This window comes from Vibrio sp. 10N.222.49.C12, from assembly GCF_041475025.1.
Taxonomy (GTDB): domain Bacteria; phylum Pseudomonadota; class Gammaproteobacteria; order Enterobacterales; family Vibrionaceae; genus Vibrio; species Vibrio crassostreae_C.
Map to the genome: position 1 here is coordinate 1 of NZ_JBFRVF010000033.1, position 93,909 is coordinate 93,909.

The following is a 93,909-nucleotide window of genomic DNA, read 5'->3' on the forward strand; positions in this document are numbered from 1 at the left end:
ACCTCCCTCGGTAATCACACCTACTAAAAATCCCCTCCTAGCCTCCCCTTAATCAGTATCTACAATCCATTGTGGTTCGTAGAAAGGGGAGGAACTGAATACAGATCGTTACATGTGCAGTTACACATTCAGCGCTAAAGAAGGTTCTCCCCCTCGGTCGTCAATCTAGAGGGGGGATAAACTTAATTGGAGGGGGAGTTAGAGGGGGTGGGTGTTCGAAATCAGCCCGAACGCACAGGATATCAATGCTCTCAATTCAGAAAAACATTACGCTTCACCCAAAAGATTGGAATGCCTAAGCGTTCCAATTTTAATATCTGATTTACCTACGCCGCCTAGTGCACCGAATCATAAATCAATGTGCTTCTTCAGCTCTTAACCAAAACTCGGACAGGTCTTCAAAAAGGTCATCGTTATCTAAGATGCTCAAATGGGTTTCGTTGTAGCCGAGGATTTGTGACGCGTGGAGTTGGGCTGGGCGCGACAATTGGCTTGATAAATTGATCACACCATCGTTGCTGTTGGTATTAAATAGGTCGCCCGAGTTATAACCAAAGGCTAAAAAGTGGGGAATGTGAATCTTACTGCTGTCAATTAATAAGTCAGCGATAAATTTCCCGTCTGGATTTAAATCAGCCCATGCCGGCATTACTACGGGAGAGTACTCGACCCCTTGTTTAGCAGACTCGACACCACCAAACGGCGAAGATATGGTGGCTACGCTGCTTACAAAATCGCATAGCTGCCCAATACGGCACTGGCGAAGACTGTTGGTGGCGACAAGCCCGCCCATACTATGTGCCACAACATGTAATTGTTGGATTTTGTATTCCGTTAACACCGTGTGCATGAGGTTATTCAGGCCTTTGGAGTTCAAAGCCAGAGACAAGCCTGAAGGATAGTTAAAGACCCAGATCTGATATTTAGATTGGTCGACTTTTTCAATCAGTGGGGCAAAATCTAACGCAGTGGCGTTGATGCCATGCACAAACAAGATCGGGATTTTGTTTGGGTCGAACTCTGACAGAAAGTAGAGCCTAGCGTTATCTTCGAGCAAAAAGGTCAGCGGCTGCCACATGCCGAGTTTGCCATTTTTTCTGTCAAAAGGTGGAGCTTCCAAGCTCACGACTGTGCCTATGTCGATCAAATCCAATTCGATTTTTAACAGTGAAGGTAGTGAACGATCAACAAACGCTCTTGGGGCTTCACTCTCATTAACCGTTAGTGAGACTTCTATTGTTGATCTGTCTTGGTGATCACGTAGGTTGATTACACTGAAAGCTTCATCGGCTTGTAGGGTAAGGTCTTGATTCTTATCTTCAAAGATAAGTAGGTAGTGGATGTTATTCGATACATGTAAGTGAATACTGTCACTGTCTATGATGCCATCGTAGCCATCAACCTCGCCTTTGTTAATGTCTTTGATTTGTTCAATCACCACGGCAGAACCGGAGGCATGTTGATTCAAGGTAACCATGTATTGATTGGTTATGGAGTCGATGGCTTGTATCTCATTAGATAGATTTCTAAAGTTACCGCACCTGACAGCAGTGAACTGAGTAATAGCACTGTGCTGATTAAGCGTGCAGTAAGTAATAGCTTCATTCTAATTTCATCCTTATCCCACCCCGATTTATCCATAAATCAATAACCTGAGTTTAATAGTAGCAATAAAACAGCGCTTAATAAAAAGGCAAGCAAACGACTATAAAGTTCGCTTGCTTGCCTGAGAGGTTTCATTACTTAGTGAGTATATTGAACACTAAAGCGTGTTTTTATATACCTTGCCGTCTTTCATGATCAGTTTTTGTGTCTCTGTGTTTGCCACACAAGCAACACTTTCCAGTGGGTTGCCATCGATGATCAATAAGTCGGCATACACGCCTTCAACGATCTGACCTAACTTGCCTTCTTGGTATGGGTGTTGGTAGGTCGACATTTCGAACAAGCGACCACAGTTTGATGTCGCCATGCGAAGCGCGGTGATGGTATCGAATACTTGCTCAATCGCACCAAGTTCATTCAATTGTGTCGCGTGAACGTTGGTTTCACCCACACAGTCAGTGCCAAAATCGATGTTCTGGATGTCGTATTTCTTAATCAATTCTGCCGACTTGAACATGGCTTTACCCACGCGCTCTGTTTTGCGATATGTCTCTTCGTTTGGCAGTGGGATCTTACGCTCTGCAATCAATGAAGAGGTAAAGTAAGACGGGATCACCCAGATATCTTTCTCTTTAATTATCTCGGCAATGTCGTCGTCCATGATAGTCGCATGTTCGAATGACATCACGCCCGCTTCAGCGGCTCGGCGCAGCGACATAAGTGCCGTAATCTGAAGCGGCATCAACCGCAGCTTTCATCTCTTCAGATGTGAACTGCAATGTGTCTAGCGGATCAAACGTTGAAGATGCGCCACCACCCGCCATGATCTTGATTTGGGATGCGCCCATAAATAGCTGTTCGCGAACCGCTTTTAAGACTTCTGAACGACCATCTGCCACTTTCATTGCGCCAAGCTTCCTCATAGGTGAGTCTTCATGGCCGTTTGCTAAACGCTCTTGTGCTTGGTTTTGACGGTAATCGGAGTGACCACAGGTTTGTGAGATAGCTGCCATTGAAGGCAGAATACGTGGGCCAGTGGCATAGCCGTTGTCGATACTGGTTTTTAAGGCCAAGCGTGTTACCTGCTACATCACGAATGGTGGTAAAGCCACGCATTAACATCTCTTCAGAAATCTTTGCTGAGCGAATCGCCACTTCTTCACGCGTCATGGTATCAATGACATTGAATGGTGCAGATAAAGTGATATGAACGTGCGCATCAATCAGGCCTGACATGACCGTGCCACCTTGAGCATCAATCGTTTCATCGGCAATCGTTGGGTCAATCTCTCCAATCTGAGTGATCAAGTTATCTTCGATGAGGATTGATACGTTCTCGATTAAGTTGTTATCAACACCGTTAAATACGTTCGCGTTAGTGATTAGTTTTTTCATAATCTGCACCTTTTGGAAATGAGTGTGTGTCGCTGATGGAGTCATCTTATGGGGCGCAGCATTTGAAGAATGGCCATTTGGTGACAGTGGTGAATTGGGCGTGTTTTTGCTATTGCTATAAGAGAGGCAAAGGGGATTTTTGTCGAATCATTAATTTGAGGAATGAATGTTGGCGATGTCATGAAATGGTAAGTTTTGCTTCGATTCGAACGCTAAGATGTATTTCAAATCAAGGCGACTTATCAAATTAGATTAGAGAGAGACAGAATGACTAAATCAGACAAAGTTTACGGGTTCAACACACCACAACGTCTATTCGTAGGTTACACGTTAGCCGTGCTGGTGGACTTAGTAGTGCTTAACTTCTTCGATGAGTACTGGGACTTCGTCAACATTGAGTCTTTCACTATCTCTTTGATTGCGGCGTTGTTGTTGCAGCTATTATTGAAGCTCTCTATTGGTTTAGAGCACAAGATTGCTGAACACTTCAAAAGCAAGCCGGGCACTGCACCTAAGGTGTACCGAGCAATCACCACTTACATTATCTTGGTGGGCTCAAAATTCGTGATGCTAGAAGCGATTAACCTTCTGTTCGGAGATAAGGTGAGTTTTACAGGACCTTGGGGCGGCGTGGTTGCTTTCTTCGCTGTGGTATTTACGATTCTGGTTGCTGAAGTGATTGTATCGAAGATCTACTTTGCTCTGGATGACAAACAAGATTCACATGTGAAAGCGCTTAAAGAGACCAACGCGTAACAGAACTAAAATACAGATGTGAATAACAGACGAGCCAGTTGAATAAGCTGGCTCGTTTTCGTTTGAGTTGCGATAACCAATTCGATACGCGAATTGGCGCTATTTTTCGTAAACCACGTTCCCGCGTAACACCGTCATCAACACCTGAGTTTTGGCGATTTGTCTTGCTGACACTGTGGTGATGTCGCGGTCGAGAATGGCGAAGTCAGCGGATTTTCCTACCTCAATAGAACCTGTTACGTCTTCAATCCCAAGACTTTTGGCGGCATTGAGCGTGTAAGCGTCGATGGCGGTATAGATATCGGTTAGGCCGGTTTTGCCCATGATTAAGCTGTTCGCGATGCCGACCAATGGGTTGATGTCGTGTACGTTCCAATCACTGCTTAAGGTGATATTGGCGTCGGTCTTGAGTATTGCATCGAGGTTCATCATGGCTTTGGCACGGCGAGCACCAAGGAAAGCTTCGGCCCATTGGTGTTGATGCCTTGCAACGTAATCAGAGCCAACTTGGAAATCTGCAGTTACATCTAACTGGCGAAAGCGTGGCACATCTTCATCATTGATTAATTCGACATGGGTTAGGGTGTAGGGTTTGGTTGAACCTTGTTTGCGAATACTTTCTATCGCATCAAGAGATTCACGAACCGCTCCATCACCAATCGCATGAATGTGGGCGCTAAAGCCGATTTTCTCGAGCGCAGTTAACCATTCTTTCATTTGTTCTGGCGGAATATAGTTCAAGCCATTAGGAGACTGGGGTAGATAAGTATCTAAGTAGGGCGCGAGTGTTTTGGCGGTGCCATTGATAAAGATGCCATCACTGTACATTTTCACCTGATCGACAAGTAACAGATGGCTTTTATCGTCGGAATGCATTTTCTCAAAGACTTCTAATTGAGAAGACATCACCATCGATGGGTACACCCAAGGGCGTAGTGATACTCGCGCCGTTAAGTCTTGATTTTGCTCGGCCTCTAGCCAAACGTCATACCAACCTCGTTTCCAATACATGCGACCGTCGCCAATGGTGGTGATGCCGTGGGTTGCCGCTTCCTCAAGCCCGAACATTAAGCCTTGGTAGCTTTGCTCAAACAGTTCACTTTGGCTATTCCAAGCCATCTCCATCACTTGATCGCCAGCATTGTCTAGCAAGATGCCATTGAGCTTGCTGCTGTCTTGGTCTTTTAAATAAACACCGCCTTGTGGGTCTGGAGATTGTTGGCTGATTCGAGCGATTTTTAGTGCTTTTGAGTTGACCCACATCGAGTGTGAAGTCTGCTCCATAAGCACCACGGGGCGATTAGGGAAGACACTGTCGATGATCTCTAGTGGCGTGTAGTCAGAGTCGCTATCGAGCGTCGCTTCCAAAGAAAAACCATAGCCCATAAGCCAACCTCTGCCATCGGTATCAGCATTGATCTTACACGCTTCTAAGTAGGGGATTTGCTCTTCTAACGTTGCTTCAGAGTCGAGTTCACAATTGCCACCCAGCTCTGAGGCGGCTTCAAACACATGGTTATGGTTATCAATAAATCCCGGAAGGACAAAGGCATTGTCTAAATCAATGACATCAGTGCTTTGCCCTTGAAAAGTTTGCGCCTGTGATTGGTTACCAATGAAGATGATCTTGCCTTTGTGGGTAACGATCGAGTCCGACTCACGATGCCCGTATATATCTGCATTGGTAAATATCTGGTCTGCACTTTGGCTTTGAACTGCTGTTTGTGTTTGAACTGCTGTTTGCGCTTGGACAACGGTGTTGGCTTGTGCAAGAACCGGCGCTGCGGCAGTTAAGCTTGCGAGTAATGCTATCCATGCAGTGCGTGGCAGAGTGAGCTTTTTGTTCATTATTATGTCTTCCATGTTCCACTGTTTAATAAGTATAGAAAGCGAGTGGCGAGAATCATATCGTGAATTTTTAATAATAAAGTGTCCTTGGTTGCTCTCTTGTTTGAATGTAATTCCAGTGCCTTTTGAGGTGGTTGTGGGAATACAGCTCGTCAATAAAGGATTGCGAATCCATTCGCAGACTAAACAATTCACATAAGGTTCTGAATAAATTACAGTTAAGTGAGCTATAAAAATGGATTTAACGTATTACCAAGGATGTAAGTTTATGTTTTCAAGAGACTTACTCGCATTACTAATAAAAACAAGTCGAGGTTAGGATGAAAAAAATATTATTGCTGCTTAGCGTGATCTTATTGGGTGGTTGTGTTGGCATGCCCGAAACGGTAAAGCCTGTTCAACAGTTTGAGTTGGAACGATACCTAGGGAAATGGTACGAAGTGGCTCGTTTGGATCACTCGTTTGAGCGTGGCTTAGACAACATCAGCGCTGAATACAGCCTTCGTGATGATGGCGGCGTGAAGGTGATTAACCGTGGTTATTCGGCGGAAGAAGGTGAGTGGAACGAAGCGGAAGGAAAAGCGTACTTCGTTGAGGGCTCTGAACAAGGCTATTTGAAAGTGTCTTTCTTTGGCCCTTTCTACGGCGCTTATGTCGTGTTTGAATTAGACAAAGAGGGCTACCAATACGCGTTTGTTTCTGGGCCCGACACTGATTACTTATGGCTACTCGCAAGAACGCCTGAAGTCGCACCAGAAGTGATGGAGAAGTTTAAAGCCATGTCGAAAGAGCGTGGCTTCAATACCGATGAGCTGATCGTTGTGGAACATACCCAATAAACCGATCGCTGTTATTGCTGAGAGTGACTGATGATTGATAAGGCACAGAGGATGAATTTCTCTGTGCCTTTTTTATTCAAAGATAGAGCTACAATTAACGAGGCTGGTTGCCGTTCAAGAATAGCGCGACACATTCGCGAGTGTAGTGAAGCCTTTCTTCTTCGGATTCTCCGCTATCGTGACCGAAGAATGACCAATACGCCGATTTGCCGTGAAACATCAGCAACAGTTGGCGTGCTGCAATGACTGGTGAGCTTGATGTCGACAGTGTGAGATCACCAGAGTCTATTTTCGACTGCAAATAATCAGCAAGTAATTTGGTGGTTTTCTGAGGCCCAGTTTCTAAATAGATAGAGGCGATCTCTGGGTGCGTGTTGGATTGGCTCACAGCATTTTGAAAGGTCTGTCTGGACTGCTCATCAAGTAACAAATCTTGAAACTTCACACCAAACTTCACCAATTCGTCTTCCAAAGTGGCATTCATATCAAAAGCAGAAGGGCTGAGTTCGCGCTCGGCACACTTAGTTTGCATGCAGGTTTCGAAAAGCTCGTCTTTGTTTTTAAAGTGAGAGTAGACCGTTTGCTTGGAAACGTTCGCTGCTTTGGCTATTTGATCCATATTGATCTTGAAGCCATGTTCAGAGAAAAGTTGGCTGGCTGCGGTTAAGATCTGCGATCTCTTCTGTTCACTCTTGATGATTTTTGTCACGTGCTTGCTTCTCGTTACTTGGTGTTGGGTCGTTACCTAGCTTGTCTCTTTGCTTAGTGCCTATTGATACTCCGCTATAGGTGTCTCATTTGGCGCTAAGCATTATGCTTTTTGTGATGGTTTTATCAAACACTAACCATGAAACTTATTTTTAACATAATCAAACTAGACAGTCTAGTTTGGTTTGGTTAGTCTAAAAAAAGAACATGATTGAGTACTGCATAGGAACAGTGAGTATGTATAAATTGATGAAGGGAAGTGCGGTGGCGTTGTCTCTATCGGCTTTTCTTGTTGGATGTGGCGAAAAGGAACAAGCCCAAGAGTCGGTTGATTCAACCGCTGAAACGGCTTCGAGCGTCCAAACCATTTTAACTGTAGAAACGATGGCCTTGGCGCTGTCTTCCTCTTATGCAGTGCAGCGTGAATATGTGGGTGTGGTTAAGGCGGGTCAGCAGGCCAATTTAGGTTTCGAGTTGGCCGGAAAAGTAAATGCGATTTTAGTGGATGTCGGTGACACAGTAACCGAAGGTCAACCGTTAATCCGGTTAGATACTCAATTGCTGCAGACTGAATCTAGCCAATTGAAAGCACAAGCCGAAGAAGTGAAAGCTCAACTGAGTCTTGTGGCCGCGAACTTAAAGCGTCAGCGCTCATTGAAAGCAAAAGGCTTCAGTGCTGAGGCGGAAATTGATTCGTTAACCAGTGAACAGCGCGTATTGCAGGCGAACTTGTTGCGCATCGATGCATCGGTAAAAGGCAACGAACTGAAATTGGTGAAGTCGACAGTGCTTGCGCCTTATTCTGGAACCATCGCGACGCGCTTTGTTTCGCTCGGAGATGTGGTGAATGTGGGTAATCCAACTCTTACACTGCTCGCTTCTGAGGGCAAAGAGGCCTTCATCGGTATTCCTGCTCACCAAATGCAAAAAGTCACCTCACTTTCTTCGCCTAACATCCGAGTTGGGAGAACAGATTATGCCGTGGAGCTATTGAATCCGGGCGCAATGGTTGACACACAGTCTCGCAGTGTCGGTTTGCGTTACTTGTTTCCAGAACAATCGTCGGTGTTAGAAGGGCAACTTGCCTATCTGAAATTTGATGAGCAGATTGATGACCAAGGCTACTGGGTGCCATTAACGGGTTTGATTGACGGCCTACGCGGTGTGTGGAACATCTTTGTGATTGGTGAAGACAACAAGGTCGAACGTCGAAGCGTTCAGGTGTTGTTTGCTAACAATCAACAAGCGTACGTAAGTGGGGCGATTGAAGACGGTGAACAGGTCATCGCCAGTGGTTTACATCGCTTAGTTCCGGGCCAAATCGTGAAACCAGTCAGTGCGGCTGAGTAGGTAATAGTATGAAAATAATAGAGACTATTTCCAACACTCGACTGCTTATCTTGATGACCGCGCTGCTGATGGTGAGTGGTATTTCGGCGTTCATGACGTTGCCACGTGCAGAAGACCCAGTAATCATCAACCGTTACGCGAACATCACAACCAGCTTCCCCGGCGCCAGTGCCGAGCGTGTTGAAACCTTGGTTACTGAGGTAATCGAGAACAAGCTGCGTGAGCTGAGTGAAGTTAAATTGGTGAGTTCAACCTCTAGGCCGAGCGTATCGATTGTCACGCTAGAATTGAATGACACCATCACCGAGCCAGAACCCGTCTGGTCCCAAGCTCGCGACAAGTTATCTGATATCGAATCCATTTTGCCTGCGGGTGCTCAATCGCCTGATCTCGATAGCGACCATACCTATGCTTTCACGACCATCGCATCTCTAACTTGGTCTGGTGCAGGCGAGCCTGATAGGTTAACGCTGGGCCGTTATGCCAAAGAGCTCGCCAAGCGACTAAGAACTTTGTCGGGTACTGAATTCGTTGATGAATACGGGATGCCGCAAGAAGAGATTCAAATCAGTTTACGTACGGCCGATGCCGCTGCTCTAGGGCGTTCAAGCGCCAATATCGCTGAATCGCTCGAAGGGGCAGACGCCAAGAACTCGGCGGGTGAACTGGTCAGTGCTTATTCTCGCTTTGGCTTAGAAATTAAATCTGAACTGGATTCCATTGAACGCATTAAGCAAGTGCCAATAGCCACTGATAGCAATGGTCACATCATCCGTATGGAAGACATTGCTTCTGTGAAACGTGGTGAGAAAACCCCACAAGACCAGATTGCCATTATTGATGGTGAGCCGGGTGTGATTGTCGCGGCAAGAATGCACCCTGATCTGCGAGTCGACAACTGGACGTCGCGAGCTAATGCTCTGATTGGTAAATTTGAGCAAGAGTTACCAAGTAACGTTAAGGTGACGGTGCTCTTTAATCAGCAAGGTTATACCGAAACTCGCTTAGACGATTTAGGCAAAAGCTTGATGATCGGTTTCGGTCTGATTTTGATTGTGTTGTTTGTCACTTTAGGCGTGCGTGCCGCGATCTTAGTCGCCATTTCTCTGCCGTTAACCTCATTATTGACCCTGTCGATCATGAAAATGACCGGTGTGCCGATTAACCAAATGTCGGTGACAGGCCTAATTGTGGCGCTCGGGATCATGGTTGATAACGCGGTGGTGATGGTCGATACCATTCAAGCTTATCGTTTGAAAGGACAACAGCGAGCTGAAGCGACCATGAATGCATTGAAGCATTTATGGGTGCCGTTATTAGGCTCAACCTTAACTACCGTGTTGGCGTTTGCCCCGATTATCTTGATGCCGGGAGCATCGGGTGAATTTGTCGGTGGTATTGCGATTACCGTTTCTTTCTCATTGATCGGCTCTTACATTATCTCGCACACCTTAATCGCAGGTTTAGCGACCAAGCTACTGCCGAAACAACTCAGTGATGTCGACAAGAAAGGGCAGCACCATTGGTACATGACGGGTTTGAGAATCCCGGCTTTGACGCGCTGGTTCTCGTCTTCTGTTCGCTTTGGCGTAACGCATCCAATCATCACGATTGCTTTGGTATTGTTGGTTCCGTTTACCGGTTACTGGAGTATGTCTCAGCTGACTGAGCAATTCTTCCCGCCATCAGATCGAGATATGTTCGAGATTCAGGTGTATATGCCGCCGCAAGCGAGTATTTACGCAACCAAAAACACCTCTGAAAAAATCGACGATATCATTCATCGTTACCCTGAAGTGGAGCGTATCGATTGGCTCGTGGGTGCAAACTTCCCATCCTTCTATTACAACCTGCAAGCAAGGCAAAATAATGCGCCATACTTCTCGCAAGCCATGGTGAAAACAGAGAACTTTGACCAAGCCAATACGCTAATTCCACAGTTGCAAAAGGTGTTGGATGAAGAGGTGCCGGAAGCACAAATCTTGGTACGTAAGCTTAACCAAGGGCCTCCATTTACCGCGCCCGTTGAACTGCGAGTGTATGGTGAAAACCTCGATACGTTGAAAGCGATTGGTGAGGATGTGCGATTGATTTTGGCGGGTGTTCCTCATGTGACGCACACAAGGGAAACCCTGCAACCAGGTACTCCGAAGGTGTGGTTGAAGGTTGATGAAGACACCGCAAAGCTGAATGGTATTTCATTGAACCAGTTCGCAGGTATGCTGCAAACTACTCTGACAGGTCGTGAAAGTGGCTCTGTGATTGAAGGCAGTGAGTCGGTACCAATCCGTGTTCGTGTGGCAGATGAGGCGCGTGAAAACTTGGTTCACTTAAGCAATATTCGTCTGCCAATCAGTTCTGATGTCTACTCAACAGGGATCAATGTTTCGACGCTGGCAGAACTGGAATTGACGACCAGTCGCGGTGCGATTACTCGTCGTAACGGGCAGCGTGTGAATACCATCGAGGGTTACATTGAAGCGGGTGTCTTACCTCAAACCGTACTTAATGAATTCCAAAAACGCTTAGCAAGCTATGAGATGCCATCGGGTTACACCATTGGTTTTGGTGGCGAATCAGCGGAGCGAGACAATTCAGTCAACAGCCTCATCTCGAATGTCGCAGTCGTGGTGGTATTGATGGTGCTGGTGGTGGTGATGTCATTCAACTCGTTCCGAATGAGCAGCATCATCTTCATGGTAGCAGGGTTGGCTGGTGGACTAGGGCTGTTGTCGGTATGGATCTTCGGTTATCCGTTCGGCTTTACGGTGATTATCGCGATGCTTGGGATTGCGGGCTTAGCGATTAACGCGGCCATTGTGATTTTGACCGAATTGAAACTCGATAAAGAGGCTTCCTCCGGGAATGTAGATGCAGTCGTTGAAGCTGTGATGTCGTGTACTCGCCATATCAGCTCAACCACGATAACGACTGTTGGCGGCTTTATGCCATTGATCATCGCTGGCGGTGGTTTCTGGCCTCCGTTTGCGGTCGCGATTGTGGGTGGTACTGTGTTAACCACGCTTATCTCGTTCTACTTTGTGCCGGTGGTTTATCATTTAATGACTAAAAACCAGCGTAAGAAAGTCGTCATAGCATCAGCATAATCCCTTTCTTAAGGACGATTACTCCTCTCCTTTGAGGGGAGTAATACCCACTTAAAACAGATAAAAATACTCATCAAATCGGCTTTTCAGGTCGATCTTTGACACTATTTTTCGGCACCTCACTGACATTATTGCGAATGAAAAGTAGTGTGTTATTCGAATATCTAATGGGTTTCTGATTGGAGCAATATCTTTTCTAAATACCATTAAAATCCTATGTGAATTCATAAATTTGATGTTCATCACGCTTTGTTTAATTCACGCTTTCTAATGTACCCAAACATCACTTCGCTTCATCATTGTTGCTCGCCGACTCTCCCGATTCTTACTCATCCCTTATCAGTGTTGGTTTTGCATGTGTAGCACGCCTATGTCGTGTAGCTAATTCCTTCTCTGTTTTCCATGTTTCACTTTCATAATTGGAAGGTTAGTTTCCAAGTTTGTTTGGTGAGCTTTCAATTTCGACTCCTCATAATGCGCCAAATGTAACAATGCATTTCAAAGTGTAACAATTAAGTCATATTTTTTGTGTGGTTTTAACCCAGCAGTAACGGGCTTTATTGCATTGCTTTTTGAGATGCGGCGTTTCACATGCTCAACACATAAATATTCTAATGATCATGACAACCAGTACTTAGGCATTCGTTCTGAGGCTGGATAACCATCGAGAAAGTTAATGGAAGCTTCAAGATATAAACGCATTTTATCGAGGACAAATTTGTCGAAGATTGGTTTGCTGGGAACCGTTCTGATGCTCGAAGGATGTAACTCCGCATTGCTCGACCCAAAAGGTAGCGTTGGCGTTCAGGAAAAAGAGCTGATTATCACGGCTCTGTTGCTGATGTTGATTGTCGTCATCCCAGTGATTCTGATGACCATCTACTTTGCTTACCGATACCGCGAGAGCAATACCACGGAAGAGTATGCACCTGACTGGGCACACTCAACCAAGATTGAAGTGGTGGTATGGACGATTCCAATCATCATCATCGCGATTCTAGCCACCATCACTTGGCGAACAACACACGAATTAGAGCCATCAAAGCCTCTGGAAAGTGATGTGCAACCTATGGTGATCGAAGTGGTCTCTCTGGACTGGAAGTGGCTGTTCATCTATCCGGAGCAAAACATTGCGACGGTTAACTATGTTGCGTTCCCGAAAGATGTACCGGTGACGTTTAAGCTAACTTCAGACAACATCATGAACGCGTTCTTTATCCCGCGTCTTGGTTCGCAGATCTACGCGATGCCGGGAATGGTGACCAAGTTGAATTTAATTGCAAACCACGAAGGTGACTTCAAAGGCTTTGCATCGAACTACAGTGGGAAAGGGTTCTCTCAGATGAAATTCACCGCATCGGCCATGCCTGATCAAGTGGCGTTTTTAAACTGGGTGGAGAAAGTGAAAGCAAGCCCTGATCGCATCGAAGATTGGGAGCAGTTCCGTTCATTGGCCGCGCCAAGTGTCGCTGAGCCTGTGACGCTGTTTTCAAGTATCCCACCATTTTTATTCACTGATGTCGTGACCCAGCACCCTGGTTCAATGAACTGTTTGCCGGAAACCCAAGGATAATCGTCATGTTTGGAAGATTAACTCTAGACTCAATTCCCTACCACGAGCCCATTATTTTGGTCACGTTAACCATGATCGCTTTAGTGGGCAGTTTAGTGGTGTACGCGGTAACCAAAGCCGGTAAGTGGCAATACCTTTGGAATGAATGGTTTACGTCGGTAGACCACAAAAAATTGGGCTTCATGTACATTGCTGTTGCGATGGTGATGTTAGTTCGTGGCTTTGCTGATGCGGTCATGATGCGTAGCCAGCAATTGCTTTCTGCAGCCGGTGAAACGGGCTATTTGCCGCCACATCACTACGACCAGATCTTCACGGCTCACGGCGTGATCATGATTTTCTTCGTAGCGATGCCTTTGGTTATCGGTTTGATGAACATCATCGTGCCGTTGCAAATCGGTGCTCGTGATGTTGCATTCCCTTACTTGAATAACCTGAGCTTCTGGCTGTTTGTGGTGGGTATTATCCTAACCAATATGTCACTGGGCTTAGGTGAGTTTGGCCGTACGGGTTGGTTGGCGTATCCGCCGCTTTCCGGCATTGAGGCAAGCCCGGGTGTGGGTGTCGATTATTGGATATGGGCGCTGCAAATATCCGGTGTGGGTACTACGCTAACGGGTGTGAACTTCTTTGCGACCATTTTGCGCATGCGTACTCCGTCTATGCCAATGATGAAGATGCCAGTATTCACTTGGGCATCTCTGTGTGCCAACATCCTGATCATCATCTCTTTCCCAATCCTAACGGTAACCATCGCGCTTCTGACGTTGGATAGATACATCGGCACGCACTTCTTCACCAACGACCTTGGTGGCAACGTGATGATGTATGTGAATCTGATTTGGGCATGGGGACACCCTGAGGTGTACATCCTAATCTTGCCTATCTTCGGTGTGTTCTCTGAAGTGACTGCAACCTTCTCTCGCAAAAAATTGTTTGGTTATACCTCACTGGTATGGGCAACGGTGGCGATCACTATTTTAGCGTTTGTGGTTTGGCTGCATCACTTCTTCACCATGGGTTCTGGCGCTAACGTGAATGCCTTCTTTGGCATCGCAACCATGATTATCTCTATCCCGACCGGGGTTAAGATCTTCAACTGGCTGTTCACCATGTACAAAGGTCGTATCCGTTTCACAACACCTATGTTGTGGACAGTTGGCTTCCTTATCACCTTCACCGTTGGTGGTATGACGGGCGTGTTAATGGCAGTACCGGGTGCAGACTTCATTCTGCATAACTCAGTATTCCTGATTGCGCATTTCCACAACGTAATCATCGGTGGCGTAGTGTTCGGTTGTTTCGCTGCGATTGGTTACTGGTTCCCGAAAGCGACCGGTTTCACTTTGAACGAGCTTTGGGGCAAACGCGCGTTCTACTGCTGGATCATCGGCTTCTTGATGGCGTTCTTGCCGCTTTACGCTCTAGGTTTTATGGGCATGACGCGACGTTTGAGCCAAGACATTAACCCTGAGTTCTTCCCACTATTGGCGGTTGCGGCTGCAGGTACGGGCGTGATTGCGATGGGTGTGGTGTGTCAGTTCGTTCAGATTTACGTGAGTGTTCGTGACCGCGACCAAAACCGAGATCTAACGGGTGACCCTTGGGGCGGACGTACATTCGAATGGGCGACATCGTCACCACCACCGTTCTATAACTTTGCAAAATTGCCTAAGGGCGATGAGATCGATTCGTTCTGGTATCAAAAGCAAAGTGGTGAGTTTGATCCAACTCAGGAAGAAGAATACGAACGTATTCACATGCCGAAGAACACACCGACAGGCATTTATGTGTCTACATGGGCGTTGGCATTTGGCTTCGCAATGATCTGGTACATCTGGTGGCTAGCGGCTGCAAGCTTAGTAGGCATCGTGGTGACGTGTATTCAACACAGCTACAACGACGATGTGGACTACTACGTGGAAGTTGAAGAGATCAAAGCGATTGAAGCGGCTCGACGTGCACAGCTTGCAGAAGCGAAGAAACAGTCAGTGAAAGGCGACCATTCTGGTCGTGGTAACAGCGCTGACACTGATAACAACGACAAAAAAGATGACTTGGAGACGACGTATGCAAGCTAATACTCCGTCACACACTTATGATCTTGCACACTCGCATGATCATCACCACGAAGCTGCGGGGAATAAGTTGTTTGGCTTCTGGGTTTACTTGATGAGTGACTGTGTCCTGTTTGCCACGCTTTTCGCGACGTATGCCGTGCTTGAGAGTGGATCAATTGCAGGGCCGACAGGTAAAGACATCTTTGAACTGCCGTTCGTGTTTGTCGAAACCATGATGCTGCTGTTCAGTAGCATCACCTTTGGTTTTGGCATGATTGCAATGAAGCGCAAAGACGTGACCGGACTGAAGCGATGGATCAAAGTGACTTTCGTATTGGGCTTAGCCTTTATCTGTATGGAAGTGTATGAGTTCTACCACTTGATTGCAGAAGGTTATGGTCCTCAAGAGAGTGCGTTCCTTTCAGCGTTCTTTACCTTGGTTGGTACACACGGTTTGCACGTAACGTTCGGTCTTATCTGGATGGCGGTGGCGTATCACCAACTTTCAACCAAAGGCTTGAACGACAACATGTCGATGCGTTTCCAGTGCTTAAGCCTGTTCTGGCATTTCCTTGATATCGTTTGGATTTGCGTATTTACCATCGTGTACTTAATGGGGGTGATGTAATGGAACAGCATCTAGACAGCGGTGCAACGGATTATGTGAAAGGTTTTATTGCGTCACTAATTCTGACCATTATTCCGTTCTACATTGTGTGGTCACATGCGCTACCAAGCACGGAAACTTACGTGATCTTGTTCGGTTGTGCGCTGGTGCAAATCTTTGTGCACTTTAAGTACTTCTTACATATGGAAGCGAAATCTTCCGATGGGCGTTGGAACTTGGTGTCATTGATGTTTACTGCCATTGTTGTATTGATTCTTATCGCTGGCTCGGTATGGATCATCTACAACATGAACGTCAACATGAAGTTGTAGGCCAAGGTATGCTGAAAAAATATTTGTCTATTACCAAACCGGGCATCATTTTCGGCAACCTGATTTCTGTTGCGGCGGGGTTCTTCCTCGCCGCAAAAACAGAACCAGCCAGTGCGATGTTGTTACTGACGACATTAGCGGGTGTAGGGCTTGTGATTGCATCAGGTTGTGTGGTCAACAACATCTTTGACCGAGATATTGACCAAAAAATGAAACGTACCCAGAACCGCGAATTGGTTCTGGGCAACATCAACACAGACGTCGCATTCATTTATGCGTTAGTCATGTTGTTGGTAGGCACGGCGCTGCTGTTTCAATTTGTTAATCCGATGTCTGCGGTTGTGGTGTTGCTTGGCTATGTGTTTTACGTCTTTTTCTACACCATGTGGTACAAGCGTAATTCGGTTTACGGCACCTTAGTGGGAAGCATCTCTGGCGCGGTTCCTCCATTGGTTGGTTACCTTGGCGTGACTAACTACCTGAGCTTAGAAGCCGTCCTATTGTTCATCATGTTCTGTTTATGGCAGATGCCACACTCGTATGCGATTGCGATGTTCCGCATTCAAGACTACCGCGATGCAGGCATTCCCGTTTTACCGGTGAAAGAGGGCGTCGACAAAGCACATCAACACATGAAAGCGTATGTGGTGGCGTTTGGAGCAGTTGCTCTGGGGTTATTTTTACTCGGAGAGGCAGGTTATGAATACCTAGCCGTGTCGGCAGCCGTTTGCTTTATGTGGACCAAAGTGACATTCCGTAAGGTTGATTGCGCCAACTACATCCAGTGGTCAAAGACGGTCTTTAAAGTCTCTTTGCTGGTGGTCATGAGCATCAGTGGTGTGCTAGGGCTCGAACTGATTCCGCTGCCTACGCTTTTTTGATTTAAGTTTGTCGTTGAACCCTCAATGTTCTGAAGTCCGAGGGTTTGACGACTTTTTATCTGTCCCGCTTTAAGCTATTACCCTTCAAAAATATCACTAAGCCAATCTTCAAGCTGCTCTCGTTTGTCTTGAGGGCCATTGATTACCACTAATCCATTCAGTGTCGCTTGATCCCAAGAGATCGTTCCGTTCGCTAATGCATCGAACACGTCGAGCTCTGTAATAAGCAATAAATCGTTCTCTGTCGGCAAAGTGTCTCTTCCTGAAATGTTCACGCCTTTTTCAATGCTGATTTGGCTGTAGTGACCTTTAATCGCTTCAAATAAGTTGAATTCAATCTTACTCGGATGCGCCTTTGCGAGTGCTGACTTTATCGAAAACAGTTTGAAATGATCCGGTTTATCTAGGTTTCCGAACTCGTCATCTTGCCTTGCTGTGATGACATTGCCAAATACCTCCAGTGAACCGGGCTCTGTCACTAAACTAAATCCGGTTTCTTGGTGTAATCCGCAAGCTAATACCAGAGAAGAACTGAGTGAAAGCAAAAGAACAAAACGTTTTAGCATGTGTGAACCTTAAAAGAAGCAGGGCAGTTTCCTTACTCCAACAATAGACCTAGATCGTTGAGTTAAGGTTGCGAACTGTACCAACAAATAAACGATAAAGGGACCACAATGGGTCCCTAAGTTATCGACTCGCCATCCTTAGCAGCCTTTGATTATTAGCGAACGATGAGCATGATCTCTTCTGGAGTTATTGGCTTATCGAAGTAGCTCATGAATTGACCGAAGCCTTTGATGTCGCCATTCGAGAACTTGAATGCACCAGACTGTAGGTTAGTACCAATCACTTGTTGAGCGTTTGGACCCGCAATCAATATTTGGTTCAGTACGGCACGAGTAGTGTCGATTTGAACGTCTGCACCTTTCACTGCTTCTTCGTGTAACTGAGCAATACCGTTACGGATTTCGATAGTGAATGCTTCGTTCGTATCAGAGAAGTTGTACGTTAGCATCATGTTTACGTCTAAAGAGTTTTCTGCGATAAGCGTTGAGGTCATCATGTCGAAGATCTGCTTGCTTGGTAGCGCAGTAAGAACGTCAACAGAAGCGAAGCTGATCATATTAGAGAAGTCACGCTTGTTCTCAAGTTCAGCAGCAGCGTTAAGTGCCCAGTTACGCCAGTTGATGTTCACTTGGTCAGCAGCCCATGCTTTGTAAGCTTGTGCTTTCATTTCGCGAGCTTCCATATCTTGCTTGTTTACCGTGATCGGGTAAGAAAGAATTTCTGCTGCAAATGTGTAATTTTCTGCCTTAATTGCTGCTTGTGCAGTCGTAAGGATGTTGTCACGACCGCCCATGATCTCTACGAATGCTTTAGCGCGTTGCTCGTAAGCCATTGGCTCTAGCTGCCATGGATCCGCTTCGAAGAAACCGTTGTAACCTACGTAAATCTGACGCACGGCGTGTGCAACAGTACCGTAGTGTTCACCTAACCAAGGGTGTTCTGCAAGGTGCTTAGGAAGTTTAACTACTTCGACTAGCTCGTCTGGCGTCATACCTTTGTTCATGTAACGGATAGTTTGATCATGAGTGTATTGAATCGTATCACGGTAAGCCGTTAGTACGTCAGCTACTGCTTCTTTACCTTCAACAGGACGACCGTGAGAGTTAATCATGATCTCAGTGTCGAACTTACGCATTACGTCGATGCCCTTGAACCACATTGATGGGTCACGGAATTTAGTACCACGGATGGTGTGAAGGTTAGGGAAGTTCTCACCTTGAAGTACTTCAGCTGCGTGCAGGATTTTCTGCTCTGGGAAGTAAACCACTAACTCATCTTTAGTTTCAGATGGCACGTTCTCGATGTGCATTTTCACGCCAGCAATTTCGATTTCGATGTGGCTTTGGCTTGGTACAAGCAGGTTTGGTTCAATGAACGAGATAGCACCTTGCATGAAGCGTGGACCAAGGCCATCGTTTACTGTGCCGTGCTCGCCTTCTTCTACGTGCTTAGCGCCTGTGTAAGAAGTACGGTGACCAAATAGAGTACCTAGGTTTGAAGACCAGTTAGCCACTGCCGCGGTTAGGCCTTCTTCTGCGATGATTTTCACTTCACCTGATGCTACTTCTTCATCAGTCACCCATGCACGCACACCAGAGATGTGGTCGATGTGGTTGTGAGAATAGATGATGGCTTTAACCGGCTTGTCTGTGATTTGACGGAACTGTTCTTTAACCGATTGAGCCATTTCTACCGACTCGCCTGGATCAACAATGATGATGCCGTCCGTACCTTCAATCATGACGGGTGTATCTAGACCGAAACCGTAACCAAGATATACGTTGTCATCTACTTTGATGATTGCTTGGTCCATTTTACGACCATGCTTGGTGAGGATTGGGTGAACATGGTCAGACTCAGCAGTGTAAGCTAGAGAATCGCCTGTTTTAGAAACAACTTGAATACGTTCGCCTTTTCCCCAGAACATGTTTGATTTGTGTTCGAATAGAACCTCGCTCTTGTAGCGAGCATCAAGATCAATGTTTTGGTATTGCGCAGCATTTGCCGTCTGAAGTTCTTGGCCGACTTTCGATGTCGCTTCTACAGTTGGCGTTGCAGATGCAAAACCAGAAGCAAGTAGAGTGCTCGCAATAGCAACAGGAAGCGCCATTTTTTTGAATGTATTAGTCATGGTAGTGACCTTATATTTGGATACAGGAATTGGATTTCTTGAGCCAAATGATAGAGGTGGGGGAGGTCGCTATCTACGCGCTAATAATATTTCAATCTATCGTTTTTTCGATGATTTGTTTGATAAACGATTGTATTGGCGATTAATTTTGATCTAAATCAATTAGTAAATGAGCTTGCAACAGATACAAAAATGCCCTGAAATTCAGGGCATTTGTTTTACAATTAGTCGCTAGTTCATGAGTGGCTGTGATACGAGTGAATAACAGCCAAATCATTGAATATTTAATTGCTTATCAAGAGCTAATCGTTTACCAAGCACCTAAGTATGACTTGTAAGATTGTAGGCGAACCGTTGCTGCACCGATTACATCGATGAAGCCCCAGAACGGATGTGGCTTCTCAGCTGAGATCCAAGCCGCGCCAGTTGAACCAATAGGGATGTTGTAACCTTCTGGTTCAATGATCTCAAGTACGATAGTACGACCTAAACCATTGCCGTTTCTTACCACGTGTTGACCGACGCTTTGTGGCCCCTGAAGTGGAGAAATACTCGACTCACCGGTACCGGCATTAAAGCTGTGTACTTTTGCTCGGAACACGTGGCCTGGGTATGCATCAACGAAGAACTCAGCGAAGTCTCCTACTTGAACATAGCCATAAGTTTGGTCTGAAATACGCATCTCAAGAAACTTTTTGCTGGTGTTGTAGAGGTGCATATTACCCATGACAGAACCTTCAGCAATGTTCACTATCGATACCTGACCGTCAAACTCAGCTTTAATGGTTTTCTTCTCTTGCGCCCAATTTACTTTTTGTAGATCGGCTTTTAGCGACACAAGTTCAGCGTGCAGTACTCGAAGATCTGAGTCGTACTTTTCTACGTCACGCATATTGAAGATTTCAGGTGACGTTTCAGCACGCTCTAAGTCGCGATTCATTTGCTTGATCTCTTCTTCTTTCTGAACAATTGAAGATTCGATCTTTGCTTTGTCTGCGGCTGAGTCAATGTCGACGAGTGTGTAAATTACGTCGCCTTCTTTAACCATTTGGTTGTGTTCAACAAGCACTTGGTCGATCTGCTGGCCAAAGATCGGTGACATTACCGCGTGTGGTGCTTTCACTGTGGTTGAGTTGGTTAGATCAACGGGTGCCCACAAGCGAGAGATTACCGCTAATACCGCAAGAATCGTTACGCCACCAATGGCAGCCCATGTGTAGTTCTTGAAGTTCTTCTTAAGTGCGCCTGTCGCAAACAGTGACCATACAATTAGGATGTATGGAATCATCATCTCTTTCATTATGCGACCTCTTTTTCTGTAGCGGATGGTGTTGTTGGAGTCTTTTCTTCTGAAGCCTGTTCTTTTGAAGATTGCTCTACTGAAGACGGCTCTGTTACCGGTTGTTCAGGTGATACGTGGACTGCGGCTGTCTCTGTATTGGTCGCGTCTTGTTTAGGCTGAACACCACGGCGAATCACATCACTCAGTGATTGACCAATATGTTTCCAGTTCGCCAATGCGATAACCAATGCGATAACCCAGAATGTTTTGCTGATGAAGAGTCCGCAAAGTGACAGTGCAAACACGATTTGAACGTGAGCGCTTTTGTGCTCTTTTGCTTTATGCACACCCAGTTCATGCAACTGCCACATGCCGTAAACACCGGCTAATACCACAGCAATTGTCACTGAGAACAAGTAGCCAGAGAAGTACTCCATCTGGAAGAAGTTCATCATCATTTCATTGGGATGATTGTTGAATTGAGACATGTCGATGTCTTTAGAATGGATTGTGCCTAATGGTGCAAGAGCCCATGCTCCCGCAAACATCACTGCCATAAACAGGCAGAATTTAATCAAGACCATCACAACGGCCCAGATTTTCTGGAAAACGATTTTTATAAAGTTCATATCTCAACCTAAATAAGGAGAGAGAAAGTGCAGCCTTGGTACAAGACTTTTAGAAGACATCTGAAAGAGGTGTTGAACTCACGTAACCGTATAGACCTACTGAGTCAAAAGTACTAGATGACAATTAAAAATCGCTTTGACCACGTAGACAACGCATTCTCGCGAATAGAGTGTTAAAAACACCTGGCGAAATCATTCTTAAGTAACGTCTACCATTGATAGGTTCGTTTGCTGCATTGGGTTTTAAGGCCGTCTTCCGTGATGTGTGCAACACCATCATCTACACATTTTTAGGTTTTCTGTTTAGGTTAAGAATTGATTTGTTGGCGAAATAATAGGAAGTGTAACTGGTGCTATCTACGCATTATTGCGATATTGAATTATCGTAATTACGATGAATTGAGTGGTTGCTTAAACGTGAGGTGGGTTTATTTGAACAGGTTCAAACTCGGCTTATAAAATATGTCTATTTAATTAGCCTGGATCATAGAAGTGGCTATGAAAGTATCAATAAGGCAGGACGGAAATATTGAATACTCCGACCAGTCTAGGGTGAGTTTGGGTGGATTAAGCGTTACTGGCACAGCGAAGAGATTTAGATTCCAATCTGGCGAATGTGGCAGCTATTCGAAAGAGTGAGTTGTTCTGACATTTTTGCTCTTTACCATATGATGCTTCCTTCTCAGTTTTGTTTTCTCAATGAGCATCCGTTGTTTTATTCTATCGCTTTTACGATAAGATAATTAAATCTATCGCCAAATGAGCACTGAATCATGAGTAATGACATTCCGAATTTTAACTTATTGGCTGTGTTTTCAGCGGTGATGGAGCAGGGCAGTTTGAGTAAGGCTGCCGATCATTTGAATACCAATCAATCGACGATCAGCACTGCGCTCGGCCGACTGAAAAATGAAATTGGCCAAGAGTTGTTTGTGCGCAGTGGGCGAGGGGTTGTGCCTACTGCTTACTCGCAAAGCTTGTATGAGCAAATCAAAGCGCCAATACACGAGCTCAACGGCGTGTTTCAAGGTATGGCTGGGTTTGATGAAGCGAGTACAGAGCGCAGGTTTGTGGCTTCGGTTCCCGAACATTTAAAGTGGATGTTGCTCGATCGATTTTCTCAGTTATCTAACCAAGGCTTATCTCTTGAGGTGTATGACCAACCAGATAGTGATGATCAAGTCCATGAGGATCTATTAACTCAGAAGTTTGATTTGATGATCGACATTGTGTTGCCTGAGCATTCAAGCATGATGAGCGAAAAGCTCTACGACAGTGAGTTTGTGATTGTTTGCCGAAATGGGCACCCTAGGATCAAAGGTGAGATCACCGAGGCGCAATATCTCAGTGAGCAACATGCGGTTTTAGCCAGAACACGTCGCCAAGTAAGAAGTTTGACTCACTACACTTCGTTAGACTTATCCTCGCGTAAAATTGTAATTCACGGCAGCTCTATGGCCAGTAACCTAATGCTGTGTAGCCAGACTGATTACATCACTGTTGTGCCGCTTTCTATGGCGATCCAGTATCAGGAACGTCTTGGGTTACAGTTGTTCAAACCGCCTTTCGATTATCAGCCTATCTCTCATTACCTCATTTGGTTGAAAAAACAGAACACCGATCCGGCACATAAGTGGTTGAGAGAGCAGATCATCAATACGACTAATGACATGTCTAAATCACTAAACAGTTGGCGCTCCGCTTTCTGATCGTCGCCCTATCTTTTGTTTGCCAAATATCTTCTTAACAAATCACTTGTATTAAGTGAGTTATAATAAAAAATTATCACAATGAGAATTTATGATAATTTCATTTATTTGCTGTCAGCTCGTATATTAACCCTAACAAAGAAGTGGGTAACCTCCACTCACGATTATATCGGCTCAGGTTGCTGGGCTAAAAAGGGCGAAATATGAAATTCCTACACACAATGATCCGAGTTACTGATTTAGACAAGTCTATCGAGTTCTACACCAAGGTATTGGGAATGAAGGAACTTGAACGCCACGAAAACAAAGAGTACCGCTACACATTGGTTTTTGTTGGCTATGAGCAAGGCGGCACGACTATCGAGCTAACGTACAACTGGGATACGAATGAGTACGAGATGGGCAGCGCGTTTGGTCATCTGGCATTGGGTGTAGAAGATATTTACGCAGCATGTGACAAAATCAAATCGCTAGGTGGCAACGTCACTCGCGAAGCGGGTCCAGTGAAAGGCGGCTCAACTCATATCGCTTTTATTACTGACCCAGACGGCTACCAAATCGAACTGATTCAACTAGGTTAATCGAGGATATAACAATGACAAACGCACTATTTCAACCAATTCAACTTGGTAATATCGAGCTTAAAAACCGTATTGTTATGCCACCGATGACGCGTTCTCGCGCAACGCAACCTGGTAATTCAGCAAACGATATGATGGCGGCTTACTACGCTCAGCGTGCTTCTGCAGGTTTGATTATTGCTGAAGGCACACAAATTTCACCTATGGGTCAAGGCTATGCTTGGACTCCGGGTATCTATTCTGATGAGCAGATCGCTGGTTGGAAAAAAGTGACTGATGCCGTACATGAAAAAGAGGGCGTTATCTTCGCTCAACTTTGGCATGTAGGCCGTGTAACACACCCAGACAACATTGGTGGTGAACAGCCAATCTCGTCTTCTGCACTTAAAGCACAAAACGTAAAGGTATTCATCGATAACGGTACTGATGAACCGGGCTTTGTTGATGTGGTTGAACCTCGTGAAATGACGAAACAAGACATCAAAGAGGTGGTTGAACAGTATCGCCAAGCGGCTTTGAATGCGGTTGAAGCAGGCTTTGATGGTATCGAACTTCACGCAGCGAATGGTTACTTAATCAACCAATTCATCGATTCTGAAGCAAACAACCGCACTGACGAATACGGTGGTTCAATTGAAAACCGTTTACGTTTCCTAGGCGAAGTGGTTGAAGCTATGGTTGAAGCGATTGGTGCTGACCGTGTTGGTGTCCGCCTTGCTCCGTTCACATCGTTGAATGGTACGGTTGACGCTACACCAGTAGAGACTTACACAGCTGCTGCAGCACTACTTAACCTATACAAAATTGTTTACCTGCACATTGCAGAAGTTGATTGGGACGATGCACCTGAAACGCCAAAAGCATTTAAAGCGGCAGTTCGTGAAGCTTACGATGGTGTCCTTATTTATGCGGGTAAATACGATAGCGAGCGTGGCGAAAAAGCCGTTGCTGAAGGCGTAACTGACATGGTTGGCTTTGGTCGTCCATTCGTTGCGAACCCAGATTTACCAGCTCGTATTCAAAATGGTTACCCACTTGCAGCGCACGATCCAAACACATTGTTCGGTGGTGCTGAAAAAGGTTTAACGGATTACCCAGAATACGCAGGCTAAAAACAGCTGCCTGAAGCAGAGTATTGAGATAGTATCTCGCTCCTGTTGAATGTTTATAAAAAGCAACCTTGCAGAGTCGGGTTGCTTTTTTTGTTATTGGACTAAGTAAAATGATGAACGTGAAAGCGATGCGCGGAGAGCTTTACCTTCTATTTGCCACCCTGCTAGCTGGGGTGGGATGGATTGCATCTAAGCTGGTGGTATTAGAAATGCCTGGGCCGGTGTTCATTGGTGTGCGATTCCTCGTCGCGAGTTTTATTCTTCTGCCATTTTGTATTCACCATATTCGTAAGCTTTCGCTTAAGCAGATTCTGTCTCTTTGCGGCGTGGGTCTGTTGTTGTCTGCCTCATTGCAGGTATGGGTGTTTGCGGTTTCAGTGACGGAAAGCTTGTCGGAAGGGGCATTCATCATGAGCTTAGCCATGATCATTGCACCGTTTGTGTCTTGGACTTTGTTTCGAGTTAAGCCTAATCGTGCGTTTTGGATGTCTTTCCCGATCGCGATTATTGGCATGCTTCTGCTGACTCTGGGCAACGGCTGGCATGTTGAGCAAAGTCAGATTTACTTCTTGTTAGCATCGATGTTGTTGTCCGTGCACTTTGTGATGAACAAGCGTGTGATTACCAATATCAAGCCTATCGCATCAATCTGTGTGCAACTGTTTGTGGTGGGGGTGAGTGGTTTAGCCTTTGCTTCTATGACTGCTCAGCCGGAGTTCGAAATCACCAAAACCTTAGTCTTCTGGTTTATTGTCTCTGCGGTGATCGCAACGTCTATTCGTTACTTGCTACAAACGGTCGGTCAGCACTCCGTGAACATGGAAGTGGCGGCATTGATCATGATTCTTGAGCCTGTGTGGACGCTGCTGTTAAGTGTGAGTGTGCTTGGCGAAAGTGTAGAGATGCAGAAGCTGCTCGGTGGGGCGGTGATCATTGCTTCACTATTTTGCTATATCAAATGGTCGAGACGAAAATAAAACACTCGGCGCAAGGCCGAGTGTGGGTTGTTCTTCAAGTGCTTTTCTGAGCCTTATCAGGCGAGTGTTGAACAAGACTTGTCGAGTGCAGAGCAAGGGTTAAATTCTGCGAATAAGACGTGCAAAGGGTGTCACCGTACTTATCGTTCTCGCTGGTAACTATTCTAACAACGAGCTTTGAATACAGGTGGTAAAGTCGAACCCTTACCACCATAGTCCTATCGCACAGCCTTCTTTTCTTTATGCCATCAATTCGAATGCACTAGGGGCGGGAAAGGACGTGAATGAATTAGTCGCGAATAGTGACTTTTGTAATCACAATATCTTCGCAAGGCACATCTTCGTGTCCCCAGCGAATGGTTGTTGGTGCTTTCGCAATTTTGTTTACCACATCCATACCTGCTGAAACCTTACCGAATACCGCGTAACCCCAGCCAGCATTGGTTGTTGAGGTGTGATCTAGGAAATCGTTGTCATCAAGGTTGATGAAGAACTGCGCCGTTGCAGAATGTGGTGCATCAGTCCGAGCCATTGCCACAGAACCAATCACATTCTTCAAACCACGGTTTGCTTCGTTGACGATTGGGGCGCGAGTTGGTTTTTCTGTCATGTCGATAGTGTGACCACCACCTTGAATCATGAAACCTTCAATAACACGGTGAAATGTCGTGCCTTCGTAGAAACCGTCTTGGCAGTATTTAAGGAAGTTTTTCGACGTTACTGGCGCTTTTTCAAGGTTCAGTTCAATCTCGATATCGCCAAAGTTGGTGGTGAAAGTAATCATAGGGTTACCTAAAGTTGAAGTTTTACTGAGTCGTAATGACGAAAGTGGGTTGCAGTATAGGGAAAATAACAGCGGATACCAGTGATGGTTTTATTGTGGTTGAATTCTCATCAACCACCAAAATCACGCCTGATATTGTTTAAGGAACATCTCGACACTTGAAGTAATGATCACTTGTTTGTGCGCAGCATCCGGTGACGGCACATGACCAATTATTTGCGGCCAAAACGCAAAAGACTTAAGCAGACCAATGAACTGCGTGGAGGCGAATTGTGGGTCTAGTTCTACTAAACGACCGTCTGCCAACGCGGCTTTAATCCAGGTTGTAAGTCCACTTTCTGCTTGGGAATATTTTTCCATCGCTTGATGCGCCAGTTCGGCGTTATGGAAATACTCTGAGAACAACACGCGTGACAGGTCGATGAAGCCTTCAGACTCAAGTAACTCAAGTTCTTGATTGGCTATCGACGAAAGCTGTTCTTCAAGTGGCAGTTCTGCTTGATAAGGGAAATGCGTTGCGGCCAGAGTTTTGCTCCAAATGCTGTCTAGAATCTCATCTAAAAGCAGTTCTTTGCTGGCAAAGTGATTGTATACGGTGCGCTTTGATACTTCTGCGCGACTCGATATTTTATCCATGCTGGTGGCCTTGTAGCCATGCTCAGTAAACTCTGCGATAGCAGCGGCAACGATCGATTCACGTTTTCTTTGGCTCAGCGTTTTTTTTACAGTCATCGGGATACTACTCAATATGTCGCGGTTAGCATTACATACGCTAATTTTACACCAGTAAGTTTACTTTTAGAACACCAATCCGCGTATTGGTAATTCGGTCGAGAGCAACTGAATCGCTTTGCAATGCACGGTGGGTATCATAGAATCGAAAGTGTATTCGAATTTTATTGATATCAACGGAAGAGAATAAACAATCAATGAGTAGTATTTTAGAGTGTATTCGTACAGTTGGACGAGGAGAAAGAGGGCGTAAGCCTTTATCGTTCGAACAAGCCTACCGCATCATGGATGAGTATTTAAGCGGAGAAGTCGGTGACGACCAAATGGCTATGCTACTGATGTTGATTCGTGTGCAGAATGAAACCAATGAAGAGATCGCTGGCTTTGTAAAAGCGTTTCAATCTCGAGTGCCAGATTTAGGCGCTGATATTGATTGGCCGTGTTATGCAGGTAAGCGTAACGATAACGCCAGTGGCAAGCCTTGGAACTTGTTGGCGGCAAAAATCTTAGCTGACAATGGCTATAAAGTGTTAATGCATGGCTATATGGATAAGCCGAGCGGTAGGACGCACGTTGAAAGCCATTTGCAAGATGTCGGTGTGCAAAGTGCTGAGAGCCCTGAACATGCTAAGTCGATTCTTGAACAAGACGGCATTGCTTATTTACCGCTAGCTAACTTTGCGCCCGAAGCACAAACCATGATTGGTTGGAAACACCGCTACGGTTTGAGAACACCAATTAACACGGTAGTTCGAGCATTGAATCCTGGTGGTGGCCGTTTAGGTCTGCGTGGCAGTTTCCATCCTGGCTTTCCACAACTTCATGCGGAAGTTGAGCATGTTATCGGAAATAAATCCCACTCGGTGATTTCATTCAAAGGGATGAACGGTGAGTCGGAATATAATCCTAAAGTTAGCCAAACGGTATGGATGAGCTCTCCTGACAAAGTCGAATCGTTCTACTGGGAAGAGATGATGAACCTAGAGCTGCCACTTCCTAGTCAATGTGTACTTGGCACATCGGCTGAAGATATGGCGCTAATGGCGAATACCGTTGTCGACAGCATGACAGCCATTCTCTTTGCAGAAACGCACGATAAAACTGAGGCATACCAGAAAGCGGTGCGCCTGTGGCATGAGTATTGTGCGCGTTAGATGGTGGTTTGTAATCAATGAGAGAAGGTCAGCGAGCGCTGGCCTTTTTATACTTGATTTCTAGCAAGGGCTTTTCGTGAACGCCCAAACAATAAAGCTACTTCACTCGCATCAAGCGATGCATTTTGTCTTCGAACTGAATCTCAATCACCTGTGAGATTTTCATCTTATCAACACGATCAAGCATTCTCGCTTGGTAATCACGTTTTTTCATCCACTCTAGCGGTTCTTTAAAGCCATCTTCATTAATCACAAACGACTGATCGGTAATAGAGTCTTCAAAGATATGAACCACCCAAATGCGTGATTGGAAATCCAATAACTCACTAAAGTAGCTTTTTAACTTAGATAAGGAATTCGTTAGATACGTTTTAGGTGGGGTTTGGGAAGACATAGTAAACCGTATTTGGACAATGAAAATCGGCAAGGGCGCCGTCTGATCATTATAGCCTTACCCGTTAGGCTTGTCAGGTCGAATTCGGCAGCCATTCACGGCTATTGCGCTTGCTAATGCTACTATGGCTGCCAGTTAGAGATTAACCAAATCAGTGTCGGATTCACTATTTAACGAATAGGCCGAAGTCGATCTCTTGTTCTCTTTGATATTTCACCAGCTTCACTTTTAGGTCGTGTTTTGCTGCTAAATCAATGGCTAAGCATGACATGCGTTTTATCTCATCAACGCAGCTTGATATCAGCGGTTTTTCTTGATTATCGATAGTGGCGATGAGTGTGTTTTCTGTGCCGTCGTTACCTGCGTAAATATACGCGTACATGTTGTTGTCGTGTTGCATAAACTTCCTAAAACGGGATTTCTAATTATTAGTGAGGTGAAGATTACAGGGTTTATTTACGCAGGCTAGCTCGGCTAAGTAAGGTTAAGCAAGGGAAAGTAAGGCTTTGTAAGGGCTCTTTTTTTTCTTTTTTCTGGCGTTCGAAAACGTGCTCAACCCTTTGTTTGTCTCACTTTTTTGTCTTGTTAGGTTTTGCCTATCAATAAAATTGTTGAAATCCATTTAGTAAAATCAAGATTTTAGACAACAATTAACTTAACAAGATAGAAAATATATGACGCAAAGTATTTAGGGAGAACGCAATGCATTCTATTAAAGTGAAAGATTACATGACGCAGCAGGTTGTGACATTTACTCCTGATATGCCGTTAAGTCTAGCGTTAGACAAAGTGATGCGTAGCCACCATATGGGTGGGCCCGTAATCGATGATAACGAACAAGTGATTGGCTTCCTTTCAGAGCAGGATTTACTCGAGAAACTTGTGAAGGTCAGTTACTTCTGCCAAGACACACACCTTGTGGGTGACTGTATGTACCAAGAAGTGCTGTCGGTGTCACCTGACTTATCCATTATTGAATTGGCGGACATGATGCAGGTTGGAAAACCTAAAGCATACCCTGTGATCGATAATCGAAAACTGGTGGGTATTATCACCAGAACTGATGTTTTGAGAGCAATTGGCAAGAACTTGGAAGAATGCTTCAAACATCAGGTATAGTAGCGTGTTAAGAACGATTATTTTTCTCAATACTCTCAATTGAAAAAAGGCGCACTAGCGCCTTTTTTCTGTATAGCGCTTTTCTTGGTCGCTCCTTTCTTTTTGGAGCCCTAGCCAGTTGAACAGTTGAACAGCTGATTAGGCTTTAGCTCTTGGGTATTCCAACTTTTGGAGGTTTCATGTCAAATCAAACGGCAAAGTTTGTTGAAGGTTCAACGATGCGCCACATATTGGTGATGTCGGGGGCTGGCTCTGTCGGTTTGATGGCGTTATTTGTGGTCGATCTGCTCGACATGCTGTTTATCAGTATGCTCGGACAGGTTGAATTGGCTGCTGCGGTAGGCTTTGCAGGTACGCTGACTTTCTTTTCTACCTCCGTTTCTATCGGTACTTCCATTGCCATGGGCGCATTAGTGTCCAAAGCCATCGGCTCCAAGAATCAAGAGCACGCTCGAAACCTAAGCACCAGTATCATGCTGACTGCGTTTGTTATCAGTTCAACCATAACTGCAATCATGTTCGCTTATATTCCAGAGCTGCTAGCCGCGATAGGCGCCAAAGGCATTGCAGCCGAACGCGCTCAAGCTTACCTACAGATTTTGCTACCTAGTGGTCCATTTTTGGCGTTAGCGATGGCAGCGGGTGCGGGCTTAAGAGCGGCAGGTGATGCTAAGCGTTCGATGTGGGCGACTTTGTCAGGCGGTATTGTTAACGCGATTCTCGATCCTCTGTTTATTTTTGGTTTTGGTTGGAACATCGAAGGGGCAGCTATCGCTTCGGTTGTTGCTCGCTTCTCGGTGCTGTTCTTCTCGCTTTATCCTCTGATTCGCAGCCATCAGCTGGTGGCTCCACCTTCGTTTGTGCAATGGCGCATTAATATTCGACCAATATTGGCGATTGCGCTGCCTGCGATTATCACCAATACCGCAACGCCTATCGGTAATGCGATTGTAACAACGGGTATCGCACAATATGGTGAGGATTTTGTCGCGGGCTTTGCCGTGATAGGTCGTCTGACGCCAGTTTGTTTTGCGGTTATCTTTGCCTTGTCTGGCGCTGTGGGGCCAATCATTGGTCAGAACTTTGGTGCGGAACGCATGGACCGAGTAAAAGAAACGCTCAATAACTCATTGCTGGTTACTACGGCATACACCATCGCTGTTTGTATTCTGTTGTACTTCGTTCAAGGTTATGTCATTCAAGGCTTTAGCTTACAAGGTGATGCAGCAATCATTGTGGCGGCTTTCTGTACCTATGTGGCGTTAACCTTCACCTTTAACGGTGCACTATTTGTTGCCAACACGTCTTTCAACAACCTAGGTAAACCGCTTTACTCGACAGCATTGAATTTGGGTAAAGCGACGTTAGGTACTCTGCCGTTCGTATATCTAGGTTCGCAATGGTATGGCGCTTTGGGCGTTCTCTATGGTCAAGCTTTGGGTAATGTTTTGTTCGGAATTTTAGGTATCTTGGTGCTTCGACATCATATCGCTGAACTGATGCAAGGATCTCAAGTTGATCCAGTGGAAGATGATGTGTCGATTGTCAGCTTGAACACTCAGCCATTCTGTTCACACGATGCGGTTCTTATTGATGATGTATCCGCTAACCGTGAAGAGTGTGCGGAGCTTAAATCTCAGTAAGCCATCGGCGCTGGCATAATATTTTTGTTTTCTTGAAAACTTCTTCTTGACCTTGGAGTAGCCTCCAAGGTTTATACTTTTGATGAACTTAAGGTTCTGTTGCTCGTAAGTTAGCAACAACCTCAAGGCTTTTGAGTATTAAGGAGATACATTATGTGCGCAAAACATGCAGCGTGCCGCTCAGCAAAAGTGGACGTTCAACCTCAAGCGGCAGGAGCAAGTTGCTCTAGCCCTAAAATTTCAAGCATCACAGCAGCAGGTACTTCATCTGGTTGTTGTAGCTCTTCTGCTGCTTCGTCATCGTCTGGAGATGATTGTTGTAGTTCGTCGGATAGTGGAGAAGAAGACAGTCAGTCCTCAACCTTATCTCTCGACGCCCAATTTTCGAAAAGTTGGCTGGTTGCCGGAATGGACTGCCCAGCTTGTGCAAGAAAAATAGAAAACGCGATCAGCAATATTGACGGTGTTATTCAAGCGAAGGTTCTCTTTGCTACCGAAAAGCTGGTTGTGAAATTCGATAATGAAAGCCTTGCTGACACCATTGAACAGGTCTCTATCAAAACGGGTTTCCCTCTTACGGAAGTCGGTTCAAAGAAAGAAAAACAACAACCTGAGACTTTTTGGCAAGCTTATATCCAACCTAATTTACAGATTATCGCGATTGCAGCGGCAATGCTGTTTGCGGCGCTTGTAAAAATCACCTCACCTCAATTAAGTGAAGGCTTGTTTACGGTAACTTGTCTGCTTGGTTTATATCCGGTGGCGAAGAAAGCGGTTCAGCTGGCGCGTTCAGGTACACCGTTTGCTATTGAAACCTTAATGAGTGTTGCCGCGCTGGGTGCTTTGTACCTTGGCGAAACTGCGGAAGCAGCGATGGTTCTATTGTTGTTCTTGATTGGTGAGCGCTTAGAAGCGTTTGCTTCATCAAGAGCAAGAAGTGGCGTTCAAGCGCTAATGGCATTGGTACCAGAAAACGCGACTAAGATCATCAACGGCGAGCGTGTAGAAGTAGCAGTCAGTGAACTGGTTCCCGGTGATGTGATTGAAGTGGCCGCGGGCTCTCGTTTACCTGCTGACGGACAATTGATTACAGACGCGGCAAGCTTTGATGAAAGTGCGTTAACCGGTGAATCTGTTCCTGTTGAACACATCGAAGGCAATAGCATCATGGCTGGCGCTGTGGTGGTCGATAAAGTGGTTCGTATCACCATCACCTCAAAACAGGGTGAGAACGCGATCGATCGTATTCTTCATCTGATTGAAGAAGCAGAGTCTCGTAAAGCACCACTAGAGCGATTCCTCGATAAGTTCAGCCGTTGGTACACACCGTTAATGATGGTAGTGGCTCTGTTGGTCATCATCACACCACCATTGTTGTTTGCGCAGCCATGGGAAACATGGGTTTACCGTGGCCTAGCGCTATTGTTGATTGCTTGTCCGTGTGCCTTGGTTATCTCGACTCCTGCAGCGATTACCTCTGGCTTAGCAGCAGCAGCGAAACGTGGCGCGCTCATTAAAGGCGGCGCAGCGCTAGAGCAGCTTGGTAAAATCCAAACCATCGCCTTCGATAAGACAGGCACACTGACCGAAGGTAAGCCTCAGGTTACGGATATTCAACCTCTATCGGGGTGGCAACAAGACGCGATGCTGCGTGTGGTTGGGGCAATTGAAGTTGGCTCTACTCATCCGTTGGCGCAGTCACTTGTCGCTAAAGTAAAAGACCTGAATATTGAGATTCCTGAATCACACAACAAGAAAGCGTTGATTGGTAGTGGTGTTGAAGGGGATGTTGATGGTGTTAAGTATCAGGTTCTGTCACCGTCTAAAGTCACGTTCGAACTTGGTGCCGATGTGGTTTCTCAGGTAGAAGCATTAGAAGGTGAGGGCAAGACGGTTGTGGTTGCTCTTGAGGTTAAAGATCAAGAAGAATCAACAGAGCAAGCTACGACGGTGATTGGTCTGATTGCTTGGCAAGATACGTTACGCAGTGACGCTAAGCTTGCGATTGAACGACTTAATGAATTAGGTATTCAATCTATCATGTTGACCGGCGATAATCCGCGCAGTGCAGCAGCGATCAGTAGCAAGATTGGTATGCAGTACAAGGCAAGCCTATTGCCAAGCGACAAGGTATCTTACGTTGAGGAGTTATCTCAACAGTCGCACGTGGCGATGGTCGGTGATGGCATTAATGATGCACCAGCAATGAAAACGGCGAATGTCGGCATCGCAATGGGTGGTGGTACGGATGTCGCTTTGGAAACGGCGGATTCAGCACTGACTCATAACCGTTTAACTGAGCTGCCAGCGATGATTGAACTGTCGCAAGCGACCATGAACAACATCCGTCAAAACGTAGCCCTTGCGCTTGGTTTGAAGGTCGTATTCTTGGTGACAAGCTTGTTAGGTATTACCGGTTTGTGGGTGGCAGTTTTAGCGGATAGTGGTGCAACTGCATTGGTGACATTGAACGCATTGCGTCTGCTTCGATTTAAATCTAAAGCGGACTAAATCGAGCTCACCGACATAGAGCATTCTTAATATAAAAGCGCCTTTAGCGGTAATACGTTAAAGGCGCTTTTTGTCTCATTAGTATGCAACATAGGCGTGAGGATTGCTTATTTTTGTGATGCCAATCGGTTTTTTGTGAAACTTGAATTATTGTTGCGATCATTCATGTGACATGTGTCACTTCATTTTGTAATGAGCTTGGTTAGAGTGTGTTCGTACCCCACGAATTTACTATGAGCTTAAATAAGGGTAAAAAGCCCAATAAGCCAAAAGGAGCGAACTATGTCTCAAGCTGTTTTCCACTTAGGTGTTACTGAAGCAGATCTTAACGGTGCTACTCTTGCGATCATCCCTGGTGATCCTGCTCGTGTGCAAAAAATTGCAGAAGAGATGGAGAACCCAGTATTCCTTGCTAGTCACCGTGAATACACGCTTTACCGCGCAGAGCTAGACGGCAAACCAGTTGTTGTATGTTCAACAGGTATTGGTGGTCCATCGACTTCTATCGCAGTTGAAGAGCTTGCTCAACTTGGTGTTCGCACTTTCCTACGTGTTGGTACGACTGGTGCTATCCAACCTCACGTAAACGTGGGTGACATGATTGTTTCTACAGGTTCTGTTCGTCTAGACGGCGCTAGCCTACACTTTGCTCCTATGGAGTTCCCAGCAGTGGCTGACTTTGAAGTTGCAACAGCAATGAAAGCGGCAGTTGATGAATCAGGTGCAACAGTTCACATGGGCGTAACGGCATCAAGCGATACGTTCTACCCAGGTCAAGAGCGTTACGACACGTTCTCTGGTCGCGTTGTTAAGCGCTTCCAAGGCTCTATGCAAGAATGGCAAGACATGGGCGTTCTAAACTTCGAGATGGAATCTGCAACACTGCTAACTATGTGTGCAAGTTCTGGTCTGAAAGCAGGTTGTGTTGCTGGTGTAATCATCAACCGTACTCAAAAAGAGACGCCTGATCACGACACTCTAAAAGTAACAGAAGCACGTTCAATCAAAGTGGTTGTAGAAGCCGCTCGTAAAATGCTTTAAGTCTTAAAGTGCTCTGAGTTTTAGAGAGCATTAAGTCTTCAAGTGACATTAAATTTTGAAAATGGCCGCATCGTATGATGCGGCCATTTTTTTGTGCCGTCTGAAAGTAATCAATAGAGAAAACAGACAACAAAAAAGGCGAGTGACTTAATCGTCATTCGCCTTTTTAACAATCTGCTTAAGAGCATTGAGCTCTCATGAGCTTATTGGTTTTTAGTACTCTAGATCTTCACTGCCACCCGCAGCTGTAAACCATGCCGTTAGGTGTGTTTTAAGATCTTTCAATTCGTCAGGGCCAATCAATGCAAGGCCAAGATCTTCAGCTCGTGTGGTGTCGTTATGGCGAAGAGGGCGGAAGCTCACTAACATTGCACGTGCTTGTAGGCCACCTAGCAGGTCTCTAAGCGATTCCAGTTTGTACAAGGTGTCATCACCATCATCACGCATGCCTTTGGTCTTACATTCGATGATGTGCAGCTTATTGTTCACCACAGAGGCAACATCAAGCTCGTTACGAACCTCACGTTCACCCAGTTGACGGTATACCTGAACATTCAAAGAACGGTCTTGAATGGTCGGCATGTCATCTTGGATCTGCTTAACTGTGCTGTGAACCAATGTTTCAAGCCATTCACCGTTTGAGAAGCGGCGCGCGTCTTCGTTGGCAAAGGTCAAAATACCATTGTCGTAAGTCGCAATTTTAGCTTCAACCAAATCGCTCAGCAGCATGTTGAGCTCGCGATAGCCTTGTTGCTTCTCAGATAGGCCTACATCAAGTTTTTGTTCTTTACGGCAGGTCGTTGCTAGGTAGTTCAATGTCGCAAGGCCAGGGCCTAGTTCGAGTGCGTTACTTGCCCAACGTTCACCCAGTTCATAAAGTTTCTGATCCAGTTGCGGAGACAGCTGAACATCGCTGAATTCACCGCGAGCACCGAACACAGTTAGGTAGTCGTCGATAGTGATGCGGTCTTGAACTTGTGCGTCTTCTTTACCATTAGGGTACAACCAGCAAAGCTTGTCGCTATTTGGTTCAACCACGAAGATTGGCCAGTAGTAAGTACGGAATACTTCGTACACAGAAAGTAGGCGGTGACGGAGGCCACAACTTGCGTTGAGCTTCACTTCTTGACCGCGTGCTTTGAGGTCTTCGGCAAGGGTTTGGATAGATTCTTTAATGACAGATGTATTTACGATGGTCGGAATTTCGAAAAACTCACTCGTAATGTCGCGCTTGTGCAAAACGCTGTCTAAACGTTTGTACATACTGACTTGATTTTTGTCACCGATAAACACGATGTGAGTGCTGACCGCTCGGTTATCAAGTAATGGGGTGAGCAAGCGAATGGGGTCTTGATCGATAATGCCAACATGAACAGCCATATAAATTCCTTAATAGCGGCTCGCTCATAAAGGTGAAAGAAAAAACGGGAAGCAGCAAGCCTTAATAATCATATAATGACAAAGCTCATAAAAAACAAGGGCAACCCTTGATAAAAGTTGCCCTAGCTCAATTAGTCACCACTATTGGGTAAGAAGTCTCAACAATCTCACTAAATATCTATCGATTCTTCATTTATCTATAGTTTGAATTGATGTACTAAATCACCTTGCTGATTCGCCAAAATTGTTAGGTTTTGGCTTGCCTCCGCAATTGAAGACATCGCTTGGTAACTCTTATCTGCGATGTGGTTGATGTCTTCGATGTTGCGTGCAATATCACCAGACGTTTCACTCTGCTCAGCGGCTGCTTGAGAGATGTGTGTACTCATGTGGCTGATCTCTAGAATCAAGGCTTGGATCTCTTCCATCGCACTGTTTGCACTTGAAGCTTGTTGAACCGACATGTCCATATCGCTCATACAGCTTTCAATTACGTTACTTGCAGTTTTCGAGCTTGATTGCAGATTGCTGATCATAGTCTCGATTTCAGAGGTTGATTGAGTGGTCTTCTGTGCTAGCACTCGTACTTCATCGGCAACGACTGCAAAACCACGACCTTGTTCACCTGCACGCGCTGCTTCGATTGCCGCATTAAGTGCAAGTAGGTTGGTCTGTTCAGCAATACCACGAATAACGTCAAGGATTGAACCAATCTGGCTACTCATCTGTTGTAGCTCGCCTACAGCGCCCACTGATTCAGTAAGGCGAACTTCAAGCTGATTAATGGTGCTGATGTTGGTGTTCATGATCTGACGACCAGACTCAGAAGCCGATTCTACTTGTTGAACCATGGTGAGTGAGCTTTGCGCGCTGTTCGCCACTTCTTGTACAGAATGAGACATCTCTGTCATTGCGGTCGCAACAGTCGCGGTTTGCTCACGTTGGCTGTTCAATTGAGCCTGCGTTTCAGATGACGTCTTCTGGTTGACGCTTGCAGTCTTAGTTAAGTCATCTGAAGCATCATTCAACTTCACAAGGATATTGTGCAGGTTGTCAGCCAAGGTGTTGATGTGACGGCTCACGCGGCTGAATTCGTTGTCGTAGCGAATATCGATACGCTGAGTCATATCACCTTCAGTTAGACCTTCTAATGTACCGAGGATGCGAGTTAATGGCTCTCGTACGCTGTGTGCAATGTGGTAACCAATCGCAGCAGCGAACACAGTCACAACAATGCCAATGGCAATCGCGTTGAATAGGCCTTTGTCGTAGATGCTGCTTGCGTCAGCGAGTGATGAGTTAAGTTGCTCTTCAGCGGTCACGTTGAATGAGTCCAAAACAGCCATCGCTTGGTCAACTTCTAGAGCTAGGTTAGCGATGTTCACGTACAACGCTTGTTTGGCTTGTAGGTAGTTGTTGTGTTTGTCTAGTACGCCACCTTTCTGACCAACGTCTTTGGTGAACTTCTGAACCGACTCATCGAAGACATTTTTAAGTGCTGGTAGTTGTGTTGATAGACCTCGATAAGCGTAGTTAAGATGAGTAACGGCCTTTTTGTTTTGGTTAAGGGCTTTTTGAACGAAGGCAACATCAGAGCTAGCAAGTGCATCAGAGGTAATAACTTCTGCGTCTTGCAGTTTGATGAAGTAGCTCTTTGCCATCACTTTTACAGAGATGCTTTTTTGGTCGGCAACGTACTCTTTCATACCAACGGTTAATTCTGAATGTAAGCGTTGGAAGTCACGAGACGCTTTTTGTACTTGTTCTTGTGCTTCGAACATCGCGACGTAGTTGTTCATCGCTTCGTCAGCTTCGGCGAAGTAGCGTTCTTCCATTGCTCTTAATTGCGCGATACGTTCAACAAGTGAAGCATTGTTTTGGCTTGCCGCTTCTAAACTACCGAGAACTTCTGAAAACGAGTTTTGTGATGCAGCAAATTCTGTACGCATTGCAGACATGCGTTCAGCGTTTTGTGTGGTTAAGAAATCTTTGAATGACTTATCAGCAGAAAGCAATTGAACACTCGTTTGATTTGAAAGCGCGACAAGTGGTAATGAGGTTTCTGAGACACTCTCAAAATTGCTGTGTATCTGATTCATGCTGTTCATCATGATGGTTATCGTGACTGCGAACATGATAATGATCAGTGCGAAACCAGCGTACATACGCTTGATCACAGATCCCTTCATGGCTTTCTCCCTAAATAAAAATGCAGACCCAATGTCAGGTCAAAGTAAAACTAACAAAATTATCAGCATTCTATTGAGCTCGGCTTACGCATTTTATGACGCACACGTCAAAAATAGCGCTCAGTTATAACCAACATGCCATTCTTGAGAGCTAAGGCTCGTTTTCTTTGATTTGAACGGTGTTTTTTATTATGCTTTAAAGCAGATTTATTGTGGTTTGATGCGGCATAGCGCATACTCAAAGCATTAAAAAATAAATGTTTTATCGGAGAGAAACATGGCTGAAGAAACCATTTTTACTAAGATCATCAACAAAGAAATCCCAGCAGATCTACTATACCAAGACGATTTAGTAACCGCATTTCGCGATATTAACCCTCGCGCGCCAAGCCATATCCTAATCATCCCAAACAAGCTGATTCCGACAACTAACGATGTTGAAGTCGAAGATGAAGCGATGATGGGGCGCATGTTTACTGTTGCTCGCAAGTTAGCAAAAGAAGAGGGCATTGCAGAAGATGGCTATCGTCTTATCGTGAACTGTAACTCTCACGGTGGCCAAGAGGTTTATCATATTCACATGCACTTGGTTGGCGGCCGTCCACTTGGCCCCCTATTAATGAGCTAATAAAAAGTTAATGAGCTAATGAAAAGCTAACGAGTTAATGAAAGCTAATGAGCTAGTTTAAACGCGCTCATTAGTGGGTTAACACAAGTAGTTAGTTGGAAAATTTGTAGTTTGTATGCCAACTTTAAGTTCTATCTGTTGTCTGAATGTCGGCATCGCTTAGGCAGAGGCTAAATCAGTAGGGTTTCAACTGGCTTGAGACCCTTTTTACAACGCGTTTCGTTTTGATAATGAGACCATTAAAGGTCATCAGACCCTAATAAAGTAGGCATTTTAAACATGCACGGAGACGATAAGTGAAGCAACAGTTTAGATTCGCTTCCATTGCCCTGTTATCGGCGTTGACCGTAGGTTGTGCGAGTATGTCTGCAGGAAGCCTGTTCAGTCATTACAGCGCACAAAACAAAGCGATCTACCAAGCCGTTAAATTTGGAGATTATTCAGAGGCTCAGCAAGAGCTACCAGATTACGCGGCAGGCGACATCCTTGATAACTTTGAAAGAGGCAGAATTAATCTGCTGGATCAAAAATACCCTGAGAGTAAGGCTTCGTTTGAAGTGGCTGATCAGGCGGTTACTGAGCAGCAACGCAAAGCCGTGATCTCAATCTCAGACAGTGCAACCAGTGTGGGTGCGTTGGCTGTGAATGACAATATTACCGAGTATGTGCCAGCCGATTACGAGTTGGGCTTTCTTCATCTGTATCTCGGTTTAAATTACCTCAAGAAAAACGATTTAGAAGGTGCGGTGATCGAAATGCGTCGCGCCAACCAAGTTCAAGAACAAGCGAAGAAGCAACGCGAGGCTGAGTTAGACAAAGCAGCCAGCGATGCGAAGAAGCAAGGCTTGTCTGCCAATGTGGGTAGCATCCTTGCCAATTACCCTGATGCGGGTAAGAAACTGCAGTCAGTACAGAATGCGTATCTGATGTTCTTGTCTGGTCTGCTTTATGAAGCGTCAAATGATTTAAACAGCGCCTACGTTGACTATCGTCGTGCTTTGGCTGTGATGCCAGATAACCAAGAAATCATCGATAGAACCATGGCAACAGCCGCTCGTTTAGGGATGCGACAAGATTTAGCAACATTAGAAAAACGCTATAAGCAATCTTCTAAACTTAGTGCAGGTGAAGGGCGAGTGATTGTTCTTCAAGAGCAGAGCGCTGTGCAAGCTATGGACAGTTGGCGACTGGATTTGCCTGTTTATGACAGTCGCGATCAGGGGGCAATATACTCTCTTGCGCTGCCATATTACCCAAGTCAAAACGTAGAGCGTTTTTCTGCCTTGCGAATCAGCGGACAGCCGCTACAAGAACATTTGATCACTGATGTAAACGCGATGGCGCAGAACGATCTATCGGAACGTATGACAAGCATTGTTATTCGCCAAGCGCTACGTGTAGTCGCGAAAGATCGCATTCGAAAAGAAGCAACCAAAGGCGATGATGTCGGTAATATTCTGTTCAACGTGTGGAACACACTGACAGAGCAACCAGACACTCGCAGTTGGCAATCATTACCTGCAGAGATTAAGAGCAGTACGTTTGTAGCAAATAGCGGTCAATATACGTTGGAAGCGGGCGCTAAAACCTACGACTTTGATATTCGAGAAGGGCAGACCACCTTGGTGTGGATTTCTCGACAAGGAAACAATGCAACAATGTGGCATAAACAGCTAGGGAGGCTGTAATGAAAAAGTGGTTAGTGAGCTTAGCAGCGGTTATGGCTCTGGCTGGTTGTGCTGATAATACAGCTGGCGTAAGGGTCGATAGTCTGACTCAGAACGTATTCTTTGGCGACAATGTATTGGGCAGCCGCTTACAAGTTGAAGATATACGTACCGATCAGATTGATGGTCACACTCGAGGTATTGTCCGCTTAAACAGTAACTATAAAGGTGACCAACACATCCTTTATCGTTTCTATTGGTACGACGATGCTGGGCTTGAGGTCAACTTGAAACAAGGACCTTGGAAGCAAGCGATTGTACGTGGCTTTGAAAGCATTTCGTTGTCGGAAGTATCGGTAAACCCGAAAGCGACTCAGTTCCGAGTTCAGTTCCGAGAGCAGTAGTAACAGATTCAGTTAGAACTGGCGCGGTTAATATCGACTAGCGCTGAAAAGCGAATTGATTCGCACAGATAAAATTTAAGAGTGTGGGTAACCCCACTCAGTGATAAGTTGAGGAAACAAAATGAAAAAGAGTGTCATTGCGCTACTAGGTTTAGCGGTTATTTTAGGCGGTTGTTCAAACAAGGTAAGCTACGGTGATGCACAAGCAGTAGAAACCACGACAATCGATTTCGGTTCAACTGACCTTCAAACGATTGCGGGTGAAATGGTCGATAGCATGATGGCGTCTGGTTCTGTGTCTTACATTACTCGTGAACAGCGTCCAATCGTGTTTGTAGAGCGAATCAAGAACAAAACAAGTGAGCACATCGATACTGAGTCAATCACTGACACTATCAGTACTAAGATGCTGAACTCTGGTAAGTTCCGTTTCGTTGATATGGACCGTGTAGAGTCTGTTCGTGACCAATTGAACTTCCAAAACAACGATGAGCTTGTAAACCAAAGTTCAGCGATTCAATTCGGTAAAATGGTTGGTGCTCAGTACATGCTGTACGGCAACCTATCAAGCATCGTTAAGAAAGCGGGTAGCGATGAAGACGTATACTACAAAATGACGATGCGTCTAATGGATCTTGAGTCTGGCTTGATTGAATGGGCTGACGAGACTGAAATCCGTAAGCAACAATCTAAGAGCCTACTAGGCCTTTAATTTCGCTTACTTGCCAACTATGCGCAGCCGGATTTGACAATGTCTAGTATTGGCAGCGCTTAATCTTGACAGCGTATAGCTTGGTCACACGCCAATGCAGTGCATGATGTGCTGTTTATGAAGAGACACTGGCTTTTGGTCAGTGTCTTTTTTGTAGGGAATGAAGACGTTTATAGGGAGTAAATATGGCAATTTTTTCTTGGTCTGAGGCTAAGCTTCTTGATACCAGTTTGAGTTCGCTTGACGGTTACTTTTCTGAGCCTCCAGTTAGAGCACAGACATTAACAGGCGGTTTGACCAATCGATGTTGGAAGTTGGTCGATGCCGATGGTACTGCGTATGTTTGGCGGCCAACCACACCTATCACCAAAGCGTTCTTCATTTCTCGCCATGAAGAGTACCAAGTGCTGTCTGCCATTGAGCGACTCGGTATCGGGCCAAGCCCAATGGTAGTGAATGAGCAGGGGTTACTGGTTGAGTGGATTGCGGGTGAGACACTTTACGAAGATCTAGAACTCGATGACCTGTTGAAAACGCTGATCTCTGTTCATCTGGTTAATACTGCGCGATTACCACTGCAACCATTCAGTTTCACGGCGCGAGTCGACCATTACTGGCTGCAGCTTGATGCGATTCATAAGACCGAAGCCTGCACTAAGATTTATCAAGAGTGGCGCGTGGCTCCGAGTATTACCAATGTTGACCTGTCTTTGTGCCATTTTGACTTAGGTGGTTATAACCTAGTGAGAAACAGTGACTGCATTAAGATTATTGATTGGGAATACGCTGCGCTCGCAGACCCTAGGCTCGATTTAACATTAACCATTGCGGTTGCTGGCGCGCCAGTCACAGAAGCGGTTGAGAAGTACTGTCAGCTGCGAGGAATCCATGATGTTCAGCCTTGGCTTGATGGTGTAGAAGCATGGTTACCAAGAAGCCAGATGATGGCGATGCTATGGTATTTACTTGCTCATCAGCTTTGGGGCGATGAAAGTTATCTGCGTGAAGCGGAGGCTCTGAGTCACACTTTATGTAGCTAGGATCACGTTTAGGAAGTGAAAAATATAATTTCTCAGCTGTTACCTTTAAAACCTTGTTTTTCGTGTTAGATTGATCAAAACGTACCAATATTCAACGGGGGAGGTACAATGATTATCTATCTACATGGCTTCGACTCAACAAGCCCGGGCAATCACGAAAAAATACTGCAGTTGCAATTCATTGATGATGACGTTCGTTTCATCAACTACAGTACTTTGCATCCAAAACACGATATGCAGCATCTGCTAAAAGAAGTGCATAAGGTGATAGAGCAATCCGATGATCCGCATCCCATTATTTGTGGTGTAGGTTTAGGTGGTTTTTGGTCTGAGCGTATTGGTTTCTTATGTGGGATTAAGCAGGTGGTGTTCAACCCTAATCTGCACCCTGAGAACAACATGGTAGGTCGAATTGACCGTCCAGAAGAGTACGAAGACATCGCAACTAAATGTGTTGCTCAGTACCGTATGAAAAACAAAGGACGCTGTTTAGTGGTGCTTTCTCGTGAAGATGAAATTCACGACAATACCAAAACAGCTGCCGCGCTAGAAGATTACTATGATGTAATCTGGGATGAGAAAGAGAGTCATAAATTCAAAAAGATCTCTCAACATCTTCAAGCAATGAAAGCGTTCAAAAACGCTTAATCAATCCAGATGTTTTATAAAAGCAGTGCTCAATGAGTGCTGCTTTTTCACATCTGAATCTTAGAGATTGGTATTGATAAAGTAGTTGTATATGTTTTATCGGTCGGTTTGTGCATTTATAGATCAGTTTGCGCAAACGTTAACTAATTAGTCGCGAATCCTCATTGAGGGTAAGGATTTTTTTGTTGCGGTCATCTTTTTGCTATATATAATGTTCCCAAGCAAAATATTTTGACAAATATCAAAAAAAATTGAGAGCGAGTGAAAAAACTTGCCCATAATTTGTGTTCTGCCTCTCAGGTAGTCACCTTTTATATCCACGTGAGCAAAGCAACAAACCATTATTTGTTGTTTGTAACCCCTCTAACTACTCGGTGAGCTGTCGTTATTCTTTTTCGCGGTAACCCAATTTGTAACAGCCTTCGCATTCAAGGCCGAGTAGATACATAGAATTTATCGGTTGGAGTAATCGAGCCGAACCCCATTTATTCATTTTGTAGAGGATTGTCATTGTGACAAAAATTATCGTAGTAGGCGGCGGTGCTGGTGGTTTAGAACTAGCAACTAAGCTAGGCCGCACTTTAGGTCGTAAGAAACGTGCCCAGATTACTCTGGTAGACCGTAAAGCAAGCCACCTATGGAAACCATTACTTCATGAAGTAGCAACGGGCTCACTGGATGAAGGTGTTGATGCATTAAGCTACCGTGCGCACGCAAAAAACCATTACTTCGATTTCCAAATGGGCAGCCTGAACGACATCGATCGTGAGCGTAAAGTGATTGCACTAAGCGAGCTTACAGACGAGCACGGTGAACTGCTGATGCCAAGCCGTGAACTTGAATACGATATTCTAGTGATGGCGCTAGGCTCAACGTCAAACGACTTCAACACTCCAGGCGTTCGTGACAACTGTATTTTCCTTGATAGCCCAGAGCAAGCACACCGTTTCCGTACAGAAATGAACAATCAGTTCTTAAAGCTTCACGCTAAGAACGGTCAAGGCACGGTAGACATCGCGATTGTTGGTGCTGGTGCAACTGGTGTAGAGCTTTCTGCAGAGCTACACAACGCCGTTAAAGAACTTCGTACTTACGGCTTCGGCGACCTAGATTCAAGCAAGCTGAACGTAAACCTAGTTGAAGCGGGTGAGCGTATTCTTCCAGCTCTACCTCCTCGTATTTCAAGTGCAGCACACTCTGAGCTAACCAAGCTTGGTGTGAACGTTCGTACGAATACGATGGTGACTCAGGCGGATTCTGACGGCCTAACAACCAAAGATGGTGACAAGATCCCAGCTCAAATCATGGTATGGGCAGCAGGTATCAAAGCACCAGATTTCATGAAAGATATCGGTGGTCTTGAAACCAACCGTATCAACCAGTTGGTTGTGAAGAACACGCTGCAAACAACACTGGATGACAACATCTTTGCAATCGGTGACTTGGCGCAATGTACACAAGCAGACGGTTCATTCGTTCCGCCACGTGCACAAGCGGCTCATCAAATGGCAAGCTGTGCATTCAGCAACATCATTGCTAAGTTGAACGGTCGTGACCTGAAAGACTACATCTACAAAGACAAAGGCTCGCTAGTTTCACTTAGCCGTTTCTCTACGGTAGGTAGCTTGATGGGTAACCTGACGAAAGGCTCGATGATGGTCGAAGGTCGTATTGCTCGTGTGGTTTACATCTCTTTGTACCGCATGCACCAGATGGCGCTTCACGGCTTAATCAAAACATCACTGATGATGCTGGTTGGTCGTATTAACCGTGTACTTCGTCCAAACCTAAAGCTTCACTAATCAGGTAAGCCTTCTCAGAGCATTACGCTGATAATAAAAAAGAGCTCTTCGGAGCTCTTTTTTGATCGTGTCGATTATGGATTATCGCAGGTGTTGAACTCATTTCTGCTGTTAAGACGTTGGAGGTAGCACAGAATAAACCACGCCATCTTTCGGCTTACCGTTAAACAGAAATCGATTCTGGGCAATGGTTTCTCGCTCAGCGCCACACTTCTCGATCAACTTTTGGCTGGGTAGGTTCTCGGTATCGCAGACAATCTCCAAACGCGTTAACTTGAGTTGCGCGAAACAAAATTCAAATAGGGCGAACATCGCTTCTTTGGCGATCCCTCTCCTTTGAAAGTCATCACCGACCCAATAACCTAAACTCGCCATATTAAAGGTGTGGTAAAGCTCATTAATGGCAACCATACCGACTAACTTATCGCTTTTTCGTTCAAAGATGCCAAAGCCAAACGCATCGGCTTTCACCCAGTTCAGGCGAGTTGCCAGAATAAATTTCTCGGCCTCGCCGATAGAAAACTCTTTATGACACCAGTCGACCCATGGCAGCAAGCTAGGGGAGGACTTAACCAGCTGAGAAAATTCTTGAGCATCTGAGGCCTCAATGATTTTAAGGCTAAGATTTTGTGTGTTGATCTGAAATTCAGGGCTCATAGAGCGTACCAAGTAACGTGTAAGTACTGAGCAAAGAGAGTCAGTACAGAATAAAGATAGATAGCACTTAATAAAACGCCCTCACTAGGAGGGCGGATTGAATTATTTATATAATTATAGCCGAATCGGCAAGTAATTTACTGCGCTACACGTCTAACTTGAATCACCATTCCAAGAAGTGGGTGGTCAAGGTAATGAGTTTCTGTACTGCGCATACGACGTTTTTGGTCCATGCGGTAGCTCTTAAGGAACTCTTGGACTTCAACCGTCGGAGAAATTTCAGTTAGATTGCCCACCTGGACGTTGCTTTCTGCGCCACTTACTGGTGAATCTAGCTCAATTTGTTGCTCTTGTAGAGTCACTTCACGAACGCTTGGCGCTTTTAAATCTAATGTCGTTTCAGCGTATAGGTAGTGCTGAACGTAGATTTGCAGCTTGCCGTCTAATTCGTAGAGTGGCTTATCAATGGTCTCTTCTTGGAACCCATCAGCGCTGCCTGCAGTGATTGCGCCTTTTTCAGAGCCATCAGCATTAAACTGTTTAGAGAAATCTTTACCTGCTTGAATATGGAAAACAGGTGCCGAGCTCTTACCTTGGTCGCCTTGACGCCAAGCGGTATGCATCAGAACTTCAAAGCCAGCGTGTTTACTTAGCTTGTCTTTCTGAGGCGTTAACTTGTATTCCGAGTAAGGTAGCATTTGAACGCCTTTCTTTGCTCGGTATTGGGTATCTTGAAATGAACCAACGCGTTCAAGTGAAATCTTAGGCTGTGTATTTGGCCAAGATTCGTTCACCTTCTCTGCATCAACAGCGCGCTTAAAAATGATCACTTCTATATCAAATTGTCTCTGCGCCAAACTTGGCAGTGAGACGAACAATAGTAGCAGTGGGATCAGTCTTTTCATTTTTACTCCGTCTTCCAGCCGAACTACCGGCTGGATAATTTATATGTGCAAGTGGATTGGGTCTTATGCTGAAGGCAGCAAGTTTTGTCTGAATTCGCCCAATAAATCACTAACAAATTGAATTCGCTTCCGTCTGTCGACCAATGGTATCGTAAACTTGAACTTTGTTGGTCCTTCCATTGAAAACTTTTGCGGTTGAGATTGCAACAGTTTAACAAGGTAGGTCGGGTTTATGTCAGCATCCGGGTAGAATTCTAAGAATCCACCCTTATCGTGGGCTTCAATTTTCTTCGCTTTGATAGACGCTGCGGCTAATTTTAGCTCAGAAACTGATAACAAGTTCTTGGTTGCATCAGGCAGAAGGCCGAAGCGATCAATCAGCTCGACTTTCAACTCTGCCAATTCGTCGGTGTCACTCACACTCGCAATACGTTTGTATGTTGATAAACGCGTGTTGATGTCTGGAATATAGTCGTCTGGCAATAGTGCAGGCAGACGCATCTCAATTTCAGTTTGTTCACGCAATAGATCATCAAGCGAAGGCTCTCGACCTTCTTTCAACGCTTCAACCGCTTGTTCAAGCATCTCCATGTACAAGGTGAAACCAACCGACTGGATTTGACCACTCTGTTCATCACCCAACAGCTCACCCGCACCACGAATCTCTAAATCGTGAGTTGCTAGGGTAAAGCCTGCGCCCAAGTCTTCGAGCGAAGCTATCGCATCCAATCGCTTGATCGCATCTTTGGTCATTGCTTTAGGGTGTGGCGTTAACAAGTAAGCATAAGCTTGGTGGTGCGAACGACCTACACGACCACGTAATTGGTGCAGCTGTGCTAAACCAAGGTTATCGGCTCTGTCCATCAAGATGGTATTTGCCGTTGGTACGTCGATACCGGTTTCAATGATGGTTGTACACACCAGTAAGTTGAAGCGCTGGTGGTAGAAGTCATTCATGATGCGTTCCAGTTCGCGCTCTCGCATCTGGCCATGAGCTACAGTCACGCGCGCCTCTGGAATCAGCTTTTGCAATGACTCTGCTGTTTTCTCAATCGTGTCGACTTGGTTGTGCAGGAAGTAAACTTGACCACCACGCATTATTTCACGAAGCACCGCTTCCCTGACGATGGCATCATCACTTTCGCGAACGAAGGTTTTAATTGCCAAGCGTCGTGCGGGTGGTGTAGCGATGATAGACAAATCACGCATGCCACTCATTGCCATGTTCAGCGTTCGCGGGATCGGTGTCGCAGTAAGCGTTAGAATATCGACATCCGCACGCATCGCTTTCACTTTCTCTTTCTGACGCACACCAAATCGGTGTTCTTCATCGACAACCAGCAAGCCAAGGTCTTTAAACTTAATATCACTGGAAAGTAGCTTGTGAGTACCCACTAAGATATCGACCTTACCGTCGGCGACATCTTGCATGATCAACTTCTGCTCTTTAGCTGATTTGAATCGGGATAGAACCTCAACACGAATCGGCAAGTTGGCGAAACGGTCACGGAAGTTCTCGAAGTGTTGCTGAGCAAGTAGGGTAGTAGGAACTAACACCGCCACTTGTTTACTGTTATCCGTACAAACGAATGCTGCGCGCATTGCGACTTCTGTTTTACCAAAACCAACATCACCACACACTAAGCGGTCCATGGCTTTTGCTTGGCACATGTCAGACATCACCGCATTGATTGCCATCGCTTGGTCATCGGTTTCTTCAAATGGGAAGCCAGATTTGAAGGTTGCGTATTGCCCGCGATCTAAAACAAATTTATAGCCAGGTTTAAGCTCACGCTTGGCGTAAACATCCAGCAGCTCTGCAGCAACGTCACGTACTTTTTCAGCGGCACGCTTACGCGCTTTTTGCCACGCCTCACCACCTAGTTTATGCAGTGGTGCAGAATCTTCAGCGCCGCCAGAGTAGCGCCCGATTAAGTTCAGAGAAGCAACAGGTACGTAGAGCTTGGCATCATTTTGATACTCAAGCGTTACGTATTCTGTTTTCATACCACCCGCTTCAAGTGTTTGCAGGCCGATGTAACGACCAATACCGTGGTCAATATGAACAACAGGTTGACCCGGTTTAAGTTCGGCTAAGTGACGAATGACAGTGTCGCTGTTAACACTTTTTTTGTCTTTCTTACGGCGCTGAACAACGCGATCACCCAACAGGTCGCTTTCACAGATAAGGGCGATGTTTTGCTCTTCATGGATAAAACCGTGTTCAGCAGAGCCAAGGATGAGGCTGAACTTGTCTTTGCCTTTAATTGAGGCATCGAGGTTTTCAACTTCGCTTGGTCGTACTTTAATACCACGAAGCAGTTCACTCAGCGCTTCACGACGACCTTCTGATTCAACCGAAAAGACCACTTTTCCTTCGAAGGCTTCAGTGAACTTTCTTAGGTTTGCGAGTGGTTCTTTATTCTGATGCTGAACACTGAGATCAGGAAGAGACACAACCGGAAGGTTGGTACGTCCAGCTTTCTCTTCAATTGAATCTAAGCTCAGATTGACTTGTGGCTTCTGTTTGAAGTGTGCGAACAGCTCGTCTTTCTTCAGCCACAGTTGTTCAGGCGTGAGAAGTGGCCGTAATGGGTCAACACCGCGCTGTTCGTATCGATGAGCAACGTCCGTTAGGAATGAGTCTACTGCAGTCTCGACATCACCTAGAATCAGCAGTTGCGCTTCATCGGCAACGTAATCAAACAAGGTTTCTGTGTGATCGAAGAACAGCGGTTGCCAGTACTCGATACCAGCAGGCCAAGTACCCTTAGAAACCTGCATATAAACCGATTCTGGTTCGCGGCGCGCATCAAACTGTTGGCGCCAACGAATACGGAAATCTTCAATCGCCGTTTCCGAGGTTGGGAATTCGTGAGCAGGCAGCAGGCGGATCTCAGAGATGTCTTCGATAGAACGCTGGTTTTCAGGATCGAAAGTACGAATAGTGTCGATTTCGTCATCGAAAAAATCGATTCGATACGGGTCTTTACTGCCCATTGGGAACAGATCGAGAATAGAACCACGACTTGCGTATTCACCGGGGCCAAACACTTGATCAACGTAACGATAGCCTGACTTTTCAAGCTGTAGGCGCAGTTTCTCAAGCGAGTAGAGATCGCCCGTTTTCACCATTAACGTGTGTTGTAGCAAAAAGTCTCGCGGTGACTGGCGTTGCAATAACGTGCTGATCGGAACGATCGTGATGCCATCTTTTAGTGTTGGCAGTGCGTAAAGGCGTGCGATACGATCTGAGATGATCTCTTGGTGCGGCGAGAAGCTATCGTATGGCAGCGTTTCCCAGTCAGGGAATAATGCGACTTCATGTGCCGTAAACTGTTCAATTTCAGATTGAAGCTTAAGCGCCACTTGTGGGTCGGGTACAGCCAAGACGGTATGGCTGTTGTGTTGCTCTGCGAGTTTGGCAATGGCAAGAGCGAGAGACGAACCGACTAGGTTACCGATGTGCTTTTTGTCACCGGCACCTTTAAGTTTAGGTAGTGTAAATATGGATTTTTTGGTCATGTTAATTTACTTGTTATCTCGGTCTAGAGAGCGTTGACGCAAGAGTTTCTGTTGTTGATAAAGTGCCGCTTTAATGAGCAGGTCTTGGTCGGTATCGCGAAGATGAGCGTATTTAAATTTGATTTCGAAACCTGAGTCTTTCGCCTCGCTAGCAAATACTTCTGCGTAGCAATAAATGGCTGCAGCTGGGTGCTCTAGAAAAAGTTTGGCTTTTACTAAGCGACCCGGTTCGATGTCTGCTTTTGAAAAGCAGGAAAACTGACTCGCACCAAATGAATAGGTGTGAGTGCGAAATTTCTCATCATCTTGCTGCGATAACATAAAGCTCAACAAGAGGTTTAATTTTGAGTTTTGTGCATCCAATAAACTGGTGACATTCTTCAAGTCGCTGTTTTTCAGTTCCGCTCGAGCGCTGTCAGCTAACAGATCCAATTGGCTAAATTCACTTGCCACCACAAATGGTGCTGGGATCTCAGATTCGAATTGAATTTGAGAAGGTAAAGTGAAGCCGCTGTCCATTGGTTCAATATTAGCGGTAAGGCTATGGTGAACGGTGAAAAACTCTTGTTCTGTCATGCGTTAGTTCCTTGAAGTGATCTATTGATTATCGCTATGTGGCCACAGTAATCAAGGTCAGTTAATTGAAAGTCTCAAATAGTTGTTTGAAATTTGGCTATTTGACAAGGTTCTGTTTTTCAAGCCTAACTAATTGAGTTAATTCACTCTATATTTTCAATTAACCCCTACACAGTAACAGCAATACCCGTTACATTAACCCGCATCCCCTTTAGATGGTTCAAAGTATGTTTCATCCTATTTCGTTGTTTGTTGGCCTACGCTATTTGAAAGGCCGTTCAGGTGATCGCTTTAGCCGTTTTGTTTCTTATATGTCGACGGCAGGTATCACCATTGGTGTGCTGTCTTTGGTTACTGTTTTATCGGTAATGAATGGATTCGAAGCGCAGTTAAAAGACCGAATTCTTGGTGTTCTTCCTCAAGCGGTGGTTTATGAGCAAGGTGGCACTACCTCTCTTTCTGCCCAAGCGCCTAATTTTGCAGAGCAAATCTCGCTTAATGGTCACGTTGAACCGATTGTCCGCAGTGAGGCAGTGATTCAGAGTCCGGCTCAATTATCTGCGGGTTTGTTAATTGGCATTGAACCCAATTCAGATGACCCTCTTCAAAACCACTTGATTGCGGGCAGATTGTCTTCACTTAAAGCGGGCCAGTATCAGCTATTTCTTGGTCACACCTTGGCCAGAAATTTGAAGGTATCTATGGGTGACAAAGTTCGCCTGATGGTGACCAGCGCGAGCCAGTACACCCCGTTAGGTCGTATTCCAAGCCAACGAAATTTCACCGTTGCCGGTATTTTCAATACAGGTTCTGATATCGACGCTCAACTTATGGTGACAGACATCCAAGACGCTGGGCGTTTGATGCGTTATAAATCAGACACCATTTCAGGCTGGCGACTATTTTTTGAAGACCCGTTTGAAGTCGCAGAGTTATCAACTCAGCCATTACCGGAAGGTTGGTTGTGGAGCGACTGGCGTGACCAACGTGGCGAGCTGTTCCAAGCGGTTCGTATGGAGAAAAACATGATGGGTTTAATGCTTGGGCTTATCATCGGGGTTGCTGCATTTAATATTATCTCTGCGCTGATTATGGTGGTGATGGAGAAACAATCTGAGGTCGCGATACTTAAAACTCAGGGCATGACTGACGGCCAAGTGATGGGCATCTTTATGGTTCAGGGCGCGAGTAGTGGCGTGATTGGTGCGCTCTCTGGTGGTGTGTTAGGCGTTGCTCTAGCGATGAACCTTAATACTATTTTAGAAGCGATGGGTGTTGCTCTATTCTCGTTTGGTGGTCAGTTACCAATTTTGATTAACCCAATTCAAATCGCTGTTGTTGTGGTTCTGGCTATTGCACTTAGCCTGATTGCCACTGTATTCCCTTCTTATCGTGCATCGTCTGTGAAACCTGCTGAGGCCCTTCGTTATGAGTAATTTTCTTCAATGTAATGATATCCGTAAAACGTACCGTGAAGGCTCGTTAGATACTGAGGTGCTCAAGGGAGTCAGCTTTGACATCGAAAAGGGTGAGCTAGTAGCAATCATCGGTACCTCTGGCTCGGGCAAAAGTACCTTACTGCATATCTTAGGCGCATTAGACGATGCTTCTGCGGGCAGTGTGAGTTTTCTTGGTCAAGATTTAGCATCTTTGAGTTCGAATAAGCAGGCGAAGCTTCGCAACCAGCATCTTGGCTTTGTGTATCAGTTCCATCATCTTCTATCTGACTTTTCAGCTTTAGAAAACGTGGCGATGCCGTTATTGATTGGCGGCGAAAAGCCCGCTAAAGCAAAGCAAGAAGCACAACGTTTGTTGGACAAAGTTGGATTGAGTCACCGCGTGGACCACCGACCTTCAGAGCTTTCTGGTGGCGAGAGGCAACGTGTGGCGATTGCTCGTGCATTGGTGAATAAGCCTGCGCTAGTGTTGGCGGATGAACCAACCGGTAACCTTGACCATAACACCGCACTGTCTATTTACGACTTAATGCGTGAACTGAACCGTGAATACGATACTGCCTTTTTGGTCGTGACTCACGATGGTGAACTTGCCGGTAAGATGGATCGCCAACTTCACATGCAAGATGGTTTACTGGTCAACGTAGAAAAAGAGGAGAGCTAAGTGTTTTCCTCTTTATCTCTATTGATAGGCGGCCGATTTAGCCGTGCGAAACAACGAGACAAGATGGTGTCGTTCATCTCATTGTCTTCGACCATTGGTATTGCGGTTGGTGTCGCGGTGATCATTATCGGCTTATCTGCGATGAATGGCTTTGAGCGAGAGCTTCAATCACGAGTACTTTCTGTCATTCCTCATGGTGAATTTGAAGGCGTGAATGAGCCTGTGACTCGTTGGGAGCACGTGATTGAGGAGTCGGTTAAGCACGATAAAGTCGTTGCTGCTGCGCCTTATGTAAAAATTACAGCGCTTGCTGAAAAGGGCAAAGAACTCAAAGCAATTGAAGTTCGCGGCGTTGACCCACAACTTGAGCAACAAGTATCGAGCCTGTCGAGTTTTATCGATAAGCAAGCTTGGAGTGAGTTTAAAGCAGGGCAACAACAAATCATCTTAGGTTCTGGTGTAGCGAATGTGCTGGGTGCGAAAGTCGGTGATTATCTGACTTTGATGATTCCAGCGGTAAACGGTTCTGTGAAGGTTCAGGCGCCAAAGCGTGTTCGAGTGAAAGTGGTTGGCTTGCTGACGCTTAATGGCCAGATTGACCACAGCTTGGCTCTGATTCCGATTGGTGATGCTCAGGTCTACGCCAACTTAGGTGAGGCGGTAACTGGAGTCTCTTTAAAAGTGACCGATGTGCTGAACGCGAACTCTATTGTGCGTGAAGTGGGCAATCAGCTTGATGTGTATGTGTATCTACGAAGCTGGCAGCAGAAGTTTGGTTTCTTGTATCGAGATATCCAACTCGTTCGTACCATCATGTATCTGGTGATGGTACTGGTTATTGGTGTGGCTTGTTTCAATATTGTCTCGACGCTAATGATGGCAGTAAAAGACAGAGCATCAGAGATCGCGATTTTAAGAACCATGGGTGCATCAGACGGCCTTGTGAAGCGCATCTTTGTTTGGCAGGGCGTATTCTCAGGCGTGTTAGGCAGTTTAGTGGGCAGTGCAATAGGTGTGCTAGTCGCTCTTAATCTCACGACACTAATCAAAGGACTTGAAAAGTTGGTCGATCACCAGTTCTTGTCCGGTGATATCTATTTTGTCGACTTCTTGCCATCACAACTTGATATGACGGATGTTGTTGTGGTTTCCGGCACTGCGATTGTGCTGAGTTTACTGGCGACATGGTACCCAGCATCACGCGCGGCGAAGTTGAATCCAGCCTCAGTGCTGAGTTCTAAATAGCATTCGCCTAAATAACAGGCCGTCAGTTTTCAGTCGATACAAAAAAGGATCCCAGTGGGATCCTTTTTTATTGAATTCAATTCGTGTTCTTTACGACTTTCGTTACATGCCAATCTTGCAGAGGTAAGTAGCTCATCCGATTTTAACTTGTGTACGTTTTAAGTGAAGCGCATACAAGGTTAGATTGAATAACAAGAAATGGCGTTCAGTGCCTTGCTTGTCGCTTCTTCCAACTTCTTACTACTGAGTAGCGCCATAAACCGCGAATACCAAAGTAGCCAATCATTGCTGAAACCACGCCACAAATCAGACAACCCAATAAGAACGGAGGCCCTATAGTGCTCATTTGCGCCAAGATGAAGTCCCAAGACAATTCGAAATGGAAGGCTTGCGGTGGCACATGCATAACAAACGCCCCGACTTTATAAGCAAAGTAGAAGAGAACAGGCATGGTAACCGGGTTACTGATCCAAACAAGTGCGACAGCTAAAGGCAGGTTAACGCCACATGCGACAGCAAGGCCTGCAGACATAATCATTTGACTTGGTAGAGGGACAAACGCCATGAATAACCCAACAGCAAACGCGCCAGCCGCAGAGCGACGATTAAGGCACCATAAGTTGGGGTTGTACAAAACATTGCCAAAAACTTTCAATGCTTTCTGACGCTTGATTAGATCATGGTCAGGCATAAATCGTTTGATAAACTTTCTTGGCATAGGAGGAAGCTACTCTCTTGTTTAACACTTGGTTCTTGATTTCATTTGCTGCGACAGTTGTGTCTGCCAGCTTCTGGCCTGTGATGCCACATTGGGTTTGGGCACCATTGATGCTGTTGTTACTGCTAGCACCAACAAAGTATAGCGTTTTCCGGAGTGCAAGAGGTCCAGTAACAGCATTGATACTAGTTATCTGCCTAGGGAATGCGATTGAAATACAAACGAGTCGCTTATTCCAATCAGGGCAGAATACTACCATAAATGCGTCGGTTGTTAGCCTTTTTAGTGAAAATAGCCACGGTTTTGAAAGCGTAATAGTAGTCAGATCAATTGGCGGCGAAAAATTAATCTTTCCTCAATTGATAAAATTGCGTTTGTTTACTCCTTTCAAGCTAACGCTTGGAGATGATGTCTATTTATCGGCCTCAATAAAGCCGATATGGGGCAAACTCAACGAAGCCGGCTTTGACCGAGAAAAGTACTTGTTTAGTGCTGGCGTGGTTGCCAATGCAACTTACAGAGCAGATACCAAGTACCGAATTCATTCTAGCACCAACTTACGCGCCCAATGGTTTGAAGCCAGCCTTGAAAGGTTAAGTCTGCTGGCAAATCAAGATCTCATTATCGCTTTGAGTTTTGGATATCGAGACCTTATTCCGCCTCAGCGGTGGGATATGCTTAAAAGCAGTGGCCTGATTCACTTGATGGCTATTTCGGGGCTGCATATTGGGATTGCCTTTGGTATCGGCTATCAGATTGGCAAGATATTAAGGTTACTTTCCCCTTCATTTCTTTGGTTACCTACAATATTCGGGCTCGGCTTGGCGTATTTCTATAGTTGGTTTGCTGGATTCACGCTGCCAACTTTGAGAGCTTTGGTGATGTGCGTTATCGCGAGTTATTTCTTGTGGCGTGGGCAAAATATCAGTTTGCTTCGATATGTTACTTTAAGTGTGTGCGTGGTTCTGCTGATTTGGCCGTTTTCAGCTTTGTCGAGCAGTTTTTGGTTGTCCTTTGGTGCATTGGGCGCTGTTTTCTATATCGCCTGTAATACTCAGCGCTCAGCTTCAAGCTTTACATTTATCGACTACGCACTCCAACTTATTAAGCTTCAACTGATGCTGACATTCCTTATCGCGCCTTCCTCGATGTTGTTTTTCAAAGGAGTCAGTTTAGTCTCTGTTTTCTACAACTTGTTCCTTTTGCCTTGGGTATCGATGGTGACGATCCCGCTGTTGTTTCTGGCAATGTTTCTAAGCTTAATATCGGAGTCAGTGTCTGGCGTGGTTGGTATAACAGCGCTAGACAATGATTTGGTCAGTCAGCTGTGGAAGTTAGTCGACTTATCGCTTGAGCCTCTCGTATTTAGTCTTCCTTTCTCTGAGCGATTTTGGATCCAAGTCGATAATCAGACGATTGCATTATCAGTATTCCTTATCTTGTTTTTGAGCTTTGTTAGTCGGTATTTCAAGCGAACATTATCGATATTGGTAACTGCAGTGTTTGTGCTGTGGTGGGAGTTCAGCAAACCCCAGCAAGACAAACTAACTATTGATATCTTGGATGTTGGGCATGGGTTGTCTTTGGTCTTGGAAAAGAACAATCAGATTGTTGTTTATGATCTTGGCAATGCGTGGCCAGGAGGCTCGGTTGTTGAGTCTTTGTTGATTCCTACTTTGAATCAACGGGGGATTTATGAATTAGAAGGCGTGATTGTGAGTCATTTCGATTCTGACCATGCTGGTGGTTATCCGGCATTACTTGAGAACTATACGCCAAAGTGGATAAGAACCAGTCAGAACATTATTCAAGAACGCCAATCTATCACTCAAGCCCCGTCTAATATTCAAACATGTACTATTGGAGAGGTTTGGAACTGGCAAGATGTTGTTTTTGAGGTGTTGTGGCCGCCTAAGCAAGTAAAGAGGGCGTATAACCCACATTCGTGTGTGGTCAAGATCTCAGATCATAGTGCTGATTTCTCAATGTTGCTCAATGGTGATATTGAACTGGTAAGTGAGTGGTTACTTGCTCGTGAAGGAGAACAGCTAAGGAGTGATGTTATGTTGGTTCCGCATCATGGCAGCGATTCGTCATCGATTAAGTCGTTTATTGAGGCGGTGTCTCCTCAGCTGGCGATAGCTTCTCTTGCCAAAGGCAACCAGTGGGGAATGCCGAGTGAGTTTGTTATTGAACGTTATCAGGAAGCGGGGAGTACTTGGCTAGATACTGGAGAAAGCGGACAAATAACCATCACTCTTAGCAAAGAAGGTTGGCAATATCATGCGATTAGAGAACAACAAGGCGGGCAGTGGTATAGGCAGATGCTCCGTAAGGGAGTAGAATAGATAGATTATTGTGAGAAAATTAAGCGATTCTATGTCAACACAAACAGATGAAACTACCTGGGTCACATTTAAAAGACTTTGGACTTATATTCGATTATATAAGGCCGGCCTAGGTGTTGCGGTAATTGCGCTTATTATAAATGCCGTTTCTGATACCTATATGATTTCCTTACTAAAGCCGTTACTTGATGAAGGCTTTGGTAATGCTGAATCTGACTTTTTACGTACACTTCCACTTATTATCTTTGCCATGATGTTCGTTCGTGGCGTCAGTGGCTTTGTTTCAACCTATTGCTTGAGTTGGGTCTCTGGCAATGTGGTGATGGAAATTCGTCGTAAGATTTTCAGCCATTTCATGCACATGCCTGTTTCTTTCTTCGATAAAGAACAGACAGGCGCATTGCTATCTCGAATTACTTACGATTCAGAGCAAGTGTCTGCAGCAACCAGTAAAGCGTTAGTCAGTATTGTCCGTGAAGGTGCAAGTATTATTGGCTTGTTGACGCTGATGTTCTGGAATAGTTGGCAGTTATCTTTGGTGTTATTTGCTGTAGCGCCTTTGGTTGCGTGGGCGATCAGTATCGTATCGAAGCGATTCAGAAAGATCTCTAAGAACATGCAAACTAGCATGGGTCACGTTGCTTCTTCAGCTGAACAAATGCTGAAAGGGCATAAAGTGGTTCTAACTTACGGTGGTCAAGAGCTAGAAAGAGGCCGTTTTGATACCGTTAGCAACCAGATGCGCCAACAAAGCATGAAGCTGGTAACGGCTCAAGCTGCCGCTAACCCAATTATTCAGATGATTGCCTCAATTGCGATTGTGGTTGTTCTATTCCTTGCTAGTGTCGATTCTATTAAAGCCGAGCTTACTGCTGGTACGTTTACCGTTGTCTTCTCTGCAATGTTTGGTCTATTACGTCCGCTAAAGGCGTTAACTAACGTAACGTCTGAATTCCAACGTGGTATGGCTGCGAGTACGACTCTATTTGGCTTGATGGATCTAGATACCGAGCAAAACAAAGGGACGTTGAAACCTGAAACTGTAATGGGTGAAGTGGCTGTTAAAGATGTCACGTTTACTTATGACGGTGCAGAGAAACCAGCACTTGATAAGATCAGCTTCAATATACCGAAAGGTAAAACGGTTGCGCTTGTTGGGCGATCTGGCTCGGGTAAGAGTACCATTGCTAACCTATTCACTCGTTTTTATGACGTAGACTCTGGTTCAATTGAGCTTGATGGCCACGACATTCGTGATTACGAATTGAGAAATCTGCGTGAGCACTTTGCGCTCGTTTCTCAAAATGTACATCTGTTTAACGATACGGTGGCTAACAACATCGCTTATGCAGCAGAAGAACAGTATTCACGTGAACAGATCGAATACGCGGCTAAGCTTGCTCATGCAAGTGAGTTTATCGAAGGCATGGAAAATGGCATCGATACCGTTGTTGGTGAAAATGGCGCAAGCCTTTCTGGTGGTCAAAGACAACGTATTGCGATTGCACGTGCTTTATTAAGAGATGCGCCTGTGCTGATTCTTGATGAGGCGACGTCTGCACTGGATACTGAGTCAGAGAGAGCGATTCAATCTGCATTAGAAGAACTGCAGAAAGACAAAACAGTATTAGTTATCGCACACAGACTCTCTACCATCGAGCAAGCTGATGAGATTCTAGTGGTTGATGATGGTCATATTGTAGAAAGGGGCGCACATGCTGAGCTAATCGCGCATGATGGTGCTTATGCACAATTACACCGAATTCAGTTCAGCGGATAAATTAGGTCTTGTTGTGATCGAAAAGATTTGGTTTAACAATCACCCGTTGAAATATCTTTTCTGGCCGCTTTTGTGGCCACTGAGTCTGCTGTTCAAAATGATCAGTAGTCGGCGTCGTGACGCTTATCTCTCAGGGAATAAAGAGACCTACCGCCCGCCTTTACCTGTTATTGTTGTGGGCAATATTACTGCTGGTGGAAATGGTAAAACACCGGTTGTGATTTGGTTAGTTGAGATGCTTCAGGCTCACGGCTTTAAACCCGGAGTCGTATCTCGTGGCTACGGTGCAAAAGCACCAAGCTATCCGTTGGTGTTGGATGAAAATACCCCAGCTGAGCATTCGGGTGATGAACCTCGCTTGATTCGTAAGCGAACTGGTGCGCCAGTCGCAGTCGACCCTGTGCGAGCTAACGCAGTGAAAGCATTGCTGAGCAAAGGTGTTGATGTGATTATCACTGACGATGGCCTTCAGCATTACGCGCTTGAACGCGACATTGAATTTGCAGTTATCGACGGCGCAAGACGCTTTGGTAGCGAATGCCTAATTCCTTTAGGCCCGTTAAGAGAGCCTGTATCTCGTTTAGATGAAGTCGACTTTTTGGTTAACAATGGCGGTAAAGCGCATGGGCGAGAGTTCTCGATGTCTTTGCTTCCAAGCCAAGCGGTTAACCTAAAGACTGGTCAGAAAAGGTCTGTGGCAGAATTACAGAAGCTGGTTGCTTTTGCCGGTATTGGCCACCCACCGCGCTTTTTTAAAACATTGGAAGATCTTGATGGTGATGTGGTATTCACACAGGGTTTCGCCGATCATCAAGATTTTGATAAAGATGAACTTCATGCCTTAGCTAAGAAAGGTATGAATCTGATTATGACAGAAAAAGACGCTGTAAAATGCGAAGAATATGCTCAAGATAACTGGTGGTATCTTCCAGTTTCTGCGCAGTTCGATGAAGATTCGCAACAGCAAATTTTAAAAAGAATAAAAGAGGTTATGGAATACTATGGATCACCGTCTACTTGAGATCGTTGCTTGCCCTGTATGTAAAGGTAAACTAACTTTTGACAAGGATAAGCAAGAGCTTGTTTGTAAAATTGATCGCCTTGCTTACCCAATTAAAGAGGGTATTCCTGTTCTTTTAGAACCTGAAGCTCGCACCGTTTCTATGGATGAGGGTAAGTAATGTCTTATACGGTTGTTATACCTGCAAGATACCAATCGAGCCGTTTACCAGGGAAGCCACTTGCTGACATTGGTGGAAAGCCGATGATTCAATGGGTATACGAACAGTCAATGAAAGCGGGTGCCGATAACGTTATTATCGCTACCGACGACGCTCGAGTTGAAAAAGCGGCTAAAGCATTTGGCGCGACCGTTTGTATGACATCACCGAATCACGAATCGGGCACTGAACGCCTAGCTGAAGTGATTGAAGTTATGAATATTCCTGATGATCATATTATCGTGAATGTTCAAGGTGATGAGCCACTTATCCCACCTTCGATCATTAATCAGGTTGCCAACAATCTTGCTAACAGTACAGCTCCGATGGCAACGTTAGGTGTGGAAATCACTCATGCTGATGAAGTGTTTAACCCTAATGCCGTTAAAGTTGTAACCGATAAAGACGGTTATGCCTTGTATTTTAGCCGAGCAACCATCCCTTGGGATCGCGATGCTTACGCGAACAACGGTACTGCAGCGGAATCTCCTTTGCTTCGTCATATTGGTATCTATGCTTACCGAGCGGGTTTTATCAATACCTACATTAACTGGGAACCAAGCACTCTTGAACGTATTGAGTGCCTAGAGCAATTACGAGTACTTTGGTACGGTGAAAAAATCCACGTAGACGTTGCGGCGGAAGCACCTGCGGCTGGTGTTGATACGCCTGAAGACCTAGAAGCGGTTCGAGCTATTATTGGTTAAGCTTCTTTGAGCGAATTCTTGTTTGCTCTACAAAATGAAAAATCATGAGCCTTGCCTATTGCAAGGCTTTTTTCTATCTATCGAAAAGTGCGCTATCGAAAAGCGCGTGCGTGTCTTATTAACCTAAGCAAACGGATATTGAGATAGTTGCATTGGTTTATGCATCATCAACACGGAATTATCTGAGATTTACCTCGCTCGAGTTCCAATTTTTCTCTATAATATGCCGCCTATAAAGTAGTGGCGAATCGCTAGTACAGAATAAAACTTACGACAAAACGTGGAGTAAAAGATGCCTTCTCAAAGCCCAGTGATTACGGTTGATGGACCAAGTGGTGCAGGTAAAGGTACCCTGTGTATGTTGCTAGCAGATAAGCTAGGCTTTCATCTTCTAGACTCAGGCGCGATCTATCGCGTATTGGCTTTAGCGGCAATTCACCATGGTGTGGATACTGAATCAGAGGATGCTTTAGTACCGCTTGCTACACACTTAGACGTGCAGTTTATTGCTGAAGGCGACTTAGTTAAGGTTATCCTAGAAGGTGAAGATGTGTCTGGTGAACTTCGTAAAGAAGAGACAGGCATGGCGGCTTCAAAAGTTGCTGCTTTACCTCGCGTTCGCGAAGCACTGCTTCGTCGTCAACGTGCATTCAGCGCTGCGCCTGGTTTGGTTGCAGATGGTCGTGACATGGGAACGGTTGTGTTTCCTGAAGCTGAAGCGAAAATATTTTTAGATGCAAGTGCTGAAGAGCGTGCGAGTCGCCGCCTTAAACAGTTGCAACAGAAGGGGTTAGATGTTAAATTTGACGACCTTTTGAGCGAGATCCAAGAGCGAGACGACCGAGATCGTAATCGCCCAGTGGCGCCACTTCGCCCTGCAGAGGATGCTCTAGTGCTTGATTCCACCTCAATGAATATTGAGCAGGTAGTAGAAAAAGCACTACACTATATTGAATCGAAACTGGCTGGGTAATTTCGCCGAGCTAGTACGAACGTTGGTCGCAAGGATGATGACCGGCGAATTTATCAACCCCATGCGGTAGGATACCCATGGACGTTTAATTATTGAAGATTAAATAATGACTGAATCTTTTGCTCAACTCTTTGAAGAGTTTCTATCTGAAACTGAATTCCAACAAGGCAGCATCGTTAAAGGTACTGTAGTAGCTATCGAGAACGGTTTCGTTCTTGTAGACGCTGGTCTTAAGTCTGAATCTGCTATCCCTGCTGAACAATTCAAGAACGCTGCTGGCGAACTTGAAGTTGAAGTTGGTGCTGAAGTAGACGTAGCTCTAGACGCTGTTGAAGATGGTTTCGGTGAAACTCAACTTTCTCGTGAGAAAGCTAAGCGTCACGAAGCTTGGATCGTACTTGAGAAAGCTTGCGAAGAAGCTGAAACTGTTGTTGGTATCATCAACGGTAAAGTTAAAGGCGGTTTCACTGTTGAACTTAACGGTATCCGTGCTTTCCTTCCTGGTTCTCTAGTAGACGTACGTCCTATCCGTGACACTGCTCACCTAGAAAACAAAGAGCTAGAGTTCAAAGTAATCAAGCTAGACCAGAAGCGTAACAACGTTGTTGTTTCTCGTCGTGCTGTTATCGAATCTGAAAACAGTGTTGAGCGTGACGAACTTCTTGAAACTCTACAAGAAGGTACTGAAGTTAAAGGTATCGTTAAGAACCTTACTGACTACGGTGCATTCGTTGACCTTGGCGGTGTTGACGGTCTTCTACATATCACAGATATGGCTTGGAAGCGCGTTAAGCACCCATCAGAGATCGTTAACGTTGGTGACGAAATCCTAGTTAAAGTTCTTAAGTTCGATCGTGAGCGCACTCGTGTTTCACTAGGTCTTAAGCAACTAGGCGAAGATCCATGGGTAGCAATCGCTAAGCGTTACCCAGAAGGTCACAAGCTTTCTGGTCGTGTTACAAACCTAACTGACTACGGCTGCTTCGTTGAAATCGAAGAAGGCGTTGAAGGTCTAGTACACGTTTCTGAAATGGATTGGACTAACAAGAACATCCACCCTTCTAAAGTTGTTAATGTTGGCGACGAAGTTGAGGTTATGGTTCTTGATATCGACGAAGAACGTCGTCGTATCTCTCTAGGTCTGAAACAGTGTAAAGCTAACCCATGGCAGTCATTTGCAGAAATGCAAGCTAAGGGCGACAAAGTTACTGGTAAGATCAAGTCTATCACTGACTTTGGTATCTTCATCGGTCTAGAAGGCGGTATCGACGGTCTTGTACACCTATCTGACATTTCTTGGAACGCTGCCGGCGAAGAAGCTGTACGTGAATACAAGAAAGGCGACGAAATCTCTGCTGTTGTTCTAGCAGTAGATGCAGAGCGTGAGCGTATTTCTCTTGGCGTTAAGCAAATGGAAAACGACCCGTTCAACGCATACGTTGCTGACAACAAGAAAGGTGTTCTTGTAAACGGTACTGTTACTGCAGTTGACGCGAAAGGCGCTACTATCGAGCTAATCGAAGGCGTTGAAGGTTACATCCGCGCTTCTGAAGTTTCTCGCGACCGTATCGAAGATGCATCTCTAATCCTAAGCGTTGGCGACAGCGTTGAAGCGAAGTTCACTGGTGTAGACCGTAAGAACCGCGTAATCAACCTATCTATCAAAGCTAAAGATGAAGCTGATGAGCAAGAAGCAATGGCTTCACTGAACAAGTCTGAAGAAGGCGCGTTCGGTAACGCAATGGCAGACGCATTCAAAGCTGCTAAAGGCGAATAATAGCTTCTCATTAAGAGAATTATAGCTATCTAGCCAAGAAAGGAGCCGTAAGGCTCCTTTTTTTTTGCTTATTTTTCCGATAGGTCTATAATTTCTAAAAAGAAAACCAACGAGGGTAACTATGACTAAGTCTGAATTGATTGAGAGACTGTGCGCTGAGCAAACGCATCTTTCTGCAAAAGAAATTGAAGACGCTGTAAAAGACATTTTAGAGCATATGGCTTCAACACTAGAAAGTGGTGATCGAATCGAAATTCGCGGTTTTGGCAGCTTTTCTCTGCATTATCGTGAGCCTCGTGTTGGACGTAACCCAAAGACTGGTGACAAGGTTGAGTTAGAAGGTAAATACGTTCCTCACTTCAAACCAGGTAAAGAGCTGCGTGAACGAGTAAACTCAGGAATGTAGCCTACTTATCGGAATTAAGAAAAGCGGCATACTATAATGTATGCCGCTTTTTTATGACCATAATATGGTGGTCTGATTAGTAATTTTCCTGCATAATCGTACAGCTAACCAACCAATGAGTGATGAACTATGAAAATTATAAAAATAGTCGCCGTTATCGCACTTTTCCTAATTGCACTGGCTTTAGGCTCTCAAAACCAAACAACTGTGAATTTCAACTATCTGCTAGCGCAAGGTGACTTCCACCTATCAAGTTTATTAGGTGTTGTATTCGTTTCAGGCTTCGCCCTTGCTTGGTTAGTCTTTGGTAATATGCACATGCGGTCTCAGCTAAAAATTCATCGCTTGAAGAAGCAACTCAATAAGCAATCAAAGCAGGTCCCTGCTGATACTAAAGCTTAAAGGCTATATTTGATGTTAGAGTTACTGTTCTTACTTTTGCCCATCGCAGCCGCTTATGGCTGGTATATGGGTAATCGTAACGCTCAGCAAGAAAAACAAAAGCAATCACACCAGATCTCCCGTCAATACGTGACGGGTTTGAACCTATTACTGTCAGATCAATCTGACAAAGCGGTTGATCACTTTATTGAACTGCTTCAAGTAGACAATGAAACCATCGATACTCACTTGGCTTTGGGCAACTTGTTCCGCTCAAGAGGCGAAGTCGACCGCGCTATTCGTATTCACCAAAATCTCATCTCTCGTTCGGGGCTTACCCTCGATCAGAAAAATCTCGCACTGCAACAATTAGCTAAAGACTACATGGTCTCTGGCTTCCTTGATCGCGCTGAAAAAATCTTTGAACAACTTGTAGAAGAACCTGACCATAAAGAGGGCGCTTTACAGCAGTTGGTGGCTATTTATCAGCAGACCCGTGAGTGGAACAAGGCTATCCATTACGGAAATATCTTAGTTAAGCTCGGCAAGAAAAAAATGAAGATGCGTGCCACAGTCGCGCATTTCTGGTGTGAGCTTGCAATGCAAGAACAAGCCGATGGTAATCGTTCTAAAGCGCTTCAGCATTTTAAGAAGGCGCTTTCTGAAGACCCTAAATGTGTTCGCGCAAGTATCGCACTAGGGAAGTTCCACTTAGCGAACGAAGATTACCAAAAGACAATTGATTGTCTTGAATCGGTACTTGAACAAGATATCGATTTTATCAGTGAGGTGTTGCCAACCCTTGCTGAGTGTTACCACAAGCTTGGACAAGAAGCTCAATTGGTCGAGTTCCTCAAAGCGTGTATTCAGAAGAAAGCCGGTGTATCTGCCGAACTGATGCTGGCTCAATTGGTTGCTCACCATGAAGATGTAGGCTCTGCTCAAGAGTTACTGACAAAGCAGCTTGTTAAAAATCCAACCATGAAAGGTTTTTATCGATTAATCGATTACCACCTAGCGGAAGCAGAAGAAGGCCGAGCAAAAGACAGCTTAACCACACTTCAATCTATGGTTGGTGAACAGCTTAAGGTTAAGCCTCATTACCGTTGTCGTCAGTGTGGTTTCTCGACACACTCTTTGTATTGGCACTGCCCTTCATGTAAAGGGTGGGGGACGATCAAGCCTATTCGTGGGCTTGATGGTGAATAGATTTGTGGTCACTTTAAGACCAAATTATTAATTGCAGCTTTCGGGCTGCATTTTTATGACTGTTATTTATCACCTGCTTAGGTGATTAGAAATTTTTAGAAAGTTAACTGCGTTAGGAGATGAAATGAACGACCAAAAAATCATTGTAGCCTTGGATTATGATAATCAAGCGGATGCGTTAGCCTTTGTCGATCGAATTGACCCAGCATCTTGCCGCCTAAAAGTGGGCAAAGAGATGTTTACCCTGTTTGGCCCTGAATTTGTTCGTGAATTACATAAGCGTGGTTTCTCAGTATTTTTAGACCTTAAATTCCACGACATCCCGAACACATGTTCAAAAGCAGTCCGTGCTGCCGCTGAACTGGGTGTTTGGATGGTGAACGTACACGCAAGTGGCGGTGAGCGTATGATGACGGCTTCTCGCGAAATCTTAGAACCTTATGGCAAAGATCGTCCACTGTTAATCGGTGTAACGGTACTCACCAGTATGGAGCAATCTGACTTAGCGGGTATCGGTCTGGATCTTGAACCACAACAACACGTGATGCGCTTGGCTTCTCTAACGAAAAACTCTGGCTTAGACGGTGTTGTATGTTCTGCACAAGAGGCTTCTTTGCTTAAAGGTGCACTTGGTCAAGAGTTCAAGCTAGTTACTCCAGGTATTCGTCCTGTCGGCGCAGATGTTGGTGACCAGAAGCGCATCATGACGCCTTCTAAAGCGATTGAATCAGGTTCAGACTACCTTGTTATTGGTCGTCCGATTACGCAAGCGATAGACCCTGCTGCTGTACTTGCAGAGATCAACGGTACGCTTGCTTAAGTCTATATTTGGATTGAGATATAAATAAAGAAGGCCAGCAAATTGCTGGCCTTAATTTTTTAGTCTGGATTAGTCTAAACTGGACTGAATGTTCTGTGTGGAGCCTAAACCGGAGCACCACTATGGAATTTGAAGTCGCTGTCTTCTGAAGTGATAAGATCAGCTTCTACTTGAGCAAAATGCGAAATACGCTCTGAAATATCTTTCCCTGCGATCTGTTCTGCTAGCTCAAGGTAATCTTGGTAGTGGCGAGCTTCTGAACGAAGTAGAGACACGTAAAACTTCTCCATGTCTTCTTCCAAGAAAGGAGCCAATTTAGCGAAGCGCTCACAAGAGCGAGCTTCAATAAACGCACCGATGATAAGCTTATCAACCAGAGCATCAGGCTCGTAAGTCTTAACTTGTTTGATCAAGCCCTTAGCGTAACGACCCGCCTCGATTGGCTGGTAAGTCACGCCTTTCTTCTCCATCAACTCCATGACTTGGTAGAAGTGATGCAGCTCTTCTTTGATCAGTAAAACCATCTTATCGATTAGGTCAGCACCGTAATTACAGCCTTCTTTCGCTGTGATTTGCTTGGATACGTTGCTTTTACCACGCAGAGACTCTAAGTCTCCGATACGACGGTAAGCAAATTGCTCGTATGGCAAAATCCATTCATTCAGTTGCTTCGCGCTTTCTTTATCGACGGCGTACTTGCGAATAAGGAATAAAGCACTCTGTGCCGCCTTAAGTTCACACAGCATGTGATCGCGTAGAATGATGTGAAGATTTTCTGGCTTTTTGGCTTCATCTATCCATGAATCTGGCGTTTCGGCTTTAAGAAAAGAGTGGATTGGAGCGAGTAATTCTTGATACATGGTCAGGGAAAGTTTGTTGATAATGCGGGGATTTTATCACAGCTCAAGAGATCTCCCTATACAGAGAAAGGAAATTCAACAGCTACAAAAAAGGCCGCCTATTTAATGTAAATAAGGCGGCCTTTAAGTGTTGAGTTAGACTGTTACCATTTCTTCTTCTGACCGAAGAGGGCATCCATATCGTCTTCTCGTTCTTTAGATTCCATCTGCTGCAAATCTTGAGCGTTTTTGTCTTGGCGTTTCTGGTCAAGCTCGTTAAGCATCTGTTGAAGCTTTTCTTTGGCTTGATTAGAGTACGAGTCGTTCTTAGTCGCCAAAGCATCAATACCTTTGCGTAATAGCTGAATCGCTGTTCCCGGTTGTCCGCGAGAAATCGAATCGTTTGCACGTTTGATAACATTTTCAATGTTAATACGGATTTGAATTGTTTCTAGGCGAGCATTTTCAACCACATAAGCTTGAGTCTCGAAACGGCCTTTATTGTGCTCGTTGCGCACCGTATCACGCAGGCGTTTAACTAACTTAAGCATCATGATCGCTTGCTTGTCACTACTTGGTACGCGGAAAGCGGTACTCTCGCCACCTTTGTAGTTCTCTTTTAGCTGAGTGATTTGTTGTTTTACGCTTTCAATGCGTTGGGCAAGCTGCTTATTTTTTGGATCGAGTTGATACATGTTTTCTAATGCATCAAGAATTCGATTGTTTAAGCATACAAGAAGATCTTGGCTAAACGGCATGTGATGAGCGTTGCCGATCAGTTCTTCTGTACCGTCAATAATGGTTAGATAACGAGAAGCTTCCTGTTTCTTCGCTGTTTCTACCTTAACTTTATATTGAAGCATGATGTTGTAGCCTAAAACTAACACCAAAAGAACGGCTACTAAGACGATTATTAAACCAATATTCATATATTTGAGTCTGCTTATTATTTTCTATAGCTAACTGGAGAGGATACACGATTCCATTGTGTATCGGCACTCGTAAATTGCAATTTCTGATTATCTCTTGTTGAGCGAAATCGGCAATCAAAACTTACCAACTAATGTATGAGAATGAGGGTTGGGTTGCAAAGCGTTAGTGATGTTTTTGTTTGTTAAGCTAGAAAAACTCAATTTTCCTGTCATTTTTGTGTTCGAAGCGTTATAACTATTAATTATATTACACGCGACTATAACGCTCTCTTTGCAAATAAGTTAGCACAGAAATGAGTAAAGGATTACGAGGTTAGATATGAAGTTACAGCAACTGAAGTACATTGTTGAGGTTGTAAACCATAACCTAAATGTTTCAGCTACAGCAGAGAGTTTGTACACATCTCAGCCTGGCATTAGTAAGCAAGTTAGATTACTTGAAGACGAACTAGGCATTCAGATTTTTGAGCGTAGCGGCAAGCATCTAACGCAGGTTACCCAAGCGGGTGAGGATATCATTCGTATCTCTCAAGAGATTTTGGCGCGCGTTGAAAGCATTAAAGCGGTAGCGGGTGAACACACACATCCAGAGATGGGTACATTGAATATTTCAACGACTCATACTCAAGCTCGTTATGCACTGCCTGATGTGATTAAAGGTTTCACGGCGCGCTATCCAAAAGTATCGCTTCACATGCACCAAGGTACGCCAAGCCAAATGTCAGAAGCCGTCGCGAAAGGTACAGCGAATTTTGCGATTGCAACGGAAGCGCTACACCTTTACCAAGATGCGATTATGCTGCCTTGTTACCACTGGAACCGTTCGATCGTCGTGACCAAAGATCATCCCCTGGCACAGAAGCGTAATATCACGATCGAAGATCTTGCGGCTTACTCTCTCGTGACTTATGTATTTGGTTTCACTGGCCGTTCTGAGCTTGATACCGCGTTTAACAAAGTAGGTTTAACACCGCGTGTTGTGTTTACTGCGACCGATGCAGACGTAATCAAAACCTACGTTCGTATGGGCATTGGTGTTGGTGTCATTGCAAGTATGGCCATCGACCAAGAACAAGATACTGACCTGGTCGCTATTGATGCTAGTCATTTATTTGGTGCAAGCACCACAAGCATTGGCTTTAGAAAAGGCACTTTCCTGCGTTCGTACATGTTTGATTTCATGGAGCGTTTCGCCCCGCATTTAACTCGACCTGTGGTTGAGCAAGCTATTTCTTTGAAATCGAACGAAGAGATCGAAGAGATGTTTAAAGATATCGAACTGCCAGTTCGTTAATCTCATCGTGTAAATTTTGATTCTTATTCGGCCTGTATTTGCAGGCCGTTTTTCTTTTGGGCTTTTAGTTTTCGTTTTCTTTATCGGGCCTTTCCATTTCGACCTCTTACCCCTACAATCCACGCATCATAGGGGGAAGCATGCATTCACGATTTAAAATACTCGATTCATTTTTGCTAGAGCACCAGATTTACTGGCGTTCAGAGCCTTTTCACCTATGCCAAACTCAACAGCAGCCGTGGAAAGAGGTCAATCGTCCACTCGTTGATTGGTTAGAAAGCTTAGATAATGAAAGCATTCAAACCTTAAAAGAGCAGCCTCAGCTTTTGATTGAGGAACTGACTCGTTTCCTACCTGAATTAGAAACTGCTACCCAAAACATCCAGTTCGATAACACTGCTTTGGTTGGTTTAGACCTCCCACGTGGTACTGCTGATGGTATTCCTGGCCGAAAGCTACATCAAATTGTCGCAATGGGCGAGGCTGCATTATGCCATCACCATGGCAAAGAGTGGCTCGAGTGGTGTTCCGGTAAAGGCTTTCTTGGTCGAATCCTATCTCAGCAATCGGATCAAAAAGTCACTAGCTTTGAATGGCAGCAATCGTTATGCGAAAGCGGACAAAAGATTGCGGATGACCAGAAGTTAGCGATGGATTTTGTTCAAGGAGATGCGTTTTCAGACAAGGCCGATGACGTGTTTAATTCGTACCAACATGCCGTGGCCCTTCATGCTTGTGGTGATCTTCATGTTGAGCTAGTTAAAAAGTCAGTGTCACATGGGCTACCAGCGGTCACTATTTCTCCTTGTTGTTATCATCTTATTCGAGACGAAAACTATCAAGCGATGTCTTCTATCGCGAAAAGCTCAGCATTAACGTTAAGTAAGAGCGACTTGAGAATCCCGCTTCAAGAAACCGTTACTGGTGGTGAAAGAGTAAAAAGACATCGTCAACTAGAGATGAGCTATCGTCTAGGCTTCAGCCAGTTGCTTAAGGCTGAACTTAACATTGACGAATACATTCCTGTACCGAGCATCAAAAAATCAGAGTTAGCTGAGGGTTTTGAATCTTTCTGCCGTTGGGCATCTGAAGTGAAAGAGCTATCGCTGGGCTCAGATATTGATTTTGACTCTTATTTGATTCAAGGCGAAGCGCTTTTCTGGGAGATGGAAAAGCTGAGTTTGGTTCAACAAGTCTTTAGACGACCATTAGAGATATGGCTGGCTTTAGATCGCGCTATCTATCTGCAAGAGCAAGGTTATGAAGCTACGATTGAAGAGTTCTGTGAACGCAGTATTACGCCAAGAAATCTATTGATTCATGGGGTTAAAATCGAGCGCTAGTGGTAAACCGTACTGTTACGTGTTTTTACGAACTAAATCCATTAATGCAAAAAAGCCAGCGCGACATAATGTCGTACTGGCTTTTTGTTTAATGTGTATGAGTTAACTGAACGCTTCAACGAGAAGATTATTGCGTTCAGTTAGTCATTACATCATTAGTTAAACATTGCGATTGCTTCTGCTGGGTCTACGTATTCAAGGTCAAAGCTTTCTGCAACTTCTTTACAAGTTACTTTACCGTGAATAACGTTTAGACCTTCTAGGAAGCCTTCATCAGATAGAAGTGCTTCGCGGTAGCCTTTGTTCGCTAGCTTAACAATGTAAGGAAGTGTTGCATTGTTTAGTGCGTAAGTTGAAGTACGAGCAACAGCGCCAGGCATGTTTGCAACACAGTAGTGAACTACGTCATCAACAATGTAAGTTGGGTCTGCGTGAGTGGTTGCGTGAGAAGTCTCGAAACAACCGCCTTGGTCGATTGCAACATCAACAACTGCTGAACCTGGCTTCATCTTAGCGATGTGCTCTTTTGTAACCAGTTTTGGAGCTGCTGCGCCAGGAATTAGTACTGCACCAATTACTAGGTCTGCTTCTAGAACATGCTTCTCAATGGCGTCTTCAGTAGAATAAACCACTTTTGCGCGACCTTGGAATTCTTCATCAAGTCGACGCAGTGTATCTACGTTACGGTCAAGAATTGTAACATCAGCGCGAAGGCCTACAGCCATACGTGCTGCGTTAGCACCTACAACACCGCCACCAACAACAACAACTTTTGCTGGTTCAACACCTGGAACGCCACCAAGAAGAAGACCACAACCACCGTTAGATTTCTCTAATGTTTGTGCACCTGCTTGAATAGACATACGACCAGCTACTTCAGACATTGGTGCTAATAGTGGCAAGCGACCCATATTATCTGTTACAGTCTCATAGGCTACGCAGACAGCTTTGCTCTTGATAAGCTCTTCAGTTTGTGGAAAATCTGGTGCAAGGTGTAAATAGGTAAATAATATTTGCCCTTCGCGAAGCATAGCTCGCTCGACAGCTTGAGGTTCTTTAACCTTTACAATCATCTCTGCTTTCGCGAAAACGTCAGCAGCAGTAGGAAGAATGGATGCGCCTACAGCGATGTAATCATCGTCTGAAAAACCGATACCAGTACCGGCATTGGTTTCTACAAAAACTTGGTGGCCGTGTGAGATTAGTTCTCTCACGCTAGCTGGGGTCATACCAACGCGGTATTCGTGGTTCTTGATTTCCTTAGGTACGCCAATGATCATCCTGACTCCTCATTTTATTTTGGTTGTTTTATCTATATGTAGGGTAATTCTGTCGAATTAATATCTAGTATAGATAGGTTTAGATAAAATTTGATACTGAATATTAAAAAGTTGTAGTATATTTTTTTGCAAGGAAGTAATAAGGTGGAATAAAAAATGGCAGACAATTATAAGAAGCCGTCCAAGGAACTAGATCGTATTGACCGCAACATTCTTAATGAGTTGCAAAAAGACGGTCGTATCTCAAACGTTGAACTCTCAAAACGAGTAGGACTTTCTCCAACTCCATGTCTTGAACGTGTTCGTCGTTTAGAACGTCAAGGTTACATTACTGGGTACACAGCGTTGCTGAACCCACAGTACCTTGATGCTTCACTTTTAGTGTTTGTTGAAATTACGTTGAACCGTGGTGCGCCAGATGTGTTCGAACAATTCAACACCGCTGTGCAGAAACTGGATGACATCCAAGAGTGTCATTTAGTGTCGGGTGATTTTGACTATCTTCTAAAAACACGTGTATCTGATATGGGTGCTTACCGTAAGCTACTGGGTGATACGTTACTTCGTCTACCGGGCGTAAACGACACTCGAACTTACGTAGTAATGGAAGAAGTGAAACAAACCAATCAACTTGTGATTAAAACTCGTTAGTCACAATTGGTGAAATGAAAGAAAGCGGACATTTGTTCCGCTTTCTTGCTTTCTGGAATTGGGTTTTTCTGTTTGATATGGTTAAATCAACAGTAGTTTCATTGAAACGAGCGGCTTTGGCCGCTCGAGATGTTTTTATCCCGTTTAATTATTAAGTTGGTTTATGTTCAAGCAGAGCAGTAATAAAGTAGAAACAATCATTAAAACGAGTGAAGAGCCTCAGTCTCCTCGTTTGAGTGGTTCTCAACGTCTCAAAGAGTGCAGTCTGATTCTCGGTGTTCTCTTCTCTATTCTACTTGCCGTTGCGTTATTAACTTTTAGTCCTGCAGACCCATCATGGTCGCAAACGGCGTGGGGTGGTGACATTCAAAATGCGGGTGGCTACCTAGGTGCTTGGTTGGCGGATACGCTTTTCTTCGTATTTGGTTCTTTGGCTTACCCTTTGCCTATCTTAGTGACGGTTGCTGCGTGGGTATTATTCCGCAAACGTAATGAAGACGAGCAGATCGACTTCATGCTGTGGGGCACTCGCTTACTTGGCCTGACTATCCTAATTCTTACGAGTTGTGGTTTAGCGGATATCAACTTTGACGACATCTGGTACTTTTCATCCGGTGGCGTAGTGGGCGACGTCTTAACAAGCCTTGCTCTTCCAACGTTGAATGTTCTTGGTAGTACGCTGGTTCTTCTTTTCTTATGGGGGGCTGGCTTTACTCTATTAACCGGTATTTCTTGGTTAAGTATTGTGGAATGGTTGGGTGAATGTGCCATCAAATTCTTCACGTCTGCTGTTAATAAGGCTCGTGGCCAAGACCAAGAGCTGCTTGAGCCTCAATTAAGAGAATCAGCAGACCGCGATTTAATCGAAGAACGTCATCACCAGCATCAAGCGCCAACTTACCGCGATGTTCCTGCTATAGAAGGCAACAAAGAATCAACAGAGCATGATCCACTAGATCCTGCAATGAGCTTTTCTGCGACCAATGATTCGTCAGACGTGGCGACAAATGCGCGAGACAATGCTGCATCGCCGAAGCGTCATTACAATATTCATATGCCTGTCGATGCTCCTGCGAAACAAGAAGCTCCTGTTCATGAAGAACTACAGGTTCAGCCTCAAGCGGTAATTGAACCAGAGCAACCGATCCCTGCAGCGCCTGTTTACCAAGCGCCAGAAGAGCCGTTAGAAGAAGGTATTGAGCGCTCTAAACAATTGAATGCAACAATAGAGCAGCTAGAAAATGCGGCCATTTATGAAGGTGATCTAGCGGAACAAGATCAGGTCGACGCGCATGATTCTCAGGTTGCTTACCAACAATACATGCAGAACGAACAACCAGAAGTTAGCCCTGCTCATGCTGACCTTAGAAGTGCTGAACCAGAATTAGATAGCTCACCACAAGTAAATGGCGAATTTGGTTCTGAAGATGTTCAACCTGAATCTTTATACGCTTCACCTATGGGCGAGCCAGAAGCAACCGTGGAAGACGATTTCTCTGCACAACCTTCACCGTTTGATGTTACGGGAGAGCAAAGCTACCAACAGGGCTCAGAGCTTGAATCAGAACAGGCTGAAGCTGAATTAGCTGACGCAGCATTAATCGAAGAACAGTTTGAACCTTTCCCTTATCAAGAAGAACATTCAGAACCTGAACAGCCAACAGCACAAAACCTAGAGCCAACTGTTGATCTTCCTTGGGAAGAAGTAACGGAAGAAGAACCTGCGCATCAAGATCAAGATGTCGCCGCATTCCAAAGCATTGTCTCTGAAGCACAAGCGAATATGGCAGCGGCGCAGAACCCGTTCTTGGTTCAACAAGATGTTAATTTACCTAAGCCTGCTGAGCCATTACCCACGCTTGAATTGTTATTCCACCCTGAAAAGCGTGAAACCTTTATTGACCGTGATGCGCTAGAGGCAATTGCTCGTCTTGTTGAATCTAAGCTAGCGGACTACAAGATCAAAGCAGACGTTGTCGACATTTTCCCAGGTCCAGTAATCACTCGATTCGAACTTGATCTGGCTCCAGGTGTGAAAGTAAGCCGTATTTCTGGTCTTTCTATGGACTTAGCGCGTTCACTCTCTGCATTGGCAGTACGTGTCGTAGAAGTGATTCCGGGTAAGCCTTATGTTGGCTTAGAACTGCCTAACATGAGCCGCCAAACGGTATTCTTCTCAGATGTGGTTGCTAGCCCTCAGTTCCAAGAAGCAAAATCGCCAACAACAGTGGTCCTAGGACAAGATATCGCAGGTGAAGCGGTTATTGCTGACCTATCGAAAATGCCTCACGTTCTGGTTGCGGGTACAACCGGTTCTGGTAAGTCGGTAGGTGTGAACGTAATGATTCTGAGTATGCTTTACAAAGCATCACCGGAAGATGTTCGATTCATCATGATCGACCCGAAAATGCTTGAGCTATCGGTTTATGAGGGTATTCCTCATCTATTGTCTGAAGTGGTAACCGACATGAAAGATGCGTCGAACGCCCTTCGTTGGTGTGTTGGCGAGATGGAACGACGTTATAAGCTGATGTCAGCATTAGGCGTTCGTAACATTAAAGGTTACAACGATAAGCTTAAGATGGCAGCGGAAGCGGGTCACCCAATTCACGATCCACTGTGGAAGCCGGGCGACAGCATGGACCCAGAAGCGCCATTGCTTGAGAAGCTGCCTTACATTGTGGTTATCGTTGATGAATTTGCCGACCTAATCATGGTGGTTGGTAAGAAGGTTGAAGAACTGATTGCACGTTTGGCACAAAAAGCACGTGCGGCGGGTGTTCACTTGATCCTAGCGACGCAACGTCCATCAGTGGATGTTATTACTGGTCTTATCAAAGCGAACATTCCAACCCGTGTTGCCTTTACGGTATCAACCAAAACGGATTCACGAACTATCCTTGATCAAGGTGGTGCGGAATCACTATTGGGTATGGGTGATATGCTTTACTTGCCACCGGGTTCTAGCCATACAACTCGTGTTCACGGTGCCTTTGCATCTGATGACGATGTACACGCAGTTGTGAATAACTGGAAAGCGCGTGGTAAGCCAAACTATATTGATGAGATCACCAACGGCGAACAAACTCCAGAAACCTTGCTTCCGGGTGAGAAGATGGAAGGTGATGAAGAGGTCGATCCTCTGTTTGATCAGGTGGTAGAACACGTTGTTCATTCACGTCGTGGCTCAGTTTCAGGTGTACAGCGTCGATTCAAGATTGGCTACAACCGTGCTGCACGTATTGTCGAGCAACTTGAAGCTCAAGGTATCGTAAGTGCTCCAGGTCATAACGGTAACCGAGAAGTCTTAGCACCAGCGCCACCAAAAGATTAGTTCCGGTAGGAACTCATAACTATTCAGTCGGTCAAATCGAAAATATGACCGACTTATGTTCTAACAGGATTATTGATGAAAAAAGTATTCGCACTTTTATTTATGAGCTTCTCAGTGTTTGCTTCTCCGAAAGAAGAGTTGAGTAGCCGCTTGGCATTAAACGCAGGCTTTAGCGCTGACTTTAAACAAGTCGTGACCAGCCCTGATGGTGATGTTGTTATGGAAGGTGAGGGCACGGTAGAGATTGCACGCCCAAGCCTGTTCCGCTGGGAGACCACGTTCCCTGATGAAAACTTGTTGGTATCTGATGGCCAAAGCTTGTGGTACTACAGCCCGTTCATTGAGCAAGTGAGCATTTATTGGCAAGAGCAAGCGACATCACAGACACCTTTTGTCCTGCTTACACGTAACCAAGAAAGTGATTGGGATAATTATAATGTGGCGCAAACGGGTAACCAATTCACGCTAACGCCAACTGCTGTCGATTCTAATCAGGGTGACTTCCAGATTAATATCACCGAAAAGGGCATTGTTCAGGGCTTTAATGTGATTGAACAAGACGGTCAAAAAGGTGAGTTTACCTTTAGCAATGTTGATTTGGGTAAACCTGCAGCAGACCGCTTTACTTTTGTGGCACCGGAAGGTGTCGAGGTCGACGACCAAAGAAACTGATCTAAACAAGCAGATCGTTTGGTAGTACGTCGATAGGCATTAATGCCATCAACGAATCAAGAGATTGCAATTGAGTAATTACAGCTTAGATTTTGCGGGGGACGAAGATTTTCGTCCCCTTGCTGCTCGTATGAGACCGGAAACTGTCGAACAGTACATCGGTCAGCAGCATATATTAGGCCCAGGTAAACCACTTCGCAGAGCGTTGGAAGCGGGCCATATCCACTCGATGATTTTGTGGGGGCCTCCGGGCACCGGTAAAACGACGTTAGCCGAAGTTGCAGCAAACTATGCGAATGCTGAAGTGGAACGTGTATCGGCGGTAACCTCGGGCGTAAAAGACATTCGTATTGCAATTGAAAAAGCGCGCGAGAACAAGCAAGCAGGGCGCAGAACCATCCTGTTTGTGGACGAAGTCCATCGCTTTAACAAAAGTCAGCAAGATGCTTTTCTGCCTCATATCGAAGATGGCACCGTGACCTTTATTGGTGCGACGACAGAAAACCCATCTTTTGAACTGAACAACGCTTTGTTGTCACGTGCGCGTGTCTACAAACTGACGTCCCTGAACACAGATGATATTTCTCTTGTCATTCGCCAAGCGATTGAAGATAAGCAACGTGGGTTAGGTGATGTGCCTGTTGATTTTGCTGATAATGTTTTAGATCGCCTTGCAGAACTGGTTAACGGCGACGCGCGTATGTCGCTTAACTACCTTGAACTGCTGTATGACATGGCAGAAGACAACGATAAAGGCGAGAAAGCGATAACCTTGCAGTTGTTGGCTGAAGTGGCTGGTGAGAAAGTCGCTCGTTTCGATAACAAGGGTGATATTTGGTACGACCTAATCTCCGCGGTTCATAAGTCAATTCGTGGCTCAAACCCTGATGCGGCCTTGTACTGGTCAGCACGAATGATTGCTGCGGGTTGTGATCCTTTGTATATCGTTAGACGCTTGCTGGCGATTGCTTCTGAAGATATCGGTAACGCTGATCCTCGCGCCATGCAGGTAGCGATGTCGGCTTGGGATTGCTTCACGCGCATTGGCCCTGCTGAAGGGGAGCGTGCGATTGCGCAGGCGGTTGTTTATCTCGCATGTGCACCAAAGAGTAACGCCGTTTACACCGCGTGGAAGCAAGCGTTAACAGATGCTCACAATCTTCCTGAATATGAAGTGCCGCATCATTTGCGAAATGCACCGACAACTTTGATGAAGGACATGGGCTACGGGCAAGAATACCGTTATGCTCATGACGAACCAGGAGCCTACGCCGCTGGTGAAAAGTATCTGCCTCCTGAAATGGGAGAGAAGCAATACTATTTCCCAACAAAACGAGGCTTAGAGACCAAAATTGGCGAGAAGCTAGATTATCTGGCGGATTTGGACGCAAAAAGCCCACAAAAACGCTATGAAAAGTAGTCTTTTTTGGATATCGTTACCTAGTCATAAAATTTCAATTAAATCGTTATAAATTGGTCGAAATAACACCAGTTTTAGGGGTTTAGCAGTGATTCAGTAGCAAGCTACTGAATATTCAAATAACTAAAGCATAGGATTAGCAATGCTGGATTCTAAATTACTTCGAGCTGAGCTGGATGAAACAGCGGCAAAATTAGCACGTCGAGGCTTCACCCTTGATGTAGAGACAATTCGTGAACTTGAAGAAAAACGTAAGTCCCTTCAGATGAAAACTGAAGAGCTACAAGCGTTACGTAACTCTCGATCGAAGTCCATTGGTCAAGCGAAAGCAAAAGGCGACCATGAAGAAGCTGAGCGTATCCTTGCAGAAGTAGGCAACTTAGGCGCAGAACTAGACCAAGCTAAAGTAGCATTGGCTGATCTTCAATCTGATCTAGAAACGATCACAATGTCTATTCCTAACCTACCTGATGCAGAAGTGCCAGATGGTAAAGATGAAGACGATAACGTAGAAGTTTCTCGTTGGGGTCAACCTAAGACTTACGACTTTGAAGTGAAAGATCACGTCGATCTTGGCGAAATGTCTGGCGGTCTTGATTTTGCTAGCGCAGTTAAAATCTCGGGTTCTCGTTTCATCGTGATGAAAGGCAAATTTGCACGTCTACACCGTGCTATTGCTCAGTTCATGCTGGACCTTCACACTGATGAGCACGGCTACACAGAAATGTACGTACCGTATCTAGTGAACCACGATAGCCTTTACGGTACTGGTCAACTTCCTAAGTTCGGCGAAGACTTGTTCCACACAAGCCCGCTAACTGAGCAAGTAAGTGACGTACCTCTTAAGACTTTATCGCTTATCCCTACTGCGGAAGTACCGGTAACGAACATGGTTCGTGACACGATCACTGATGAAGCTGAACTGCCACTTAAGATGACAGCTCACACGCCGTGTTTCCGTTCTGAAGCGGGTTCTTACGGTCGTGACACTCGTGGTCTTATCCGTATGCACCAATTCGATAAAGTTGAATTAGTACAAATCACTAAGCCAGAAGACTCAATGGCAGCGCTTGAAGAGCTAACTGGCCACGCTGAGAAAGTACTTCAACTTCTAGAGCTTCCTTACCGTAAAGTGATTCTATGTACAGGTGACATGGGCTTCGGTTCTGCGAAAACTTACGACTTAGAAGTATGGGTTCCAGCACAAGAGACTTACCGTGAGATTTCTTCTTGTTCAAACATGTGGGATTTCCAAGCGCGTCGTATGCAAGCTCGTTTCCGTCGTAAAGGCGAGAAAAAACCTGAACTTGTACACACACTAAACGGTTCTGGTCTTGCTGTTGGTCGTACTATGGTTGCTATCCTTGAGAACAACCAAGAAGCAGATGGCCGTATTGCTATCCCAGAAGTACTTCAACCATACATGGGCGGCGTAACGCACATCGGTTAATTAGATTGATTAAGCATTAGGTTACTTATAAAACCCAGCCAACAGGCTGGGTTTTTTATTGCCTATAGAATAGTGCAGTGGCGAGAAATAAATAATTTTTGTTACCTATGTGTAATAGTGTTTTATTGATTTTGATAATTATTACAATCCTTAAATGTGGCTATAATATGCTCTTACCGCGGTAGGTATAGATTTTCTCGTTCAAATACTGAGGAGGGCTTATGGCCGTAGGATGGGCTGGTGACGATAGTGTCAGCCAGCAAATACAAAATACCATTGATGATGAGATCTCTCGTGTAAGAGGAAACCTTCGAGGTGGTGAGGGTTTGCGTTATTGTGATGAGTGTGGTGATGAGATTCCGGAACAAAGACGACGCGCGATCAAAGGCGTTCGTTTGTGTATAGAATGTCAGTCAATATTAGAGCATGACGCACATCGACATTCATTGTTTAACCGTCGAGCAAGTAAAGATAGCCAATTACGTTAAACTGACGGTTACCTTCAAGCAGTTAAGGCCTTACTTTTATGTAAGGCCTTTTAGTTTAATTAAATGATTTATTAATGAAGATATATAGAAATAATCGTCGCTCTTGTTTAGAGCAATAAACGCCTTATTTAAAGCAATGAGTATTTTGTAATGCAGTGTCGATAGCAGCGACCAATTGCTCAATATGTTGTGGTTTGATAATAAACGGAGGCATCATATAAATTAGCTTACCAAACGGACGGATCCAAACGCCTTGCTCTACAAAGTGAGCTTGAATGGCTTCCATATCGACGGGTGTGTGAGTTTCAACGACACCAATAGCGCCTAACCAACGCACGTCTTTAACCAGTTCATGTTCTCGCAACGGTGGTAACAACTCAGAAAAGAGCTGTTCAATCTGTTGAGTCTGATTTTTCCAATGGCCTTGCTCGATGATGGATAAACTTGCCGCACCGACTGCGCAAGCCAATGGGTTGCCCATAAAGGTTGGCCCATGCATAAAGCAGCCTGCTTCACCGCCACATACCGTGTCAGCAACTTCCTTACTCGCAAGCGTCGCTGACAATGTCATATAGCCACCAGTTAAAGCTTTGCCTACGCATAATATGTCCGGTTGAACATCGGCATGCTCACAAGCGAACAGTTTCCCTGTGCGGCCAAATCCGGTCGCAATCTCATCCAAGATCAGCAATACGTTGAATTCATCACACAGCAAGCGAACTTGTTTTAGGAACTCAGGGTGGTAGATGCGCATGCCGCCAGCCCCTTGAACGATAGGCTCTAAGATCACCGCTGCGACTTCTTGATGGTGTGCTGCCAGCTTTTCTCGAAAACTATCGATGTCACTTGAGTTCCACTCATCCCAAAAGCCTGTTTTTGGCGAATCAGCGAAAATATGTTCCGGCAAAAAGCCTTTGTAGAGGCTGTGCATCGAATTGTCAGGGTCGGTCACTGACATCGCCGCAAAGGTATCACCGTGGTAGCCATCTCTTAGTGTGAGGAACTTTGAACGAGGTTGTCCTTTAGCGTGCCAATATTGCAATGCCATCTTGAGGCTAACCTCTACGGCAACTGAACCTGAATCGGCCAAAAATACATGCTCAAGATTACTTGGCGCGAGATTCAAAAGCTTCTTACATAGATCGATAGCGGGCTGGTGGGTGATGCCACCAAACATAACGTGTGAAACCTTATCGATTTGACTATGAGCTGCAGCGTTTAGCTCTGGATGATTGTAGCCGTGGATGGTTGACCACCAAGATGACATACCATCAATAATTCGTTTTCCGCCTTCTAATTCTAGGTAAACACCGTCTGCGTTGGTGACTGGGTAGCAGGTCAGAGGTGTTAACGTTGATGTGTAGGGATGCCAGATATGCTGGCGATCAAAGGCGAGATCCATAGTAACTTCCATTCTTGGTGTGATTAAAAAATAACCAGATGTAAACTTTTGATATTATCAATGTGTTGACAGTCTAAAGCTTGTCGGTAGACTAGCCAAGCATAAATGCAATCTCTATTGATAGAGATGAAACATCAAATAATAAAAAAGGATCGACACGTGGAAGTTCGTCATGACTGGACAGTTGCTGAAGTAACAGCACTGCTTGAAAAACCGTTTATGGATTTAATGTTTGAAGCTCAAGTGGTTCATAGACAGTACCAAGAGCACAACCACGTGCAGGTGAGTACGCTTTTATCGATAAAGACAGGTGCTTGTCCTGAAGATTGTAAGTATTGCCCTCAAAGTGCTCACTACCGAACGGATGTCGACAAAGAACGCTTAATGGAAGTTGAGCGTGTTTTGGATGCGGCGCAAAAAGCCAAGAATGCGGGCTCAACTCGCTTCTGTATGGGCGCGGCATGGAAAAACCCGAAAGAGCGCGATATGCCTCACCTAACTGATATGATCAAAGGTGTGAAAGGCATGGGTCTAGAAACCTGTATGACATTGGGCATGTTAACGCCGGATCAAGCAGGCGAGCTAGCCGACGCAGGTTTGGACTACTACAACCATAACCTTGATACGTCTCCAGAATTTTACGGCAGCATCATCACCACTCGTACTTACCAAGATCGTTTAGATACGCTATCTCACGTACGTGATGCCGGTATGAAGATCTGTTCTGGTGGCATTATTGGTATGGGCGAAAGTACCAATGACCGTGCAGGCCTGCTGGTAGAGCTAGCGAACCTTCCGGTACACCCTGAGAGTGTGCCAATCAACATGCTCGTGAAAGTGAAAGGCACACCGATGGAAAACGTCGATGATGTTGAATCTTTTGACTTCATTAAGTTGATTGCGATTGCTCGTATCATGATGCCAATGTCAGCGGTTCGTCTATCTGCAGGTCGCGAGAATATGAATGAACAGATGCAGGCGATGTGCTTCATGGCTGGCGCGAACTCTATCTTCTACGGTTGTAAGCTACTGACTACGCCAAACCCAGATGAAGACACGGACATGCAGCTGTTTAAGAAGTTAGGCATCAACAGCCAACAAGTGGCTCAGAAGCCTGATGAAATTCAAGAAAACGAACTGTTAGATCAAGTAGTGGAGCGCGTTGCTGCTCGTCCAACGAAAGATGACATGTTCTACGATGCCACTGTTTAAATCCCGTATCAAAGATGCCCTTGTTCAACGCCGTGAGCAGGGGCTAACTCGTCAACTTAAAGTGCTCGAAAACAGTAATGGTCCTTTGCTTAATTGCGAAGGTTCTCGCTTTATTAATTTTTCGAGTAATGATTACCTAGGCTTGGCGAACGACCCTGAATTGGTAGAGGCGTGGCAAGCGGGGCTTTCCCTTTATGGTGCTGGCAGTGCGGCATCGCCATTGGTCACGGGTTTTAGTCCTGCTCATAGAAATTTAGAAGCTCAGCTGTGTGAATGGTTGGGCTTTGAACGTGCGATTCTCTTTAGTTCTGGTTTCAGTGCGAACCAAGCCTTGTTGTTTTCTCTGCTCGAAAAAGACGACTCTCTGCTGCAAGACAAGCTTAATCACGCCTCTTTGATGGAAGCGGGGATGCTTTCTCATGCAACCATGAAACGCTTTAAACACAACGACACGCAGCATCTAGAGTCTCTATTAAGCCGATCTCTACAATCCTTGGTCGTCACTGAGGGCGTATTCAGCATGGACGGCGATCAAGCGCCTCTCAGCCAGATATCTAACCTGACTCATCAATACGACAGTTGGTTGGCGGTTGATGATGCCCATGGTATCGGCGTATTAGGTGATAAAGGAGCTGGGAGTTGCAGTGCAGCACAAATCTCCCCCGATATTTTGGTGGTGACCTTTGGCAAAGCATTTGGCGTTTCTGGTGCTGCGATTCTTTGTTCGTCAGAAGTGGGTGATTACTTAACTCAGTTTGCTCGTCATCATGTGTACTCGACGGCGATGCCACCTTCACAAGCGGTGGCTTTGTCTCATGCGTGTCAGATGATTCAGACGCAAGAGTGGCGGCGACAGAAGCTCATGGAGTTGGGTGCTCTTTATGCTGAGCAGATGAGTGGCGTGAAAGGTTTCATTGATACTCAGACTCCGATTAAGCCGTTTGTGATTGGCGAAGCCCAAGCAGCGCTTTCTATTGCAGAAGAGTTGAAGCATAAACAAGTTTGGGTAACGGCGATAAGGCCACCAACCGTGGCTACTGGGACAGCTCGTTTGCGCATTACCTTAACGGCCAACCATAGTCAGAAGCAGATTCTTCAGTTAACCCGTTCGTTACGTCAAGCAGTGGAAACAAATCTTGAATCAAGCTTTGAATCGAATAGTGAAACTCACATCGAAATAAATAATGAGGCTCAGTAAATGTCACAAGAAGCAGTCGTGCATAATTACGTAGGCCAAGATAAGAATGCGATTGCCGAAGCTTTCGGCAAAGCGGCAACAACCTATGACAAACACGCTGAATTTCAACGCGATGTTGGCCACCGATTACTGGATAAATTACCCAGCGATCTGTCAGGCTTTAAGGTGCTGGATCTAGGTTGTGGTACTGGCTATTTCTCCGAGCAACTTGTAAAACGAGGCGCCGAAGTGGTTTGCGCTGATCTTTCTGTTGGAATGCTAGCAACAGCAGAGAAGCGGTGTGGTGCATCTGTATCTTTATATCAACAAGCCGATGCCGAACAATTGCCGTTTGAAGATGGGTGCTTTGACATCGTTTTCTCTAGCCTTGCGTTGCAATGGTGTGACGATTTGTCGTCGCCTTTGAGAGAGATGAAGCGTGTTACAGCGGCTGGTGGGCGTGTTATTTTCTCAACTTTGCTTGATGGGTCGCTGTTTGAACTGAAAAAGTCGTGGTCCAAAATTGACGCACATCAACACGTTAACCATTTTATTACAATCAATAAGGTAAAAATTGCGTTAGCGCAATCTAGCTGTACCGTTCATCAACTAGACTTGCCCACCATCACCGTTTGGTACGACACTGCGTTTGAACTGATGCGCGACCTTAAAGGTATCGGCGCTAATCACGTAAGTGGTCGCTCACAAGGTTTAACAAGTCGTCGCATGTTGCAGCTTGTTGATCGGGAATATCGAGAGTTTAAGAACCATCAAGGTTTCTTACCAGCAACATATCAAGTTTGTTTAGGGGTTATTCAATTATGATTGATGCATTATTCATTGCAGGTACGGATACCGAAGTGGGAAAAACTGTGGTTTCAAAAGCGATTCTTCAAGCTTTGGCCGCACAAGATTTATCAACAATTGGTTACAAGCCAGTTGCTGCAGGGAGTGAAAAATCCCCTGAAGGACTACGTAATAGTGATGCACTGCATCTTCAAGAAGCGGCGACGCAAGATATTGCTTACGAAGACGTCAATCCATACGCGTTGTTGCTACCATCATCGCCTCACATCGCTGCTAAGCATGATGGTGTTGTAATTGATGAGGCGGTATTATCAGCGAAGCTAGAAGAGCATAAGAAAAACTCTGACATCGTGTTAGTTGAAGGTGCTGGTGGTTGGCGAGTCCCGGTTTCAGACGATGAATATCTTTCTAGCTGGGTTAAAAAAGAGCAACTGCCAGTGGTACTGACTGTGGGTATTAAACTTGGTTGTTTGAGCCACGCTCTATTAACGGCAGAAGCGATTCGTGCTGATGGCCTAAACCTAGTAGGTTGGGTCGCAAACCGTATCAATCCAGGTACTGAGCACTACGCAGATATTATTGCGATGCTTGAAGATAAGTTAGGTGCACCTAAGTTAGGTGAAATCCCTTACGTCCCAAAAGCGAAGTCTAAAAACATTGGTAAGTACATTGATGTGCAGCCTTTGCTTGCGCTTTAATTACCACGTTATGTACTAAATAAGAAAAGGGCTGCGATTGCAGCCCTTTTGCTATTTTAAGCCTGTGTAGAGTTAAGCTTGGGATCAATGTTCTTTTGTAAGTCCCATTAGTGCTTGTTGTGTCTCTGTTATATTGGTTTGCGCTGCTTGTGGCGTAAGAATACCGATCTGTTTCTTTGCTTCTTCTTCAGTAATCCCTAGGTGACAGCACAGTAAATCGATAGCCATTTGAGTGTTAGTACCTTCAACCATGATCCTTTCCTTTTGTTCCATGAACTAGCCAATACAGTAATTGACTGACACTCTAAACGGATCGTTGGTGGTTAACCATACTACTTAGGTCTAATGGACGATTGAGAAATGAACCACTCCCGTAATCAAATGTTGCAATTTAATGCTTAACCTTGTTTTCTTAATCTAAGACTATATGTATAAGTAAGTATAAGTCTCAAGGTTGGAATAAATTGCTGTCTGCCTTGTCTATAACAATAAGTTTTATAAAAACAGCTTTCATGCGGAGATAAGTAATGAAGCGAGTAATGTTGTTCCTTGCAACCAACCTTGCGGTTGTATTGGTACTAAGTGTTGTTCTTAATATTGTATACGCAGTTACAGGTATGCAACCAGGAAGCCTCTCAGGCTTGCTGTTAATGGCTGCGGTATTTGGTTTTGGCGGCTCATTCATTTCATTAATGATGTCAAAGAAAATGGCGCTACGCTCAGTTGGCGGCATGGTCATTGAGAGCCCACGTAATGAAACAGAACATTGGTTGATGGAGACGGTAAGCCGTCAAGCTCAACAAGTTGGTATTGGTATGCCAACAGTGGCGATCTACGATTCGCCAGACATCAACGCATTCGCAACAGGTGCTAAGCGTGACGATTCATTGGTAGCGGTATCAACAGGCCTTCTGCACAACATGACACGTGACGAAGCTGAAGCGGTATTAGCGCATGAAGTTAGCCACATCGCAAACGGCGACATGGTGACCATGACGTTAATGCAAGGTGTAGTGAACACGTTCGTTATCTTCCTATCTCGTTTCATCGCCAACATTGTTGCGTCGAATGACAACGAAGAAGAGGGTGGCAGCAACATGATGGTGTACTTCGGTGTGTCTATGGTGTTGGAATTGGTATTTGGTTTCTTAGCAAGCTTCATTACGATGTGGTACAGCCGTCATCGTGAATTCCATGCCGATGCAGGTGCAGCGAACCTAGTAGGTAAAGAGAAGATGATTGCAGCGCTAGAGCGCCTAAAGGTGAGCCATGAGCCACAACTAGAAGGTTCTATGATGGCATTTGGTATCAACGGTAAGAAGTCTCTTACTGAGCTATTAATGAGCCATCCGCCACTAGATAAGCGTATTGCGTCTCTACGTAACATGTAATTTCTAATATGATTAGCCATCGCTAGTCGACAAGAAAAATCTAAAGGCTTCCTTCGGGAGGCCTTTTTTGATCTTGGCGTTTAAGATAACAAGTGTTGAGACATGAAGTATGAGATACGAGGTGTAGTTGTCGCTAGGTGATTAAATTGAATAAGCAGGGGGCGAGTAGATCAATTGGAGGAGGCTTGGTGTTCTTATGTTTACGATTCTTGTGTCGATAGATTTAATTCCGCGCAATAAAAAGGCTTCCACATGGGAAGCCTTAGTCTATTCTGCGATTCGAATCTTACAGCTTGTCAGTTAGCTCGATTGCTTGACCGATGTAGTTTGCTGGAGTCATCTCTTTCAGGCGAACTTTCTCGTCTGCAGGGATTTCAAGACCGTCGATGAATGCACGCATGCCTTCTCCATCTACACGCTTACCACGAGTTAGCTCTTTTAGCTTCTCGTATGGCTTCTCGATGCCGTAACGACGCATTACTGTTTGTACTGGTTCAGCAAGAACTTCCCAGTTTTTGTCTAGTTCAGCAAGTAGTGCTTCACGGTTAACTTCTAGCTTGCTAATACCTTTCAGAGTTGAAGTGTATGCAATGATTGCGTAGCCAACACCAACACCTAGGTTACGAAGAACTGTAGAGTCAGTTAGGTCACGTTGCCAGCGAGAAACTGGAAGTTTTTGTGCAAGGTGGCTAAATACTGCGTTAGCTAGACCAAGGTTGCCTTCAGAGTTTTCGAAGTCAATTGGGTTAACTTTATGCGGCATTGTAGAAGAACCGATTTCGCCAGCAATAGTCTTCTGCTTGAAGTGACCAAGAGCAATGTAGCCCCAAACGTCACGGTCGAAGTCTAGAAGAATCGTGTTGAAACGAGCAACCGCGTCGAATAGCTCAGCGATGTAATCGTGAGGTTCGATTTGAGTTGTGTACGGGTTCCAAGTTACGCCAAGAGATTCAGTGATGAACTCTTCAGAGAACTGGTGCCATTCAACTTCTGGGTATGCAGAAAGGTGTGCGTTGTAGTTACCTACCGCGCCGTTGATTTTCGCTAGGATCTCAACGCTTTCGATTTGCTTGTATTGACGTTCCATACGGTACGCAACGTTAGCCATCTCTTTCCCCATAGTAGAAGGAGAAGCTGGCTGACCGTGTGTACGAGAAAGAAGAGGAATGTCACGGTACTCGTTCGCAAGTGCTTTGATAGCATCAATTACGTTACGAATTTCTGGAAGAATCACTGTGTCACGAGCTTCTTTAAGCATAAGCGCGTGAGATGTGTTGTTGATGTCTTCAGAAGTACATGCAAAGTGAATGAATTCGTTAACTGCGTGAAGCTCAGGAACGCCCGCAACTTTCTCTTTCAAGAAGTACTCAACCGCTTTTACGTCGTGGTTTGTCGTGCGCTCGATCTCTTTGATACGCAGAGCGTCTTCTTCGCTGAAGTTAGCGGCTAGTTCATCAAGAAACTGGTTAGCTTCTGCACTGAACGCTGGTACTTCTTTGATTGCATCAGTTGCTGCAAGCTTTTGTAACCAACGAATTTCAACGATAGAGCGGTACTTTAGTAGTCCAAACTCACTAAAGATGCTGCGTAATGCAATAGTCTTACTTCCGTAACGGCCGTCTACTGGTGAAACAGCAGTCAATGCTGACAGTTCCATGGTGTTCTCCTGAATTGAGTTTTCTAAATTTTGAGAGGTTTATACCAGTAACAATCTCAATTGTCACGCACATTGCGCAATCGTTTGCGTGAGAGTTGTGTTGATACAAAAAACAAGCTCGCGACGAGGCGCGAGCTAATAAACTACATTCGAGCTAGTAGGATTTGAGCCTGCTCGATCATCTTCTTACGACCGAAGATAAGGTGGCGACGTTTACCGCCAACTTGACGCCATAACACAGCGCTTCGAATCCCTGATAGAAGCAGTGCGCGAACCTTATGTTGGCTCGATGTCTGCTGAAGTACAGACGGAGTACCAGAAACCTGAATGCGAGGGCCGATAGGGCTGACGACATCAAGGTAGATACTTGCAAGGTTGCTGATCATTTGCTCGTCAAACAGATCAAAGTGTTCAGTTTGGCGCTCTGCAGTTTGAATGCGGTCACCAAGCTGAGACATAGAGTCGTTGCGAGAAGACAGCTTACGCTCAAGCGCCATCAAGCTGATGATGTAACGCGTGATATCGCTACCTGCTGGAGTACTATCGATACCTTTTACTAAGCACTCAAGGCCAAGCTTTAGGTTCGCTTCACGTCCAAATACGCCCACGGTATTCGATGGGTTGGTATTTAAAATGGCACTGAGTGAAGCTTCAAAGGCATCTTTATCACAATGGCCGTCTTTCGCTACTTGTTGAACCAAAGCCACAGCTTGGCAAATTCCGGCGAAAGCAATAGTACGGTCATAAAGTGTATTAGCCACGTAGTAACTCCTAGTTGTCTTCTATCGTTTGTCGTTTGATTGATTAGATGCGCTTTTCGATGATACCACCACCAAGACATACTTCGCCTTGGTAGAACACTGCAGATTGACCTGGGGTCACTGCGATTTGTGGCTCATCAAAAATAACCTTAATGTTCTCATCATCAATTGGGATGATTGTACAAGGAATATCTGTTTGACGGTAACGTGTTTTTACCGTGCATGTCATAACTTCAGTAATTGGTGTGCGATTTACCCAATGAAGTTGAGATGCGATCAAGCCTTCTGATTTCAGAAGAGGGTGGTCTTTACCTTGTACTGCGATAAGTACATTACGCTTAAGGTCTTTTTCACCAACAAACCATGGTTCTTCGTTACCGCCACCACCTTTAGTGCCGCCAATATGAAGGCCTTTACGCTGACCTAGCGTGTGGTACATCAAACCTTGGTGTTGACCAATCACTTGGCCTTCAGGTGTTTCGATGTTACCCGGTTGTGCTGGTAGGTATTTGCCTAGGAACTCAGTGAACTTGCGCTCACCGATAAAGCAGATGCCTGTTGAATCTTTCTTCTTAGCTGTGATCAAGTCTTGCTCTTCAGCAATACGTCGCACTTCTGGCTTCTCTAATTCACCGACAGGGAATAGGCTGCGTGCCACTTGATCTGAGCTTAGCGTGTATAGGAAATAACTTTGGTCTTTGTTGCTGTCTAGACCGCGTAGCATTTCTGGTTTTACGCCAGCATCAAGCTCTTCTTGAGTTGGGAAAGTACGACGAACGTAGTGACCCATCGCAATGTAGTCTGCGTCTAGCACTTCATCCGCAAACTCTAAGAATGCTTTAAATTTGATTTCTTTGTTACAAAGGATATCTGGGTTAGGTGTACGACCTGCCTTGTACTCTTCAAGGAAGTATTCGAATACGTTGTCCCAGTATTCTGCAGCAAAGTTGATAGTGTGAAGGTGGATACCTAGTTTGTCACATACCGCTTGAGCATCAGCAAGATCTTCAGCTGCCGTGCAGTATTCTTCGTTATCGTCTTCTTCCCAGTTTTTCATGAAAAGGCCTTCTACCTGATAGCCTTGTTGCTGAAGAAGATACGCCGATACTGACGAATCTACACCGCCGGACATACCGACAATTACTTTCTTTTCGCTGTTTCCAGAGCTGATATCTGACATGTCTAAACACCGTTACTATTACTTGGTCGCAGATTCTAACAGAAAGAGAAACGCCGTGACAGATCCGAGACCGGAATCACAGTTTCATTTGCACAAATAGTGCGCTGACTTTGTTAGAGAATCGCATGAGAGCGAGGTGAGTCGCTAGGATGTCAGAAGTATATGTGGCATAGTCGCTCGAAATCCAAGACCTGAGATAAAAAAATGTCTGAACAAAATGAATTTATGCAAGAAGAAGAGCTGATTGAGATCATCGAGAACCAGCTTGAAGTTGGCGAACCAGTGAAAGTGAAAGAGACGTTGATGCGTTTAATGATGACAGGCACTCCACGTGAAGAAGCAATTGCGGCTATGGCATGTGCACTGGCAATTGAAGTATTTGACGTTATGAAAAACGGCGCGGAGTTTAATCAAAAACGTTACGCAGAGCATTTGGGCATGCTGCCTGATTTAAGCTTTATGGAAGGCGAATAAAAAAAACCTTCAGCAAACGTTTGCTATAGTTTGAAAGATTGCCGCGTTAAATATAGCGCGGTAGAATCCGCCACCTATTTCCCCTTGACTTAGACTAGCCCTATGAAATTCCCTGGACAACGTAAATCAAAGCACTACTTTCCGGTTCACGCTCGTGATCCTCTAGTGAGCCAAGCTCAAAGCAGTAAAAGAATGTCACGCACTCATATTATCGGTATTGACCAAACATTGGTGGATATTGAAGCAAAGGTGAGTTCTGAACTTATTGAGAAGTATGGTTTGAGCAAGGGACATTCACTGGTTATTGGCGACGCAGCCGCTGAATCTTTGTATCAAGAATTAAAAGAGCAGTGCCTGATTACCAATGAATACGCTGGTGGCACAATTGGTAACACATTACACAACTATTCAGTGCTAGCGGATGACCGTTCTACACTGTTAGGTGTAATGAGCCAAGATATTAAGATTGGTAGTTACGGTTATCGCTATTTATGTAATACATCAAGCAGAATGGATCTGAACCATTTACAAGGGGTAGATGGCGCAATTGGTCGCTGCTTTGCATTAATTACAGAAGACGGTGAACGTACTTTCGCAATTAGCGAAGGACAAATGAACCAATTAAAACCAGAAAGCATTCCTGAAAAAATCTTCAAAAGTGCTTCTGCTTTAGTTTTAACGGCTTATTTAGTTCGCTGTAAGCCAGGCGACCCGATGCCTGAAGCAACAATGAAAGCGATCGAATACGCGAAGAAATACGATGTGCCAGTCGTTCTTACACTAGGTACTAAGTTCGTTATTCAAGATGATCCAGAATTCTGGAAAGATTTCCTTGAGCAGCACGTAACGGTTGTTGCAATGAATGAAGACGAAGCTGAAGCGTTAACGGGTGAAAGCGATCCACTGGCTGCATCAGATAAAGCGCTAGACTGGGTAGACCTTGTTCTATGTACTGCGGGACCTGTTGGCCTATTTATGGCTGGTTATACAGAAGATGCAGCTAAGCGTGAAACGTCACTGCCTTTACTTCCAGGTTCAATTGCGGAATTCAACCGTTTTGAATTTAGCCGTCCTGCGCATAAAGATTTATGTGAAAACCCAACTAAAGTGTATTCGCACATTGCGCCATACATGGGTGGACCAGAAAAGATCAAAAATACCAATGGTGCAGGTGATGCTGCGTTATCAGCTTTATTACATGATATGGCTGCTAATAAGTACCACAAAGAAAACGTGCCAAACTCAAGTAAACACCAACATTCATTCTTGACGTACTCTTCGTTCTCACAAGTTTGTAAATATTCTAACCGTGCTAGCTATGAAGTGTTGGTTCAACACTCTCCACGTTTATCTCGTGGCCTTCCTGAAAGAGAAGATAGCCTAGAAGAAGCGTACTGGGAAAGATAAGTTACTTTCTTTAATCAGTAGTACTATCAGTATCAGTTGGTTTCTAATACTGATAGTACAAATATAAAAAAGGCTCCGAAAGGAGCCTTTTTTGTTTCTGAATATATTGAAGTCGTAAATAATACTTTGGTCGACTTAAATATTAATTCTATCGCTTAGCGTGTAATTGATTACTCACTAAGTAAACTAAATGTTTAGATAGCAAACTCTTCTAGAGATTTACCAGCATCTAGCTGTTCTTGGATAGCTGAAGGCGTACGGCCTTGACCTGTCCAAGTCTTCTCGTCGCCGTTTGCGTCTACGTATTTGTATTTCGCTGGGCGAGGAGCGCGTTTAGCTTTTGTTGTTTTAGATTTTGCTTCACCAGAAAGTGCAGCAATAAGATCGGCAACATCAATTCCGTCTTTTGCAATTTGTTCAGCAATAGCAGAAAGCTTAGCTTCTTGCTCTGCTTTAGCAGCACGCTCTTCAGCTTCAGACTCTTGACGCTCTTGTACAACAATAGTCAGCTTGTCTAGCGCTTCTTCAAGTTGCTCAAGAGTTAATTCACGTGAGAACGCACGAAGGCTGCGGATATTTAATAGAGTTTTTGTTAATTCAGACATGATATTTTCCATCAAGGTAAACTAAATAATCTTCCTAATAATAAACAGAGCCTAGGAATAAAACAAATAGTATTTCTTCTATTACATATTTAAATATAAAAGTGAGATGAATAGTTGAAAATTCAGAGCAGTATTTCTATTGAATTTATAATAATTATTAAGAATATCTT

The 93,909-nt window shown here is 45.0% G+C and carries 81 protein-coding genes and 2 pseudogenes; 55 read left to right on the forward strand and 28 right to left on the reverse strand.

Features of this window, described 5'->3' with window-relative positions; genetic code table 11:
* Window positions 1–355: 355 nt before the first annotated feature.
* Together AB4583_RS11780 and AB4583_RS11785 are read right to left on the reverse strand one after the other, a co-directional pair.
* Window positions 356–1,477 (reverse strand): lipase family alpha/beta hydrolase, encoded by a 1,122-nt coding sequence (locus AB4583_RS11780; protein WP_372117422.1) that lies wholly within the window; start codon window positions 1,475–1,477, stop codon window positions 356–358.
* A 285-nt stretch (window positions 1,478–1,762) separates the two neighbouring features.
* A pseudogene (locus tag AB4583_RS11785) lies at window positions 1,763–3,000 on the reverse strand (amidohydrolase family protein).
* A gap of 267 nt (window positions 3,001–3,267) precedes the next feature.
* Here AB4583_RS11785 and AB4583_RS11790 point away from each other — a divergent pair.
* Window positions 3,268–3,756 (forward strand): hypothetical protein, encoded by a 489-nt coding sequence (locus tag AB4583_RS11790; RefSeq protein ID WP_017068109.1) that lies wholly within the window; start codon window positions 3,268–3,270, stop codon window positions 3,754–3,756.
* 99 nt (window positions 3,757–3,855) lie between these two features.
* Here AB4583_RS11790 and AB4583_RS11795 read toward each other — a convergent pair whose 3' ends face one another.
* A complete protein-coding gene (locus AB4583_RS11795) occupies window positions 3,856–5,604 on the reverse strand; it encodes an amidohydrolase (protein WP_372117425.1) in 1,749 nt (582 codons plus the stop codon).
* Between the two features lie 320 nt (window positions 5,605–5,924).
* Here AB4583_RS11795 and AB4583_RS11800 point away from each other — a divergent pair, with 320 nt between their 5' ends.
* Window positions 5,925–6,443, forward strand: a complete 519-nt coding sequence (locus AB4583_RS11800; RefSeq protein WP_017060193.1) for a lipocalin family protein — start codon at window positions 5,925–5,927, stop codon at window positions 6,441–6,443.
* 94 nt (window positions 6,444–6,537) lie between these two features.
* Here AB4583_RS11800 and AB4583_RS11805 read toward each other — a convergent pair whose 3' ends face one another.
* Complete coding sequence (locus AB4583_RS11805; protein WP_102393158.1) at window positions 6,538–7,152, reverse strand: TetR/AcrR family transcriptional regulator; 615 nt, start codon at window positions 7,150–7,152, stop codon at window positions 6,538–6,540.
* A gap of 236 nt (window positions 7,153–7,388) precedes the next feature.
* Here AB4583_RS11805 and AB4583_RS11810 point away from each other — a divergent pair, with 236 nt between their 5' ends.
* From AB4583_RS11810 to cyoE, 7 genes are all read left to right on the forward strand, one after another.
* The gene (locus tag AB4583_RS11810; protein ID WP_372117429.1) at window positions 7,389–8,501 is read left to right on the forward strand and encodes an efflux RND transporter periplasmic adaptor subunit; all 1,113 of its coding nucleotides are present in this window, start codon (window positions 7,389–7,391) and stop codon (window positions 8,499–8,501) included.
* Between the two features lie 8 nt (window positions 8,502–8,509).
* Window positions 8,510–11,608, forward strand: coding sequence for an efflux RND transporter permease subunit (locus AB4583_RS11815; protein ID WP_372117433.1), 3,099 nt, complete (start codon window positions 8,510–8,512; stop codon window positions 11,606–11,608).
* A 676-nt stretch (window positions 11,609–12,284) separates the two neighbouring features.
* Window positions 12,285–13,181, forward strand: coding sequence for a ubiquinol oxidase subunit II (gene cyoA, locus AB4583_RS11820; protein ID WP_081326284.1), 897 nt, complete (start codon window positions 12,285–12,287; stop codon window positions 13,179–13,181).
* Between the two features lie 5 nt (window positions 13,182–13,186).
* Complete coding sequence (gene cyoB, locus AB4583_RS11825; RefSeq protein ID WP_372117436.1) at window positions 13,187–15,262, forward strand: cytochrome o ubiquinol oxidase subunit I; 2,076 nt, start codon at window positions 13,187–13,189, stop codon at window positions 15,260–15,262.
* A complete protein-coding gene (cyoC, locus tag AB4583_RS11830; RefSeq protein WP_161748744.1) occupies window positions 15,234–15,869 on the forward strand; it encodes a cytochrome o ubiquinol oxidase subunit III in 636 nt (211 codons plus the stop codon). The genes cyoB and cyoC overlap by 29 nt, the downstream gene beginning before the upstream one ends.
* Window positions 15,869–16,180, forward strand: a complete 312-nt coding sequence (gene cyoD / locus AB4583_RS11835) for a cytochrome o ubiquinol oxidase subunit IV (RefSeq protein WP_010439794.1) — start codon at window positions 15,869–15,871, stop codon at window positions 16,178–16,180. Before cyoC ends, cyoD begins: the two co-directional genes overlap by 1 nt.
* A gap of 8 nt (window positions 16,181–16,188) precedes the next feature.
* On the forward strand, window positions 16,189–17,061 hold the full coding sequence (cyoE, locus tag AB4583_RS11840) for a heme o synthase (RefSeq protein WP_372117485.1): 873 nt from the start codon (window positions 16,189–16,191) through the stop codon (window positions 17,059–17,061).
* A gap of 77 nt (window positions 17,062–17,138) precedes the next feature.
* On the opposite strand, the gene AB4583_RS11845 is transcribed toward cyoE, so the two are convergent.
* From AB4583_RS11845 to AB4583_RS11860, 4 genes are all read right to left on the reverse strand, one after another.
* On the reverse strand, window positions 17,139–17,627 hold the full coding sequence (locus tag AB4583_RS11845) for a hypothetical protein (RefSeq protein WP_017060200.1): 489 nt from the start codon (window positions 17,625–17,627) through the stop codon (window positions 17,139–17,141).
* Between the two features lie 155 nt (window positions 17,628–17,782).
* Complete coding sequence (locus AB4583_RS11850) at window positions 17,783–19,759, reverse strand: alkyl sulfatase dimerization domain-containing protein (protein ID WP_372117440.1); 1,977 nt, start codon at window positions 19,757–19,759, stop codon at window positions 17,783–17,785.
* Between the two features lie 310 nt (window positions 19,760–20,069).
* Window positions 20,070–21,059, reverse strand: coding sequence for an efflux RND transporter periplasmic adaptor subunit (locus AB4583_RS11855; RefSeq protein WP_372052041.1), 990 nt, complete (start codon window positions 21,057–21,059; stop codon window positions 20,070–20,072).
* Window positions 21,059–21,670, reverse strand: a complete 612-nt coding sequence (locus AB4583_RS11860) for a magnesium transporter (protein WP_261885514.1) — start codon at window positions 21,668–21,670, stop codon at window positions 21,059–21,061. The genes AB4583_RS11855 and AB4583_RS11860 overlap by 1 nt, the downstream gene beginning before the upstream one ends.
* A gap of 773 nt (window positions 21,671–22,443) precedes the next feature.
* On the opposite strand from AB4583_RS11860, the gene AB4583_RS11865 reads away from it, so the two are divergent.
* The 5 genes and pseudogenes from AB4583_RS11865 to AB4583_RS11885 form a co-directional block, all read left to right on the forward strand.
* Window positions 22,444–23,379: a LysR family transcriptional regulator gene (locus AB4583_RS11865; RefSeq protein WP_102394217.1), complete on the forward strand. Its 936-nt coding sequence runs from the start codon at window positions 22,444–22,446 to the stop codon at window positions 23,377–23,379.
* 203 nt (window positions 23,380–23,582) lie between these two features.
* Window positions 23,583–23,960 carry a lactoylglutathione lyase gene (gene gloA / locus AB4583_RS11870; protein WP_017066787.1) on the forward strand — a complete coding sequence of 126 codons (378 nt, stop codon included), beginning with the start codon at window positions 23,583–23,585 and terminating at the stop codon, window positions 23,958–23,960.
* A 14-nt stretch (window positions 23,961–23,974) separates the two neighbouring features.
* A complete protein-coding gene (locus AB4583_RS11875; RefSeq protein ID WP_372073118.1) occupies window positions 23,975–25,072 on the forward strand; it encodes an alkene reductase in 1,098 nt (365 codons plus the stop codon).
* Between the two features lie 110 nt (window positions 25,073–25,182).
* Window positions 25,183–26,049, forward strand: coding sequence for a DMT family transporter (locus tag AB4583_RS11880; RefSeq protein ID WP_372117446.1), 867 nt, complete (start codon window positions 25,183–25,185; stop codon window positions 26,047–26,049).
* Between the two features lie 42 nt (window positions 26,050–26,091).
* Window positions 26,092–26,208 (forward strand): annotated as a pseudogene (locus AB4583_RS11885) (cytochrome c); the annotation flags it as partial.
* Window positions 26,209–26,338: 130 nt separating this feature from the next.
* Here AB4583_RS11885 and AB4583_RS11890 read toward each other — a convergent pair.
* Window positions 26,339–26,833 carry a peptidylprolyl isomerase gene (locus AB4583_RS11890; RefSeq protein ID WP_017060208.1) on the reverse strand — a complete coding sequence of 165 codons (495 nt, stop codon included), beginning with the start codon at window positions 26,831–26,833 and terminating at the stop codon, window positions 26,339–26,341.
* 123 nt (window positions 26,834–26,956) lie between these two features.
* A complete protein-coding gene (locus AB4583_RS11895) occupies window positions 26,957–27,565 on the reverse strand; it encodes a TetR/AcrR family transcriptional regulator (protein ID WP_017065287.1) in 609 nt (202 codons plus the stop codon).
* 167 nt (window positions 27,566–27,732) lie between these two features.
* Between AB4583_RS11895 and AB4583_RS11900 the strand changes: the two genes are divergently transcribed.
* Window positions 27,733–28,719, forward strand: coding sequence for a glycosyl transferase family protein (locus AB4583_RS11900; protein ID WP_081324522.1), 987 nt, complete (start codon window positions 27,733–27,735; stop codon window positions 28,717–28,719).
* A gap of 97 nt (window positions 28,720–28,816) precedes the next feature.
* Here the strand turns inward: AB4583_RS11900 and AB4583_RS11905 are convergent, their stop codons facing one another.
* Both AB4583_RS11905 and AB4583_RS11910 read right to left on the reverse strand, forming a co-directional pair.
* Window positions 28,817–29,113 carry a hypothetical protein gene (locus AB4583_RS11905; RefSeq protein ID WP_029235295.1) on the reverse strand — a complete coding sequence of 99 codons (297 nt, stop codon included), beginning with the start codon at window positions 29,111–29,113 and terminating at the stop codon, window positions 28,817–28,819.
* A gap of 166 nt (window positions 29,114–29,279) precedes the next feature.
* Window positions 29,280–29,513 (reverse strand): hypothetical protein, encoded by a 234-nt coding sequence (locus tag AB4583_RS11910; protein WP_017060212.1) that lies wholly within the window; start codon window positions 29,511–29,513, stop codon window positions 29,280–29,282.
* 302 nt (window positions 29,514–29,815) lie between these two features.
* On the opposite strand from AB4583_RS11910, the gene AB4583_RS11915 reads away from it, so the two are divergent.
* From AB4583_RS11915 to udp, 4 genes are all read left to right on the forward strand, one after another.
* Window positions 29,816–30,232: a CBS domain-containing protein gene (locus AB4583_RS11915; protein ID WP_017060213.1), complete on the forward strand. Its 417-nt coding sequence runs from the start codon at window positions 29,816–29,818 to the stop codon at window positions 30,230–30,232.
* A 179-nt stretch (window positions 30,233–30,411) separates the two neighbouring features.
* Complete coding sequence (locus AB4583_RS11920; protein ID WP_017065289.1) at window positions 30,412–31,875, forward strand: MATE family efflux transporter; 1,464 nt, start codon at window positions 30,412–30,414, stop codon at window positions 31,873–31,875.
* Window positions 31,876–32,028: 153 nt separating this feature from the next.
* Window positions 32,029–34,386, forward strand: a complete 2,358-nt coding sequence (locus tag AB4583_RS11925; protein ID WP_372117449.1) for a zinc/cadmium/mercury/lead-transporting ATPase — start codon at window positions 32,029–32,031, stop codon at window positions 34,384–34,386.
* Window positions 34,387–34,668: 282 nt separating this feature from the next.
* Window positions 34,669–35,427 (forward strand): uridine phosphorylase, encoded by a 759-nt coding sequence (gene udp, locus AB4583_RS11930; protein ID WP_017065292.1) that lies wholly within the window; start codon window positions 34,669–34,671, stop codon window positions 35,425–35,427.
* A gap of 213 nt (window positions 35,428–35,640) precedes the next feature.
* Here the strand turns inward: udp and AB4583_RS11935 are convergent, their stop codons facing one another.
* Window positions 35,641–36,807: a DUF1887 family protein gene (locus AB4583_RS11935; RefSeq protein WP_017072106.1), complete on the reverse strand. Its 1,167-nt coding sequence runs from the start codon at window positions 36,805–36,807 to the stop codon at window positions 35,641–35,643.
* 197 nt (window positions 36,808–37,004) lie between these two features.
* Window positions 37,005–38,996, reverse strand: coding sequence for a methyl-accepting chemotaxis protein (locus tag AB4583_RS11940; RefSeq protein ID WP_017068093.1), 1,992 nt, complete (start codon window positions 38,994–38,996; stop codon window positions 37,005–37,007).
* Between the two features lie 277 nt (window positions 38,997–39,273).
* Here AB4583_RS11940 and hinT point away from each other — a divergent pair, with 277 nt between their 5' ends.
* The 7 genes from hinT (at window position 39,274) to AB4583_RS11975 (ending at window position 45,897) form a co-directional block, all read left to right on the forward strand.
* Complete coding sequence (gene hinT, locus AB4583_RS11945; RefSeq protein ID WP_017065295.1) at window positions 39,274–39,624, forward strand: purine nucleoside phosphoramidase; 351 nt, start codon at window positions 39,274–39,276, stop codon at window positions 39,622–39,624.
* 296 nt (window positions 39,625–39,920) lie between these two features.
* A complete protein-coding gene (locus tag AB4583_RS11950; RefSeq protein WP_372052435.1) occupies window positions 39,921–41,312 on the forward strand; it encodes a COG3014 family protein in 1,392 nt (463 codons plus the stop codon).
* The gene (locus AB4583_RS11955) at window positions 41,312–41,695 is read left to right on the forward strand and encodes a YcfL family protein (RefSeq protein WP_004741950.1); all 384 of its coding nucleotides are present in this window, start codon (window positions 41,312–41,314) and stop codon (window positions 41,693–41,695) included. Before AB4583_RS11950 ends, AB4583_RS11955 begins: the two co-directional genes overlap by 1 nt.
* A 121-nt stretch (window positions 41,696–41,816) precedes the next feature.
* Window positions 41,817–42,407: a penicillin-binding protein activator LpoB gene (gene lpoB, locus AB4583_RS11960; protein ID WP_017060223.1), complete on the forward strand. Its 591-nt coding sequence runs from the start codon at window positions 41,817–41,819 to the stop codon at window positions 42,405–42,407.
* A 185-nt stretch (window positions 42,408–42,592) separates the two neighbouring features.
* Window positions 42,593–43,447 carry a phosphotransferase gene (locus AB4583_RS11965; protein WP_017060224.1) on the forward strand — a complete coding sequence of 285 codons (855 nt, stop codon included), beginning with the start codon at window positions 42,593–42,595 and terminating at the stop codon, window positions 43,445–43,447.
* Between the two features lie 108 nt (window positions 43,448–43,555).
* Window positions 43,556–44,095 (forward strand): alpha/beta hydrolase YcfP, encoded by a 540-nt coding sequence (gene ycfP / locus AB4583_RS11970; RefSeq protein WP_009847155.1) that lies wholly within the window; start codon window positions 43,556–43,558, stop codon window positions 44,093–44,095.
* Window positions 44,096–44,607: 512 nt separating this feature from the next.
* Window positions 44,608–45,897, forward strand: a complete 1,290-nt coding sequence (locus AB4583_RS11975) for an NAD(P)/FAD-dependent oxidoreductase (RefSeq protein ID WP_009847154.1) — start codon at window positions 44,608–44,610, stop codon at window positions 45,895–45,897.
* A gap of 111 nt (window positions 45,898–46,008) precedes the next feature.
* Here the strand turns inward: AB4583_RS11975 and AB4583_RS11980 are convergent, their stop codons facing one another.
* The 4 genes from AB4583_RS11980 to AB4583_RS11995 form a co-directional block, all read right to left on the reverse strand.
* Window positions 46,009–46,554: a GNAT family N-acetyltransferase gene (locus AB4583_RS11980; protein WP_372117454.1), complete on the reverse strand. Its 546-nt coding sequence runs from the start codon at window positions 46,552–46,554 to the stop codon at window positions 46,009–46,011.
* Between the two features lie 137 nt (window positions 46,555–46,691).
* Complete coding sequence (locus tag AB4583_RS11985) at window positions 46,692–47,459, reverse strand: peptidoglycan binding protein CsiV (protein ID WP_017068090.1); 768 nt, start codon at window positions 47,457–47,459, stop codon at window positions 46,692–46,694.
* Window positions 47,460–47,522: 63 nt separating this feature from the next.
* Window positions 47,523–50,984 (reverse strand): transcription-repair coupling factor, encoded by a 3,462-nt coding sequence (gene mfd / locus AB4583_RS11990; protein WP_372117457.1) that lies wholly within the window; start codon window positions 50,982–50,984, stop codon window positions 47,523–47,525.
* Between the two features lie 6 nt (window positions 50,985–50,990).
* Window positions 50,991–51,560, reverse strand: coding sequence for a hypothetical protein (locus AB4583_RS11995; protein ID WP_017065300.1), 570 nt, complete (start codon window positions 51,558–51,560; stop codon window positions 50,991–50,993).
* Between the two features lie 227 nt (window positions 51,561–51,787).
* Between AB4583_RS11995 and lolC the strand changes: the two genes are divergently transcribed.
* From lolC to lolE, 3 genes are read left to right on the forward strand one after another with little or no spacing between them, the layout of a single operon-like run.
* Window positions 51,788–52,996, forward strand: coding sequence for a lipoprotein-releasing ABC transporter permease subunit LolC (gene lolC / locus AB4583_RS12000; protein WP_102429154.1), 1,209 nt, complete (start codon window positions 51,788–51,790; stop codon window positions 52,994–52,996).
* Window positions 52,989–53,681: a lipoprotein-releasing ABC transporter ATP-binding protein LolD gene (gene lolD, locus AB4583_RS12005; protein ID WP_017060230.1), complete on the forward strand. Its 693-nt coding sequence runs from the start codon at window positions 52,989–52,991 to the stop codon at window positions 53,679–53,681. The genes lolC and lolD overlap by 8 nt, the downstream gene beginning before the upstream one ends.
* Window positions 53,682–54,926 carry a lipoprotein-releasing ABC transporter permease subunit LolE gene (lolE, locus tag AB4583_RS12010; protein WP_017060231.1) on the forward strand — a complete coding sequence of 415 codons (1,245 nt, stop codon included), beginning with the start codon at window positions 53,682–53,684 and terminating at the stop codon, window positions 54,924–54,926.
* Between the two features lie 205 nt (window positions 54,927–55,131).
* On the opposite strand, the gene AB4583_RS12015 is transcribed toward lolE, so the two are convergent.
* On the reverse strand, window positions 55,132–55,644 hold the full coding sequence (locus AB4583_RS12015; protein ID WP_017060232.1) for a DUF2062 domain-containing protein: 513 nt from the start codon (window positions 55,642–55,644) through the stop codon (window positions 55,132–55,134).
* Window positions 55,645–55,661: 17 nt separating this feature from the next.
* Between AB4583_RS12015 and AB4583_RS12020 the strand changes: the two genes are divergently transcribed.
* From AB4583_RS12020 to pyrF, 11 genes are all read left to right on the forward strand, one after another.
* The gene (locus tag AB4583_RS12020; RefSeq protein WP_372117464.1) at window positions 55,662–57,992 is read left to right on the forward strand and encodes a DNA internalization-related competence protein ComEC/Rec2; all 2,331 of its coding nucleotides are present in this window, start codon (window positions 55,662–55,664) and stop codon (window positions 57,990–57,992) included.
* 31 nt (window positions 57,993–58,023) lie between these two features.
* Window positions 58,024–59,772: a lipid A ABC transporter ATP-binding protein/permease MsbA gene (gene msbA / locus AB4583_RS12025; RefSeq protein WP_372117467.1), complete on the forward strand. Its 1,749-nt coding sequence runs from the start codon at window positions 58,024–58,026 to the stop codon at window positions 59,770–59,772.
* A 13-nt stretch (window positions 59,773–59,785) separates the two neighbouring features.
* Entirely contained in the window at window positions 59,786–60,793 is a 1,008-nt protein-coding gene (lpxK, locus tag AB4583_RS12030; RefSeq protein ID WP_372117488.1) for a tetraacyldisaccharide 4'-kinase, read from the forward strand.
* Complete coding sequence (locus tag AB4583_RS12035; RefSeq protein WP_004736429.1) at window positions 60,774–60,953, forward strand: Trm112 family protein; 180 nt, start codon at window positions 60,774–60,776, stop codon at window positions 60,951–60,953. Before lpxK ends, AB4583_RS12035 begins: the two co-directional genes overlap by 20 nt.
* Window positions 60,953–61,699 (forward strand): 3-deoxy-manno-octulosonate cytidylyltransferase, encoded by a 747-nt coding sequence (kdsB, locus tag AB4583_RS12040; protein ID WP_017060236.1) that lies wholly within the window; start codon window positions 60,953–60,955, stop codon window positions 61,697–61,699. The genes AB4583_RS12035 and kdsB overlap by 1 nt, the downstream gene beginning before the upstream one ends.
* Before the next feature lie 292 nt (window positions 61,700–61,991).
* Entirely contained in the window at window positions 61,992–62,672 is a 681-nt protein-coding gene (gene cmk / locus AB4583_RS12045) for a (d)CMP kinase (protein ID WP_017060237.1), read from the forward strand.
* Between the two features lie 106 nt (window positions 62,673–62,778).
* The gene (rpsA, locus tag AB4583_RS12050) at window positions 62,779–64,449 is read left to right on the forward strand and encodes a 30S ribosomal protein S1 (protein WP_010439921.1); all 1,671 of its coding nucleotides are present in this window, start codon (window positions 62,779–62,781) and stop codon (window positions 64,447–64,449) included.
* Window positions 64,450–64,570: 121 nt separating this feature from the next.
* Window positions 64,571–64,855, forward strand: coding sequence for an integration host factor subunit beta (gene ihfB / locus AB4583_RS12055; RefSeq protein WP_017060238.1), 285 nt, complete (start codon window positions 64,571–64,573; stop codon window positions 64,853–64,855).
* A 129-nt stretch (window positions 64,856–64,984) separates the two neighbouring features.
* Window positions 64,985–65,257, forward strand: a complete 273-nt coding sequence (locus AB4583_RS12060) for a LapA family protein (RefSeq protein WP_017060239.1) — start codon at window positions 64,985–64,987, stop codon at window positions 65,255–65,257.
* Between the two features lie 12 nt (window positions 65,258–65,269).
* On the forward strand, window positions 65,270–66,445 hold the full coding sequence (gene lapB / locus AB4583_RS12065) for a lipopolysaccharide assembly protein LapB (protein ID WP_017060240.1): 1,176 nt from the start codon (window positions 65,270–65,272) through the stop codon (window positions 66,443–66,445).
* Window positions 66,446–66,569: 124 nt separating this feature from the next.
* Window positions 66,570–67,265, forward strand: coding sequence for an orotidine-5'-phosphate decarboxylase (pyrF, locus tag AB4583_RS12070; RefSeq protein WP_017060241.1), 696 nt, complete (start codon window positions 66,570–66,572; stop codon window positions 67,263–67,265).
* Between the two features lie 104 nt (window positions 67,266–67,369).
* Here pyrF and miaE read toward each other — a convergent pair whose 3' ends face one another.
* Window positions 67,370–68,125: a tRNA isopentenyl-2-thiomethyl-A-37 hydroxylase MiaE gene (gene miaE, locus AB4583_RS12075; protein WP_017060242.1), complete on the reverse strand. Its 756-nt coding sequence runs from the start codon at window positions 68,123–68,125 to the stop codon at window positions 67,370–67,372.
* A 143-nt stretch (window positions 68,126–68,268) separates the two neighbouring features.
* Window positions 68,269–69,033: a hypothetical protein gene (locus AB4583_RS12080; RefSeq protein ID WP_017060243.1), complete on the reverse strand. Its 765-nt coding sequence runs from the start codon at window positions 69,031–69,033 to the stop codon at window positions 68,269–68,271.
* A gap of 322 nt (window positions 69,034–69,355) precedes the next feature.
* Here AB4583_RS12080 and cysB point away from each other — a divergent pair, with 322 nt between their 5' ends.
* Both cysB and AB4583_RS12090 read left to right on the forward strand, forming a co-directional pair.
* A complete protein-coding gene (cysB, locus tag AB4583_RS12085; RefSeq protein WP_017068083.1) occupies window positions 69,356–70,330 on the forward strand; it encodes an HTH-type transcriptional regulator CysB in 975 nt (324 codons plus the stop codon).
* 140 nt (window positions 70,331–70,470) lie between these two features.
* Window positions 70,471–71,673 (forward strand): methyltransferase, encoded by a 1,203-nt coding sequence (locus tag AB4583_RS12090; RefSeq protein ID WP_102393838.1) that lies wholly within the window; start codon window positions 70,471–70,473, stop codon window positions 71,671–71,673.
* A 155-nt stretch (window positions 71,674–71,828) separates the two neighbouring features.
* On the opposite strand, the gene ald is transcribed toward AB4583_RS12090, so the two are convergent.
* Window positions 71,829–72,953 carry an alanine dehydrogenase gene (gene ald, locus AB4583_RS12095; protein WP_017060246.1) on the reverse strand — a complete coding sequence of 375 codons (1,125 nt, stop codon included), beginning with the start codon at window positions 72,951–72,953 and terminating at the stop codon, window positions 71,829–71,831.
* Between the two features lie 156 nt (window positions 72,954–73,109).
* Between ald and lrp the strand changes: the two genes are divergently transcribed.
* The 6 genes from lrp to AB4583_RS12125 all read left to right on the forward strand — a co-directional run bounded on the left by lrp (window position 73,110) and on the right by AB4583_RS12125 (window position 80,968).
* Window positions 73,110–73,604, forward strand: coding sequence for a leucine-responsive transcriptional regulator Lrp (gene lrp / locus AB4583_RS12100; RefSeq protein WP_004734558.1), 495 nt, complete (start codon window positions 73,110–73,112; stop codon window positions 73,602–73,604).
* A 163-nt stretch (window positions 73,605–73,767) separates the two neighbouring features.
* Window positions 73,768–76,938, forward strand: a complete 3,171-nt coding sequence (locus AB4583_RS12105; RefSeq protein WP_372117475.1) for a DNA translocase FtsK 4TM domain-containing protein — start codon at window positions 73,768–73,770, stop codon at window positions 76,936–76,938.
* A gap of 75 nt (window positions 76,939–77,013) precedes the next feature.
* Complete coding sequence (lolA, locus tag AB4583_RS12110) at window positions 77,014–77,610, forward strand: outer membrane lipoprotein chaperone LolA (RefSeq protein WP_017060248.1); 597 nt, start codon at window positions 77,014–77,016, stop codon at window positions 77,608–77,610.
* 64 nt (window positions 77,611–77,674) lie between these two features.
* Window positions 77,675–79,030: a replication-associated recombination protein A gene (locus AB4583_RS12115; RefSeq protein ID WP_017060249.1), complete on the forward strand. Its 1,356-nt coding sequence runs from the start codon at window positions 77,675–77,677 to the stop codon at window positions 79,028–79,030.
* Window positions 79,031–79,172: 142 nt separating this feature from the next.
* A complete protein-coding gene (serS, locus tag AB4583_RS12120; RefSeq protein WP_372117478.1) occupies window positions 79,173–80,480 on the forward strand; it encodes a serine--tRNA ligase in 1,308 nt (435 codons plus the stop codon).
* Window positions 80,481–80,701: 221 nt separating this feature from the next.
* Window positions 80,702–80,968 carry a DksA/TraR family C4-type zinc finger protein gene (locus tag AB4583_RS12125; RefSeq protein ID WP_017060251.1) on the forward strand — a complete coding sequence of 89 codons (267 nt, stop codon included), beginning with the start codon at window positions 80,702–80,704 and terminating at the stop codon, window positions 80,966–80,968.
* 124 nt (window positions 80,969–81,092) lie between these two features.
* Here AB4583_RS12125 and bioA read toward each other — a convergent pair whose 3' ends face one another.
* The gene (gene bioA, locus AB4583_RS12130; RefSeq protein ID WP_372051732.1) at window positions 81,093–82,370 is read right to left on the reverse strand and encodes an adenosylmethionine--8-amino-7-oxononanoate transaminase; all 1,278 of its coding nucleotides are present in this window, start codon (window positions 82,368–82,370) and stop codon (window positions 81,093–81,095) included.
* 159 nt (window positions 82,371–82,529) lie between these two features.
* Between bioA and bioB the strand changes: the two genes are divergently transcribed.
* From bioB to bioD, 4 genes are read left to right on the forward strand one after another with little or no spacing between them, the layout of a single operon-like run.
* Window positions 82,530–83,582, forward strand: coding sequence for a biotin synthase BioB (gene bioB, locus AB4583_RS12135; RefSeq protein WP_016792500.1), 1,053 nt, complete (start codon window positions 82,530–82,532; stop codon window positions 83,580–83,582).
* Window positions 83,569–84,780, forward strand: coding sequence for an 8-amino-7-oxononanoate synthase (gene bioF, locus AB4583_RS12140; protein WP_372051740.1), 1,212 nt, complete (start codon window positions 83,569–83,571; stop codon window positions 84,778–84,780). The genes bioB and bioF overlap by 14 nt, the downstream gene beginning before the upstream one ends.
* Window positions 84,781–85,584, forward strand: coding sequence for a malonyl-ACP O-methyltransferase BioC (bioC, locus tag AB4583_RS12145; protein WP_372051731.1), 804 nt, complete (start codon window positions 84,781–84,783; stop codon window positions 85,582–85,584).
* A complete protein-coding gene (bioD, locus tag AB4583_RS12150; protein WP_017060255.1) occupies window positions 85,581–86,264 on the forward strand; it encodes a dethiobiotin synthase in 684 nt (227 codons plus the stop codon). The genes bioC and bioD overlap by 4 nt, the downstream gene beginning before the upstream one ends.
* Before the next feature lie 84 nt (window positions 86,265–86,348).
* Here the strand turns inward: bioD and AB4583_RS12155 are convergent, their stop codons facing one another.
* Window positions 86,349–86,516, reverse strand: a complete 168-nt coding sequence (locus AB4583_RS12155) for a hypothetical protein (protein WP_017057057.1) — start codon at window positions 86,514–86,516, stop codon at window positions 86,349–86,351.
* A gap of 275 nt (window positions 86,517–86,791) precedes the next feature.
* On the opposite strand from AB4583_RS12155, the gene htpX reads away from it, so the two are divergent.
* The gene (gene htpX / locus AB4583_RS12160) at window positions 86,792–87,655 is read left to right on the forward strand and encodes a protease HtpX (protein WP_054546660.1); all 864 of its coding nucleotides are present in this window, start codon (window positions 86,792–86,794) and stop codon (window positions 87,653–87,655) included.
* 286 nt (window positions 87,656–87,941) lie between these two features.
* Here htpX and purB read toward each other — a convergent pair whose 3' ends face one another.
* The 3 genes from purB to mnmA form a co-directional block, all read right to left on the reverse strand.
* Window positions 87,942–89,312 carry an adenylosuccinate lyase gene (purB, locus tag AB4583_RS12165; protein WP_017057059.1) on the reverse strand — a complete coding sequence of 457 codons (1,371 nt, stop codon included), beginning with the start codon at window positions 89,310–89,312 and terminating at the stop codon, window positions 87,942–87,944.
* A 143-nt stretch (window positions 89,313–89,455) separates the two neighbouring features.
* Complete coding sequence (gene hflD, locus AB4583_RS12170; protein WP_017060259.1) at window positions 89,456–90,073, reverse strand: high frequency lysogenization protein HflD; 618 nt, start codon at window positions 90,071–90,073, stop codon at window positions 89,456–89,458.
* Between the two features lie 43 nt (window positions 90,074–90,116).
* The gene (gene mnmA, locus AB4583_RS12175) at window positions 90,117–91,253 is read right to left on the reverse strand and encodes a tRNA 2-thiouridine(34) synthase MnmA (RefSeq protein ID WP_017060260.1); all 1,137 of its coding nucleotides are present in this window, start codon (window positions 91,251–91,253) and stop codon (window positions 90,117–90,119) included.
* Between the two features lie 204 nt (window positions 91,254–91,457).
* On the opposite strand from mnmA, the gene AB4583_RS12180 reads away from it, so the two are divergent.
* Window positions 91,458–91,727 carry a hypothetical protein gene (locus AB4583_RS12180; RefSeq protein WP_372117483.1) on the forward strand — a complete coding sequence of 90 codons (270 nt, stop codon included), beginning with the start codon at window positions 91,458–91,460 and terminating at the stop codon, window positions 91,725–91,727.
* A 102-nt stretch (window positions 91,728–91,829) separates the two neighbouring features.
* Window positions 91,830–93,134 (forward strand): inosine/guanosine kinase, encoded by a 1,305-nt coding sequence (locus AB4583_RS12185; protein WP_017060261.1) that lies wholly within the window; start codon window positions 91,830–91,832, stop codon window positions 93,132–93,134.
* Between the two features lie 194 nt (window positions 93,135–93,328).
* On the opposite strand, the gene AB4583_RS12190 is transcribed toward AB4583_RS12185, so the two are convergent.
* Window positions 93,329–93,739, reverse strand: a complete 411-nt coding sequence (locus AB4583_RS12190; RefSeq protein WP_017060262.1) for an H-NS family nucleoid-associated regulatory protein — start codon at window positions 93,737–93,739, stop codon at window positions 93,329–93,331.
* Window positions 93,740–93,909 lie beyond the last annotated feature (170 nt).

Coding starts and splice junctions, on each gene's coding strand:
- AB4583_RS11780 (WP_372117422.1), bottom strand. CDS start 1,477: ATGGTTACCTTGAATCAACATGCCTCCGGTTCTGCCGTGGTGATTGAA.
- AB4583_RS11790 (WP_017068109.1), top strand. CDS start 3,268: ATGACTAAATCAGACAAAGTTTACGGGTTCAACACACCACAACGTCTA.
- AB4583_RS11795 (WP_372117425.1), bottom strand. CDS start 5,604: ATGAACAAAAAGCTCACTCTGCCACGCACTGCATGGATAGCATTACTC.
- AB4583_RS11800 (WP_017060193.1), top strand. CDS start 5,925: ATGAAAAAAATATTATTGCTGCTTAGCGTGATCTTATTGGGTGGTTGT.
- AB4583_RS11810 (WP_372117429.1), top strand. CDS start 7,389: ATGTATAAATTGATGAAGGGAAGTGCGGTGGCGTTGTCTCTATCGGCT.
- AB4583_RS11815 (WP_372117433.1), top strand. CDS start 8,510: ATGAAAATAATAGAGACTATTTCCAACACTCGACTGCTTATCTTGATG.
- cyoA (WP_081326284.1), top strand. CDS start 12,285: ATGGAAGCTTCAAGATATAAACGCATTTTATCGAGGACAAATTTGTCG.
- cyoB (WP_372117436.1), top strand. CDS start 13,187: ATGTTTGGAAGATTAACTCTAGACTCAATTCCCTACCACGAGCCCATT.
- cyoC (WP_161748744.1), top strand. CDS start 15,234: ATGACTTGGAGACGACGTATGCAAGCTAATACTCCGTCACACACTTAT.
- cyoD (WP_010439794.1), top strand. CDS start 15,869: ATGGAACAGCATCTAGACAGCGGTGCAACGGATTATGTGAAAGGTTTT.
- cyoE (WP_372117485.1), top strand. CDS start 16,189: ATGCTGAAAAAATATTTGTCTATTACCAAACCGGGCATCATTTTCGGC.
- AB4583_RS11845 (WP_017060200.1), bottom strand. CDS start 17,627: ATGCTAAAACGTTTTGTTCTTTTGCTTTCACTCAGTTCTTCTCTGGTA.
- AB4583_RS11850 (WP_372117440.1), bottom strand. CDS start 19,759: ATGACTAATACATTCAAAAAAATGGCGCTTCCTGTTGCTATTGCGAGC.
- AB4583_RS11855 (WP_372052041.1), bottom strand. CDS start 21,059: ATGAAAGAGATGATGATTCCATACATCCTAATTGTATGGTCACTGTTT.
- AB4583_RS11860 (WP_261885514.1), bottom strand. CDS start 21,670: ATGAACTTTATAAAAATCGTTTTCCAGAAAATCTGGGCCGTTGTGATG.
- AB4583_RS11865 (WP_102394217.1), top strand. CDS start 22,444: ATGAGTAATGACATTCCGAATTTTAACTTATTGGCTGTGTTTTCAGCG.
- gloA (WP_017066787.1), top strand. CDS start 23,583: ATGAAATTCCTACACACAATGATCCGAGTTACTGATTTAGACAAGTCT.
- AB4583_RS11875 (WP_372073118.1), top strand. CDS start 23,975: ATGACAAACGCACTATTTCAACCAATTCAACTTGGTAATATCGAGCTT.
- AB4583_RS11880 (WP_372117446.1), top strand. CDS start 25,183: ATGATGAACGTGAAAGCGATGCGCGGAGAGCTTTACCTTCTATTTGCC.
- AB4583_RS11890 (WP_017060208.1), bottom strand. CDS start 26,833: ATGATTACTTTCACCACCAACTTTGGCGATATCGAGATTGAACTGAAC.
- AB4583_RS11895 (WP_017065287.1), bottom strand. CDS start 27,565: ATGACTGTAAAAAAAACGCTGAGCCAAAGAAAACGTGAATCGATCGTT.
- AB4583_RS11905 (WP_029235295.1), bottom strand. CDS start 29,113: ATGTCTTCCCAAACCCCACCTAAAACGTATCTAACGAATTCCTTATCT.
- AB4583_RS11910 (WP_017060212.1), bottom strand. CDS start 29,513: ATGCAACACGACAACAACATGTACGCGTATATTTACGCAGGTAACGAC.
- AB4583_RS11915 (WP_017060213.1), top strand. CDS start 29,816: ATGCATTCTATTAAAGTGAAAGATTACATGACGCAGCAGGTTGTGACA.
- AB4583_RS11920 (WP_017065289.1), top strand. CDS start 30,412: ATGTCAAATCAAACGGCAAAGTTTGTTGAAGGTTCAACGATGCGCCAC.
- AB4583_RS11925 (WP_372117449.1), top strand. CDS start 32,029: ATGTGCGCAAAACATGCAGCGTGCCGCTCAGCAAAAGTGGACGTTCAA.
- udp (WP_017065292.1), top strand. CDS start 34,669: ATGTCTCAAGCTGTTTTCCACTTAGGTGTTACTGAAGCAGATCTTAAC.
- AB4583_RS11935 (WP_017072106.1), bottom strand. CDS start 36,807: ATGGCTGTTCATGTTGGCATTATCGATCAAGACCCCATTCGCTTGCTC.
- AB4583_RS11940 (WP_017068093.1), bottom strand. CDS start 38,996: ATGAAGGGATCTGTGATCAAGCGTATGTACGCTGGTTTCGCACTGATC.
- hinT (WP_017065295.1), top strand. CDS start 39,274: ATGGCTGAAGAAACCATTTTTACTAAGATCATCAACAAAGAAATCCCA.
- AB4583_RS11955 (WP_004741950.1), top strand. CDS start 41,312: ATGAAAAAGTGGTTAGTGAGCTTAGCAGCGGTTATGGCTCTGGCTGGT.
- lpoB (WP_017060223.1), top strand. CDS start 41,817: ATGAAAAAGAGTGTCATTGCGCTACTAGGTTTAGCGGTTATTTTAGGC.
- AB4583_RS11965 (WP_017060224.1), top strand. CDS start 42,593: ATGGCAATTTTTTCTTGGTCTGAGGCTAAGCTTCTTGATACCAGTTTG.
- ycfP (WP_009847155.1), top strand. CDS start 43,556: ATGATTATCTATCTACATGGCTTCGACTCAACAAGCCCGGGCAATCAC.
- AB4583_RS11980 (WP_372117454.1), bottom strand. CDS start 46,554: ATGAGCCCTGAATTTCAGATCAACACACAAAATCTTAGCCTTAAAATC.
- AB4583_RS11985 (WP_017068090.1), bottom strand. CDS start 47,459: ATGAAAAGACTGATCCCACTGCTACTATTGTTCGTCTCACTGCCAAGT.
- mfd (WP_372117457.1), bottom strand. CDS start 50,984: ATGACCAAAAAATCCATATTTACACTACCTAAACTTAAAGGTGCCGGT.
- AB4583_RS11995 (WP_017065300.1), bottom strand. CDS start 51,560: ATGACAGAACAAGAGTTTTTCACCGTTCACCATAGCCTTACCGCTAAT.
- lolC (WP_102429154.1), top strand. CDS start 51,788: ATGTTTCATCCTATTTCGTTGTTTGTTGGCCTACGCTATTTGAAAGGC.
- lolD (WP_017060230.1), top strand. CDS start 52,989: ATGAGTAATTTTCTTCAATGTAATGATATCCGTAAAACGTACCGTGAA.
- AB4583_RS12015 (WP_017060232.1), bottom strand. CDS start 55,644: ATGCCAAGAAAGTTTATCAAACGATTTATGCCTGACCATGATCTAATC.
- msbA (WP_372117467.1), top strand. CDS start 58,024: ATGTCAACACAAACAGATGAAACTACCTGGGTCACATTTAAAAGACTT.
- AB4583_RS12035 (WP_004736429.1), top strand. CDS start 60,774: ATGGATCACCGTCTACTTGAGATCGTTGCTTGCCCTGTATGTAAAGGT.
- kdsB (WP_017060236.1), top strand. CDS start 60,953: ATGTCTTATACGGTTGTTATACCTGCAAGATACCAATCGAGCCGTTTA.
- cmk (WP_017060237.1), top strand. CDS start 61,992: ATGCCTTCTCAAAGCCCAGTGATTACGGTTGATGGACCAAGTGGTGCA.
- rpsA (WP_010439921.1), top strand. CDS start 62,779: ATGACTGAATCTTTTGCTCAACTCTTTGAAGAGTTTCTATCTGAAACT.
- ihfB (WP_017060238.1), top strand. CDS start 64,571: ATGACTAAGTCTGAATTGATTGAGAGACTGTGCGCTGAGCAAACGCAT.
- AB4583_RS12060 (WP_017060239.1), top strand. CDS start 64,985: ATGAAAATTATAAAAATAGTCGCCGTTATCGCACTTTTCCTAATTGCA.
- lapB (WP_017060240.1), top strand. CDS start 65,270: ATGTTAGAGTTACTGTTCTTACTTTTGCCCATCGCAGCCGCTTATGGC.
- pyrF (WP_017060241.1), top strand. CDS start 66,570: ATGAACGACCAAAAAATCATTGTAGCCTTGGATTATGATAATCAAGCG.
- miaE (WP_017060242.1), bottom strand. CDS start 68,125: ATGTATCAAGAATTACTCGCTCCAATCCACTCTTTTCTTAAAGCCGAA.
- AB4583_RS12080 (WP_017060243.1), bottom strand. CDS start 69,033: ATGAATATTGGTTTAATAATCGTCTTAGTAGCCGTTCTTTTGGTGTTA.
- cysB (WP_017068083.1), top strand. CDS start 69,356: ATGAAGTTACAGCAACTGAAGTACATTGTTGAGGTTGTAAACCATAAC.
- AB4583_RS12090 (WP_102393838.1), top strand. CDS start 70,471: ATGCATTCACGATTTAAAATACTCGATTCATTTTTGCTAGAGCACCAG.
- ald (WP_017060246.1), bottom strand. CDS start 72,953: ATGATCATTGGCGTACCTAAGGAAATCAAGAACCACGAATACCGCGTT.
- lrp (WP_004734558.1), top strand. CDS start 73,110: ATGGCAGACAATTATAAGAAGCCGTCCAAGGAACTAGATCGTATTGAC.
- AB4583_RS12105 (WP_372117475.1), top strand. CDS start 73,768: ATGTTCAAGCAGAGCAGTAATAAAGTAGAAACAATCATTAAAACGAGT.
- lolA (WP_017060248.1), top strand. CDS start 77,014: ATGAAAAAAGTATTCGCACTTTTATTTATGAGCTTCTCAGTGTTTGCT.
- serS (WP_372117478.1), top strand. CDS start 79,173: ATGCTGGATTCTAAATTACTTCGAGCTGAGCTGGATGAAACAGCGGCA.
- AB4583_RS12125 (WP_017060251.1), top strand. CDS start 80,702: ATGGCCGTAGGATGGGCTGGTGACGATAGTGTCAGCCAGCAAATACAA.
- bioA (WP_372051732.1), bottom strand. CDS start 82,370: ATGGATCTCGCCTTTGATCGCCAGCATATCTGGCATCCCTACACATCA.
- bioF (WP_372051740.1), top strand. CDS start 83,569: ATGCCACTGTTTAAATCCCGTATCAAAGATGCCCTTGTTCAACGCCGT.
- bioC (WP_372051731.1), top strand. CDS start 84,781: ATGTCACAAGAAGCAGTCGTGCATAATTACGTAGGCCAAGATAAGAAT.
- bioD (WP_017060255.1), top strand. CDS start 85,581: ATGATTGATGCATTATTCATTGCAGGTACGGATACCGAAGTGGGAAAA.
- AB4583_RS12155 (WP_017057057.1), bottom strand. CDS start 86,516: ATGGTTGAAGGTACTAACACTCAAATGGCTATCGATTTACTGTGCTGT.
- htpX (WP_054546660.1), top strand. CDS start 86,792: ATGAAGCGAGTAATGTTGTTCCTTGCAACCAACCTTGCGGTTGTATTG.
- purB (WP_017057059.1), bottom strand. CDS start 89,312: ATGGAACTGTCAGCATTGACTGCTGTTTCACCAGTAGACGGCCGTTAC.
- mnmA (WP_017060260.1), bottom strand. CDS start 91,253: ATGTCAGATATCAGCTCTGGAAACAGCGAAAAGAAAGTAATTGTCGGT.
- AB4583_RS12180 (WP_372117483.1), top strand. CDS start 91,458: ATGTCTGAACAAAATGAATTTATGCAAGAAGAAGAGCTGATTGAGATC.
- AB4583_RS12185 (WP_017060261.1), top strand. CDS start 91,830: ATGAAATTCCCTGGACAACGTAAATCAAAGCACTACTTTCCGGTTCAC.
- AB4583_RS12190 (WP_017060262.1), bottom strand. CDS start 93,739: ATGTCTGAATTAACAAAAACTCTATTAAATATCCGCAGCCTTCGTGCG.